The sequence below is a fragment of the Runella sp. R5_40 genome (assembly GCF_057652295.1).
Window position 1 is genome coordinate 1 of the sequence record NZ_JBYFCH010000028.1, and the last position, 82,140, is coordinate 82,140.

The 82,140-nt window shown below is 44.3% G+C and carries 70 protein-coding genes; 32 read left to right on the forward strand and 38 right to left on the reverse strand.

Annotation, left to right across the window (positions count from 1 at the left end):
- The first annotated feature begins 34 nt into the window (after nucleotides 1-34).
- On the forward strand, nucleotides 35-793 hold the full coding sequence (locus tag AC23N5_RS28060) for an RpnC/YadD family protein (protein WP_487758068.1): 759 nt from the start codon (nucleotides 35-37) through the stop codon (nucleotides 791-793).
- Nucleotides 794-1,030: 237 nt separating this feature from the next.
- Here the strand turns inward: AC23N5_RS28060 and AC23N5_RS28065 are convergent, their stop codons facing one another.
- Complete coding sequence (locus AC23N5_RS28065; RefSeq protein WP_487758069.1) at nucleotides 1,031-1,276, reverse strand: hypothetical protein; 246 nt, start codon at nucleotides 1,274-1,276, stop codon at nucleotides 1,031-1,033.
- Between the two features lie 178 nt (nucleotides 1,277-1,454).
- On the opposite strand from AC23N5_RS28065, the gene AC23N5_RS28070 reads away from it, so the two are divergent.
- The 5 genes from AC23N5_RS28070 (at nucleotide 1,455) to AC23N5_RS28090 (ending at nucleotide 7,281) form a co-directional block, all read left to right on the forward strand.
- Nucleotides 1,455-1,676, forward strand: a complete 222-nt coding sequence (locus AC23N5_RS28070; protein ID WP_028526399.1) for an antitoxin VbhA family protein — start codon at nucleotides 1,455-1,457, stop codon at nucleotides 1,674-1,676.
- Complete coding sequence (locus tag AC23N5_RS28075; RefSeq protein WP_487758070.1) at nucleotides 1,669-2,277, forward strand: Fic/DOC family protein; 609 nt, start codon at nucleotides 1,669-1,671, stop codon at nucleotides 2,275-2,277. Before AC23N5_RS28070 ends, AC23N5_RS28075 begins: the two co-directional genes overlap by 8 nt.
- 259 nt (nucleotides 2,278-2,536) lie before the next feature.
- Nucleotides 2,537-3,595, forward strand: a complete 1,059-nt coding sequence (locus AC23N5_RS28080) for a ligand-binding sensor domain-containing protein (protein ID WP_487758071.1) — start codon at nucleotides 2,537-2,539, stop codon at nucleotides 3,593-3,595.
- A gap of 231 nt (nucleotides 3,596-3,826) precedes the next feature.
- Nucleotides 3,827-5,710, forward strand: a complete 1,884-nt coding sequence (locus AC23N5_RS28085) for a heparinase II/III domain-containing protein (RefSeq protein ID WP_487758072.1) — start codon at nucleotides 3,827-3,829, stop codon at nucleotides 5,708-5,710.
- A gap of 98 nt (nucleotides 5,711-5,808) precedes the next feature.
- Nucleotides 5,809-7,281, forward strand: coding sequence for a BNR-4 repeat-containing protein (locus AC23N5_RS28090; RefSeq protein WP_487758073.1), 1,473 nt, complete (start codon nucleotides 5,809-5,811; stop codon nucleotides 7,279-7,281).
- A gap of 307 nt (nucleotides 7,282-7,588) precedes the next feature.
- On the opposite strand, the gene AC23N5_RS28095 is transcribed toward AC23N5_RS28090, so the two are convergent.
- From AC23N5_RS28095 to AC23N5_RS28115, 5 genes are all read right to left on the reverse strand, one after another.
- Nucleotides 7,589-7,813: a ferredoxin gene (locus AC23N5_RS28095; protein WP_487758074.1), complete on the reverse strand. Its 225-nt coding sequence runs from the start codon at nucleotides 7,811-7,813 to the stop codon at nucleotides 7,589-7,591.
- Nucleotides 7,806-9,053, reverse strand: a complete 1,248-nt coding sequence (locus AC23N5_RS28100) for a peptidase U32 family protein (protein WP_487758075.1) — start codon at nucleotides 9,051-9,053, stop codon at nucleotides 7,806-7,808. The genes AC23N5_RS28095 and AC23N5_RS28100 overlap by 8 nt, the downstream gene beginning before the upstream one ends.
- A 58-nt stretch (nucleotides 9,054-9,111) precedes the next feature.
- Nucleotides 9,112-10,374, reverse strand: coding sequence for a pepsin/retropepsin-like aspartic protease family protein (locus AC23N5_RS28105; RefSeq protein WP_487758076.1), 1,263 nt, complete (start codon nucleotides 10,372-10,374; stop codon nucleotides 9,112-9,114).
- A 140-nt stretch (nucleotides 10,375-10,514) separates the two neighbouring features.
- On the reverse strand, nucleotides 10,515-11,141 hold the full coding sequence (locus AC23N5_RS28110; protein WP_122929399.1) for a response regulator transcription factor: 627 nt from the start codon (nucleotides 11,139-11,141) through the stop codon (nucleotides 10,515-10,517).
- Nucleotides 11,142-11,170: 29 nt separating this feature from the next.
- Nucleotides 11,171-14,116 (reverse strand): sensor histidine kinase, encoded by a 2,946-nt coding sequence (locus AC23N5_RS28115; RefSeq protein ID WP_487758077.1) that lies wholly within the window; start codon nucleotides 14,114-14,116, stop codon nucleotides 11,171-11,173.
- Between the two features lie 269 nt (nucleotides 14,117-14,385).
- Between AC23N5_RS28115 and AC23N5_RS28120 the strand changes: the two genes are divergently transcribed.
- A complete protein-coding gene (locus tag AC23N5_RS28120) occupies nucleotides 14,386-15,633 on the forward strand; it encodes an NAD(P)/FAD-dependent oxidoreductase (protein WP_487758078.1) in 1,248 nt (415 codons plus the stop codon).
- A gap of 92 nt (nucleotides 15,634-15,725) precedes the next feature.
- Here the strand turns inward: AC23N5_RS28120 and AC23N5_RS28125 are convergent, their stop codons facing one another.
- Complete coding sequence (locus AC23N5_RS28125) at nucleotides 15,726-16,166, reverse strand: DUF4890 domain-containing protein (protein WP_183971583.1); 441 nt, start codon at nucleotides 16,164-16,166, stop codon at nucleotides 15,726-15,728.
- 370 nt (nucleotides 16,167-16,536) lie between these two features.
- Here AC23N5_RS28125 and hisG point away from each other — a divergent pair, with 370 nt between their 5' ends.
- From hisG to AC23N5_RS28160, 7 genes are all read left to right on the forward strand, one after another.
- Entirely contained in the window at nucleotides 16,537-17,391 is an 855-nt protein-coding gene (hisG, locus tag AC23N5_RS28130) for an ATP phosphoribosyltransferase (RefSeq protein WP_122934248.1), read from the forward strand.
- Nucleotides 17,392-17,419: 28 nt separating this feature from the next.
- Nucleotides 17,420-18,688, forward strand: coding sequence for a histidinol dehydrogenase (gene hisD / locus AC23N5_RS28135; protein WP_487758079.1), 1,269 nt, complete (start codon nucleotides 17,420-17,422; stop codon nucleotides 18,686-18,688).
- 85 nt (nucleotides 18,689-18,773) lie between these two features.
- The gene (locus AC23N5_RS28140) at nucleotides 18,774-19,964 is read left to right on the forward strand and encodes an AAA family ATPase (protein ID WP_487758080.1); all 1,191 of its coding nucleotides are present in this window, start codon (nucleotides 18,774-18,776) and stop codon (nucleotides 19,962-19,964) included.
- Complete coding sequence (locus AC23N5_RS28145) at nucleotides 19,961-20,638, forward strand: HNH endonuclease family protein (RefSeq protein ID WP_487758081.1); 678 nt, start codon at nucleotides 19,961-19,963, stop codon at nucleotides 20,636-20,638. Before AC23N5_RS28140 ends, AC23N5_RS28145 begins: the two co-directional genes overlap by 4 nt.
- Complete coding sequence (gene hisC / locus AC23N5_RS28150) at nucleotides 20,635-21,741, forward strand: histidinol-phosphate transaminase (RefSeq protein WP_487758082.1); 1,107 nt, start codon at nucleotides 20,635-20,637, stop codon at nucleotides 21,739-21,741. The genes AC23N5_RS28145 and hisC overlap by 4 nt, the downstream gene beginning before the upstream one ends.
- Nucleotides 21,741-22,457, forward strand: a complete 717-nt coding sequence (locus AC23N5_RS28155) for a DUF1003 domain-containing protein (protein WP_183971580.1) — start codon at nucleotides 21,741-21,743, stop codon at nucleotides 22,455-22,457. Before hisC ends, AC23N5_RS28155 begins: the two co-directional genes overlap by 1 nt.
- The gene (locus tag AC23N5_RS28160; RefSeq protein WP_487758083.1) at nucleotides 22,454-22,984 is read left to right on the forward strand and encodes a hypothetical protein; all 531 of its coding nucleotides are present in this window, start codon (nucleotides 22,454-22,456) and stop codon (nucleotides 22,982-22,984) included. The genes AC23N5_RS28155 and AC23N5_RS28160 overlap by 4 nt, the downstream gene beginning before the upstream one ends.
- Before the next feature lie 185 nt (nucleotides 22,985-23,169).
- Here the strand turns inward: AC23N5_RS28160 and AC23N5_RS28165 are convergent, their stop codons facing one another.
- Complete coding sequence (locus tag AC23N5_RS28165; protein ID WP_183971578.1) at nucleotides 23,170-24,159, reverse strand: NAD(P)H-dependent glycerol-3-phosphate dehydrogenase; 990 nt, start codon at nucleotides 24,157-24,159, stop codon at nucleotides 23,170-23,172.
- Nucleotides 24,160-24,241: 82 nt separating this feature from the next.
- Nucleotides 24,242-24,367 carry a FeoB-associated Cys-rich membrane protein gene (locus AC23N5_RS28170; protein WP_122929408.1) on the reverse strand — a complete coding sequence of 42 codons (126 nt, stop codon included), beginning with the start codon at nucleotides 24,365-24,367 and terminating at the stop codon, nucleotides 24,242-24,244.
- Nucleotides 24,368-24,471: 104 nt separating this feature from the next.
- On the opposite strand from AC23N5_RS28170, the gene AC23N5_RS28175 reads away from it, so the two are divergent.
- Nucleotides 24,472-25,707: an MFS transporter gene (locus AC23N5_RS28175; RefSeq protein WP_487758084.1), complete on the forward strand. Its 1,236-nt coding sequence runs from the start codon at nucleotides 24,472-24,474 to the stop codon at nucleotides 25,705-25,707.
- 158 nt (nucleotides 25,708-25,865) lie between these two features.
- On the opposite strand, the gene AC23N5_RS28180 is transcribed toward AC23N5_RS28175, so the two are convergent.
- Entirely contained in the window at nucleotides 25,866-26,246 is a 381-nt protein-coding gene (locus AC23N5_RS28180) for a DUF1573 domain-containing protein (protein ID WP_028526377.1), read from the reverse strand.
- 215 nt (nucleotides 26,247-26,461) lie between these two features.
- Between AC23N5_RS28180 and AC23N5_RS28185 the strand changes: the two genes are divergently transcribed.
- From AC23N5_RS28185 to AC23N5_RS28200, 4 genes are all read left to right on the forward strand, one after another.
- The gene (locus tag AC23N5_RS28185; RefSeq protein ID WP_183971576.1) at nucleotides 26,462-27,712 is read left to right on the forward strand and encodes a sensor histidine kinase; all 1,251 of its coding nucleotides are present in this window, start codon (nucleotides 26,462-26,464) and stop codon (nucleotides 27,710-27,712) included.
- A 161-nt stretch (nucleotides 27,713-27,873) separates the two neighbouring features.
- Nucleotides 27,874-28,569: a response regulator transcription factor gene (locus AC23N5_RS28190; protein ID WP_487758085.1), complete on the forward strand. Its 696-nt coding sequence runs from the start codon at nucleotides 27,874-27,876 to the stop codon at nucleotides 28,567-28,569.
- A 2,141-nt stretch (nucleotides 28,570-30,710) separates the two neighbouring features.
- The gene (locus AC23N5_RS28195) at nucleotides 30,711-30,947 is read left to right on the forward strand and encodes a type II toxin-antitoxin system Phd/YefM family antitoxin (RefSeq protein ID WP_472490468.1); all 237 of its coding nucleotides are present in this window, start codon (nucleotides 30,711-30,713) and stop codon (nucleotides 30,945-30,947) included.
- Nucleotides 30,944-31,342 (forward strand): type II toxin-antitoxin system VapC family toxin, encoded by a 399-nt coding sequence (locus AC23N5_RS28200; RefSeq protein ID WP_487758086.1) that lies wholly within the window; start codon nucleotides 30,944-30,946, stop codon nucleotides 31,340-31,342. Before AC23N5_RS28195 ends, AC23N5_RS28200 begins: the two co-directional genes overlap by 4 nt.
- Before the next feature lie 390 nt (nucleotides 31,343-31,732).
- Here the strand turns inward: AC23N5_RS28200 and AC23N5_RS28205 are convergent, their stop codons facing one another.
- The 10 genes from AC23N5_RS28205 to AC23N5_RS28250 form a co-directional block, all read right to left on the reverse strand.
- Nucleotides 31,733-32,218 carry a hypothetical protein gene (locus AC23N5_RS28205; RefSeq protein WP_487758087.1) on the reverse strand — a complete coding sequence of 162 codons (486 nt, stop codon included), beginning with the start codon at nucleotides 32,216-32,218 and terminating at the stop codon, nucleotides 31,733-31,735.
- 287 nt (nucleotides 32,219-32,505) lie between these two features.
- Complete coding sequence (locus AC23N5_RS28210; protein WP_487758088.1) at nucleotides 32,506-34,116, reverse strand: ORC-CDC6 family AAA ATPase; 1,611 nt, start codon at nucleotides 34,114-34,116, stop codon at nucleotides 32,506-32,508.
- Between the two features lie 5 nt (nucleotides 34,117-34,121).
- A complete protein-coding gene (locus AC23N5_RS28215) occupies nucleotides 34,122-34,844 on the reverse strand; it encodes a hypothetical protein (protein WP_487758089.1) in 723 nt (240 codons plus the stop codon).
- Nucleotides 34,845-35,077: 233 nt separating this feature from the next.
- The gene (locus AC23N5_RS28220) at nucleotides 35,078-36,337 is read right to left on the reverse strand and encodes a hypothetical protein (protein ID WP_487758090.1); all 1,260 of its coding nucleotides are present in this window, start codon (nucleotides 36,335-36,337) and stop codon (nucleotides 35,078-35,080) included.
- A 381-nt stretch (nucleotides 36,338-36,718) separates the two neighbouring features.
- Nucleotides 36,719-37,510, reverse strand: coding sequence for a 2-oxo acid dehydrogenase subunit E2 (locus AC23N5_RS28225; RefSeq protein WP_487758091.1), 792 nt, complete (start codon nucleotides 37,508-37,510; stop codon nucleotides 36,719-36,721).
- Nucleotides 37,511-37,530: 20 nt separating this feature from the next.
- Complete coding sequence (locus AC23N5_RS28230) at nucleotides 37,531-38,976, reverse strand: aldo/keto reductase (RefSeq protein ID WP_487758092.1); 1,446 nt, start codon at nucleotides 38,974-38,976, stop codon at nucleotides 37,531-37,533.
- Between the two features lie 12 nt (nucleotides 38,977-38,988).
- Entirely contained in the window at nucleotides 38,989-40,437 is a 1,449-nt protein-coding gene (locus AC23N5_RS28235; protein ID WP_487758093.1) for an APC family permease, read from the reverse strand.
- 24 nt (nucleotides 40,438-40,461) lie between these two features.
- Nucleotides 40,462-41,988, reverse strand: coding sequence for a DUF459 domain-containing protein (locus AC23N5_RS28240; protein ID WP_487758094.1), 1,527 nt, complete (start codon nucleotides 41,986-41,988; stop codon nucleotides 40,462-40,464).
- 174 nt (nucleotides 41,989-42,162) lie between these two features.
- The gene (locus tag AC23N5_RS28245) at nucleotides 42,163-42,942 is read right to left on the reverse strand and encodes a hypothetical protein (RefSeq protein ID WP_487758095.1); all 780 of its coding nucleotides are present in this window, start codon (nucleotides 42,940-42,942) and stop codon (nucleotides 42,163-42,165) included.
- A 12-nt stretch (nucleotides 42,943-42,954) separates the two neighbouring features.
- On the reverse strand, nucleotides 42,955-43,830 hold the full coding sequence (locus AC23N5_RS28250; protein ID WP_487758096.1) for a 3-keto-disaccharide hydrolase: 876 nt from the start codon (nucleotides 43,828-43,830) through the stop codon (nucleotides 42,955-42,957).
- Nucleotides 43,831-43,936: 106 nt separating this feature from the next.
- On the opposite strand from AC23N5_RS28250, the gene AC23N5_RS28255 reads away from it, so the two are divergent.
- Nucleotides 43,937-44,386: a hypothetical protein gene (locus tag AC23N5_RS28255; RefSeq protein ID WP_487758097.1), complete on the forward strand. Its 450-nt coding sequence runs from the start codon at nucleotides 43,937-43,939 to the stop codon at nucleotides 44,384-44,386.
- Between the two features lie 239 nt (nucleotides 44,387-44,625).
- Here the strand turns inward: AC23N5_RS28255 and AC23N5_RS28260 are convergent, their stop codons facing one another.
- From AC23N5_RS28260 to AC23N5_RS28285, 6 genes are all read right to left on the reverse strand, one after another.
- A complete protein-coding gene (locus tag AC23N5_RS28260; RefSeq protein ID WP_487758098.1) occupies nucleotides 44,626-46,257 on the reverse strand; it encodes a RagB/SusD family nutrient uptake outer membrane protein in 1,632 nt (543 codons plus the stop codon).
- A gap of 45 nt (nucleotides 46,258-46,302) precedes the next feature.
- Nucleotides 46,303-49,752 carry a TonB-dependent receptor gene (locus tag AC23N5_RS28265; RefSeq protein WP_487758099.1) on the reverse strand — a complete coding sequence of 1,150 codons (3,450 nt, stop codon included), beginning with the start codon at nucleotides 49,750-49,752 and terminating at the stop codon, nucleotides 46,303-46,305.
- 80 nt (nucleotides 49,753-49,832) lie between these two features.
- Complete coding sequence (locus tag AC23N5_RS28270) at nucleotides 49,833-50,915, reverse strand: FecR family protein (protein ID WP_183971554.1); 1,083 nt, start codon at nucleotides 50,913-50,915, stop codon at nucleotides 49,833-49,835.
- Nucleotides 50,916-51,036: 121 nt separating this feature from the next.
- Nucleotides 51,037-51,498, reverse strand: a complete 462-nt coding sequence (gene tnpA / locus AC23N5_RS28275) for an IS200/IS605 family transposase (protein WP_487758100.1) — start codon at nucleotides 51,496-51,498, stop codon at nucleotides 51,037-51,039.
- A gap of 833 nt (nucleotides 51,499-52,331) precedes the next feature.
- On the reverse strand, nucleotides 52,332-52,940 hold the full coding sequence (locus AC23N5_RS28280) for an RNA polymerase sigma factor (protein WP_487758101.1): 609 nt from the start codon (nucleotides 52,938-52,940) through the stop codon (nucleotides 52,332-52,334).
- Nucleotides 52,941-52,953: 13 nt separating this feature from the next.
- On the reverse strand, nucleotides 52,954-54,120 hold the full coding sequence (locus AC23N5_RS28285; protein WP_487758102.1) for a glycoside hydrolase family 88 protein: 1,167 nt from the start codon (nucleotides 54,118-54,120) through the stop codon (nucleotides 52,954-52,956).
- Nucleotides 54,121-54,495: 375 nt separating this feature from the next.
- Between AC23N5_RS28285 and AC23N5_RS28290 the strand changes: the two genes are divergently transcribed.
- The 5 genes from AC23N5_RS28290 (at nucleotide 54,496) to AC23N5_RS28310 (ending at nucleotide 60,680) form a co-directional block, all read left to right on the forward strand.
- On the forward strand, nucleotides 54,496-55,530 hold the full coding sequence (locus tag AC23N5_RS28290) for a LacI family DNA-binding transcriptional regulator (RefSeq protein WP_487758103.1): 1,035 nt from the start codon (nucleotides 54,496-54,498) through the stop codon (nucleotides 55,528-55,530).
- A gap of 63 nt (nucleotides 55,531-55,593) precedes the next feature.
- Nucleotides 55,594-56,106, forward strand: a complete 513-nt coding sequence (locus AC23N5_RS28295; protein ID WP_183971549.1) for a gluconate 2-dehydrogenase subunit 3 family protein — start codon at nucleotides 55,594-55,596, stop codon at nucleotides 56,104-56,106.
- Nucleotides 56,107-56,208: 102 nt separating this feature from the next.
- Nucleotides 56,209-57,927, forward strand: coding sequence for a GMC oxidoreductase (locus AC23N5_RS28300; RefSeq protein ID WP_183971548.1), 1,719 nt, complete (start codon nucleotides 56,209-56,211; stop codon nucleotides 57,925-57,927).
- 245 nt (nucleotides 57,928-58,172) lie between these two features.
- On the forward strand, nucleotides 58,173-59,894 hold the full coding sequence (locus AC23N5_RS28305; RefSeq protein WP_487758104.1) for a DUF262 domain-containing protein: 1,722 nt from the start codon (nucleotides 58,173-58,175) through the stop codon (nucleotides 59,892-59,894).
- A gap of 210 nt (nucleotides 59,895-60,104) precedes the next feature.
- Nucleotides 60,105-60,680, forward strand: coding sequence for a dTDP-4-dehydrorhamnose 3,5-epimerase family protein (locus AC23N5_RS28310; protein ID WP_183971547.1), 576 nt, complete (start codon nucleotides 60,105-60,107; stop codon nucleotides 60,678-60,680).
- A gap of 81 nt (nucleotides 60,681-60,761) precedes the next feature.
- On the opposite strand, the gene AC23N5_RS28315 is transcribed toward AC23N5_RS28310, so the two are convergent.
- Nucleotides 60,762-61,292: a DsrE family protein gene (locus AC23N5_RS28315; protein ID WP_183971546.1), complete on the reverse strand. Its 531-nt coding sequence runs from the start codon at nucleotides 61,290-61,292 to the stop codon at nucleotides 60,762-60,764.
- A gap of 147 nt (nucleotides 61,293-61,439) precedes the next feature.
- Between AC23N5_RS28315 and AC23N5_RS28320 the strand changes: the two genes are divergently transcribed.
- A complete protein-coding gene (locus AC23N5_RS28320) occupies nucleotides 61,440-62,489 on the forward strand; it encodes an agmatine deiminase family protein (RefSeq protein WP_472490539.1) in 1,050 nt (349 codons plus the stop codon).
- A 323-nt stretch (nucleotides 62,490-62,812) separates the two neighbouring features.
- Here the strand turns inward: AC23N5_RS28320 and AC23N5_RS28325 are convergent, their stop codons facing one another.
- The gene (locus AC23N5_RS28325) at nucleotides 62,813-63,325 is read right to left on the reverse strand and encodes an FKBP-type peptidyl-prolyl cis-trans isomerase (protein WP_183971544.1); all 513 of its coding nucleotides are present in this window, start codon (nucleotides 63,323-63,325) and stop codon (nucleotides 62,813-62,815) included.
- Nucleotides 63,326-63,369: 44 nt separating this feature from the next.
- Nucleotides 63,370-63,897, reverse strand: a complete 528-nt coding sequence (locus AC23N5_RS28330; RefSeq protein WP_487758105.1) for a GNAT family N-acetyltransferase — start codon at nucleotides 63,895-63,897, stop codon at nucleotides 63,370-63,372.
- 69 nt (nucleotides 63,898-63,966) lie between these two features.
- On the opposite strand from AC23N5_RS28330, the gene AC23N5_RS28335 reads away from it, so the two are divergent.
- Complete coding sequence (locus AC23N5_RS28335) at nucleotides 63,967-65,133, forward strand: AGE family epimerase/isomerase (protein WP_487758106.1); 1,167 nt, start codon at nucleotides 63,967-63,969, stop codon at nucleotides 65,131-65,133.
- Here the strand turns inward: AC23N5_RS28335 and AC23N5_RS28340 are convergent.
- Nucleotides 65,130-66,875: a hypothetical protein gene (locus AC23N5_RS28340; protein WP_487758107.1), complete on the reverse strand. Its 1,746-nt coding sequence runs from the start codon at nucleotides 66,873-66,875 to the stop codon at nucleotides 65,130-65,132. The two genes, AC23N5_RS28335 and AC23N5_RS28340, sit on opposite strands and share 4 nt — an antisense overlap.
- A gap of 106 nt (nucleotides 66,876-66,981) precedes the next feature.
- Between AC23N5_RS28340 and AC23N5_RS28345 the strand changes: the two genes are divergently transcribed.
- Both AC23N5_RS28345 and AC23N5_RS28350 read left to right on the forward strand, forming a co-directional pair.
- Nucleotides 66,982-68,073: a DUF2891 domain-containing protein gene (locus tag AC23N5_RS28345; protein ID WP_487758108.1), complete on the forward strand. Its 1,092-nt coding sequence runs from the start codon at nucleotides 66,982-66,984 to the stop codon at nucleotides 68,071-68,073.
- A gap of 224 nt (nucleotides 68,074-68,297) precedes the next feature.
- Nucleotides 68,298-71,990, forward strand: a complete 3,693-nt coding sequence (locus AC23N5_RS28350; RefSeq protein ID WP_487758109.1) for a PKD domain-containing protein — start codon at nucleotides 68,298-68,300, stop codon at nucleotides 71,988-71,990.
- 61 nt (nucleotides 71,991-72,051) lie between these two features.
- Here the strand turns inward: AC23N5_RS28350 and AC23N5_RS28355 are convergent, their stop codons facing one another.
- Both AC23N5_RS28355 and dusB read right to left on the reverse strand, forming a co-directional pair.
- On the reverse strand, nucleotides 72,052-72,504 hold the full coding sequence (locus AC23N5_RS28355) for a hypothetical protein (RefSeq protein ID WP_487758110.1): 453 nt from the start codon (nucleotides 72,502-72,504) through the stop codon (nucleotides 72,052-72,054).
- 24 nt (nucleotides 72,505-72,528) lie between these two features.
- Nucleotides 72,529-73,524 carry a tRNA dihydrouridine synthase DusB gene (dusB, locus tag AC23N5_RS28360; protein ID WP_183971537.1) on the reverse strand — a complete coding sequence of 332 codons (996 nt, stop codon included), beginning with the start codon at nucleotides 73,522-73,524 and terminating at the stop codon, nucleotides 72,529-72,531.
- Nucleotides 73,525-73,693: 169 nt separating this feature from the next.
- On the opposite strand from dusB, the gene metK reads away from it, so the two are divergent.
- Together metK and AC23N5_RS28370 are read left to right on the forward strand one after the other, a co-directional pair.
- Nucleotides 73,694-74,983 (forward strand): methionine adenosyltransferase, encoded by a 1,290-nt coding sequence (gene metK, locus AC23N5_RS28365; protein WP_472491255.1) that lies wholly within the window; start codon nucleotides 73,694-73,696, stop codon nucleotides 74,981-74,983.
- 187 nt (nucleotides 74,984-75,170) lie between these two features.
- The gene (locus AC23N5_RS28370) at nucleotides 75,171-75,983 is read left to right on the forward strand and encodes an Rpn family recombination-promoting nuclease/putative transposase (protein ID WP_487758111.1); all 813 of its coding nucleotides are present in this window, start codon (nucleotides 75,171-75,173) and stop codon (nucleotides 75,981-75,983) included.
- Between the two features lie 42 nt (nucleotides 75,984-76,025).
- Here the strand turns inward: AC23N5_RS28370 and AC23N5_RS28375 are convergent, their stop codons facing one another.
- The 3 genes from AC23N5_RS28375 to AC23N5_RS28385 all read right to left on the reverse strand — a co-directional run bounded on the left by AC23N5_RS28375 (nucleotide 76,026) and on the right by AC23N5_RS28385 (nucleotide 77,817).
- On the reverse strand, nucleotides 76,026-76,322 hold the full coding sequence (locus AC23N5_RS28375; protein WP_487758112.1) for a DUF3817 domain-containing protein: 297 nt from the start codon (nucleotides 76,320-76,322) through the stop codon (nucleotides 76,026-76,028).
- A gap of 89 nt (nucleotides 76,323-76,411) precedes the next feature.
- Entirely contained in the window at nucleotides 76,412-77,239 is an 828-nt protein-coding gene (locus tag AC23N5_RS28380) for a sterol desaturase family protein (protein WP_183971535.1), read from the reverse strand.
- A gap of 41 nt (nucleotides 77,240-77,280) precedes the next feature.
- Nucleotides 77,281-77,817: a DUF4833 domain-containing protein gene (locus AC23N5_RS28385; protein WP_487758113.1), complete on the reverse strand. Its 537-nt coding sequence runs from the start codon at nucleotides 77,815-77,817 to the stop codon at nucleotides 77,281-77,283.
- A 215-nt stretch (nucleotides 77,818-78,032) separates the two neighbouring features.
- Between AC23N5_RS28385 and AC23N5_RS28390 the strand changes: the two genes are divergently transcribed.
- Nucleotides 78,033-78,398, forward strand: a complete 366-nt coding sequence (locus AC23N5_RS28390; protein WP_183971533.1) for a hypothetical protein — start codon at nucleotides 78,033-78,035, stop codon at nucleotides 78,396-78,398.
- 42 nt (nucleotides 78,399-78,440) lie between these two features.
- Here the strand turns inward: AC23N5_RS28390 and AC23N5_RS28395 are convergent, their stop codons facing one another.
- The 3 genes from AC23N5_RS28395 to AC23N5_RS28405 are packed head-to-tail and all read right to left on the reverse strand — an operon-like array spanning nucleotide 78,441 to nucleotide 81,938.
- Nucleotides 78,441-79,559 (reverse strand): MFS transporter, encoded by a 1,119-nt coding sequence (locus AC23N5_RS28395; protein WP_487758114.1) that lies wholly within the window; start codon nucleotides 79,557-79,559, stop codon nucleotides 78,441-78,443.
- Nucleotides 79,559-80,257 (reverse strand): DsbA family oxidoreductase, encoded by a 699-nt coding sequence (locus tag AC23N5_RS28400; protein WP_487758115.1) that lies wholly within the window; start codon nucleotides 80,255-80,257, stop codon nucleotides 79,559-79,561. The genes AC23N5_RS28395 and AC23N5_RS28400 overlap by 1 nt, the downstream gene beginning before the upstream one ends.
- Nucleotides 80,258-80,270: 13 nt before the next feature.
- Entirely contained in the window at nucleotides 80,271-81,938 is a 1,668-nt protein-coding gene (locus tag AC23N5_RS28405; protein WP_183971530.1) for a S8 family serine peptidase, read from the reverse strand.
- Nucleotides 81,939-82,140: the final 202 nt, after the last annotated feature.

Genomic DNA, 82,140 nt, shown 5'->3' on the forward strand with positions numbered 1-82,140 from the left:
CCACTCTGGTACTGTTTGTTAAAAATACTCAATCTTGAAATTTTACCATAGTACAAACCTAAAGGGCGGCCCCGTTGAAATTACAGCTGTTTCTATGGAAGAATTACCTGATGATGTTCAGCACACTAAAGAACGCAAACCTGATGTACTCAAAAAAGTAACCGATACAAAAGGAGAGACTTTTGTGCTTCAAATTGAGTTTCAAGTGAAAGACGAACCCGAAATGGTTTATCGAATGGCAGACTATTACATTATGCTTGAACGAAAATATGACCTACCTATCGAACAGTTTGTCATTTTTCTCGGTACAGACAAGCCTAAAATGCCAACCGAACTTGACAGAAAACGATTAAAGTTTAGCTTTCCACTTGTTTCGTTTTTAGAACTTGACTACCATATTTTCCTTAACTCGGACAAGCCCGAAGAAATCATATTGGGCATTTTGGCAAATTTCAAGGGTGAAAATCCTGAAAATGCTTTAAAACAGATACTTGTACGTATAAAAGAAACTACCAAAGGAGATTTTTCGTTAAATAGATACTTTAATCAGTTGCGTGTTTTGGCTCAACTTCGTAACTTGGAACTAAATTTAAAAAACGCTATGGACAGCATCTCAGAATATATCAAAGAAGAAAGAGACGTTCTATTTTTGAGAGGTCTTGACAAAGGAAAAGAATCTTTTGTTAAATATCTTTTAAATGAAGGTAACAAAACCTTTGAGCAAATCGCAGACATTACAGGCGTAGCAGTAGACTTTGTTAAAGCTGTACACCAACAACTTACTGGCAAATAGATACTTGACTGGCGAAAGAAGCGATAGCCACCAACATTGTATCGGTTCGCCGATGCGATTATAAAAAAGTGGCGAACGGAAGTAATTCAGCCTCGTACTATCTTCAACATTAGCCCTAAATTGGGTCGCATCGGCACTCCGATTTTGTGCTTTTAATCCCACTTCCCCGATGGCGCGAACGTCTCGTTCGTGTCTTTTATTATCAGGCTTCCAGCCTTGCATTTTCCCTTTCCAAGGCTAGAAGCCTCGGAATAGTGAGCACGAGCGATACGCCCGCGCTATCGTAGTTTTTGACACAATGGAGGGTGATTTGGTCAATTGAACATTTTTCCCGATGGCGCGAACGTCTCGTTCGTGTCTTTGATTATCAGGCTTCCAGCCTTGCATTTTCCCTTTCAAGGCCAGAAGCCTCGAAATAGTGAGCACGAGCAAAACGCCCGCGCTATCGTAGTTTTTGACACAATGGCGGGTGATGTGGTTCATTGAGCATATTGCCTTGCATCCATCCCGAAATCTTTTGGGATGGTGTATTGACAGTTTTATAGGCAGAAATCCATCCAAATGCCAAGCCCTATCCATTATGCATCCTTCTAAAACAACAGAAAACAAGCGATTTAGCCCAAATATTTTGTAAATTTGAAAAGAATTTAAGATTAAAAAAATGTTCAACACAATTGAAATAGACAGAAGCAACCTGACAATAATGGGAGTTAAGTTTTCGGACTTGAAAACCTTAGAAAGCACTGCAAACGCTCTGGGAAGTAATATGTTTGAAGGATTTAAACCTACACCAAAAGGAGTTGAAATTATAAGGGACTACGTGACAGGCAAAATATCACTCACAGAACTTGTGGCATTTGCCAAACAAAAAGCCTATGTCTAACTCCTACAAATACATAGACCCTGACTTCACCTACACTGACCCCAAGACAGGACTTTTACGGAATTTACAAGACATTACCGACCCCGATGTTTTACTCTTTGTTGAGAGTGGTGCGGTAACAAAAAGGCTTAAAGAACTCTACGAAAACCCAATTAAAATCAAGGGTATAGATAGTCTATTTGAAATTCATAGACATTTATTTCAGGACATATACGTTTGGGCAGGCAAGAAGCGAACAGTCGAAATTAGCAAAGGCGGTAAACAGTTTTTTCCTACTTCACACTTTGACAACGCCTGTAGATACATTGACCAGTTAGTTACCGAGTTCAAGAAAACTCCAAAAGACAACAAAAAACACTTAGCCAATAAATTGGCAGAAATTTTAGATAACGTTAACTATTTACACCCATTCAGAGAAGGAAATGGAAGAACCCAAAGAGAATTCTTAAGATTATTAGCTTTAGAAAAAGGCTTGACCTTAAATCTCAACCCACCAGACAATAAATGTATTTACGAACGATATATGAAAGGAACTATTGAAAGTGACGTAAATACATTGATTGAGTTAATTTTTGAATTAATTAACACGAGTAAAAAATAGGGAAACGGTGCAAAATAACTAAGCCCCGTTGTGGCCGAAGGTCAACCCATTGGCCTAGCATCAACTACCCGATGGCGCGAACGTCTCGTTCGTGTCTTTTATTATCAGGCTTCCAGCCTTGCATTTTCCTTTCTAAGGCTAGAAGCCTCGGAATAGTGAGCACGAGCGATACGCCCACGCTATCGTAGTTTTGTGCTACTTCACTACGTGCTAAAACGTTGGTGGCTATTCTATAACAGGCAGCAATAAACAAACAGAGATGAAATTAACAATACTCTTAATTTTCAGTATTATACCCATTTTTACTTCGTGCAATGGGCAAACTTCTAATTCAAAAAACCATTCTTTCCTTTTAACAGAAATAAAGGTAAAGGGCGACACTGTAAAAGAGCTTGGAAGCAGTAGTATGGTAATTTACCAAGACAAGAAAAATAATTATTGGTTTGGTAGTTGGAAAACGGGCGTGTACAAATATGATGGTAAAACCTTGATAAACTACACAACAAAACACGGTTTGTACACTGATAGAGTTGATGATATAAAAGAAGATGATTCGGGCAACCTATATTTCTCAGGTATGAATCCAAATGCTACAATAACAAAGTTTGACGGAAAATCATTTACCAATATTAGAGCCACTCCGAGTAATGAATGGAAACTTGAAGCGAAAGATTTGTGGCTAAAAAATGCTTATCAAGACAAACAAAAAGTTTATCGTTTTGATGGAAATACCTTGTATGAATTGACGCTTCCCAAGCCACCCAAACTTAACAATCCATTTGAAGTTTACAGCATTTATAGAGACCGAAAAGGTAACATTTGGTTTGGCACCAATCCAGTTGGCGTGTGTCGTTACGATGGAAAATCATTCGACTGGATTACCGAAGAAGATGTGACAGAATTTCGCAACGAAGGAGCAAATGGAGTGCGTTCCATGACAGAAGACAAAAATGGCGACTTTTGGTTTAATACCGAAAACCGTTATAGTGTTTACGACAGTACAACTTTAAAAAACAATACCTTTTATACAAGACACGAAAGCATTGGTAGTTTAGATGGAAAAAATACAAGAGGTCTAAATGAGTATCTTTCAACGGTAAGAGACAACGAGAATAATTTGTGGTTTGTAACGTATCGTGATGGAGTTTGGAAATATGATGGAACAAAAATTACGCACTTTACCGTTCAAGACAACTCCAAAGACATTACTTTATTCAGTATTTACAAAGACAACAATGGCGATCTTTGGCTTGGCACACACGAAAATGGTGCATATAAATTTAATGGAAAGACATTTGAAAAGTTCAAACCATACTGACGAAACAAAACATTTTGTCTTGCATCCCCTGATGGCGAGAGCGTGCCATTCCTGTCTTTGATTCTCAAGTTTCTAGCTTGCCATTTTGCCGTTCCAAGGCTAGAAGCCTCAAACTAGTGAGCACGAACGAAACGCCCGCGCTATCGTGCATCGACTAAAAAATCGTACTTTTGCCCCATCGTAGGTAAGAATCGATGCCTAGCGACTTCCTAATTTAGTACGCATCCACCAATGAAAAGAACATCATTTCTACTCAGCTTTTTGGGCGTTTTGTGCCTGCATTTCACCCTTCAAGCGCAGCTAAAACACGTATCAACCAGCACCAACGTCCCTGCGCACCCGCGAATCATGCTGCTGAAGGGGGAGGAAAAGGAGATTTTAAAAAACATTTCTTCGGATAAATCGTGGGCAAAACTCCACCAAACCATTGTGGCCGAGTGCGACAATATGATTGCCCTTGAACCTCTGCAACGGATACAGATTGGACGGCGGCTATTGGACAAATCGCGGGAGGCATTGCGTCGAATTTTCTACCTGTCGTATGCCTACCGTACTACCAAAAACCCTGCTTACTTAAAGCGGGCGGAGACCGAACTGCTGACCGTGGCGCAGTTTTCGGACTGGAACCCTTCTCATTTTTTGGACGTGGGCGAAATGACGATGGCCGTGGCGATTGGCTACGATTGGCTGTACCACGACCTCCAAAAAAGTTCGCTGCCCGTGTTGCGAGAGGCCATTTTGAAAAAAGGTTTAGAGCCTTCGTTGGATGCCAAATACAACAGTTGGCTAAAGGCGTCGCACAACTGGAATCAGGTGTGCAATGCGGGCATGACGTACGGCGCATTGGCGATTTTTGAAGACAAACCCGAATTGGCCAAACAAATCATCGACCGTGCCATCGAATCCATCAAACTCCCGATGGAAGACTACAACCCCGACGGCGCTTACCCCGAAGGATACAGCTACTGGGGCTACGGCACAAGCTTTAACGTGCTGTTTTTGAGCGCCATCAACCGCGCTTTGGGCAGCGAATTTGGGTTATCTCGGGGGCGTGGGTTTTTGAATACGGGCAGCTATGTGCAGCAGATGGTGGGCACGTCGGGTAAAACCTTCAACTATTCCGACGCAGGAAGCGGCTCGGGCGGACTGAACCCTACTTTGTGCTGGTTTGCCGAACGTACCAACGACGCCTCTTTGTTGTTTTTACAGAAAAAAGCATTTGAAAATTTATCCCCCTCCGTCACCAAAGACCGTATCCTTCCTGCGGCGTTGATTTGGGGTAAAAGCCTAAAAATCAGTACTGCTCCTGCGCCAAGTGCGTTGGCGTGGGTGGGTCAAGGCAAAAATCCCGTCGCGCTCATGCGGACTTCATGGACCGACCCCAACGCCATTTACGTGGGGCTAAAAGCGGGCTCTCCGTCGGTCAATCACGCGCACATGGACATTGGTTCGTTTGTGATGGATGCCTTGGGCGAACGCTGGAGCATGGACTTTGGCATGCAAGAATACGAGTCGTTGGAATCCAAAGGGGTCAAATTATGGGGACGCGAACAAGAGGCCGAACGCTGGCAAGTGTATCGATACAATAACCTAGCTCACAGCACGTTGGCTTTCGACAATGGTTTTCAACTCGTGGACGGCTACGCCCGAATCACCAGTTTCACCCAACGCCCCGTGTTTTTGAGTGCCACCACGGATATGACATCGGTGTATCGAAATGCGGTTGCGATCGCCAAGCGTGGGCTGGCGATTATCGACCAAAAATACGTGGTGGTAAAAGATGAGATTACGACTTCCGACAAACCAACGGTGGTGCGCTGGGCCATGCTGACACCCGCGGAGGTACGAATAGGTACCAACGGTAGCGCTGAATTGTTCCAAAACGGGAGACGAGTGCAGCTCAAAGTCATGGAACCCGCCAGCGTGACCCTTAAAACGTGGTCAACACAACCTACCCACGATTACGATGCACCCAATCCTGGCACGACGCTGGTGGGTTTTGAATTAACGCTACCCTCCAATACGTCCCAAATCATTAATGTCCAGCTCATTCCCGAGGGTATTTCGGTGAATGAAGATACCAAAATCCCCTCCTTGAAAGACTGGAGGAGGTAATTTTTCCACCTTCCCGAAAGTTCTGAAACTTTCGGGAAGGTAATCAGAACTTTCGGGAAGGTAATCAAAAGCCCTATTCTACCACAACCCCCAAACCAATGAAAAACACCTTTTTCTACGCCATTGCATTGACCGTTTTTTGCCTGCCATCGCTACAAGCGCAAACCCTCAACCAAACCGATGATGGTTTTCGAGGTATTTGGTATCATATTGGTAAATTAGACAACGAATACGTCCACAAATACAGCGGTGGATTGGGAACGTATCCATCCAACCACAACCCTTTTGCGGTGTATAGTCCAGAGGTAAACAAAACGTTTTTTTGTTACGGAGGGGCTTCCAAAGCCGCCAAACCAAGCCTTTTGCACGAAATAGCCTTTTATGACCACCAAACGGGGCTGGTTTCAAAACCCACCATTGTACTCGACAAAGCCACCGACGACGCCCACGATAATCCCGTCTTGAACATCGACGCACAGGGCTACATTTGGGTATTTTCGACTTCGCACGGGGTAGAACGCCCGTCGTACCTTCACCGCAGCCGCAAGCCGTACGACATCAGCGCTTTTGATAAAATCGAGGCTACTTTCGTCAAAAATGGCCAAGAAACGGCCTTTAATAACTTTTCGTACTTGCAAAGTTATTACCAAAAAGGCAACGGTTTTTTTCATTTGATGACGCACTACGAACGAGGAATCTTAAAGTACGGTGCCAAAAAACCCCGTCGCACCATCGGTTTTATAACAAGTTCAGACGGACTCAAATGGTCAGAAATCAAGAACATTGGTACCATCGAAGAAGGTCATTATCAAACCAGTGGGCAGTGGAAAAACAAAATTGGGACTTCGTTCAACATGCACCCCGATACTGAAAAAGGGGCTGGGCTGGATTATCGAACCAATTTGTACTACGTCGAAACTGCTGATTTTGGTAAAACGTGGCAAAATGCGGCGGGAGAAACGGTTCAGTTGCCGCTGGCTACGCCACAAAACGCGGCATTGGTCAAAGACTATCAGTCGTTGGGCTTGAATGTATATATCAACGATGTGGCTCATACTTCCAAAGGCTATCCCATCATTCTTTACGTCACCAGCAAAGGCCCCGACCCAGGGCCAGCCCAAGGCCCGCATACGTGGCAGGTGGCGGCTTGGAACGGCAAAGCGTGGGACATTGCTACCGTCGCCCTTTCTGACCATAACTATGACATGGGGTCGTTGTACATCGAAAGTGCCAATCGTTGGAAAATCATCGGCCCCGTGGAAGCAGGCCCTCAGCCGTACGGCACGGGCGGAGAAGTGGGCGTGTGGGTGAGCAACAACCAAGGCAAAACGTGGAAAAAACAGCCTTCTTTGACCCAAAACAGCGTTTATAATCATTCATACGTGCGTCGGCCTGCCCATGTTCATCCCGATTTTTACGCTTTTTGGGCAGATGGGCACGCGCGACAACCGTCGGAATCATCGCTCTATTTTGCCAATCAAAAAGGGGAAGTATTTCGCTTGCCCCGCCAAATGACCACGGAAATGGCGAAGCCCGAACGGGTTTTGGTAGCCCCTTCCCGAAAGTTTTGATACCTTCCCGAAAGTTATGAAACTTTCGGGAAGGTCGGCATTTGTCACCTCGACGAAGGAGAAGTCTAACGCCTTCGAGAAGGGTCGGGTTGTGAGCAACCCGCCTCACGACGTCCGATGGCGCGAGGCTCCAGCCTCGTGATGATTATCAAAAGGCTTCTAGCCCAGTTATTTCAACAAAAGGCTGGTAGCCTTGGAATAGGTAGCACGAGGCGGAGCTGCGCGCTATCGAAGAAGGGGAGGGTTGTGAGCATCCCTACTCACAGATACCTTTCCGAAAGTTTTGAAACTTTCGGAAAGGTGGAAATTACTGCAAAATCTGAATCACATTAACGGGACAAGCCGCGGCGGCTTGCTGATTTTGAGGGAGTTCGTCTTCCGAAAGTAAAATTTGATAAATCCCTTTTTTCTCTTTGGCTCCCAACAACACGGCCTTACCGTCTTTTTTGGACATGCGCCAGCGCTCAAACGCAATCTCCACGCAGGCGTTGCAGCCAATGCAGCGGTTTCGGTAATGAAAGACTTTAAACATCGCTGCTCACTACTTTATAAAGTTTGTCTGAAGGTCTGATTTTTTCAGGAATACGAATCGCCACGGTGTGTCCTTTGATGGCTTTATCGACAGAAGCACCCGAATCGAGGCGAATTTCTTCGACGGTGGTTTCTACATAACCCGTTGTAGGGCCTGTTACGATGAGCTTATCGCCCACTTTCACGTCGTGGCTTTCGAGGACAAACTCCCCTACCCCCACTCGTTCAAAATACTTTACGCCCTTACCAATGTACAGTTTTTTCTGGGTAGCTACGGAACCGTATTGATTGCTCCATTCTCCCATTTTTCTTCCCAAATAATAGCCATCCCAAAAACCACGATTGTAAACACTGCTGAGGCGTTCTTTCCAATCTTCGATTTTTTCTGGGGTATAAGTACCGTTTTCGATGGCATCCACGGCTTCGCGGTAACATTGGGTGGTGGTATAAACGTAGTCGGCAGCGCGGCCACGTCCTTCAATCTTGAGTACGCTCACGCCTGCGTCAATGATTTTGTCCAAAAAGTCGATGGTACATAAATCTTTGGCCGACATGATGTATTCGTTGTCGATTTTGAGTTCAATGCCTTCTTCGTCAGTCACCACGTACTCACGACGGCAGTTTTGGATGCACGCACCGCGGTTGGCCGAGGCATTGTGGGAGTGCAAACTCAAATAACATTTGCCCGAAACGGCCATGCAAAGCGCGCCGTGGGCAAAAATCTCGACCTGCACCAACTGACCCGACGGCCCTGTGATTTGGTTACGATGAATGGTTTTGACGATGTCGCCCACTTGCTTGAGGGTAAGCTCGCGCGCCATCACCACCACGTCGGCGTAGTCGGCATAGAGTTCTACCGTTTCGATATTGGTAATGTTCGACTGGGTCGAAATGTGCAACTCCATCCCCTTTTTACGGCAATAATTCATCACCGCCAAATCGGAAGCAATCACGGCCGTGATGCCTGCTTCCTTGGCTTGGTCGATGATACGACGCATGAGCGAAATGTCGTGGTCGTAAATAATCGTATTGAGCGTAATGTAACTTTTTACGTTGTGTTCTTTGCAGACGCGCGCCACTTCGGGCAAGTCATCTACGGTAAAATTATTGGTTTGGCGGGCGCGCATATTGAGCTGTTCCACGCCAAAATAAACCGAATTAGCACCCGCTTTTATGCCTGCCATCATTGATTCCCACGAACCAGCAGGGGCCATTATTTCGATAGTTTGCTTTGTTGCCATTGGACAAAAATTGAAATCGTACAAATCGGCCACAAAGGTAACGTTTTTGTCGGTACCGTTAAATAACCCGTTTCAAGGCAAACTCTGCCACCACTAGGCGGCCATTACGCCGAACGACCAATTGTACCTCTTTGCCTTCTTTCTGCTGAAATGTTCGATAAATCTCTGAAAGTGTGAGGGTTTGCACAGGTTCATGGTTAACTAACATCAATTGGTCTCCTATCTGAAGTCCCGCTTGGTGGGCAGGGGAGTTTTCGGTAATACTTTCGATAAAATAGTGACGAAAATCATTTCCTTTGGCCCTAATATCGATACCGCTCATGTCATGCTCAAATTTTTCGTTTAAAAATCGACGAACAGGTTTAAGAACGATGTACCCTTCTTCGTAGTTGAACGTTACTTTAAAACGTCGCAAAAACTCTCCTCCGAGGTTCCCATGTCGTTGGGGAGATTTCGGAGAAAGTTTAATACCCAACGAACTGCTATCAGGGAAAGTCGCGAGTACGTCGTTGAGTTCATACTGGCCAATTCGGACTTTGGATAGACGCCCAATGTGTCCGTTGATTTCTCCTCCTAATCCTACTCCTAGTTGGGCTTTGATAACTTTCTGGGGCAGTTGGAGGTGCGAGGCGGCAGTATTGAGCATCAAGGCGTGCCCTGCACCTGTATCCAATACCACCCGAATCGGCAGTTCTTGGTTATTGGAAAACACCGTGACGGCATCCAAGTAGGGTTTCGAGCGTTCGATGGTAATGGGCAATTTACTGCCTTTTTTGGGAGAATATTTATAATGTTGTGGGGTCGTTAGCGTAAGTTCACTCGTTTGGAAATCAATGGTAACCACAAATTTACTAAAAAGCTCATAGCCAAAAATACCGTGAATCTGCGTACCTACTAACTCCGAAAGCCGTAGCACATCATCATCCATCACCACGATGGTTTGCTTCAATCCCCGCATCTGTCCCATCACAAAGGTATTCCCGATGGTCACGTCAGCGCTGATAGGTTGTCCCCCGCCGATGCCCTCGATGGCCATTTTCCGAACCGATTTCATCCCGAGTTTTTGGGCAACGTCACTATTGGTAAGCATCATCGAACTTACCCCCGTGTCTAAAATAAATCGTAAGGTATCAGAAGCATTGATTTTGACGGGCACGATAATCAAATTGGAATGTAATTCAAACGGAATACGGGTCGTCTTTCGACCGTGCAATAGGTGAAACCCGTGGACGTCTTCTTCTTTCTTGAGAGGTCTGGCCAAAGTACTGATACTCTGCACCAACAGTACACAACAAAGCAGGCAATAAGCGATAGATTTCATGGAAAGGAGGGTTTTTGGTGAACGAAAACTGGCTGTCATCTTTCCCATGAAATTACACAAAAAACAAAATCGGCGCATCCCCCCAAAATGGTGTTTTTTGGAAAAATGCCCCGTTTTTTTATCCCCCAAAAAAGGGGGTTTTATATTAATTTGTCTTTGACCGCTTTTTTCAGCGCTTCTGTTTTGTTGGTGACGTGTAGTTTTTGGTAAATATTCCGAATGTGAGTTTTGACCGTTTCGACACTGATAAACAATTCATCGGCAATCGAATGGTAGGTTTTTCCTTTGGCCAAAAGCGTCAGAACGTCGGTTTCGCGGTCAGAAAGTGGAGAATTCAAGTTTCTTTGAAAAGACTTTACCACCAACGAAGCAATCTTAGAACTCATCGGAGCCCCACCCGTCAGTACCTCGTCGATGGCGTTCAAAAGGCGAATGTGGTCGGTATCTTTGGTCAAATACCCCGACGCGCCCGCACACAAAGCTTCAAACACAAGTTTGCTGTCTTCGTGTACACTAATCACCAAAATAGTGGTAGAAGGACGCTCGCGCAGAATGCGTTTGATGCCTTCAATGCCGTGCATTCCTGGCAGTTCGAGGTCAATCAAAACCAGCTCAGGCGCGTCTTTTCGCAGGTTTTTCAAGGCATCCATGCAGTTGGTGTAGGTATTCACTACCCTAAACCGCTGTTGGCTTCCGATGATGAGTGCCAAGCCATCTTTGACCGCTTCGTTGTCTTCAATGACCGTAATTTTTGTAACGTTATTCATTATACGTATTTTGTTTAGGCCCCTTCTTTCTACCGAATTTTGGGGGAGGCTGTTTTAGTAGGAATCGTACCCGTCAGTGTCAGCGCTGTTCCCGAAGGAGAACGGGGCGCAATCGCGAGCGAGCAATGAATTTTTTCGGCACGTTGGCGCATGTTATTAAGCCCTTTGTGATACCCATCGGTGGGAAAAACAATCCCGCAACCATCATCTTCCAACGAAAAAGAAACGTTTTGCCCTTGAAGGGTTGCACAAAAGTAAATATTTTGGCATTGTGCATGTTTAATACAGTTGGTTAAAGCTTCTTTAAAAATCATAATAACCTGAATACTCCAACCTGGCGGTAAGGTTACATTTTCGAGCTCAAAAGGTATGGTGGTATTGGAATGAAACCGTATGGTGGTGTCCTGAAGAAGGTTTTCACCAAAATCTTTGATGTACAAAACAAGCTCTTTAACGAGGTTGCTTTCGGGGTCGATCGCCCATATAAAATCTTTAGTATCCCGAAATAACCGTACCACATTTTTCTCAATTTCGCCCACAATTCTTTTTTCTTCGTTGCCCGTTTCTCTGCTTTCGTACCTCAATTTAAGAACACTCGACTGCATCCGAATGGCCGCAAGTCGATTACCCAGTTCGTCATGAAAATCCTGCGCCAGCTGCACCCGAATGGCCGCCTCAGCTTCTTGCTTGAGCTTTTCATAGGCCAATACCCGCCGCGTACGGTACTGAATATAAAGCTGTTGGACTAAACCTACGGAGGCAATCAAAAGACTAATCACCAAGGCAATAAACCAAGAACGCTGATAAAAAGGCGGCACAATCTCAAACGCATACACGGCCGTTTCTCCCCAGCGATTATCCCCCAAAGATGCCCGAACGTTGAACCGATACTTGCCTGGGTTCAGATGCGAATAAACAACACTGGTCTGCTCCGTAGGGCCCAGCCACGCTTCATCCTCGCCTTCGAGTTGGTATTGATACCTGACAAGATCAGGGTGGCTGTGATTAATAGATATAAAACTGATTTTAAGCTGATTACGGGTATGTGGGAGCGACAACTCATTGGGTACGTTATACCAAGTGTCTTTACTTTTGGCAAATTGAACCAAGTTTGTCGTGTCAAACGGGGATTTCACTTCGGTAAAGTGGACTTTTGGGGTAGTTGGCAAACGGAGTTTTGGATTTTCACGGTAATGAAAAATTCCTTTGATGGTGCCAATCCAAAAGTCACCGTTCGGACTTACGTAAGCCGTATTGGCGTTGGTTTCACGGGCGGTAAATCCGTCGGTTTCGTTGAAGTGCCGAATAGAAGCAATGCGAAATTGCGCATCCAACGTCAAAAGGTCAATCCCCCGTTCTGTACCTATCCAAAGCCTTCCTTTTGGGTCAAAACTCGTATTGTAAATAAGGTTAGAACATAGCCCTTGCTTGACGGTAAAAAAGCGTTTTTGTTTGGTTTTTGGATCAAAAACAACCACGCCATCTTCAAAACTACCCAAAGCCAACAGCCCGTCGTAGCGCTGCGCCATACTTAACGCAGGAAATGAAGCCAGTTCATTATCGTACTGAAAATCAGAAACTTTACCATTACGAACAACATTCAAACCCCTTGGCCCCGCCGTCAACAGCTCGCCCGATTGCAACAGCAGCGTGCGCCTCACAAAACTGCCTTTGAGTCCTTCTTTGGAATGAAAATGCTGGAACGATTTTCCATCGTACAATAAAACGCCGTTTGAGGTGCTCATCCAAACCTCCTTCCCTTTACCTGCCTGCATAAACAGCGTAACACCTTGGGACGAGATGTATTCGTCGAGGGGAAAATACGTTACCTTATCGGTTTGCACTTTATAAACCCCTGGCCCCGCCAACCCTACCCACACATTCCCTTCATTATCAACGGATAAGCAATTAACCCTTTTGCGTTGAAGTGAAAGTGGAACGGGCAAAGGGCGGTTGGTTTGGGTGTCAACGATGTCTAAACCTCCATCAAAATAGCTTACCCACAGCCTCCCCGTGGGCGACAAAGCCAAAGAAGAAATCGTGTTCCCGTGCAAGCCAGTTTGTGTGTTAAGGCTCGTAAAGGCAGGGTTGGTGAACTTATACACGCCGTCGCCGTCGGTGGTAAACCAAAGATTTCCTTCACGGTCTTCGAGCAGTCCACGAACCATAAAGTTGGAAAAGCCATTGTCGGCATTAAACCACAAGATGTTTCCTTGCTGATACCGCAATGCCCCCATCGAAAGCCCCATCCAAATACTACCGTCGGACGCTTCGGTCATTTCGTGGACAATGTCGTGGCTAATAGCGGTCAGTGCCGAAGGTGTTTTTGCGTTTGTGGTAAACACCCCTTCGTCAGTACCTAGCCAAAGAAGCCCTTGATTATCAAAGAGAATACTTCGCAATACCAACGCTGGTGAAAAATTATAGCGGCGAAATAACCCTTTGGGAGTCACCTCAAAAATCTCTCCGCTGTAGGTCGAAACCATGAGTTTGCCGTCGGGTGTCACCGACATATCACTAAAAAAAGAAGGTCGGTCGGAGCTGTTTTTTTTCAAAAATCGAAGACTATCCCCCAGTAGCAACCCCAATTGGCTAGCGTTACAAATGGCATAGACATTGCCTTTGGTGTCGCCAATGACCGACGAAACGGTGTAGGGTTCGCGGTCGGATGTCCGCACGGGGCGGGTGCGTTGCCCATCGTAAATCGACAATCCAAAGGGTGTCCCCATGTACATGGTGCCCTTGGTGTCGATTTCGAGCGATAAAATATTGTTGGCGGGCAGGTTATCTTCTTTTCGGTAGGTCGTAAAATGCAAGCCATCAAAGCGCGAAAGCCCTCCTCCCCGAGTCGAAAGCCAAATATAGCCCAAGCGGTCTTGTTCGATGTCGGTGACTTGCGACTGCCCCAACCCCGAAAAGATGTCGTAGTGCTGAAAATGATATACCTGCGCTACGGATGTATGTACCACCCACATGACCCAAACGGATATAAGCCATCCGCAGGTCTTTGCTCGTCTGCTTAACATTTCACGACTGTCACATTAAAAATGAAGTGGACAAAAATACGATAAATCGACGGAAGACCAAGAGACGTATAAAATACCTTTTGTCGTTCTGACAAACGAAAAAACATAAAAGTCAATATTTCATTAAAAGTCGTCAAAAATCCTCCACCGAGCTGTCGATACTTATTGTAATTTTGGCCATCCAACTTGGCAAGGAATACTACATAAAAAAGTTTACTATGAGCAACATCACGATTGTAGGCGGAGGCGTAAGCGGCCTTTTTTCGGCCTACTACCTCCAGCAAGCAGGCCACAAAGTCGCTATTATTGAACAGGGCAACTTCAGCGACGGCTGTTCGTTTGGCAACGCGGGGATGATTGTGCCGAGCCACATCGTACCTTTGGCACAACCTGGCATGATTGCTAAAGGGCTTCGCTGGATGCTCAAGTCAACAAGTCCATTTTACGTCAAACCAAGATTGAGCTGGGACTTAATGCGCTGGGGGATGTTGTTTTGGAAACATTCGACCGAAGAACACGTACAGCGCTCAATTCCTATTTTAAGAGACATGAGTTTGTTGAGTAAACAACTATTTCAAGAGCTCGCCACTACCAACGAAGTAGATTTTGGGTGGCACGAGCGCGGGTTGTTGATGTTGTACAAAAACGCCGATACCGAACACGAAATGGCCGAAGAAGCCGCAATTGCCAACAAAGCAGGCATTGTAGCCGAAGTGCTCGACGGGCGCCAAGTGCAAAACCTTGAACCCGACGTGAAGGTGGACGTACGCGGGGGAGTCTATTATCCTGGCGATGCCCACATTACGCCTAATTTGCTCATCAAAAATTTGGTTGGCTACCTCCGAGCCAAAGGCGTCGCTTTCCACGAAAACCAAGAAGTGACCGATTTTGAGAAAAATGGAAAAAAAATAACGGCTGTCCTGACCCGTACGGGAAAATTTGAAGTACAAGAACTGGTGATAGCCGCAGGAGCATGGTCGCCCGTGTTGAGTGAAAAGTTGGGTATTTCGTTGCCCCTACAAGGCGGGAAAGGCTACAGTTTCATGCTAAAAAACAAAACCAACAATATCCACGTCCCAGCCATCATGTTGGAAGCACGCGCCACGGCCACACCGATGGGAAGCGATTTGCGTTTTGCGGGGACGCTCGAAGTGGCAGGAACGGATTTGAGTATAAATATGAACCGAGTGCGGGGAATTGTGCAGGGAATCAACAATTATTACCCCGAAATAGAAGTACAACTTCCTGAAAAAGAAAAGGTTTGGAGTGGACTACGTCCGTGTTCACCCGATGGTATTCCGTACGTGGGTCGAGTCGAGCACTTTGATAACCTTACCCTCGCCACGGGACACGGCATGATGGGGATTAGCCTTGGGCCTGCCACAGGGAAGCTGGTGTCGGAGATTGTGACTCATGAACCTACCAGTATGAACATGCAACCTTTTGCACCGTTACGTTTTTCTTAGAAGTAAAACCTCCCGAAAGTTTTGAAACTAACCTCCCGAAAGTTTCAGCCTAACCTCCCGAAAGTTCAAAACTTTCGGGAGGTTGAAGCCGATTAATTATTTGTGTGCGGCATTGATTTTTTCTTCTCCAAATAAAGCGCCCACTGCTCAGGGGTCAGAATTTTTTGATACTTGGCTTCGCGTTCAGTCCACCACGTGTCTACCAGTTTACGAATATCTTGCAACTCTTGCTGCGTTGGACGTGTATTAGCGTGGGTTTTCATAAACGCCTCTTGGTAGTCCATCATCCGCAAACAATAATCCAAATTCACCGTTTCGACCGAAATCTCTTGGTCTTCGTTTAATTTCAGTTTTTTCTTCATCCATTTGGTTTGGTCTTCGGCCATTTTGTCCGAAGTAAGCGCCTTTGGAGGTGGGTTCGGCGTTTGAGGAAGTCGGCCACCATAGCCTCCTCGCCCGTAGCCGCCATATCCATACTGCGCCATTGAACTAACACTTACAAATAGCAGCGCAACGAGAAAAAAAAGCTTCATGTTCATCGTAATCGTTTTTATAAAAAGTGACTGATAAAGTACTTGTACCAATTGATTTCCAAAAATAAATCGAAAAACCAAACCCACCACATTTCTTGCACAATTTCTCAAAATGGCGTGTTTTTAAACTGCTACTGTCTTTTTTTGTACAAATCCTTGACAATCCTGCCTGACCGTCCTACATTTGTGGCATCAATTTGTACAATTCTTCGTGAAAACACAGAACTACGCCTTTTTTCGACATCGTCACTTCCACGCCTGCGGGCGAGCGTAGAACCTTTTTAGTTAAGTTTTTCACATTTTTCAATGGTCTCGTGGTTGTCTTGAAGACGAAATGGAACCTACACCCACTGTTAAACACAAACAATTCATGTTACGTATTGCCATTCAAAAATCGGGACGTTTGAGCGACGATTCCATTAAGTTATTTAAAGAATGTGGTATCCGTTTTGAGAGCGGTTCGACGGGTAAACTCAAATCTCTTTCGACCAATTTCCCTGCGGAGTTTCTTTTTCTTCGCGACGATGATATCCCAGGTTACGTGGAAGACGGCGTAGCTGACTTGGGTATTGTAGGCGAAAACGTACTCGTTGAGTCGAGCAAAAACGTACGTGTCGTTCACCAATTAGGCTTCTCAAAGTGCCGCCTCTCGTTGGCGATTCCGCGCAGTACGCAGTGGAACGGTGTGCAAGATCTTCAGGGACGCGGTATTGCGACTTCTTATCCACGGATTTTAGGAAATTATCTCCAAGAACACGGCGTAGAAGCCGAAATCCACGAAATCAGTGGCTCAGTCGAAATCGCGCCAAGTATCGGTTTGGCCGATGCCGTTTGTGACATCGTTAGCTCAGGTAGCACGCTGTTGAGCAATGGTTTGAAAGAAGTAGAAGTAATTTTCAAATCAGAAGCCGTGTTGATTGGAAGCAATCAATTATCGAACGAAAAACAAGTAATTTTGGAAAGCCTCTTGTTCCGAATCAATGCCGTTCAAGCAGCACAAAGCAACAAATACATTGTTCTTAATAGTCCCGTTGAAGCCATTGACCAAATTGCGGCCTTGCTTCCAGGCATGAAAGCCCCCACCGTAGTACCTTTGAAAACGGAAGGATGGGTGTCGTTACATTCGGTGATTAATGAAAACGATTTTTGGACCAACATCGTCAAAATCCGCGAAGCAGGCGCTGAGGGAATCTTGGTCATTCCGATTGAAAAGATGGTTTACTAACAAGTTTCAAAACGAGTTATCTGTCACTATGCAAATTATTCCTTTTCCTAAAAAATCAGACTGGCCTGCTTTGTTGGCACGACCAACGCAAAGCATTGCCAATATTGAGAAAGCCGTAGCGCCTATTTTGGAGAAAGTCCGTACCGAGGGCGACGCCGCCATTCGTGCATTGACGTTACAGTTTGATAAAATAAAACTTGGGGAGATTGCCATGCCCCAAGCCACCGTCGATGCTGCCGAAGCGGCGCTTTCGGAGGAACTGAAAGCGGCAATTCGCCAAGCATACCAAAACATCCGTACCTTTCACGAGGCGCAACACCAACCCGTGCAGAAAATCGAAACGATGCCAGGCGTTACGTGTTGGCGTAAAAGCGTGGGGATTGATAAAGTAGGTTTGTACATTCCAGGTGGGTCAGCGCCTTTGTTTAGTACGGTGCTGATGCTGGGCGTTCCTGCCCAATTGGCAGGCTGCCGCGAAGTCGTTCTTTGTACGCCAAGCGACCACCCTGCTATCTTGTACGCAGCTCAATTGGTGGGTGTGACAAAGATATTTCGCGTAGGTGGCGCCCAAGCCATTGCGGCGATGGCCTACGGAACAGAGTCAGTACCAAAGGTGTATAAAATCTTTGGCCCAGGCAACCAATACGTGACCGCGGCAAAGATGTTGTTGGCCAAAGAGGGCGTGGCGATAGACATGCCTGCGGGGCCGTCGGAGGTAGCGGTGTATGCCGATGCTACCGCATTGCCGTCGTTTGTTGCGGCCGATTTGCTCTCGCAAGCCGAGCACGGTGCCGACAGCCAAGTATTGTTGGTATCGACGGACAAAAAGTTTTTGGCCGCCGTCAATCTTACTTTATCGACACAGTTGGAAGCCCTACCGCGCAAAGAACTGGCGCGCCAAGCAATTGAGAACAGCAAGGCGATTTTGGTCGAAACCCAAGAAGAAGCCATTGAATTGCTGAACGAATACGCGGCGGAGCACTTGATTTTGAGCGTCGAAAATGCCGAGGCGGTTAGCGAACAGATTTACAACGCAGGCTCGATTTTTTTAGGAAATTATACTCCCGAATCGTGTGGTGATTATGCGTCGGGTACGAACCATACCTTGCCAACCAACGGTCACGCGCGGGCGTACAGCGGGGTGTCGCTAGATAGTTTTGTGAAAAAGATTACGATTCAGCACATTACCCCCGAAGGGCTTAAAGAACTTGGCCCAACCGTGGAAGCCATGGCTGAAGCGGAGTCGCTCCAAGCGCACAAACGCGCCGTGAGTCTGCGATTGAGTAGTTTGAAGTAATGCCGTGAATTTTACTACTTTAAAGTTCGTTGCCCAATAAAGATGGCGACGAACTTTAAAGTGAAACTTCTAATGTACAATTATTATGGAAGAAATCTTTGTTACCAAACTTCGTATCAATAAGGTTCGTCATTTAGAGAACCTTGAAATACCGTTGTCGGATACGGAGCGAAAGCATTTGATTTTGACGGGTAAAAATGGGAGTGGGAAGACGAGTGTGTTGGAAGCATTACAAAAACGATTGTATTTAATCTATCTTTCAAATGAGAAATATGTAATTAATCAGGTGGATGAGGATACAAGCATAGGCGATTTAATGCAATTTGGTACAAATATAAAAAGCAATGAAGATGCGCTATTTATTTTCAATAGGGCTGAATTGATACCAAAAAACATTTCCAAAGAGAATTTTATATTAGCTTACTTTAAGGCAAAAAGAAAACCCGAGTATCGGCTCTCAGAATCTATAAAAAAAGTCAATATATCTACTTATTACCACCAATATGAAAATGCTAATTCTGTTTTTTTAGATTATCTTGTTTATTTAAGGGCAGAAAGGTCATTTGCAAATGAGGAAAATAACTTTGAAAAAGTAAATAAGATAGATTTATGGTTTGATAAATTTGAAGATTTACTAAAAAAAATATTTAATAATTCTAGTCTAAAGGCTTCTTTCGACAGGAGCGGCTTTAGCTACAACTACAAAATAGAAATTCCTGGAAAAGATCCATTTGATTTATTAAGCCTTTCCGACGGTTATGCAGCTATATTAGATATTATATCTGAATTAATTATGCGAATGGAAAATAAAGCCTCCCAAGTATATGATTTGCAAGGTATTGTTTTAATTGACGAAATAGAAACTCATTTACACATTGATTTACAAAAGAAAATCTTACCATTCCTTACTTCTTTCTTTCCAAAAATTCAATTTATTGTCACCACTCATTCACCTTTTGTGTTAAGCTCAATAGATAATGCCGTGATTTATGATTTAGAAAAACAGGAAAGAGTAGAAGATTTGTCGGCTTATTCTTACACAAATATTGTCAAAGGTTATTTTGAAGCAGACGAATATTCGCAAGAAGTGAAAGATAAAATACAAGAATATGAGTTGCTAGTCGAAAAATCAAAACATGATACTGAAGTACTTACACTAGAGGAGAAAGAAAAGTACTATGATTTTCAAAAGTATTTTGAACAATTACCCAAAACACTTTCTCCCGAACTACAGCTTAAAATTCAACAATTAGAATTAGCTCGATTAGCTCAATGATAAACATAGAAAAATCGCAACCCGCACCACTATGTTTAGCAGAGGAAGCGAAAAAGAAAAAAGGAGATTATAAATGTGGGGAAGTGGTAACCATCATTACGAGAGATTTTAATAACAAATGTTATATATGCGAAACAAAAGCTCCGACGACCATTAATGTAGAGCATTTTCGTCCCCATAAAGGCAACAAAGCATTGTTATTTGACTGGAATAACCTATTTTTTGCCTGTGGACATTGCAATAATACTAAACTTTCAAAGCCACAATATGATGACATTTTGGATTGTACCGATTCAAGGGTATTAATTACGAATGTGATTGAGCATATTTTTGACCCTCTCAAATCTGACTCCCCAGATTTTAAACCCCTCACTGAAAGTAACCCTGTTATAAATACAGTAATGCTTTTGGAAGAAGTATATGGTGGAAAAACAGTGCTAAAAAAAATAGAAGCTAGAAATATTATACAACAACTCACTGAGGAGCTGATTAAGTTTCTTCATTATGCTACAGGTTATTTATCATCGGAAGAAGAGCCTCAAAAAAAGCGAGACTTCCATGAATTAATTGTATCAAAATTAAAACCAGACACGGCCTTTACTGGCTTCAAAATATGGGTAGTAAAATCACACCCAAAGTTGTTACAAGAATTTAGACAATACCTACCACAATGACATTTGATTTAGCTTCGATTCTTCGTCCACACATTTTGAATTTGGTCCCCTATTCCTCAGCGCGCGATGAATATACGGGCAAAGAAGGGGTGTTTTTGGATGCCAATGAAAACCCGTATCAATCGGTGAACGGGCAGCAATGGAATCGCTACCCTGACCCGTACCAATGGGCTATCAAAGAAAAATTGGCTCCTATCAAAGGGGTCCGTCCTAGTCAAATATTCTTAGGAAATGGCTCTGACGAACCGATAGATTTGCTCGTTCGGGCTACTTGTACCCCACGCGAAGACAATATCCTTATCATGCCGCCTACATATGGCATGTATCAGGTGAGCGCTGATATCAATGATGTTCCCATTGTTAAGGTACCTCTGACGCCTGATTTTCAAATTGATACCGAAAAAGTGTTGGCAGCAGTTACGCCAAAGACCAAGATTATTTGGATTTGTTCCCCCAACAACCCTAGCGGGAATTTAGTAAAACGAGAAGCTATTTTGACCATTCTAACCAATTTTTCAGGGTTGGTCGTGGTGGATGAAGCATATATTGATTTTGCTGAAGTTCCCGAAAGTTTAGAACTTTCGGGAACTTCTAAACTTTCGGGAGGTTTGACAGCCTCTTTTACCAACGAATTGGACAATTACCCCAATCTTATCGTACTTCAAACGTTTTCTAAAGCGTGGGGTTTGGCTTCGCTGCGTTTAGGAATGTGCTTTGCGTCGGAAGAAATCATCAAAGTTTTGAACAAAATCAAACCACCCTATAACCTCAGCGGGGCTACTCAGGCGATTTTGTTGGAAGCCCTCGATTTTGTAGAAACCAAAAATCAGCTAGTAAAAGATATTTTGGTTGAAAGACAAAGGTTAGCGCAGGAGTTGGTTGTCATACCTACAGTGAAGCACATTTATCCGTCGGATGCTAACTTTTTATTGGTAAAATTTGAGAAAGCTAAACAGCTCTTTGATGATTTAATTGAACAAAAAATCATCGTCCGCGACCGCTCTAAAGTAACCCTTTGCGAAGATTGCTTACGCATAACGGTTGGGACAAGCGAGGAAAATAATGTACTATTGGAAGCGTTAAAAGAACTAAGCGAACAATAATGGAAGAATTTGTCAGTGATGTATCAAAACAATCGTTCCCAATTTCCGACAAAGTCGTGGGAGGATACATTACAGGTTCACTGTACGAATTTATCCGTTCTGAACATCCCGACTTTAGCAAAAACAGTTCGCTGTCGATTGCCGAGCTAAACGAATTGCGGCAAAAGTACATTTCGAGTTGTTTGATGAAGGATGGGCAGAAGTTGTCGAAGCTACAAAAGGACTTTACCAAGTCGTTACACAAGCTTCAAAGTCTGACAAAAACGGTAGAAGAGACTGACTTTTCGGATTTGACATTGGGGCAGCGCATTGCCGATAAAGTAGCTACGTTTGGCGGAAGTTGGACATTTATTCTTTCATTTGCTTTTTTTATCACTGTATGGATAAGTGTAAATATATGGGTCTTAGCCTCCAAACCATTTGACCCGTATCCATTTATTTTGTTAAACTTGCTGCTGTCGTGTTTGGCCGCCTTACAAGCTCCTGTGATTATGATGAGCCAAAATCGGCAGGAAGAAAAAGACCGAGAGCGGGCTAAAAAAGACTTTTTGATCAACCTCAAGTCTGAATTAGAAATCAGGTTGTTGCACGAAAAAGTTGACCATTTGATTATGCACCAGCAACAAGATTTGCTTGAGATTCAGAAAATTCAAGTCGAAATGATGGATAGTATTATCCAGAAAATAGAGCATATCAACAAAACTTCAAACCCATGAAAAAAGCCATTATTACGCTCATCTTTGTTCAATGCGTTGCGTTTGCCTCGCAAGCACAGTACAACAATTGGGCCATTGGATTTCAGCTAGTTGAACCATCTGGACTTAACGTCCGAAAGTACTATGGCGACAACAAGGCGTTGGATGTTTCGTTTGGAACGTATGGACTTTTCTACGGTCGCGACCGCAAATACCGTAAAGGTTTTTACCAAAATGCGGGCTTTTCGTTGCGCGTAAATCACCTTTGGCATACCGCTTTATTCAAAAAAGAACAACTTAGAGCGTATTACGGATTTGGTGGGCAAATCAACTCTCGCCGCTATTATTTTGATTCTAGAAATTCACCAGGTACAAAAGAATTTACGAATTCCATTTCTTTAGGGGGCTCAGGCTTGGCAGGAGCAGAATATTTTGTTTCCAATAGCCCATTGTCTTGCTTTTTAGAAACAGGGCTTTACGTCGAACTGGTTCCAGGAATCTTTTTTGTACATCCTCAAGCAAGTTTAGGCGTACGGTTCAATTTTTAATCTTCCGTCTGACTGTCGTCTGACGGTGTCACCTTGGTCAGACGATAGTCAGACCAAGACCTTATCTAACAAACCTAAAAGTTAACTTTCCGTCTGACTGTCGTCTGACGGAGTCACCTTGGTCAGACGATAGTCAGACCAAAAACTTGCCTGATAGCCTCCTGCGGGTCTGACTATCGTCTGACCTAACGGAGGCGGAGTTTAAGCTTGGCTATTTCTGAAGCGGGCGCTTCTCGTTCGTATAAAATCTTGTACGTAGCTTCTGTTATCGGCATTTCGACGCCGTATTGTTTATTCATTTCGTAAATGCTATTGACCGCATAATAGCCCTCAGCAATCATTTTCATCTCCATTTGCGCAGATTGCACACTGTAACCACGTCCAATCATGTTGCCAAAAGTACGGTTACGGCTAAATTGTGAATACGCCGTTACGAGCAAATCTCCCAAGTAAGCCGATGCACTCAAATCACGTTCGCGCGGGTCAACGGCATCGACAAACCGTTTGATTTCTTGCATGGCATTAGAAACCATAACGGCTTGAAAATTATCGCCGTAGCCTAAACCATGACTTATTCCACAAGCCAATGCCACGATATTTTTCATCACAGCGGCATATTCTACGCCGTACAGGTCCGCGAGAGGGTTCGCCGTCACGAAGGAACAACTCATGAGTTGGGCAAAATCAGCAGCACAGGCTTCGTGGGTTGACGCAATGGTCAAATAGGATTGCTTCTCTAAAGCCACTTCTTCGGCATGACAAGGCCCCGCAATAACGCACATTTGATCAATCGGAACGTGAAAATGTTCTTCTACCCAATCAGTTACCAAAATATGACGCTGAGGAATCATTCCCTTGATGGCCGAAACGACTCTTTTTCCTTCAAAGTGTTTGGGAGTCAGTGCCGCTAGGGGTTCTTGGACAAAAGCGGCAGGAATCGCCAAAATAACGTAGTCTGCGCCATTGAGGGCGTCGGTTATTTTGGTAAATGTCTTCACTTTACGCGGACTAAGGCGTACATCGCGCAGATAATCAGGGTTGTAGTGGTGCTTTCGGATGTGTTCAACGGCCGCACGGTCGCGAAGCCACCAACGAATTGAGACGTTGTTTTCAGAAAGAATTTTAATAATAGCGGTGGCCCAACTGCCTCCACCTATTACGGCGATTGATGTCATTTTTGGGGTATTGGTTCCTTCGTTTGTGGCACAAACTTGCGAAAAAACTCGCAGCTTTGCACGGTTATCCCCAACTTTCTGCCTACTTCTCGCAGCCGCAGCCCTTGGCACATCCCGACTTTTTGGGACTGAGTTCTTTACGGATTCGATTTCCGACGTATCCTACCGCACCGATAAAAAGCAACCCAATCAAGATGGTTTCAAGCATGGCGTTATCGTTATTAGTTTTGAAGAAAATGGTTTAAATAACTTTCGTAAAAAACGCCTTTTTGCGTAATTGCGTTCCAGACGACCCTTTTGAACCTAACTTTTATGAAAACTCCTACTTCGGAAGCTGTTTCGCTTCGCCCTCTTGTAAGCTTACCCGTAATTGTGGCCGCTTTGGGCTATTTTGTGGATGTATATGACTTATTGGTCTTCAACATTGTGCGCGTACCTAGTCTCAAAGACATGGGGCTTTCACCCGAAGAGGTGTCGCTCTTGGGCGGAAAAATCTACAATTGGCAGCAAGCAGGACTCCTTGTTGGTGGAATTTTGTGGGGAATTTTGGCCGACAAACGGGGGCGTTTATCCGTTTTGTTTGGCTCGATTATCATGTATTCCTTCGCCAATATTCTGTGCGGCTTTGTGCAATCGCCCGATGTCTATGCCCTGTTACGTTTTGTGGCAGGCGTTGGGTTGGCGGGGGAGCTTGGGGCAGGACTTACCTTAGTCGCCGAAATTTTACCCCAACGGCTACGTGGTTATGGTTCGTCGATTGTGGCGAGCGTAGGGCTATTGGGAGCCGTTGTCGCCTTCTTGACCAATAATCTATTCGACTGGCGAACTACCTATTTTGTGGGTGGTGGCTTGGGACTGGTACTGCTGCTTATGCGGGTAGGATTATTGGAATCGGGCATGTTTGAAAAAGCCAAAGTCTTACCCTCAAAGCGAGGGAGCATGTTGTCATTTTTCACCGATGGCCCACGTTTTTGGAAGTATATGCGCTGCATTGGCGTAGGTGTACCTACCTATTTTGTGATTGGTATTATGGCCACTTACGGAAATGAATTTGGGGCGGCGTTGGGAGTTCAGCCCGACATTGTAGCAGGAAAATGCGTCATGTATGTGTTTATTGGAACGGTCATTGGCGATATGTTCAGTGGCATACTAAGTCAATGGCTTCAATCGCGCAAGAAAGCGATTGGCGTAATGACGACCATGACCCTCGTTGGCATCACGGTGTATCTGTATGGCGGTATCCAAACGGCTAGTTCTTTCTATGCACTTTGTGGCGTGCTTGGCTTTTCTATTGGTTACATTGCCATGTTTCTGACCGCAACGGCCGAAAGTTTTGGTACAAACCTTAGAGCGACGGCCACTTCAACCGTTGCTAATTTTGTGCGAGCTACTACTTTACTGACGTTACCCTTGTTTCAAACGCTTAAACCTAGTTTAGGAGTTATAACAGCGGGAGCGTTGGTAGCGGCGCTTTGTTTCTTCATTGGGTATATTTCTTTATACTTTATGGAAGAAACCTTTCACAAGAACCTGGATTACGTTGAATAAAAAATTGGGCGAGCCACTAATGGCTCGCCCGACTGTTTTCTGGCTGTTTTCAGTAATTGAGCAAAAGTTTCAGGATACTTGTTTTATCGCAACTTACTGATTTAAAACAGATAACGATTAACTTGTGCTTTAGCACTTAAAAATGATGTAGGATAGAATTATTGGATAACTTCACCTTGGATATTGAGCGTTACAGCACCGCCTTCTGCGTTAGATTCTACCGTAACTGTTTTGTTGAACGAGCCCGCAGCAGCAGCATTGAAAGTCGCTTTGATGGTTCCAGAAGCGCCTGGCATAACGGGTTCTTTGGGATATTCTACCCCTGTGCAACCACACGAACCATACGCTTTTCCGATAATTAAAGGTGCTTCTCCTTTGTTGGTAAACTTAAATTCGGCAGTTACAGGCTTACCTTGTTTGATTTTTCCAAAGTTGTGATTGGTCTCTACCCAACCAAAAGCCGCCAACCATACATTGGCAAAAACAAGGGTAGTAGCAAAGAACATCGTTAGAACTGAGAGAAAAGTTACTTTTTTCATGGTAGTACGTTTTGTTTTAAGTGAATAAATGTGTTGTCGTTTGACGATTCAAAAGTACTTGGTCAATTTGGTACTCGCTGTTAACAAAAACTGAACGTTTGTTAATGCTTTGTTAATAACTTCAAAAGAATCTGACGAAAGCGTTACTTTCGTATGAGATTTTCTACTAATATTGAAGTTAGTACATTTTTAACCTAAAAACGTGCGAAAGCACCATGTCAAGAAACACGATTCGCCTTCTAATCATTTTGTCCACTCTATCCATCATCGGAGTGATCATCACTCAGATCTATTGGGTGCGTAAGGCATTAGACATGCGCGAACGTCAGTTTAACCAACGCGCCCACGTAGCTTTGCAGGAAGTGGCCAATGACCTCTCGAAACTCAACGGCGTCATGTTGCACAACAATCCTGTGGAGCAATTGTCGTCCAATTATTTTTTGGTCAATACCAACGCCATGGTGGACCCCGCTTTGGTGGAACATTATCTTAAAAACCGCTTTCAACAAAACGCCATCGTAAGCGACTTTGAAGTAGGTATTTATGATTGTGCCAGCAACAAAATGTTTTATGGGGTGGCACTAAGTACCCGTAACGACAACAAAAAGCCAACCCAAACGGCCAATTGGCTGAAATCAAACAAATACCCTTACTATTTTGGCGTACGTTTCCCTTCCCAAAACATTTCGGTAATTAGCGATTTGAGGGGCTGGATTGGCTCTTCGTTGTTGGTATTATTGGCGGTAAGCTTTTTTGGGTATGCACTGTTTGTGATTTTGCGCCAACGTCAACTGACGGAAGTGCAACGCGATTTTATTAATAACATGACGCACGAACTGCAAACGCCCATCGCTACCATTCGTATTGCCGCCGACGTGTTGAATACGCCCGCCATCAAAGACCAACCTGAGCGTTTGAAAAAATACACGTCCATTGTAAAAGAGGAAGCGTTACGCCTGCAAAACCAAGTAGAAACGGTGCTGAATATGGCCAAGGCTGAAAAAAATTCTCTTCCGTTAACAATTGAATGGCTTGATGTTCATCAAATTATTTCATCATTGGCCAACAAATACGAAATTAACCTGACGCTCCACCTCAATGCCACGGAGCCCTATATTCACGCCGACCGCCTGCATTTGTCAAATGCCATCAGTAATTTGATTGACAATGCGTTTAAATATACGCCGCAAAATCCTGATATTCATCTGGAAACCGTTTCTCAAAATGGCAGTTTGATAATTATTGTACGCGACAATGGCATCGGAATTGCTCCCGAACATCATCGAAAGGTATTTGACAAATTTTATCGGGTTTCAACGGGAAATATTCACAACGTGAAAGGTTTTGGCATTGGGCTGAGTTATGTCCAACAGATTGTGAAAGCGCACCATTGGAAACTTGATTTGAAAAGCGAGCTTGGAAAAGGAAGTGAGTTTAAAATAAAAATCCCTTTGAAGAAAGGGTAAAACGGTTGGTTGGCTTACCAACACGAGGTTTTGAGAAACCTCTGGTTTGGTTGTGAGCAACCAAACACACTTGTGATTTTGGTTGCTTACAACCAAAATGTACTTTGATGTGGTTTTGGTTTCTCAAAACCAAAACGCATATAACGACAAATTATAGAAATATGCCCCGCATTTTATACGTAGAAGACGACCCAAATCTTGGTTTTGTCACAAAAGATAACCTCGAATTAAATCATTATGAAATCGTTCATTGCGTGGATGGACAAGAAGCGCTGACGACTTTTTCGGAGCAGCAACCGTTCGATATGTGCGTGTTGGATGTGATGCTTCCTTTGATGGACGGGTTTACGTTGGCAAAAAAAATCAGAGAACAAGACAAACATGTACCCATTCTGTTTTTGACCGCAAGGGCCTTACAGGAGGATAAATTACACGGTTTACGCATTGGTGGCGATGATTACCTCACTAAGCCGTTTAGTATGGAAGAATTGATGCTCAAAATTGAGATTTTTTTGCGCCGAAGCCAACGAACGGAAGTCAAAACCGAAAAAGTGGAGAAAGCCCAAATGTATGTGGGAAAATACGTTTTTGACTTTGAGAAACTTTCCCTCCAACTCGCCGACAAAAGCCATACCCTCACCTACCGTGAGGCCGAAGTACTGAGGTACCTCTCTAGCCGCCCCAATGAGGTCATCAAAAGAGAAGACCTTCTTAAAGCCATTTGGGGCGATGATGATTACTTTATGGGACGAAGCCTTGATGTGTTTATGTCGCGTTTGCGTAAATACCTATGCGATGACCCAAGCATTAAAATTGAAGGCATTCATGGGGTTGGTTTTCGGATGCGTTGGTCTTAGCTGGATGAGATGGCGACTGAAAATACTCAAAAGTGTGCTTACGTGGCTTGTACTAAGTAGTGGGTTTGGAGCGCAAGGGCAAGCCACTCCTGCCCAAGTTCGCAAATCCATCGATTCGCTACTAAGCGTTCCCCCCTCCATCAACGCCTCTTCCCTTAGGAATAGCTTGCATAAATTGGTGGATTGGGTAGAAGCGAATACCCCCGAATCTCCCGAAAAATACGGTGCCAAAGGCGATGGCATAACCGATGACCGCGCCGCCTTTGAAGCTTGGATAGCGGCCAATCCTTCGGGAACGCTTAGGATTCCTGCAAAAACATACAAAATCAACGGTACATTCACCATTTCGAGTGGAAGTTCGGGCAATTCCAAACTCCGCATTGATGCTACGGGCGCAACCATACTTACCGAAAACACTCCTACTACGCCTGTTTTACGCATTGCTCAATCAAAGTATTTGACCATAACAGGACTGACCATTGATGGCCTTGTCGATTTTGACGGCATGTGGTATTCCGATTTCCAAAATTGTAAGTTTTTGAAATCAGTCAAATTTGGCTTTACGAATGCCGCTACTTTCGACGAATTTTACTGGAATACGTGGACGAGTTGCGATTTTAACGAAATTTGGATTCATACAGGAACAGCAGCCGACTTGCGCGAATTTAATGCCAATGCCTTTTACCGATGTTCTATTTGGAAAGGAGACTACGCCATTCGAGTTTTTGGCAATCAGTTGTTGCAAGGTTTTTATTTTTACAATTGTGATATTTCCTACCAAAAAAATAGCCTTTTGTACGTCGATGAGCCGTTGGTCGATGGCTCACTGTTTTTCTTCGGAGGGTATTGGGATTCGGAAAAAGGAATGCCTATCAACACCAAAGGGATTGTCATCAATGCGCAAGGGGTAATTACCCCCAACAGTGCCAATGCGAGTTCTTTCACACTACCAACAGGCTCTAAACAAACATCCGATGTGTATTCGGGCGCACGAAATGGCTCTCGTTTGGCGACTTCGGCGGTCAATTTGTTCAAAAACGGAGATTTACAATTTGGCACCAATGCCATCTCTAACGCTGGTCTTACAATGACCCTCAGGCAAGGAACTGGCATGTTTGGGCGGTACCTGCACTGTGAAGCATCAGAAGTGCGGCACATCGACTTTGAATCCATCGCCGCGCCTTTTTCGGGCACCTATTCCGTCACAGTGATTGGCCGAAACACGACAAAGTCAGTGCTGGTGCCTGTGTTGGTCAAAAACAACAAAGAAGTACTTTATACCCCTGTGCATTTACGAGATGCGAGTATAGCCGACGAAAGTTTTGTGGTGAGTTCGGCCAATGTAGAACTAGCTCAGGGAGAAATCTTAAAGCTTCGTTTCTACACGCAAGACAAGGTTTTAAACAGTTTTGACATCGCATACTGCGGACTCACTTACGGTAAAATGGGGGTGTTGTATGCCCCACTCCATCCTTTGGCCCGCACCGCTGCCGACCAAGACGTGTCGGGTATTGGCTTAAAAACGACCTATGCGCAAGTAGAAATTTTGAACGTACCTACTAGCCTTTTTAAGTTAAAGATGTCGAATTATTCCCGAATTTCGGCGGAGTTGACTTGTTTTGGCGAAGACCAAACCTATCCCGACGGCGCAACGTTTTCCAAACACATCATCACCGCTAATCGACACGAAGGAGCCATTACATTTTCACTTTTGCCCGTGGTAGCTAGCGCCAAAGCTGGTGCCATAGCCACTGCACCTATCATTACTCTTGAAGACAATGGGGGTGTTTTTTTGGAGATAAAAGCAACTGCCACCGACGGCAACGTACGCTTCAAGTGTAAACTGGAAGGAAGCTACTAAAACCAATACATCGATTTTGAATCACTTAAATACCCTCCCCGTGCGAGGTGTCCACGACGCGGTGGTCGAGGGCAGCTAGGTTGCCTTCTTGTTTGCTATTTCTCGTTTCCATACAGTAAAGACACGATAGCGCGGGCGTATCGCTCGTGCTCACTATTCCGAGGTTTCTAGCCCTAGAAAGGAAAATGCAAGGCTGGAAGCCTGATAATCAAAGACACGAACGGGATCCTTCTTGACAACTTGGCAAGAAAATAGTAGATTTGAGTAAAAAAGTACAAAGATGAGAACAATGACCGTCGGAGATTTGAAAGCTAATTTTTCAGAAATTTTGAAAGACGTACAAAGTGGTGAAAAAATCGCTATCGCTTTTGGTAAGAAAAAAGAAATTGTGGCGTATTTAGTCCCAAAAAGCAGCGAAAAACCTAAAAAAAGACCTTTGGGGCTCTTGGAAGGTAAAATGACAGTAACATTTGCGGATGATTTCAAAATGACCGAGGAGGAGTTTTTGGGACTATGAAATACTTACTGGATACGCATACGCTTATTTGGTTGATTACCAAGAAAGAAAAGCTATCAGCCAAAGTTGCAAAAATCATAGAGAATTCCGAAAATGAAATTGCAGTAAGCGCTATTAGTTTTTGGGAAATTTCATTGAAATACTCACTGGGTAAATTACAATTAGAAGGTGGAACTCCCGAAAATATTTATGAATCCGTTGAGATTTTAGCCTTCGACATGATTCCTCTTTCTCCCAAAATTTGTAATACGTTTCATCATTTAACAGGCAATTACCACAAAGACCCTTTTGATAAAATGTTGATTTGGCTGGCTATTTCTGATAATTATACCCTCTTGAGTTGTGACCCATCTATTCAACTTTACGAATCAGAGGGTTTGAAGATACTTTGGTAGTATGTGCGATAGCGCGAGCGTGCTCACTATTCCGAGGCTTCTAGCCTTGGAAAGGAAAAATGCAAGGCTGGAAGCCTGATAATCAAAGACACGAACGAGACGCTCGCGCCATCGGGAAAAATGTTCAATTGACCACATTACCCGCCATTGTGTCAAAAACTACGATAGCGCGGGCGTATCGCTCGTGCTCACTATTCCGAGGCTTCTAGCCTTGGAAAGGAAAAATAAAAGACTGGAAGCCTGATAATAAATGACACAAACGAGACGTTCGCGCCATCGGGTTTGGTGAGCACTCACCGCTAGGCTGGCCGCCCGCCCGAGTTTCGTTCAATCCCGAACGCTTTTGGGAGTTTCATGACTTGGTCTTCGGCCACCACGAATGCTTCGTTATTAGTGGCTGGCGTTTCTATTTTTAATAATTTTTGAATTTTCTTGTTTGTTCGTCATCCACAAATGAACTTCGTAAAAATCTTCTCCCTCAAGTCCATCTTCACTTAATTTATCAAGATTTCCGTAATAAATTCTTGCTCTATAAATTCCATTTTTAAGTTCAATTCTTTTTGCGTCTGGGAAATAGTCTGTACAACCTGCAATCACAATTTTACCTGAATTGACTTCAATATTACATTCATTTATTTGTCCGATTACATTTTCAACATCGGTCAAAAACGCTGGTTCAGTGTCAAAAGTTTTAATGGTAACAGGAACATCCATATTTCTTACTGTACCAACTCCAATTGTCCCATCTGTTATAGCCAAAAGTTGTTCAACAGCTTCATCAGTCCATTTTTCACTTAAATCTCCATTCGCATTTTCGTCTTGAATATAGAATTGAAAATAATCAGCAAAAATTTCTAGTTTTATTTCGTTTGTCATCTTATTTGACTTATTTGTTAAACGGGTTGTTGTACTACACTTGCTACTAACGTTTTCGACCCTTGCGTTCGGGCAGATTTCGGGATTGATGCAAGGCAAAATTCAATGAACCAAGTCACCCGTCTTTGAGTCAAACACTTGTTAGCGACTGGGGCGGCACTTTGCAACTCCATAACAAAAGAAAAGGGTTTGGTGAGCTCTCACCGCCACCGAAGGCTTCGTTCAACAGTGCCTTCATGGCTTGGCCTTCGGCCACCACGAAAGCTTAGTTATTATACGCAGATTTTCTATCCATTTAAGTATTCATATACCGATGTTGTCGCTGCTGTTTTAACTAGTCTAGCTCTTTTGTCGCCTACATAATATACAGTTTTTAAGTTAGCTTCTGTTGTATTTAAAATATCTTTTACTGATAAAACATTTATCTTTTTTAAAGCTTCTTTAATCCAGTCACTTAGGTCCAAAACATTAATTGTTTTATCAAGTTCTTTAATCAATATTTCATTCATGTCGTTTTCTTTGAAATTAGGAATTTTGTCAACCAAGTCCTTAAAATAAGGATTATTCATTCCAAATTCAGTCATTCTTTTTAAAGTTATGTTTCTTGCTATTGGAAGAGAGTTTGTTGATGGTGTTGATTCTTGAGAAAAGATGCATCCTAAGTTTATTAAATATCTTGTACCGACTTCAGAACTTCCAGCTTTAATACCCTTTCCATGCTCTTGGATTATACCTGTATATTCTAAAAGTCGCAAAGATTCTTTAACAGTCTGTGGAACATCTTTGTGAACCCAAATAAAGCAAGATGTTTGTTTGTCGCTATGTATATAGTTATTATTCTTTTTTTGTAATTCTGGTAAAATTACGTTCTCAATAAATTGTCTTCCCCAATCAATTAATCCAGTTTGTCCAGGATATTTTTCGCTAAGATTGGAATGTTCAGCAAGTAATTCTACTTTGTAGAACTCTCTAATAGTTTCATTTAATTGGGTTGAACTTAGCTTTGAAGTTCTTGAAATAGATTTTAATAAAAATCTTGGATTACCCGATGCTGCATAAGCTAGGATTTCAAAGTTGTTTCTGTTTCTTGATATTTCAGTCAACAAATTACTATCTGCGTCTGTTTGCTTCTCGACAATTTCTCGCATCCGCTCAATATAAGAGTCAGAAAAAATATCTCTATTAATGTTTATGAAAGTTGCGTCTTGTGTATACTGAAATACATCACCATAAGAAGTAACACCAGGATAGACCGCAGCATTACAAGAAATGTATGGCGACCTAAGGTCTCGAAATAATGTAAAAAATTGCCTTTGTTGTTCAGGACGAAAAATATGTGCAGCTTCGTCAATGAGCAAGTTTATTCTTTTAATTCCAAGGTCTTCACAAATTTCTTGAATAGCATCTTTGAAATCGTCAACAGTAGGTATTGGAGTTGTAGCAATTTTATTTGTAGGATTTTTCCATGATTCTTCATATAACTTTGCAACATCCTCAATTTTTAGATTGTCTTCTGAATATTCGCCACCACTTAACACATTTATAGAATGTGGTAAATTAGCTAACAAACCTTTTCTTCTCAATTGTCTTATCACCTTTGAACAAATCAATGATAACATCCAATTTGAAAATTGACTTTTATCACTTGAATGTATTAAAGAACTCTTATTGAAGGTTAGATAAACTGGCAGAACTTTTTCTGTAACAAATGCTTTGTTTAGTTCTTCTTCGGCAACTTTCATTAAAAAAGATTTCCCAACACCACGACTCCCAACCAAAATGATAGGGGAAACAGACTTAAGTTTTTCTATGACATCTCTATCTTGATTAGTCTCCACAAACAAATCAAGAATATCTTCATTAGGTATGTCCTCTGTTCTAAATAATAAATCAGACATGATTCTTAAATTTTAATTTTCTCTGAAATTTGTTGCAATGACTTGAATTCTTCAGAAACAGTTACAGAGATTTGTTTAATTTCTTCGGGATTTAATTGATTCAAATATCTTAAACAAAATGCGAATAGAATTACCCTTTTGATAATATCTGCTTTCACATTCCATTCGTAAAATAATTCTTTTGAGTATTTAAGTTTATCTGGTATTTTATCTATCACACTTTTGTTTCCATGTACATATTCAGAACACTCACGATATACTTTAGTAGTTATGTTGAAGAAGTGATTAAGTTCATTCTTTAAATCTGGAAAAAAGGCTTTACAAAATTTCTGTGAAAAGATTCCTTGAATTTGCTTGTTGTCCTTGTCTATACTTGCAACTTCATTCCAATATGTATCTCGTTCACCTATTTTCCATAGATTTAATTCAATCTCATTTGCTGAAAATAGTATAGCAACAAAGGTTCTTTCAAGAAAAAATCTTAAACCCATAAACGCCTGCTGATACATACCTTGATTATTGCTTAATAGGGCAAGTTGATACTCCTTAATTGCATTTTTTAAAATACTACTTTCAGGTCTATCCTGTAATACATCTAGCCAAATTGCAAAGTCATGAAGAAAAGCGTGATTGGATGATAGTAAGTCCAAATCCTCATTAGCCATTGACTTTTCAATTATCTCAATGGCATCCTGTCCTAGTTTTTTATAATGGTCTGTCACTTTCATAAATTTGCGTATTACGTTCGAGGCTTGGCGATGGCGTGGCTTTTGCGTTTCGTCACGCTGGAACTGAAGCCAAATATAGTGATGTTGTTGATTGATTGCATAAAAGACCAAAAGCGTTCTGTCGAGCCCGTGATGAAAGGAAAATAGCATTATAAAAGTTGATGCTTAATTCATCTGCCACGCTATTGCCAAACCTTTTGTTGGTGGTAGTTGTACTCTTCTTAACTTGAAATCTATCTAAATTCTGTCGGAATAGCTATGCTGTTACTTGTTGCAATGTTATGAAACTGAGTTTTTAAGTCTGGCATATTAGAAAAAGATTTTTTTAATTCTCGTATTAACCATTGAGATGGATTTGCTCGTTGCGACATTTCAAAAACACACTTCACGATTTGTGCGTTTAAAGGAAAATGTTCTATAAATGAAATAATTAAATCACACTTGCTGTTTACCCACATAAAATCGTTCAAATCTTTTTCAAAAATAGCGACTTTAAAAATAGTATCAAAAAAGCTGTTAGCTTTCAAAGTGTCAATGTCTTTACTTTCTGGAAGTTTGTGATAGTCTGTTTGACTAAAGTGAGCAAAAATTTCTTTGTTAGCTTCTTCAATTTGTTCTTTAGGAATTAAAGAGTGTCTTAATAAACCTGAAAATATATTAAATGGATTTATAGCTAATGATTTATTATAAATTCTAGTTTTCCAAATAGTTCTAATCTCGCTTACGGTATAATTGAGTTGATTTACTTTGTCTGGATAAACGTTTAAAAATTTTATATCTCGTTCTTCTTCTTTTAGATAGTCTATTAATGCTTCTTGTGTTCTAGCGTCAGCAACATCTAAGATTTTTGAGTAAACTTTTAATGTATCAGAGTCGCCATACCACCATCTTCTCCCATCAATTCTCGTTTTTAGGTCTGTAAAGAAATCATTTAGATTACTTGTCAAAACGCTTGTTTCAATTTCTTTTACAAGATGAGTAAAGTCTGCATTTGTCGGTGTTTTAGTGTCGTCAAAATGTTCATCAAACTTGTTTAAAAGTGTTGCCATTCCACCTTCAACAGTCATTTTAGGAATATTGCTTTTTATAAAACTCCAAAAGGCTTCTGTATGATGACTTTCAATTTCATTGTGTTTAAAATGTGCACAATCATTTCTTCTATCCTTCCAAAATCTTAACTGTAGTTTTAAGTCTTCCGTCAAAAGAAAAATTGGCTTTTTAGTTCTAATTAATATCTCAAAAACTTCTTTTTCCCAAAGTTCGTCATTGTTGATATTTGAAATAATTGAATTCCACTCTGGTTCAGTAAATAAAATTGGACGTTGCGATTTAATTATTGTTTCTTTTATGATTGTCAAAAAACCAATATAAGAAAAAATTAGTGATGCCCTATACGCACCATTTCGATAACAAACTACTGATTCGTTAAAGAGTTTTCGAATATTATTTGAATAACCTTTTTCTAAAACCCAAAATTCAATTTGTAATTTCATAATAAAATTGTCAATATGTTAGAGTTGTCATTACAATTACCACCAACTCCCAAATATCCGAAAGTTTTGTAGTACTTTTTGTATTTATTTGTATTATTAAAACATTTAATTTAACTTTTTACATACCTATTATCGCCCCAAAAATCTCACCTATTTCACGGGCAAACCGATTCCACCCAAAACGTATGAAAAGCCAATGAGGTCGAAAAAGCAAAGGCGTATGTCGCTTTGTAAATATATCCCAAAGATTAGTTGAATTCAAAACTAACTGCCTAATTCCTAAAAGTTTTTTAAAAATTGTTGAGGAGGAGTAGGTGTTGTGCGGTGGGTGTTGGACCTCTCCTTCGTCGAGGTGACAAATAGGCGTAGCTTGGTTACCCATTAGCGTTCGAGCAAACTCGGATTCGCAATCATTTTTTTGAGGTATTTAAACAACTTTCCGCCGTGCGAGGCGTCCACCACGCGGTGGTCGAGGGCAGCACCCAGCGAAAGAATCGTGCGGGGAACGACTTGCCCGTTTACCACCCACGGTTTTTGAGAAACGCCCCCTAAAATCAACACAAACGAAACGTTGGCCGAGGGAAACAAGGCGGGGTAGCCCATGTCCAACCCAATGCTGCCGATGTTAGAAAGAAAAAACGCGCCAAAATTATTGGCCGACAGCCCCAAACTAGGAATCGTCCACCCCAAGCGCACAGTCACGTACCGAATCAGGCGATAGACGTAGTCGCGGAAGGGCCACGGAATACGCGCTAAGGTTTCTTTCTGTTTTTTAGATTTGTCGTCGCCCTTTTGCGCTGTTTGAATCGCTTGCCGCAACGCCTCGGCCAGCGTCGCAAGGGTATGTTTGTCAATGTGTTGCATTTTTACCGACCCCATTTCACCGTTGGCCATCAAGACACTCACCGTGGCGTCGATGCTCGGAAAAGGTACGATGGTGCCGCGTTTGACGTAGGTATTAAACTCAGGAACTTCGTCGCGGAGGGCGCGGGCAGTGGCCAGCAGAAAAAAATGCGTAAGGGTGATTTTTACTCCCGCTTTGCGCTGTTGTTGGATGTACTGTTCCAGCTCCGTAATGTCCACTTCCACCGACCCAAAAATTTTAGAATCGTTGGGTTTTTGGTAAATGGTCGAGGCCGTTTTGCGCCAAGCGGTGTTAAAATCGTTCGTCATACTTCCGTTTTCCTTCCATTTTATGGTTCAATCATCGCCTCGGCTTCCATTTCGACCAAGTATTCGTCGCCAATCAAATCGGCCCGCACCATCGTATTGGCGGGTTGAATCGTCGCAAACCGAACCCCGTGGGCGCGGGCAATGGGTTCCCAATCGTCGATGTTACGAATGAAAATGCGCGTCCGAACCACGTCTTCCAACCTCGCCCCCAACGACTGCAACGCCCCTTCCAGCTTGTCGATGATAAAATGAGCCTGCGAAGCGGGGTCGTTGCCGCCAATCGCGCGGTGGCCGTGAGTGGCCGTCGTACCCGAAATCACAATGTTGTTGCCGCGTTTTACGGCACGGCTAAAGCCCGCAATGTCTTCCCAAATCGTCCCGCTCAGGGCGTGAGTGCGCCCGTCGTGACCCGTTTTGGTGGCATAAGGCGCGGGAAAACTCGCAATGTGGTGGCTCAAATCGCCCGAGGCCGTGAGGAAGGGCGGCTTGCGGTATTCGTCCCCACAATCGCCCTGAATAGGGTTTAGTAATCCCAAAACAGCGTCAATTTGAGCTTTTTCTTCCTGCGAAAGTTGGAATTCAAACAAACGGCGGTTCGACCGAATGTGCTCACTTTGGCTGGGCCGTGCCCCAATAATCACCCCACCCACGCCGCGCTGCTCCATGATGTAGCGACTCGCCACGTTGGCAATGTCCAGCGAGTGCCGCTGCGCGATGGTCGATAAAGTCGAAAGCAGTTGTTGAAACTGTTCCCAACTCCCTGCTTGGTCAATAAACCGTTTGTATTTCATCTGCGACCACGTCGCCAACTTCTCTTGGGTTGGTTCGAGTTTTTCCAGCCATTTTTCGCTCAAAAAACCACCCGCTACCGTCCCAAACGCCAGTAATTTTACGCCGTATTGTTGGCACACGTCCAGCATAAAGCGTTGCGCCCGTTGGTCGAGCAGCGAAAAACACACTTGGTTGGACACCACCTTGATGCCGCTATCCAGTGCCATTTTCAAGTGCGCGGTGTCAAAATTGGTCAAACCGAGGTGTTTGATAAGCCCTTCTTCTTGCAACTCTTGCAGCCAAAACAACTGGTCGAGCCAGGCGGGGTCGGCGTAGTTCCAAGCGTGGTATTGCAGCAAATCGAGGGTGTCGAGCTGCATTCGTTGGAGCGAAGTCTGTACCGCTTCGCGCACCTGCTCTTTGGTTAATTTCCCTGGCGTCGGCACCCATTTGGTGAGCAGTTGCACCGAGTCTTTGGGAAGGTATTTTTTGTGTAAAATCCCCGCAATGATTTCCGCCGAACCGTAATGGTCGGCCATGTCGAAGGTCGTAAAACCTGCTTCTACGTACGGCACCAACGCCCGTGCGGCCTCGTCCAAATCCAACGAACGTCCATCGCGTTCCATGTCAGCAATTTGCCAAAGTCCCGTTATGACGTTGGACGTTTGAAAATCGGGGGTTACTAAAGTCTGCATTCGTTTGTATCGTTAATCGTTGTCAATCAGCGGCCTTCTGCGAACATAAATCAGCGAGGCCACTCCCATCACCAAAAGCCACACGTAGGTAGAGTGAAAATACCAAGCTCCTACCGACGCCTGAAGGTCTTTCCAGACGTGTATTCCCAAAAACGCCACCAAACATCCAATCCCTGCCCACGCCAGCGTACGACGAAGCATAGGCGACGCCAGTACTTTGATGCGTTGTGCAATGGCAGGGTTCCGTTTGGGAAGGGTCAATAACGTAATGCACATCAATAAAAAATTGACCAACATGCTGGTCACCATAATGTCAATTCCTAAGAAAAAATCGCTCGCAAAATGGCTTCCTAGTATCCCAATCGTAGCCATGCCTCCGCTCAGTAGTAAGGCGCGTTTGGGCGTGTGCGTGTGGGGGTCGATGTCGGCGAGGGTTTTGGGGAAAATACCATCTTCGGCCCACGCAAAAAGCAGTCGAGAAACCGATAGCAACATGGCAGGCAGGTCGTTGACCAAAGCAATGGTGGCTCCTATCAAAATGACAACACCCCACTGCGGAGACAATAAAATACTAAACAGTCCAGGGGCAGAAATGTCTTTTTTACTGGCTTCTTCGGCGATGTACTGCCACGGAATAGCGTGGTAAACGGCCGCTGTAAATACGAAGTAGAAGCAGCCTACGATGAGTACGGCCAAGGCAATGGCACGGGGTAGCAACTGCTCGGGGTTTTGGGCTTCACCTCCCGCCTGCGCGATGGAGTCGAACCCGATAAAACTGGCAAACAACACCGCACCTGCCGACAAAAACGTGCGCCAGTCAAACGTAGCCACACTCGAAATAGAAATCTCTCGGTTTTCTTTTGCAGCCAAAGCCGCGACAAAATCAGCATGATTGAAGTAAAAACCCGCCACAATGACGATGGCTCCCAGCACAAACATCAGCACCATGAGCGGAATGAGCGTACGTTCGTAAAACGCCAGCCCGCGCATGTTTATTCCCACAAACGTCCACAGCAACACCAGCGCCAACGTGAGTCGTACCCAGCCCGTTTCGAGCCATTGAGCGGCGTTGATCCAGTCGAGGGCATTGGTAATGTCCCTAAAAAACGGCACAATAACGTAGCAAATGACCCCAATGACAATCGTGAGGCCAAACCACTGCGAAAAACTCGCCACAAAGCCCAAGTACGGATGCAAGCCTCGGCTGGCAAAAACGTAACTGCCGCCCGCTTGGGGCATGGCCGACGATAAACTGGCGTAGGCAAAGGCCGCCAACAACGCTGGCACGGCTGCCAACAAAAACGCAGGCAATACGTACGGGCCAATGCCAGGTACGTTGCGCTGAATCATGATGGGCACAATGTAAATGGAGGCCCCAATCATGGAGCAAATCCCCGTCGCGGTGAGGCTCAGCAGCCCCAACTGACGAGAAAGCGTGGGTGAAGAAGCGGGTTTAGTCATTTTGCGAATTTAATGACAAAACGCTTATTTCTTACCAAAATCACGATTAAGTACGCCCCCGATTACGTTTTTCCACACTACATATCCTTTTTCGTTAAAATGCAGCTTGTCGCCAATGTACAATTCGGGTTGGTATTTACCATCTTTCCCCAACAACTGCGGCATGGTTTCGATGTAGTGCAGCTTGGGCGTCGATTCACAATAATTTTTCAACAACGCATTGGCTTCCAAAATTTTATCTTGCACTCCCCAGCGGCGTTCGTTGGGAGAAATCGCAATCCAATAAATAGCCGCGTTGGGCAACTTAGCCTGTATGTTTTTCACAACCACTTTGTAGGTTTCGAGAATTTGCAAAGGCGTTTTGTCAAGCGGCGAATCGGCAAGGTCGTTGCTACCCGTATAAATCACAACCGCTTTGGGTTGATGTTTCCCCAAAATCTGAGGGATGTAATACGCCATTTCGGCCACCGTGGAGCCACCAAAGCCACGGTGGATGATTTCGTGCGGGGCAAGGTCTTGTTTGATGTTTTTCCACAAACGCACAAACGAGCTTCCCGTCACCAAAATCGCGTTGTTGGTGTAAGTTTCGGTTTTATCGGCTTGCTCAAAAGCGAGAATTTCGTTCTCAAAACGCGTGACGTTCAGCTTGCCTTTGAGCTGAGCTGCCAACCAATACCCCGCTTCTTCGAGGGCTTGGGTTTGTTTGGTCTTGTCGTTGTCGAGGGTATGGCCCGTGTTTTCGTACAGACGTATTCCCGTGGCGATGCCCAAAGCCAAGGAATGTTCAAAAACGACCTGACTTCCGTACTTAAAGCCGTTGTACGACAAAGAGGAATCGCTCGGCACGAGTTTATCGGCCACGCCATGAACGTTGAAATTGGGAATATCGCCTTTCTGAATCCAACGGTAATCGACCATCGCTCCCCAGCAATTGATGATGGCTTTTACTTTCGACGAATACCCTGCATTCCCGCTGTTGCCTTCCAACTTTCCCCAGCGCTCGGTATTGACGTAGGCAGGTACTTCTTTCGCGTCCAAATACGCGGCGTGCAGGGCGGTCATGGCTCCCGCCGAGCCTCCCATGAGGTAAATCTGGGACGTGTCGATTCCGTACTGGGCAGCATTTTTTCTAAAAAAACGAATGGCGGCTTTGGTGTCTTGCACCGCGCGGTACATGGCTTCGAAATAGCTTTTATCGTTTTTGGGTTCTTCCACACCCAGCCGATAGTTGATAGAACCACAGACGTAGCCTCTTTTGGCCAATCCATAGCTGAACAACAGCGGATACCCTACCTTTTTATCTCCTCCCGTAAACCCTCCTCCGTGGACAAACACCACCAACGGGCGCTTGCGGAGCGTATCGCCGTGGGGGCTGTAAACGTCGAGCAAGAGTTTTTCGTTTTCACCTTTAACGTTTCGCGCTTCGCCGTAGGGGACGTTGATGACGGAGTCGATTTGGGGAAAAGTTTCGTGTTGGTAGCGTTGCAAGCGCTGCGCCCATCCTGTAAACACGAGCGGGAAACACAAACAGAAAGAAACAAGCAATTTCATATAAGTATTCAATCAAAAATTTTAGAATAATTCAAAGTAGCCTCGGTAGAGGCGCAACAGCAGATAAGCTCATTAGCCGAATTAATCACCCAAAATCTGCGGTTTTAGAATCAGCGTAAATCTGCGGGTAAATTATAAAGAAACTTAATAAACAACGTATTTATACTCAACTACTTAAAACTTGTATTCAACCCCCGCAGGCAATGGTTCCACGTTGAGTTTCATCCATTTACCATCAATCTTTATGACTACGATTTTGTTGTCTTTGTCATAAAACATTGTACCATCGCCACTTCCTTTCAACTCTTTGAAATTTACGTATTTAGCATCCGATTGATATACATTTTCGTCGTCGCCTTGTGGCTTCTCAGCCAGTAAATCTTCCTTGCCGATATTGCCTAGTGTAAATGCGTTGGTCAGGCGAAGAGAACCGTAAAAAATGGCTTTGTCGCGGCCAAAAAGGAATGAATGTTGTCGAACATCCGAGCCAATTTTAAACCAATTGTATGCTTGTTCGGAATGATTGTAGGCCGTTCCGTAGTAATACAACTCTGCCACAGGGCGTTCTTCCTCGATGTGCTTATTGACCAGCATCGTTATCCGCGACTTATCGTCTTTGGCATAGCCCTCAAATACATGGTATCCCCAGCGTTTTTTGTTTCGCTCTTCGGCATTTCCACGTACTTGAATCATGTAGGGCGTGGAAAGAATGCCGTTCACGGTGGTGTACATGGGAGTTAGGGAAGGGTTGAAACCAAAGCTATACCCGCGCTCTTTCCAACGGGTCCAACTGGTATCTATGTCAGAACGTAATTCTACACGATTTGCATCGGGATTGCTGCCTCCTTGAGTGATTGAAATATACCTATACAACAACCCTGGGCTGGGCGACTGTTGCGCCGATACCGCCCAAGAAAAACTCATTAAACCAAAGAAAATCCAAATGCGCTTCATACGAAAAGGGAGTTAACGGCACAAAGCAGGGTTATTCTTGACAAAATAGCTGCGGTAAGTTTTTGATTTAGGATCTTTGCAACCTTCCAAGTTGAGGAGTTTGATGTTACGAAAGTCTATCTCTTGTCCTTCGCTTTGGAGGGCGATAAAGCCTTCTTTGAGGGGCTTTCCGTCAATTTTTTGGGCAGGGTCAAAACGGTTGGCTACTCCTCCTCCAATTTGGGGTTTTGCGTATTCCAAGACTTTTTCACCGTTGATAAAATGTTGCACCAACGAATCACCCAACACAATCAAATCGGCTTTTACCCATTCTTCTTTTGGGTACGTTTTAGAGGTCGAATTGATGCAGTGACGTGGGTCTTTCACCCCTTTAAAAATAACGTCCGTGCCAGGCGAACACATGTTGCCCGTGGGACGAGGTTTACCGTCGCCTAGCCCAGCCAAAAACTGCATTTCTACCGAAATCGGCCAATCTTGTTCTTTGGGCATGGTGCGGGGGTCTTGCGAATGAAACATCACTCCGCTGTTGAGTTTCGTATAATCGGGAGCGTCTTCGCGCCAAATGCCCGTAAAGCGGTACTCCATCGACAAATGATAGTACGAATAGGGCGTATTGAAGTACAAATGCCCGTAGCGTTCGTTGAATTTATCGTACTTGTCGTAACGCACTTTTATGATGCCATCTTCCACCCGAAAGGTTTCGCCAAAGTTGTCGCCCGTCTCATGGTGGTGGATTTTGACCGTCCAATTTTTAATGTCTTTGCCGTTGAAAAGATTAATCCAGTTTTCTTTTTCTTTGGCCGTTGGCGTTGTAAAGGAGAATTGGGAAACCACTGGAATCAACAATAGGTAAGCAACCAAGCGTGCGGAGGAAAAGATAGATTTCATAGGGATGTACAAAAGGTGAAAAAGATTTTCGTCATTACTTCAAGATGAAGCAGGTAATTTCCTAACTTAGTTATCTGATAATTTTTACGATAAAATTCAGCCATCGATGAAAACCCATTTTATTATTACGCGCCGCACCCACTGGTGGATGAACCTTTTTCCTCTTACAGTCTACTTGGACGACATCGAAATTGGAACGCTTCAAAACCACGAATTTATCGAATATGACCTGGTCCAGCGCGAGCAGTATGTCCACGTGGCGGTTCAATCGTGGGGGTTTTTCAAGAAAAAACACGATTTTCACCTAAAAGCCACCGACCGCATGGAGATTCAATTGGTCAGTGGCTGGGACAATTTTTTAAGAATCCTAGCATTTATCTTTGCGCTTTTACTTTTTCATTTCACTACAAGCTTCAAAAATGACAAAAAAGTAGAACTATTTTTCGCATCGCTCTTCCTACTTTATCAACTTATCGGCTACGGGGCGGTCAGCTTTATTCAATTCCATTTTGACCGTAGTTTGTTGGTGCGGGACATACAAATTGCTCACGGCTAGTAGAAATTTGATAAACGTATCAATCAAAAGCCCCCCCAACATCATTTGCTGAGAGGGCTTTACACACGAATCAAGCGCATTAGTCAGGTTGTGAGCAACCTTCCACACGAATCAAGCGCATTAGTCGGGTTGTGAGCAACCTTCCACACGAATCAAGCGCATTAGTCGGGTTGTGAGCAACCTTCCACACAGTGAGTCGGGTTGTGAGCAACCCTTACCACTTGACCCGACCCACCTAGTTACCAGCCTGGGTTTTGTTTTAGAGATGGGTTTAACGCCAACTCGTTGATCGGCAACGGCCACAAATAATCTTTGGCAGGGTCAAACTTACGGAAACTTGCCGCTTGCACTTGGATATAGTTATCGGGGGTTAAGTTTACTTGAACCGTCGTTCCAAACTCTGTTTTAAAGAAATAATTTCCTAAAATTGGTTTGGGCATTTCGGTTTCTGCCATTTTCCAACGGTTTAAATCCCAGTAACGGTGACTTTCTTGCGCCAATTCCACACGACGCTCGCGACGGATTTCATCACGCATGTTCAAGCCATTTTTTGTCACAAACTCGTTGGTCAATTTTGGCAAACCGCCTCTGGCGCGGGTACGGTTGAGGCTCAATTCCAAATCTGCATCGCTGATTTTTTCGTCCAACTCAAAGCGAGCTTCGGCATAAATCAACAACACTTCGGCGTAGCGCAAAATCATGTAGTCCATCGTTGATGCTTGGTTGTTCCAATCGTTGATGTCCGAATATTTACGGAACGTAAACCCTGTTTTGGCAAACACCAAACTCGGCACGTTGAACACAGGAAACGTAGCAATCCACGAGTCACCGCGCTTCATATACGTATCGCTCATGCGCGTATCACGGTTTTGGTAAACTTCTACCGTTGTCGTAGGAGCCGTATAAAGCGGCGATTTCGACGTTGGCAAGCCGTCTTTCATCAAGTACGAATCAATCAGGCTTTTGGTAGGGTTTAGGTTTCCGTTTTCAACGGTTCCACGGAAGTAAGTATGCGTCACTACGCGGTCGGTTTGTGATACCCCGTATTGTCTTACAATGATATTTTCGCGATTGGCACGGCCTTCACCCGCGTACTGAAACAAGTTGAAGTACCCTCCCGTGTATAAATCGTGTTGTTTGCTGTCAATCACCGCTTTCGCCGCGTTGTAAGCCAACGTCAAGTGTTTGTTGGGGTCGCCGTACTTGTGAAATTTAGCGCGAGTTCCTTCAAACAATGCTACGCGTGCTTTGAACGCCAACGCCCCTGTATTAGAAATGCGGCCATAGTCTGCCGTTCCTAACACGGTAGGGGTCGGAAGTTTAGATGCCGCAAAATCCAAGTCTTGGTAAATCTGCTCGATGATTTGGTCACGGGTAGCCGCGGGTTCTTTCAACTCGGCCGACTCGTCGGTCAATGTCTTCAAAACCAATGGCACACTTCCGTACTTGCGCAACAAATCGTAGTACCCCATCGCACGGAAGAAACGGGCTTCGCCCACGTAGCGGTCTTGAATGGCCGCCGCCAAACTCGCACGGGGTGCTTTTTCGACGATGTTGTTAGCCGCCCGAATCAAACGATACGGGGTGCTGTAGTTTCCGTCGGTGGCAGGAGCCAAACGTGTGCCATCGCTAATGTTACTAACGGTCAATCCTGTGGCATCGTCCGACCAGTTATCTTCGTTGTTGAAGGCAGGCAAAAATGTGTACAAGTAGTTGGCAGCAGCCTTCAAGTCGGCTTCCGAGCGCCAAAAGGTTTCGTCACTAATCGACGTTTCGGGAAGGCGGGTCACGTCACAGGCCGAGAGGAAAGTCAGCCCGCACACCGCCGCTATTGCTACTTTTTTGGTAAGAAATGAATATGTCTTGTTCATGTTGTTTCAATTTAATAGATACCACCTTTGTTTGAAGTACAATGCTTAAAACGAGAGGTTTAAACCCACCGAAGCCGTAGCAAAGAAAGGATAGTCGTTTTCTACGTTGTCGCGGGTTTCAGGATCGTAGTATCCTTGGAAAACTCCTAAACCTGAGATGGTAAACAAGTCTTGTCCAGAGAAGAAGAAACGAGCGCGTGCTACTTTGAGGCGTTCCGTCCAGCGGCTTGGCAAGGTATATCCTACTTGAATGTTTTTCAAGCGGGTATAACGTGCGTTCAACACCCATTTATCCGACGACAAATAGTTGTGGGTAGCTCCGATAAACGGACGAGGATAGGTGGCATTGGGGTTTTCTGGTGTCCAATAGTCGCGGTGGATGCCGAGGGCTTGTTTCCAAGTCACCAACAAAGGTGCGATAGACTCTGTAACTGGGCGGTAGCTACGTTTTCCTACGCCTTGGAAGAAGGCCGAAAAGTCAAATCCTTTCCATTGGAAACCAAAGGTGGCGCCGTACAAATAGCGTGGGTTGGTGGTTCCTAAGAAAACCATATCGCCGTAATCTTCGGTGGTTCCACGTCCAACAGTCAAGCGGCTATCACCGTTTTGGTCGATGTATTTTACGTCGCCAGCACCTGCGCGGCTATCCTGAAACGCCCAAGATTTTACTTCGTCAGCTGTTTGGAAATAACCCGCCGTTTGGTACCCCCAAATAGAGTTAAGTGGGTAATTTTCAATGGTTCCGTTGGTTCCCATTCCGACGATATTACGCCCCGAGAAGCTAATGAGTTTGTTATTGTTGTCCGACAAATTGAACGACACATTGTAGTTAAACTCTTTGCCAACAGTACCACGGTAACGCGCCTCTAACTCCCATCCCCACGATTTTAGCTCACCGTTGTTTTTACGAGGCGTGTTGATACCAATCGTCGATGGCAACAACTGTGCTGTAAGCATGTTGCGGTTGTATTTTACGTAGTAGTCTGCTGTGATTTGAAGTTTGTTTTGGAAGAAGCCCAAATCTGCGCCTCCGTTGGTAGTTTCAATGGTTTCCCAAGAAAGGTTGGCCGAAGGAATGGCGTTTTGGAAAATATACGTAGCCCGAGAATCACCCAAGACCAACGCCGACCCTTGCGAAAGTTGGTTGAGGTAATCGTAGTTGCCAATGGTGTTACCCAACGCACCACCAAGGCGACCCCAAGAAGCGCGGAGTTTCAATTCAGAAATAAAGCTGAGGCTATTTCCAAACCAAGACTCGCGGTGTACATTCCAACCCAAAGATGCCGATGGGAAGACTTTCACGCGGCTTCCTGGCGCCAACTTCGAACTTTCGTCTTGACGAAGCGTGGCCTCTACTAAGTATTTGTCGGCGTAATTGTAATTAAAACGTCCAAAAATAGACTGAAACGCATTCGTAGCAATTGCCTGACTGTTGACTTTCGTTTTTTCGTCGCCTAAGTTGAGGGTAGGAAGGTCGTTACTCACTAAGTTACTAGCACGGTTGAAGACCTGACTGTAGCGGTACGACTCCCACTGATAACCCGCAAAAAGGCCAAAATTGTGCTTCGCCCCGATTTTGAAATCGTAGTTAGCCAGCAACTGAATGTTGGTATTTTTGGTCAACTCGTTGGTGATTTCGTACGAATTGACTTGGTTGAGGTAGCTCAAAATCCGTGAACGTCCCCAAAGTGGAACGGTACGGTTGAAACGGTTTCTATCGCCACGACGGTACTGCGTTCCTACCACCGCACGAAGATTCAAGCCTTTGACCAAACCGCTGTGCTGAAGGGTAAATGTTCCATCGAAGAAGTTCTTGAAAAGGTTGTTGTACCCTCCTGCTTCCATGGTGGCATAGGCAGTAGCGGCCGAACCCGCTCCGTTGTAACGACCTTCAGGTGTAAAAAACGGTGTACGAGTACGCAAACGGTAGATTTGGTACAACAAGCCGCCCCCGTTTACATCGGCTGCGGGAGTTTTGGTACGTTCACCTGTATAAGCAACCCGCGCATCAAGTGAGAGTTTTTCGGTCAATTTTGCTCCTAAATTGAGGCGAAGGTTGTAACGTTCGTTGTTATCAGGCCCCACTTTAAATACCCCATTTTTACCGTAAAAACCACCCGAAAGCATAAAATTGAGCTTGTCGGTTCCACCACGTACTGTCAGGTTATGGGTTTGCATTGAGGTGTATTTTCTCAATACTTGGTTGGTCAACGGCTCTTGGTTGTAAAACAAGTAAGTCGAAGTATCCGCAGGGTTAACAACATACGGAACGTTGTTGCGAATCTGCTCCAAATCAAAATCTGAGTACTCTGGGCCACTGCCTGAGTTTTTGCGGGCGAGGTTAGAAAACTCCGCTTCTTCCAACAGCGACATCCGACTAGGTACGTTGATTGACCAATCGGTTCCAAACTGAGACAGGTAATCAAACGTTACCTTACCCGATTTTCCTTTTTTGGTCGTCACCAAAATCACCCCACCCGCTGCTTGTGCACCGTAGATAGCGGCGGCGGCGGCGTCTTTCAAGACACTGATATTTTCAACGTCGTTGGGGTTCATGGTTTGGAGTGTCGAAATGGGCACGGCCACCCCGTCCAAAATCATCAAAGGATCCACGCTTCCGTTGGCCGTCGTTGCTCCCCGAATCTGAATGCTGACACCTTCACTACCAGGCTGCCCTGTCGTACGTTGAATAATCAACCCAGGTGACGTTCCTTGCATGGCAGTTGCCAAGTTGCTCGAAGGGCGGTTTTCAATCGCTTTTGAATCAATGGTCGAAACGGCACCCGTCATGTTCACTTTTTTCTGAACACCGTATCCTACCACGACAACCTCTTCTAAACTTTTGTCGTCGGCCGACAATTTAACGTTGATAATACTCTGATTACCAACCACAATCTCTTGTTTGATATACCCAATGTAAGAAAAAACCAACACTGATTTCCCGTCAGGCACCGACAAACGATAGCCTCCATTGGCATCCGTCGTAGCGCCACGCGTTGTGCCTTTTACTTGTACGCTCACGCCTACAAGCACTTCGCCTTTATCGTCCGTGATTTTTCCCGTTACCCCTTGGTCGAGCACTTGGGTCGTTAATAAACTGGGCGTTTGCTGCGGAATGGGCAGCAGGCTTACTTCTTTTTTGAAGAGAGCAATTTGCTTGCCTTTCACTTCGTAGCCAATTTTAAGCGGGTTGAGCACTTGTTCAAGCACTTCTTTCAGCTTTTCGTTTTTGGCATCTACATTGATTCTTTGAGATACTTTAATTTCTCGCGGATTGTAGATAAAGCGCACGTTGGTCGCTCGTTGAAGGGTGCCTAGGGCAGTTTTTAAATCCTCGTTGGCAAGCTTTACGGTTACTTTTTGCTCCAGGGCTTCCTGAGCACTTGCGTCGTGGGCGTGAGATACTCCCATGAACAGGATTGCAATCAGCAGCTGTGTCAATGAAATCCTCATGAGCGTCCAGCAGAAATTGGGTTTGTTGTAGATTTTATCCATGATGAAATATGTGGTTTTATCATGGATGGCGAACCGAAGCCTAAAATACTGCTTTTTTAAAATTTTTTTTTAAAAAAATACTATTTACACCCTCGGCTATGGATAATGATTTGAGCATCAACGATTTCGTAGGTCGAATGCGTGATTTTGCAGATAAGGTCAAGTTTATCAAACAGCGACTCGTCGGAAAGTGTAGCCGTCAGGAAGCAATTTTCGAGGACTTTGGCATCATAAATCACGGAGATGCCGTAGGTTTTTTCTATCAAATCAAACACCTGGCTAACAGGCGTTTCCTCAAACGAATAGCTACTAACGGGTGTCTGTACAACTGCGGCGGGCGCTTCTACAATCGATTTCAAAAAGCGTTTTTCGGGTATCGAAAAAGCTACTTGCTGGTTAGGGGTAAGCACCACTCCCGCTTTCACCGCTTGTTGGGTTGTTGTGGCTTTTTCTAGGTCTTTTCGGGTATAAACCGATACGCGCCCTGTTTTCACCACCACTTTGGCCTCATCGGCCTCCGAAAATGCTTGAACCATAAAGCTCGTCCCTAGTACTTGGGTAGAAATATAGTCGGTATAAACCCAAAACGGCTGCTGGGGATTTTTCGTAATGTCAAAAAAAGCTTTCCCTTCTAAATAGACCTCGCGCAGTTGGGCACGAAAAGGCTGTGGGTACCGAATTCGGCTCTTGGGATAGAGCGAAATCGTACTTCCATCTTGCAACGAAATTTTCTGAACGCGGTCGGTTTGATTGGTCTGTTCGAGATAATCATCTTTGAAAGCTACGACCGTTTTGCTGTCATGAAGCGCCAAGGTACTAGGTCGAAAATAAGAATATGTTCCCCACCCCACGCCCAAAAGCAGGATGATAGAAGCCGCCCATTGGAACAGCGGAAACTGCCAAAACGGAGACGAAGTTTGCGGAGGAGCTTGGAGAATCTGCTCTGTAATGGCGTCTAATTCCAACTCTGGCAAGTTGGTTTCATTTTCTTCTAAGGCCAACAAAAACGCCTTCGCCAAATGGACTTTTTCGCGGCAGTCGGGGTTTTCGGCAAGCCATTGTTGCCAAAATTGGGTATTATTAGGCTCGTGTTCCAGCACCCACTGACGAAACGATTCGTCACGGGCAAAGTCTTCTAACTGATACGAGCGGTAATAATTCATTGGGTAATAGGCATGTTTTTCTATCAGATGGCGCTAAACCAACCAATATACTCCTTTCTTCTTCATTTTTTTTACAAGGTTTACAAAGGTGTCGGGATGGATGTAGCCCAAAGGAGCATATCTAATCATACCATTCAAATACATATCTAGGGTCGTAATCCACTTCAAACTTTTCAAGAAACAATAGATATTCCTCTCTAAAGGACAGTTTTTTGTGGTGTTCTGACTGGTTTAGGATGTACTTTACAACATTGTCAATTTGTGATTTGGAATAGGTAAAAGCACCATATCCATCTTGCCAAGCAAATTTTCCAACAATGTTTTTTTTATCGTTCAACCACTTTGATGAACCTGATTTAACCTGTTCCATTAATTTAGCAGGAGAAACAGTTGGGTGCATTCCTACAAAAATGTGAGTGTGATCAGGATTACAATAAATAGCGTATGTTTTGCATTTCTGGTTAGTAACAATGCCGCACATGACCTTCTCCAATTCATCTCTGATTGATTCTTTAATGAGGTTTTGCCGTCCTTGCACGGAAAAAACAAACTGAATATACAATTGCGTATATGTATTTGCCATTACGAAGATTGCAGGGCTAACGCCCCTTTTTTGTTTATTTTTATTGCCTCGCGTTCTACGAAGATTTCAGGGCTAACGCCCCTAATTTCGTTCATATTTTCTCCTCGTTTTCAGGGGCGTAGCCCCCTAAATCTTCGTAGAAAATCGCAACACAATTGACAATCTAGGGGCGTAGCCCTGACATATTTACTACGAAGATTGCAGGGCTAACGCCCCTAGATTGTTTACCTTTATACACCTCGCGTTCTACGAAGATTGCGGGGCTAACGCCCCTAATTTCGTTCATATTTCCTCCTCATTTTCAGGGGCGTAGCCCCCTAAATCTTCGTAAAAAATCGAAACCCTATTGACAATCTAGGGGCGTCAGCCCTGGCATATTTGCTACGAAGATTGCAGGGCTAACGCCCCTTTTTTGTTTATTTTTTTGCCTCGCGTTCTACGAAGATTGCGGGGCTACGCCCCTAATTTTATCCATATTTCATCCTCGTTTTCAGGGGCGTAGCCCCCTAAATCTTCGTAGAAAATCGAAACCCTATTGACACGCTAGGGGCATTAGCCCTGACATATTTGCTACGAAGATTGCAGGGCTAACGCCCCTTTTTTATTTATTTTTTTTGCCTCGCGTTCTACGAAGATTGCGGGGCTACGCCCCTAATTTCGTTCATATTTTCTCCTCGTTTTCAGGGTTGTTAGCCCTGGAAGATTACGGGGCTAACGCCCCTAATTTCGTTCATATTTCATCCTCATTTTCAGGGGCGTAGCCCCCTAAATCTTCGTAGAAAATCGCAACACAATTGACAATCTAGGGGCGTAGCCCTGACATCTTAAAACTGTCAATGGAATAAAATTATTCCCAACAAAACCTGAATCACTTGCCAATGGGTACGAAATACTTTCAACGCTGACTGTACCAAATTGGAAACCGACTGTGGGTTTATCTCCATTATCTGCGCAATTTCGTCTCGATTCAGGTTTTGATAAAACTGCAAATAGATAACCTCCCGCTGCCTTTTGGGCAGTTTATCCAATAGAATCGTGATTTTCTGGGTCAACAATTCAACGTTTTCCTGTTCAATAATCGCCCATTCGTGCGGAAGCTCTTGCGAATGCCAATCCAAGATGGTGTCGATTTCATATTGTTCATCCTTCAAAATTCGTTGCCGAAAGCCTTCCCTCAGCACTTTTTTTCGTACCGAACTCAACAAATACGCCCTGACACTCACGGGAGTGCTGAGGCGTTCGCGTCGTTGCCACACTTCAATGAATACCTCTTGGACACAATCCTTTACAAAATCTTCGGACTGCACAAACTTGCACCCGTAGTTTTGTAAAGGATTGAAATATTTTTTGACGAGCCTTCCCAACGCCCATTCGCTCCCGTTTTGCAACTGGGACCATAGCTGACTATCCACTTGTGACGATGAGGTTTCTATTGGCTTCATGTAGAACGTACGTCTATTTTTTCTTCTTGTTCAAGGCTTGGTAACGGAGCAATCCTTCCAAGTAATAGTAATCAGCATATACCAAAGGCACATCTATCTCCGAATTACCTAGCTTGTGTCCTACGCTGTGTTGCAAAATGAAGTGATTGTTTTTGCCCAACTCTGCTTTGTAAGGTGGCTTCGACAAGCTTTCTAAAATTGTGACGGCCGTGTTGTAGTAATTTTTGGCATTTTTGCCTCCGTAAGTACTCAACTCCAACAAGCCCGACGCTAAAATCGCCCCTGCTGAAGCATCGCGCTCTTCCCCTGGTTTGTTGTAGTCCCAGTACGGTACTTTGTCGGCAGGCATGTTGGGGTGGCTCAACAAATAATCGGCGATATTACGCGCATGGTCGAGGTATTTTTGGTCTTTGGTTTCGCGGTACATGACCGTGTAGCCGTACATTCCCCACGATTGCCCGCGCGACCACGACGACTCGTCAAACGCGCCCTGGTGGTTTTTCTTGGCCAATACTTCGCCGTTTGACCCGTAACAGATAACGTGATACGCGCTGTGGTCGGGGCGGTAATGGTGTTTCATGGTGTTATCGGCGTGCGTGATACACAAGTTATACAAGTCCTTGTTGCCCGACTCTTTCGCCGCCCAAAACAAGAACTCCAAGTTCATCATGTTGTCAATAATCACGGGGTAATTGTACCCACCTTTGAAGCTATTCCACGACTTAATCAGCCCTACTTTGGGGTCAAAACGTGTCGCCAACGACTGCGCACCCGTCAGCATTACGGGTTTGTAGGCTTCATTTTTAGTCAAGCGATAGCCGTTGCCAAACGGGCAATAAATCATAAAGCCCAAATCGTGCGTGCCTTTGTTGTACTGCTCTTGTTCGACGGCCATGGTCCATTTGTGGGCTGCTTCTTTCCACTGAGGCGCTTTGTTAAATTCATAAATATACCACAAAGAACCTCCAAAGAATCCGCTACACCACCAGCTCGACTTCATGTCGCGTGGGGTTCCGTCGGGGTTGGTCGATTGGGGAAACTTCGTAATGTCGGGGTGAGATGCTAACATTCCTTCGTACTGCTTGGCCGCAAACTCAAACTCTTTTTTTACATCAATTTTGGACTGCCCCCATGCCGACAATGCCAGCACAGTCATAACACAGGTAATGATTTTCTTCATTCAAGTAATGGATTTATTAAAACGTAAAAAGGGATAACGAATTTATTGAAAAAATACAAATTACAGCCATTCAACGAGATTATCCTACATTTATCATCTATGCAAATAAATGGGCTATTTTGTCTTTCTTTATGTTAAAAGTATAAGTAAATTCACATTTCTAAAAGAAATAACGCAAAAATTGAACATATTTTTGCACAATATCATCCGCAAACGTTTGCGGTTACGTTTGCGGTTTTTCTGCAACACCTATTTTAAACTTAAAAAAATCAAATATTTAAACTAAAGCTACCAACTGTATCATTTCCTGAAGTCCCTCGGTTTTTGGACCCAAAATGGGTGGCATATTGTAAAAATTATATTTCTCTAAACCCAATGAATAAAAATACGGCCGTCACGATCAAAGACATTGCTAACGCCCTCAATCTATCTGCCTCCACCGTGTCACGCGCTTTGCGCGGAATGCCCGAGATACACCCCGAAACCCGACAAGCGGTGTTGCAGTTGGCCGAAGACATGGACTACCAACCCAATCAGTTGGCAAAAAACCTGGTCAAAAGCCGCACCAAAACCATTGGGTTGATTTTACCGACGTTGAGTTATCATTTTTTTGCATCAATGCTCAACAGCATCGAGGAGGCAGCCATGCAAGCGGGCTACAGTGTGGTGGTATGCCAAACCAACGAATCGTATTTACGGGAAGTAGCTCAGATTCAAAACCTGCTCCACAGCCAAGTTGAAGGGGTGATTATGTCGTTGGCGCGCGACACGAGCGATTTTGAACACATTTACCGTTTGCAGCGAAAAAATGTACCCCTCGTAATTTTTGACCGTTATTCAACCGACATCGACGCCTCGCGGGTTATCGTTGACAACCACGAAGCAGCTTTTAAGGCAACCCAACACCTCATCGAAAACGGCTGCCAACGCCTTGGCTGCATGGCAGGCCCACCGCACTTACTTATCAGCAACGAGCGTTTACGAGGCTTCAAAGACGCCCTCGAACACTACGGCTTGCCCTACAACGAGCGCTACGTTTTTCACAATGATTTTACCCAAGAAAACACCATGATGCAGGCACTCAACATGATGAGCTTGCCCACCCCACCCGACGGGATTCTGACCATGACCGACCGCATTGCGTTTGCAACCATGTATGCTTTTAAACAAAAAGGAATTCGGATTCCTGAGGACGTAGCCATTGTGAGTTTCAACAACGACCCCACCTGCATTTATCTTTCGCCATCGCTCACCAGTGTCAACCAGCCAATTCAAGAAATGGGGGCGCAAGTCGTTCGGCTTTTGCTCAAACAGCTTGAAAACGACCAACCCGTTGTTGCCGAAACGATTGTACTCAGTACCCAACTGATGATTAGGGAGTCCTCAATGGTAGAAGGGCGAAAAAAATAAGTTTTGATAGGTATCAAATGTCGTTTCATTTCTTTGTAGAAATAAAACTAACCAAACGTTATTATGCAAAGACGTTCTGCCCTAAAAAGCCTAACGGCGGCCGTTGGAGGATTGATGAGTCTGCCAAGCTGGGCGCAAGCATGGACTCCCGAAACGGTAAAAGGGCCTACCCTACTCACAATGGCAGAGGAAGATACCCTCGCCGAAATCGTTGAAACCATCATTCCTGAAACTTCAACACCAGGCGCAAAATCGCTGAAAGTGCATCAATTTGCCCTTCGGATGATCAATGATTGCTACGGCGAAAATGCGCAAAAAAATCTCAAAAAAGGATTAGCTGACACCAATTCAGCCGCTCAACAAGCATACAGCAAGTCTTTTGCTGCTTGTGACGGAAAACAACGCCTTGAGCTTCTCAAAAAACTGGCCGACAACGCAGATACCAAGCCGTTTGTAAGTATGATTAAAAACTTGACGATTCAGGGCTACCAAAACTCCGAATATGTCATGGTCAACATTCAGAAATACAACATGGCACCTGGATTTTACCACGGTTGTGTTCCTGTCAAGAAATAGCATAGAACTTAATCTTGATTAAGCTTGGCCCAAACTGTGATTTGGGTCAACAGTGGCACAGCGTCTCTGACGCAATTCAACCTCAAAACTGCAAACTTACAAATGTCTTATTTCTCAATAGATTCCATCAAAGACCGTACATTTGATGCCATTGTCGTTGGCTCTGGTATCAGTGGGGGTTGGGCAGCCAAAGAGCTCACGGGCAAAGGCTTACGCACCCTTGTGTTAGAACGCGGTCGCAATGTGCAGCACGTCACCGACTACCCAACGACCATGATGCGTCCGTGGGAGTTTCCTCATTTGAATCAAATGCCAAAGGAGGTCAAAGACGCCAACCCTATCGTGAGCAAATGCTACGCTTTCAACGAAGATGCCGCACATTTTTTTGTCAAAGACGCCGAACACCCTTACGTGCAAGAAAAGCCCTTCGACTGGATTCGGGGCTACCAAGTAGGGGGAAAATCGTTGCTGTGGGCTCGCCAAACCCAACGTTGGTCACAATTTGATTTTGAAGGCCCCGCGCGAGATGGTTTTGCCGTGGAGTGGCCTATTAACTACAACGAAATTGCGCCTTGGTACAGTTACGTTGAAAAATTTGCGGGAATTTCGGGAAACAAAGACGGTCTTCCGCAGCTTCCCGACGGCGAGTTTTTACCCCCTCATGAGCAATCGTGCGTGGAAAAATACTTTGGGCAACAAATGGCCAAACATTACGGAGGCACTCGCCCCATCATCATTGGTCGTTGCGCTCACTTGACAAAACCGAACCCGATTCACTTCCAACAAGGACGTGCTCAATGCCAAAACCGCGCGCTTTGCCAACGTGGCTGCCCGTACGGAGGGTATTTTAGCAGCAACGCCACGACGATTCCGTGGGCTATGAAATCAGGGAAGATGACCCTCAAGCCTGACTCGGTGGTTCACTCAATTATCTATGACGAAAAACTAGGTAAGGCCGCAGGCGTACGTGTCATTGACGCCAAGACCAACGAAGCAATAGAATATTATGCAAAAATCATTTTTGTGAATGCCGCCGCGCTCAACACCAACTTGATTTTGCTCAACTCTACTTCTCATCGCTTCCCCCAAGGCTTGGGCAACGACAATGGACTAATGGGCAAGTACATTGCTTTCCACAACTACCGCACAAGCATTTCGGGCGAGTATGAAGGCTTCCTTGATACCACCTCCGAGGGAATCCGCCCCAATAGTAGCTACATTCCTCGGTTCCGTAACTTACTTAAACAAGAAACCGACTTTTTACGCGGCTACGCTGCGGGCTTTAATTCCAGCCGTATCACCTTCAACGACCGCTCAGGCATGGGTGAAGAGTTGAAAACGTCATTGGCTGAGAAAAAATATGGCAATTGGCGGGTGGGCTCGCACATGATGGGCGAAACCATTCCGAAAGAAACCAATTTCGTAGCCCTAGACCCCAACCTCAAAGATAAGTGGGGAATACCGCAGTTGAGGATTTCGGTGAGCTACGACGACAACGACGAAAAGATGGTAAAAGACTACCACGAGCAGTTGACAGAAATGTTTACCAAAGCAGGTTTCAAAAACATCCAAACCCACGATGTACCGAACAAAGCACCAGGACTTGACATCCACGAAATGGGTGGCGTTCGGATGGGGAAAGACCCTAAGACATCGCTTTTGAACAATTGGAATCAACTGCACGCTTGCAAAAACGTGTTTGTTACAGACGGCGCGTGTATGACTTCTACCGCTACTCAAAACCCGTCGCTCACTTACATGGCACTCACTGCTCGCGCCGCTGACTACGCCGTAAAACAAATGAAAGCGAAGAATTTGTAATAAAACACACAATGGTGCGAGACACTGCATCTTACAAACGTCTCCAAAAGCTTCCAGCATTGATTTCATCATCAGGCTGGAAGCCTTTGCATTTGATAGGCATTTAGCTGTTTTTAAATAAGTCAAAGAGTATAATACACTAGCCATCTTGAAAATTAAATCAAATAAAAAATCAAAATATTATATAGTTGAACTTTTATAAAACATTTGTATATTTGAGAGTATAATATATTAAAGTGTTTTATATGAAATTTGACAATGTAGAGAAGTTTTTAAACTATGGAATTTTTTCCATCCCAGAGTATCAACGAGGTTATTCTTGGACTAAAGAACAATTACAAGATTTATTAGACGACTTGAATGATGTTGATCATATAAAAGAGCATTATGCAGGTACAATTACACTAATTCGAGTTGGTGTTGAAAGAATTGGTATAACCGATTTATCAAAATATGACATTGTCGATGGCCAACAAAGATTAACTACTTTCCATCTATTACTAATTAGTATTTTTCATAGAATAAGCGAAGTTAAACCATCAATGTCAGACAAAACGATAATTCAATACGTTATAAAAAATGGAAAACCCTTATTGCGATTGAATAGTAAAGTTAACCAAGATTTTTATTCCGACTTAATACATGAATCTAATATTAACACGATAAAAAGCCTTGAATCATCCAATAAAACACAAAAAAATCTACAAAATGCAAGAATTTATTTCCACAATTATTTACAAAAATATACATCATTAAAGAGCTTAATAAATATTTATAATAATTTACTTTCAAAATTTAAAGTAAACATTTTTGAACTTGAAGAGGATTCCGAAGTTGGTTTAATTTTTGAAACAATGAACGATAGAGGGCTACCACTATCAGATATTGACAAAGTTAAAAATTATTTAATTTATTTAACACATCGCCTAAATGAGAGACCACTAGCCAAAGAAATTAACAATAAATTTGGAGAAATTTTTACAGAACTAATGAATATTGAAAATTATCCAATATCAAATATTGAAAATTTATTTTTGAAGCACTGCTATATTATATACAGCGGTGACTACAAAACCTTAAATGATATCCCAAAAAAAATCAAGCAAGAGTTAATTAAACATAAAAATATTTTTACCAACAAAAGCTTATTTGATAATGAAAGTACAAACCGCACAAATAAACTTCGAGAAATCAAAGAATTCAACACATTTTTACAAAAAAACTCAACACATTATTCAAATATTTTTAACAAAAAATTTGAAAATAAGAAAATAAATGATTCATTTTTTCGACTAGAGTGCCTAGTAAAGATAGAATCATTTATGCCTTTATATTTAGCTATTCTGAGTAACAAAAGATACAAACCAGAACATTTGTATCTTTTAAATGAAATCCTAGAGACTCTTGCTATCAGGGTATATATTTTCGAAAACAAAAAAACAAGCACTGGCATTAATACAATCTATGACCTAGCACATAAAATTTTTAAAAATCAAATCAATTTTGCAGAATTAAAAAAAGAATTAAACAGTTTAATTGAAAAAAACAGCAACAATACCAACTTAAGAAAAAATATTGTTAATAGTGTGATTTATGGACATATAAATAACCAAGCCTTAAAACTAATACTAGTTGATTATGAGTTATCTCTAAGCAATAATACTATAAAAGAAAACAATTCTTTCGAAATTTTAATACAAAATACTAAGCTAACAATTGAACATATTACACCTCAAAACTCTATGCCTTCAAGTAAAGAAATTAAAAATATAAATTTAATAGGAAATCTAGTTTTAACATTTAACAATTCTGAATTAACAAACAGAACTTTTATTTCTAAAAAGAATTTATATGAAAATTCAGTACTCGCTTCAGAAAGAGAACTAAGTAAATATGACGATTGGAATGATAAAACAATTATTGAACGAGGGAAGAAAATTCAAAAATTTATACTGGATAGGTGGTAAAGAGAGATTCCTATAACAAGGAGCAATTGATACTCGCCAACTGTGTAGATTGACTCTACATTTATTACAATGAATTATTCCCGAAGAAGCCCCAATTCTCTATTGTCTTATGAGCCTTAAATAAATATTCCAACTTCGCTGCTTCCCCTGACTTCCCTCAGTTTTTTATTCATTGCCTCGTGGTACTTTCGCCCAAAACCGCATTGTACCATGAATACTACTCAGCTTATAAAATCCGCACAAATCGACGGCGTGGAGCTTCACCAAGTTCGTTTGGTGTCGTTAGACGAGCATAAAGACCATCGTGGGTCGTTTACCGAAATTTTTCAAGATCACTGGGGTACGGTGCTCAAACCCGTACAATGGAGCGCCGTAAAATCAGAAGCGAATGTTTTTCGGGGAATGCACTTTCACGTCCGCCACGATGAGTACTTTTGTCTTCTCGAAGGGCACTGCTTATTGGGCTTGCGCGACTTGCGGCCTGGCTCGCCTACGCAGCACAAATCTGCCTTGTTTGAATTGTTTGGCGAAGACCCCGCCGCGCTTGTTTTCCCCGTTGGAATGCTGCATGGATGGTACTTTTTTACGCCGTCTATCCACGTACAGGCAGTTTCGGAAGCCTATCCCGACTACGGCGCGGATGACAACTGGCGCTGCCGCTGGAACGACCCCGAACTTGAACTCAACTGGGGCATTGAAAACCCGATTTTGAGTGATTTAGCCGCCAACGCGCCATCGTTACAGGGGCTTATCAATGGCTTGACATTTAAGGGGTATTTCTCTTAGTTTTTGTTGAACCATATAAGACATATAAGCGCATATAAGTTTTTCTTATAATCCCTTCTATGTCTTATATGGTTCAAAATGCTACGGAATAATAGGCACATATCCCTTCGATTGGAGCGTAGTCATTAACACCATGGCCGACAACGTGACACGAATCGCAGGGTTGCGTGGTTCTTTTTCCAGTTTACGCATATATAGCGACTGGCCGCAGATGTAAAGCTTGACGCCGTTTGCCGCAAGCTCATTGATTAATGCCGTGTTAGGATTCGGCACTCCAAATTTCTTTTTGTAAGCTTCATCGCTCAAAATCAGCGGCGTACCCAAAAAGTGTATCACCGCCACCACATCTAAATTTTGCTTCGGAATTCCTGCCGACAAATGCAGGTTTACCAAGCGAGCCAACTTATCCAAGGTACTGTTTACAGAGTCGGGTTTATCAGCCCCTTTTGAAATTTCGTACAACACTTTGTACTTCATCTTAGGATCAACAATCGGCTCTGCTTCAGGCACTTCAAACATCCCTCCCCCACTTTTGATGTAGGGAAATTTCTTTTGAGCAAAGCTAGCCAAGCTTACAAATACCAGTAAAATAATCAATCGATAAGTACGCATACGTTTATTTTGTTGAGGTGAAGAAGGAAAAATTTCAACGAAAGATACACAGACTTTACGAAACGAACCTACACGCGGGTCGTAAAACAATCTACATTTCTCCCTATTTTTGTAGCTGCAAAACTGCTTAATAGACTACAAAGCATCATGTCAATTTCATCTACGCCCAAAGAACAGGGCTTTTTCTTTCCTGCCGAATGGCATCCACACCGCGCTACTTGGTTGAGTTTTCCTCATACCGAAGCCTCTTGGACGTACGAGCGTCAGCCTAAAATGCTTCCTGCCTATTTGGAATTTATTAAGGCCATCAGCGAGGGCGAAAAGGTGTGTATCAATGCGCACAACGAAACGGTTCAACAAACGATAAAACTTCATTTGCTGGGGGCAGGAATCGACCTCAATCAAATTGAACTTCCGCTCCACGCCACCAACGACTCTTGGTGCCGCGACCACGGGCCTGGTATTTTGATTAATCCTGAAACCAAAAAACGTCTGGTGGTCAATTGGGGTTACAATGCCTGGGGAGGAAAATATCCACCGTTCAACAACGACGACCTTATTCCCGTAGCGATTGCTCATTATTTGGGCCTAGACTACGTCACGCCTGGCATCATCATGGAAGGTGGCTCGGTAGAATTTAACGGAAAAGGGACGTTATTGACCAGCAGGGCTTGTTTGCTCAACGAAAACCGCAATCCGCACCTAAATCAAGCGCAAATTGAAAAGTACTTGTGCGATTATTACGGCGTGGAACAAATCCTTTGGGTGGGCGACGGCATCGTAGGAGATGATACCGACGGGCACATCGACGACACCGTGCGCTTTGTCAATGAAGATACGGTGGTAGCGATTGTTGAAGAGAACAAATCGGACGATAACTACGAGATTTTACAAGAAAATATCCACGAGTTGAAGCAGATGCGTTTGCTCAATGGAAAGCAACTTAACATCGTTGAGTTGCCCATGCCAACGCCTTTGTACAGTGAAGATTTGCGTTTGCCTGCGTCGTACGCCAATTTTTACATTAGCAATGCGGCAGTTATTGTACCCACATTCCGCTGCGCCAACGACCAAAAAGCATTGGATATTTTGAGTCAATGTTTTACCGACCGCAAGGTTATCGGCATCGACTCCACAGAAATCGTTTGGGGCCTCGGCAGCTTCCACTGTCTAAGCCAGCAAGAACCGCTAATCTAGTGTCGAGTTTAGAGTGCAGAATGTCGAATGCCTGTGTAGAGGGTTGCTCACAACCCGACGAGAAGTAGTGTCGAGGGCAGAATGTCGAATGCTCGTGAAGAGGGTTGCTCACAACCCGACGAGAAGTAGAGCCGAGGGCAGAATGTCGAGTGCTCGTGAAGAGGGTTGCTCACAACCCGACGAGAAGTAGTGTCGAGGGCAGAATGTCGAGTGCTCGTGAAGAGGGTTGCTCACAACCCGACGAGAAGTAGAGCCGAGTGCAGAATGCAGAGTGTCGAATAATTATTCAATTCGACATTCTGCACTCAACATTCGACACTCATTTAGTGTTCTACCCCACCCTCACCATGAACGTGACCGTGGTCTAGTTCTTCGGCCGTAGCAGGACGAACATTAATCACTGAGCCTTTGAAGTGCATCTTACGGCCTGCCAATGGATGGTTAAAATCCATCAACACAAACTCACGATTTACTTCTACCACTTGGCCCATCAAACGATGTCCATCTTCGTTGGTCATTGGAATCATATTGCCTACTTGAAGCATATCTTCTTGAACCTCGCCGTCCACCTTGAAAATATCAATCGGAAGTTCGGCAACGGCTTCCATGTCATAATCGCCGTATCCTTCCTCGGGAGAAAGCGTAAAATCAAACGACTCACCCACGGCAAGCCCGTTGATTTTATCTTCAAAACTTTCTGGCAAGCCACTCATTCCTTGAATGAAGTACATAGGTTGGTCTTCACCGACGGTTTCTACCATCTGCCACTCGTCGGTATCGTTCATAATACTAAGCTCGTAGGCCAACGCTACGACTTGATTAGCTGCTATTTTCATTGGTTTAAATTTTTTGCAAACGTACTGCTTTTTAAGGGCGTAAACTAACCTACCTTGGCTTTTCGCCACAAAATGATGCCATTTTCTTCCTGTACTTGGGAGAAACCCGCCTTGACCAATACCCTTTGAGAAAGCGGCAGTCGAACGGGCGTTTGGGCAGTAAGGGCATGGGCTGCTGGATGTTTGAACACCCACTTCATTAAGCACTCAACCGCCTCGGTTGCAATGCCTTTGCCCCGAAAATCTTCGTCTAGGCCGTAGCCCATTTCGGTTTCGCCGTTGTCATTGGGCATCCCTGCCACCCCAATTCCTCCCGCCACCGAATTGCTTTCCTTTTCAACAATGAGCCAATTGGTAAACCACTGATAATTGGCCACGTTTGCTGCCGTTTCGGGCAACCAGTAATTGGCTAAGGCATCGTCGAATTCTGACTGAAACTCTTCTTCCATTTTCATGGGGCGGGGAGAAAGACCTAGCGATTTTTGTAATCCTAAGTAGTCACTAGCGTGTTGTTGTAACTGCTGGGTAGTGAGCGGAATTAGCCGCAAACGAATAGATTCTATAAAATACATGATGAAATTCTAGCCTTTTGGGAAGGTTTGGGTACATAACAAAGGTAAAAAAAAATCTATTTTTGCGGCATGAATTTGCTTTTGTACGCCCAACAATACCGCGAAGACCTTTTGCAACGAGTCGTTCCGTTTTGGCTCGACTTCGCCATCGACCGTGTCAATGGTGGGTATTTTTGCGTACTTTCCAACAAAGGAGAGGTTCTATCGACCGACAAATGGATGGCTTGGCACGGGCAGCAAGCGTGGGCTTTTGCAAAGTTATACCAAACCGAACCCCGACCTGCTTTTCTGGAGTACGCCCGCCAAGGCGCCGATTTTTTGCTCCAATACGCCACCGATACCAAAGAAAATTGGTGGGAGTCGGTGGATATTACGGGGCGGGGTGTCGCTGAGGTGAAAGACACCCAAGTGGAAGCCGCTGCCTGCGCCGCGTGGGGCATTTTGTACGACATTACCGAAGATGAAGTCTATGCCGAAGCTGCCAAAAAATCGTTGACAAAAGCAGTTCGTAAGCGTGAAAAACGGCTTCAAAAATACATCGACGAGCCCATCAGCGGACGTCATTTAAAACAAATTGGGGAACTAAGCGCCCTTGCCCGTGCATTAATGGCGGCCAAAAACTGCCTTTCTGAAAAAGCGTTTCGCGAACGAGGAGAAGCCCTTTTAAATGAATTGATGAAACATTTTTGGGAACCTCGCGCCGATATTTTACTAGAAAATGTGTTTTCAGAAGGCGGATACTCCGATTGCTTGTTGGGGCGAAGAATCCACGCTGGACGGGTTTTTGAAGCCTTTAATTCTTTTTACGAACTGACTTATTCCCTCAACAAACGGCAAATTCGCAGGCAGTTGGCCCAGCACATTGCTTACTTAGCCGAAACTACTTGGGACGAAGCCTACGGTGGTTATTATCATTGGTTGGACGTTAAAAGCCTACCCGCCAGCGAACCCGACGCTTACTATAAATACGCTTGGGTGCAATTAGAAGCCTGCACGGCATTGTTACGAGCGTATCAAGTTTTGCAAGACCGTAGCCTTCTGAAACAATGGCAACGGGTAAATGATTATCTCTGGCAACATTTCCCTGACCCTTCTCCTGAAGGCGAATGGGTAGGCGTGGTGAGTCGGCACGGAGAACCGCTGATTCCCCTCAAAGCGGCTTCTAACAAAAATGCCTTTGCCCCCATCAAAAACCTGCTGGCCTCCTCCGAGTTACTGGCAACTATTGGTACCTAAAACGTGACTTGTTCCTTTGTATCGAGCAATTCTGAAACACCGTTTTGGCGCAGTAGCACATACATCCGATAGTTGCCTTTTACGACCGCCCCAGGAACAAAAGTTGCCATAAACCCCCTGTCCCAATACCAGCCCCTTCGGAGAAATGTTTTCAACGGAAGTGCCTGCTGCATCCCCGCCGCCATGTAAACGTGCGACGCGGATTTCAGAACAACAAAAGCCCCATCATCCATGTTTTTGACAGGTCGAATAAAATCGCGGTGATAGTAAACATTCAGGTTTTTGTTGCTCCAAAAAACCGAATCAACCTTAAAATTTCCGTTCGTTGAAAGTGAATCTGTCGAAGCTGTCCACTGTTTTTCGTATTGTCTAAAAAACAAGGACGGCTGGTACAGTTTCTGCAATCGGAGAAAGTCAGCCCCCGTTAAATCGAACATTTTTAGTCCTAACAAATCGGCATTGTACATCGAATTAAACTCCTGCGCTACTGCCATTCGACGGTTGTTGACCGCAGGTGCAATGGCGTAATACAACACCAAAGCATTGAAAATCACGACAATTCCCATCCCAATACCCAACCACTTCTGGGTTATTTTTTCCCGATTCCAATCCAACACCAACAAATACGTCAAAATCAGCATCCAAGTGGGGTACATCCGATAACGCCCTTTGAACATACCATATAAACCATCCCATTCGGCCCGTTTGTAAACGACCCCCAAAGAGGTCAAACACACAAATAACAGCATGTATAGCGCAAACCACTGCACTTTGTTGAGTCTTAAGGTAATCGTGTATTTTTTGAATAAAGACAGGGTTGGGTTGGCGATGTCAGGTCTGACTATCGTCTGACCTTTGGCGATGGTCGTATGTCGTAACAAAGCCCAGGCATTTACTGTCAACAGTACTCCCCCAAAAACGACTGAAAGCCATTGGGCCAACGTGGAGGGACTGTAAGCATCAAAATTTACCGAAGACCCAATAAACGCTAAAAAACAAATGATTGCTTGTAAATAGTTTTCCGCTTTTGTCAAATCAAGTGAACTTGGAGACGCGTGCGAATGGGTGAGTGCATATAGTCCCATCGTTAGCACAAATGCCCCTAAAGTGAGCTTCATCTCCTTCCAACGGTTCGACAAGGCCAGGATTGTTCCTCCAATTAGAAAAGTCAACAGGCCATTCCCGTACGAAAATGTGGCAAAAATTGAGAACAAAATCCCTACCCAACTGTACTTGGGCGACAACTGTGTGTATCCATACGCAGCCATCATGGTAAAAAAGAGTAAGCCAAAATTTCCGAGCGAACTTGTTCCCCAAAAGATATTTTCAAACGAATGCACGTTGAGGACAATCCAACACAAAGGGATGAAGTACGCAAAAGAGAGATTGAGTTTTCGAAAAACTTTAAACAATATCCCCAATTGGCCAACCCAAAGTAAATTACTGATGACCATCAACGTTTTAAAATTGACACTTCCTGTCAGCCAGTACGACAAGAGCACCACCAAACGCGTAAACACGATGCGGTGTTCGGGAAAACCAATGGTCAACCAGTTCAATTTTTCGCGCCAGGATGCTGCATTCTGCCATTGTTCAACAATTTGAAGCACGTGAATATCGTCGTATGCCACGTAGTTGGCATTCAATGCAATGGCTTCAAAAAAAACCACGTATATCACCAGCGGTAACAAACACAGCGAAACTAAGAAGCGTTTTTGGATAGAAAGATTGAAAAAAGTCATGCGTAAGGTCGAAAAACGCTTAAAATTAGTAAGTTCGTAGGCGATTTTAGTGTTTTGCCCCTCAAAATGTACCCCAACCACCCTTAACTACTTCATTATCAACAAAATGAGAAATAGCTTTTATTTTTTACTCTTTTTTCCATTCACCGTGCTCTTTGCCCAAAACACCTACCTTGTCAAAGAAAATGACCAATGGCGCCTTACATCCGCTGGCGCTTCTTTTTTGGCAAAATTACCGCTGCATTGTATCCATACTGAATATCCCAACAAAACGGGGCACACCATCGAAGCCGAGAATGACGCCAAACTAACGCCCAAGCAACTGCACCCTGCTTTTTATGGTTGTTTGGATTGGCACTCTTCCGTACACGGGCATTGGATGCTAGTTCGGCTCCTTAAAACCTTCAAAGGACTTCCCGAAGAGGCGGAAATACGAAAAATACTGGACGATAGTTTTCAGCCCGATAAAATGAAAATCGAAGCGGAGTATTTTACCAAATACAAGTTTTCACGCACGTTTGAACGTACCTACGGCTGGGCTTGGTTGCTCAAACTCGACGAAGAGTTGGCCACGTGGGACGACCCGCAGGGCCGCCAATGGCACCAGCATTTACGTCCGCTCACTCAGCAAGTGGTGGAGCTTTGGACAGCATTTTTACCCAAACAAACCTACCCAAATCGCACGGGCGTTCATCCCAACACGGCTTTCGGTTTGGTGTTTGCCCTTGACTACGCACGTACGGTTAAAAATGCCGCTTTTGAGGCCCAAATCGTCGAAAAAGCCAAGTATTTTTATCTAAACAATACCCAAGCGCCCGCCATCCAAGAACCCGATGGTTCCGATTTTTTATCCCCAAGTTTGGAAGTAGCAGACCTAATGCGACGTATCTTAACGCCCGCTGCATTCACCAAGTGGTTCAATGGATTTATGCCTGCCGCTGGTTTGCAAAACATCCTCAAACTCCCCGTCGTAAGTGACCGAAACGACATGCAGATTGTTCACTTAGATGGGCTTTCGTTGAGTCGGGCTTGGTGTTTGAAAGGCATTGTTGAAACTCTTCCCAAAACCGACCCTCGTCGGGCAACTATGCTCAAAGCATCTCAGCATTTTATCAATACTACCCTACCCCAAATCACTAACGGTGGCTACGGCGGCGAGCACTGGCTGGCTTCCTTTGCCTTGTATGCGTTGCAATAAAAATGTGGCACAATTTTTGATAACACTTCTATTAACATGCTCATTAACATTCAATTAATGGGCATGTTTCCAAAACAATAGTATTCCTTTTTAGATGTGCACTTTTCCTACACTCTTATAGGAAACGGCATTATTTTTGCTTCTATTTCTCGGTTGATATGCTTCAACACTTGCGTTAAAAACGCATTAATTTTTTCTATTTCTTACTCTTCTTACTTACTTCTATGAGACAACCATTTACTACACATTGGTGGAGGATTTTGTTGTTTTGGTGCCTATCCATTGGTGCCATTGCCCAAAACACAACCACCTCTCAAGAAGCCAACCTTGGTGGTTACTTCTTGAAAAAAGTGGTTAGCAATTCGACGACTCCTACGGGAGTAGGTTTTACCTACACGATTTTTTACACCATTCCTGCGGGTTCACCTGCTACAACCATCACGGATGTAGTACCTAGCCCGTTGGTGGTTAACAACGTCATTGCGACGGCCGTATGTGGTACGCCAAGCGTATCTCAAACAACCGTTGTGGGAGGTACCCAAGTTTCGTATCAGATACCCGCTACGGCTTCAACTTGTTCGGGGTCTTTTCAAATCAACGTAAAGTTTCCCGCTGGAACGACCTGTAACGGTGAAACCGCCCGCAACCGCGCTTGCTTACGAACCTCCACAGGCGCTGACCTTTGTACAGGCTACGTAAGTACCATCGCCCAAGCCACCGACCCGTGGAAAGTCTATAAAGTACCCAGCGGACTGGCCTACACGGGCGGCACATGCCAATGGGCAACGTTGAGCGACACCGTTGAATACATTGTCTCGGTTTACAAAAACACGGGATTGTACGGTTTCCTCAATTTGGAAAATGCCTCCATCGTGGATCGAATGCCAGCAGGTGCCGTATTTATCAGCGGTGCGCCCATTGCTCCCGCTACGGGCACTATCACTGCTTCGGGCACCAATATTACTTGGACGGGCTTAGGGACGCTCGACGCTACACAAAATTATTTCCAGCGACAAGCCAAAATCAAAATCTATTATCCTGGTTTTGCCGTCAGCACCAGTCGCACCAATAAAGCGGTGTTAACGGGGGATTTGGGCAAACCCACCTCTCCCAATTGCGGTAAACACGCCGATTCGCTCCAAATTTGCGTTACCAAATCAGCGCCCGTTACCTCTGGACAAATCAGCAAATATTCCTATGTATCGGGCAATGCCATTGGCTGCGCAGGCTATTACAACATCGTTGTCTGTAACAATGGCACCTCTCCGCTCACCAGCTTCAATGTGTATGACAACATCCCGACGGGCATTACGGTCACGAGCATTCAGGTAACAGGAACTGCGGCTAACCCTGTCACTGTCAATGTTAATTCCTCGAACGTTTTGGTCAATGCCACTTCGACACAAACTTACACTGCCACGCTAGGGACTAACCCCGCCATTTATTTTCAAAACAATGGCACCCTCGCCGTTGGGGCTTGCGTTTCATACCGCATCAACTTTACCATTAACTCCTTAGCTTCGACCAGTATGATGAACTGTGCGAGCTTGAGGTATCCCATGCCTAATCCTACGACGGTTCGTACTTCTTGTAATACCATCGCGATTTATCCACCAACAACCAACGTTTGTGCTTTCAAAGAGATTTGTAACAAACAGACGACCTATAATCAAGGGCAAGTGTTGCGGTATCGTTTACGAGTTCAAAACATCGGTACAGCTGTGCTATCGGGCACATACATCAATGATTTGTTAAACGCAAATTTGCAGTACGTCGGAAACGAAACCTACTATACTTCCAGCAATTACAGTCCAGTATGTACGGCAGGCTCGGGCATTCCCGTTGGAACTACTGCCTGGACGGGCGTTTCTACCGCTCACGCAGGAAACAACCTGCGTTGGAACATCCCAACCATCGGTACTAGCTGCGCCAATGTCTATTACCCCAACTGCGGCCAATACGGCACGGCGGGGGTACCTTTTTACTTCATCGAATTTGACGTAAAAGTCCTCAACAATGCTGCCGTTGGGGTTATTCCTAACTTCTTTAGAGTTCATTCCAATTTGTCGGCAGTATTAGCTACTTCTAATACTGAGTATTTGACAACAAACGCGGTTTTTGGCTTTACGTTGGATAAAAAAGTAAGCAAAGACAATGGCGCAACCTTCGCTACTTCCGCAGTCACCAATCCCAATACAAACGTGATATATCGCTTGGGATTGACCAAAACAGGAGCTGCGCTCAAAAACCTGTTATTCTTTGACATGCTCCCCCGCGACAACGTAACGACGGATTATTTGATGCTCAACCGAGCGGTAAGCCGTGGTAGTCAGTTTGATGTTTTGCACCAAAATTTTGTGGGTGCAACGCCACTGAGTGCTTCGTCCACCTACGCCAATTCGGTCAACATTTGCCTTCCTGACCTTTCGTATTCTCCTGGGGGGTGTAATACCACCACTTGGACAGCCGCAGCGCTCAGTGCTCGTAATGTAAAAGCGAATTTTGGCAGTAGTTTTATGCCAACCGCTACGCAGCAATACGACTTCAGAGCATTGGTAAGTGCCACGGCACAAAACACCCAAAAAGCTTGCAACACCTTTGCCGCAACAGCAGCTGCCTTGATGTACATCAACAACGCCAATACCGACGTAAACCTCACCCCAAGCGAGTCTAATTTGGCCTGCGTTTCCATCGATGCGGCGGCGGTAAATTGTTGCGAAAAAACCCAAATTGTCCAGACCGACAAACTGTGTTGTAGCAAATTGAAAGTCGCGTGTCCCGTAAAACAAATCAAGGTAACTTTGACCAACGGCACGTTTACGAACTTGGCATGGGCCTGCAACCCCGCACCGACAAGCTACGTAGGAACGTCAACTTATACCTTTACCCCGACGGGTACTTGCGACTCTACGACTGTTGATGCGTGTTTCAAAGCGACTTCGAGCGGCAATGTGGTTATTACTTACAACATTACGTTTGCCAATGGTACGACTTGCACCAAAACCGAGTCGAAAAAATGTTGCTGTACCCCTGCCATTACCGTTCCCAAAACGGCCTGTTTAGGATTGCCTGTAACGTTGCGATTGGTAACAAGCGATTGTCCCGTTCAGAATGTACTTTGGAACTTTGGCGATGGATTCACCTCTACAGCGCTTAACCCAAGCCACGCTTATGCTAATCCAGGCACTTACACGGTTACACTCACTTACGACAATGGCTGCGGAAAACAAACACTTACGTACCAAATTGTGGTAGCAAAATGTGTATGCACCGTCACGCCATGTATCAGTTATGCAGCTACAGGCTTACAAGTATTGTTTAATTCAACAGGAAGTGCCAGTACGTACCCTATCTCCGCCTACCATTGGGATTTTGGTGATGGTAACTGGTCAAACAGTGCTACCTTCTCACACACTTACCTCAGTGCAGGTACGTACAATGTCTGTTTGACTGTTTATGCCGACAACGGCAATGGCCCTTGTGAGTGCGTAGCCAAAGCCTGTCGTACCATCACAGTAACGCCGGGTATGGGAACTGCGGGGAATTGTGCCCAAATGCTACCTGCCAACCTCTTGTCAGACCCTTCTAATGCTGCTGCACGAGAAGCCGCCGTTGAGGTAACTCCTGCCCTTGAAGAAGAAAAAGAATTGGAACCATCATTGCTAAAAGTAATGCCCAATCCGTTTGAAAATGTGATGAAAGTGAAGTTGGATAACTTGCTCAAATCAAGGAGCTTGACCGACAAATCGCAGCTCGAGCTTCATACCATTCAAGGCAAGTTGGTCAAAACGGTTACCCTCAATGGCAACGCAAACGAAGTAGAAGTATCGACCCAAGAGCTTCCCACTGGTACGTATATCTTATCGTATAAGCGAAACGGTAAGGTAGAATCTTCAGTGAAGGTAGTGAAGGAGTAGAAATAAAGAACCTCCCGAAAGTTCAAAACTTTCGGGAGGTTTGAACTTTCGGGAGGTTCTTTTAATAAACCGCCTGATAATCAACCACCACATTCATTTTTGTCCAGCGACGTTTTTGAACTTGGACGGGGTTAATATTCATAGCATCGTCAAATAGATTGGCATAAAGCCCTTTTTCTTCTTTGGTAAACACCGAATAATAGCCCACTGGCAGCGTCACTGAAAAACGCCCTTTTTTATCGGTTTTTACTTTTCGGACAAGTTTTGAATTCACTTTTTGATAAAAACCCGCATCTTCACCCGCCTCTACCTGTTTATCATTCGTCAACGCATAAATATACACCTCTCTCACTACGGGCACTGCCTTCGGAACTGACGCTTTGGTACCAATGGTAGGCATAAAATTTCCTGCCTTCCAAAGTACTTGTCCCGAAATACCTTGGGTGTTTTTTTGAGCCACTGCCAAGGTTGTTATCAACAACACAAGGCAACTACTTAACCAGTGAGTGCGCATAATTCAAAAGGTTTGATGAATCCCTTACGCTTCTACTTTTTCTAGAGCGTAGATGTCGGTTACTTCATCCAAAATCTCTAGAATATGAGCGTAGTCGAGGGTTTCCACTAAACGCATTCGGTAGGGTTTAAAATTGTTCAAGCCCTTAAAATAAGTAGCATAGTGGCGGCGCATTTCCAAAATCCCCGTACGTTCACCCTTCCATTGAATCGAAAAATCGAGGTGTTTTCTGCACACGCGTACCCGTTCGGCGGTAGTAGGTGGCGCTAAGTGCTCGCCCGTTTTGATGAAATGTTTGATTTCGTTAAAAATCCAAGGATAACCGATGCTTGCGCGTCCAATCATGATGCCATCCACGCCAAAGCGGTTACGGTATTCGATGGCTTTTTCGGGGCTATCAATGTCACCGTTCCCAAAAATTGGAATTTTGATGCGTGGATTATCCTTGATTTTGCCAATGAGCGTCCAATCGGCATCGCCTTTGTACATTTGAACACGCGTGCGCCCGTGTACCGTCAATGCCTTGATACCAATGTCTTGCAAGCGTTCGGCAACATCTTCAATGTTTTTGGTGGATTCGTCCCAGCCCAAACGGGTTTTAACCGTCACGGGCAAGTGGGTCGCCTTGACCACCGCTTCGGTCATTTTAACCATTTTGGGAATGTCTTGCAGCAACGCCGCACCTGCCCCGCGACAAGCGACTTGTTTTACAGGACAGCCGTAGTTAATGTCAATCAAATCGGGACCTGCTTTGGTCGCGATTTTGGTACATTCGCCCATGGTTTCGATGTCGCTTCCAAAAAGCTGAATCCCGATGGGGCGCTCGTATTCAAAAATATCTAGCTTTTGCACACTTTTAGCCGCATCGCGAATCAAACCTTCCGACGAAACAAACTCCGTGTACATCAAATCAGCACCACCTTCTTTACACACCGCCCGAAACGGCGGATCAGACACATCTTCCATCGGCGCCAACAACAATGGAAACTCTCCTAATTCTATATTGTCAATTTTTACCATTGCTAACCAAAAATTGGTACGTAAAATAATTAATCCCCAAAAACACTCCCTTGCGGGGACACAAAGTTCGTTCTTTTTTCTTTATCTCTGAAAATAACCTATTTTTGCTCTCTAAAATTCAACGACACACAAATCGTAATTCATACTTCGTAAATCATACAATAGAAGAATGCCTTATTTATTCACTTCAGAATCGGTATCGGAAGGCCACCCCGACAAAGTCGCCGACCAAATTTCGGACGCCCTTATTGACCACTTTATGGCGTTTGACCCTACGTCAAAAGTAGCCTGTGAAACGCTCGTTACCACTGGCCAAGTAGTTCTGGCAGGTGAGGTAAACAGCAAAACATACCTCGATGTGCAGCAAATTGCACGTGAAGTAATTGCCAAAATCGGCTATACCAAAGCTGAGTACATGTTTGAAGCGCACTCTTGCGGTGTTCTTTCGGCCATTCACGAACAATCAGCCGACATCAACCAAGGCGTTGACCGTCAAGCAGCAGATGATTTTGAAAGTAAGGCAAATGCGCAAGGTGCGGGTGACCAAGGGATGATGTTTGGCTACGCAACGCGCGAAACCGACAACTTTATGCCTTTGGCGTTGGACTTGTCGCACAAGATATTGGAAGAACTTGCCGCTATCCGCCGCGAAAACAAGCGCATCAAGTACCTTCGTCCTGATGCAAAATCGCAGGTAACAATCGAATACTCTGACACCAACAAGCCTATCCGTATTGACACCATCGTAGTGTCAACGCAGCACGATGATTTTGGCGATGACGAAACGATGTTGGCACAAATTCGCAAAGACATCATTACCTACGTAATTCCACGCGTAAAAGCTAAGTTGAAGCCTTCATTGCGCAAGTTGTTTAACGACCAAATTACGTACCACATCAACCCAACGGGTAAGTTCGTAATCGGTGGTCCTCACGGTGACACTGGTTTGACAGGTCGTAAAATCATCGTTGATACCTACGGTGGTAAAGGCGCCCACGGTGGTGGTGCTTTCTCAGGTAAAGATCCTTCAAAAGTGGACCGCTCAGCAGCGTATGCAACGCGCCACATTGCCAAAAACTTGGTAGCAGCAGGCGTTTGCGACGAAGTATTGGTTCAAATTTCATACGCTATCGGAGTAGCTAAACCTTGCGGTTTGTACGTAAACACGTACGGAACATCGAAAGTAAAAGGCGAAAATGGCAAAAAATTGAACGACGGAGAAATTGCTAAAATCGTAGAAAGCGTATTCGATATGCGTCCATACGCGATTGAGCAACGCCTGAAACTCCGCAACCCAATTTACTCAGAAACAGCCGCTTATGGCCACATGGGTCGCGAGTCGCAAGTAGTAACGAAAGTATTCAAAAACGCAGGTCAAGTGGCGGAAGTAGAAGTAGAACTTTTCACTTGGGAAAAACTCGATTACGTTGACGCCGTAAAAGCTGCTTTTGGTTTGTAAGCTAGGTGCTTTCGGTTAGTCATTAGGTGGTTTCGGTTGCTCACAACCGAAATACATATTAAAGCCCCCGTTCTTAGGTGAACGGGGGCTTTTGTTTAATTTGTTGGATGCTTACATCCAACAACACAAGTCAACTAACAGGCTATTACTTATATATTGTGTAAATTGCATTAAAATCAAGGTCAAAATGTCTAAATACATCAATCCATATACCGATTTTGGATTCAAAAAATTATTTGGAGAGGAGGCAAACAAAGAATTGCTCGTTGATTTTTTGAATCAACTTCTACCCCAACGGCACCAAATCACCGAACTCAATTTCCGAAATGTAGAGGGTTTTGCAGAAATCTCGCATGAACGAAAGGCAATTTTTGACATCCACTGCCAAACACAAAGTGGAGAGAGAATTATTGTCGAAATGCAAAAAGCCAAAGTAAATTTTTTTAAAGATCGTTCGCTATTTTACTCAACATTTCCCATCAGAGAACAGGCTAAACGTGGCGAATGGGATTTTCGGCTCACTCCCATTTATATGATTGCCATCCTTGATTTTCAGTATGATGAACAGGAGGAAAAGCAAAAGTTCTTGAGAAGCGTAAAACTCAAAGACCAAGACGGCGATATTTTCTTTGATAAATTGACTTTTAAATTTCTACAAATGCCTTTGTTCACTAAAAATGAACATGAACTTCAAAATCGTTTCGATCAATGGGTCTATTTCTTGAAAAAGTTAGAGAGCTTTGATGAAATACCTATCATCCTCAAAGAGCCCATTTTTGAAAAAGCTTTTGAAGTAGCCGAAATTGCAAACATGACCCCACAACAGTTCGAGTTATACCAAGAAAGTCTAATGACTTACATCGAAGTCAAAGAAGTAGTAAAAACTGCGGAATTGGACGGAGTCAAAAAAGTCGCAAGAGAATTAAAAGAAGATGGGGTCTCGATTGAAAAAATCATGAAATACACCAACCTTTCGGCCGACGAAATAAAGGAACTTTAATAAGCGGAGGACATTTTTTCCTCCGCTCCATTCATCACAGAATTATACGTGGCGAAACAACTTCGCGTCGGCCCAAAAAGTACCAAAAGGAACAATAGAAGCTAGCAAGGCCAACGCCGTTTTTTTTAGGGGCCAGTTGTACTCAATTTTACACTGCACAACCGCTAATACGTACAACACAAACAGCAAACCGTGTACCATGCCAATCACTTTGTTGGGGCCTGGCATCTCGGCATAATACTTTAATGGCATGGTTATGAACAAGATAAGCAAAAACGAAACGCCTTCTATGAAACCAATAACCCGCAAACGCCCTATTTGAGTTTTTAATAAATCCATCTTTTTTGAAATTTTGGTTGAAAAACGCACCAATGAATCTACAAAGAAAGACGATTTGAGGCTTTAATTTGCTTTTATATACCAAAATATTAAGGCGGCCCAAACAAAATACCCGTTACTTCTCGCCAGCTTTTGGCCTTCCGAACATCCCTAACAATGTCTCGCCACTCGTGAAAATTAAGATAGACCACATTGTTGGAAGTTACGGGCTTCGTTAGTCCGTAAATAGGTCGTTCGGTTTCTTCTTGAAACGTACCAAACAATCGATCCCAAAGAATAAAGGTAGTTCCAAAGTTTTTGTCAAGGTAAGCATCATTTTTGCCGTGGTGCACTCGATGGTGCGACGGCGTGACAAAAATATACTCAAACCAGCGAGGCAACTTGGTGATGACTTCTGTGTGTAGCCAAAACTGATACAATAAGTCGATTTGGTAACACATAAACGTAATAACGGGATGAATGCCTGATAGCCAAACGGGCAGAAAAAAGATAATTTTTATGTGCTGCGTCCATGAATTTCGAAACGAAGTGGACAAATTTAGGTGTTCTGACGAGTGGTGTGTCACGTGGGTAGCCCACCAAATCCGTTGTTTGTGCGCAATGTAATGAGCTAAGTAATTACAAAAATCAATGCCCAAGTATCCCAATACCCACGCCCACCAGGTATTCGGGATGCGCCACGGCACAAGTTCATAACAAAACAAAATCAAACCGACCGTAAGCGCTTTCAATAATCCATTGATAACCAAAGCACCCACCCCAATTCCGACCGACGCTTTCAAATCATCCGCGTCGTAATGATGGTGCGGATCGTGGCGTAAAAACCAGTATTCAAGGGCGACAAAAATAAAAATAATGGGGGCAGCATACAGCAATAGCGGCTGCACGTCTTGTTCAAACTGCAATAAAAAAAGCATTAGAATGTCAAATTAAAAAATGAAGAATATCAATCAAGAAATCACTGAATATCAATGCGTTCGTACGCTTTGGTACGGTTATCACTTTCAACCCCAAAAAGCTCTACGTACTTTACTTTTGGAATAAACGCATTGTTAGCTAACTGCACAAACACTTTCTGTAACAGCACTTTACGGCCATTGATGTGGGTCATAGCCACGGGTTTATTTTCTTGATACGTCACCCAAATTTGACGTTTCTTAAACGCATTCAAGGAAATTTCATAGGTGTTGGCACTAGGAGTTGAATGGTGTTTGTAGCCATAAGCTAGCTGCCACTGAAGCGTTGAGAGACCTTCGCGTTGCCCACGGTCGGCGTACCGTATCCAATATACGTTCATCGGGCTTTCATCGTCCAATTTTTTGTTCGAACCCACATTCGCCTCGTACATGACGGTATTGATGTTGTTGCTCCGTTGAATGTAGAACAAATGGTTTGATGTGCGCGGAGGCTCGGGAAAATGGAGTTTTGAGGGCGTTTCGTCGGCACAAAAAGTACCCAACGCCCCTGTTAGCAGGAGCATGCTTAAAAGTTTCATAGCTGTAAGTAAGGTTGTTTTTAAGACCTTCAAATCCATGACAACTCAGCGCAGCCTCCCCCCTATGGCTGCCGCTACTTTTTTGTTTTCTCCCCTTTTTATGCGCCTCTGTCTCTTCCTGTGAATGGCTTCTTTGCAACGCTCTGCGAGAAAATCACGTATTCTTAATTGAGTTTACCTCCTCTTTATTTATCCAACAAATTTGAATACAAACCATGAATCGTCTCAGCCGTCAAATGTTAGTTTGTTTGTCGCTCGTAGGAGTGAGTCTATTACCAGCCTGTTCAACTTCATCGGTTGACCCAGCCACAGACACTTCTACGACCAAAGTAGCTTTTGAGCATGCCACAGCGAAGCCTATTTTTGATACGTATTGCGCAAGCTGTCATGCCTCTGGAAAAAGTAATTATCGCGACTGGTTGTACGATCCAACCGATTATACAACTACCATCAAAGGGAAAATTTCGACGATTTATAATGAAGTTTATGTAAAGAAATCCATGCCCGAAGGCACTAAATTAAGTACGACCGAATTAGCAGTTTTCAAAGCGTGGTACGATGCGGGTTATCCTGCCAAATAACCTTGATTCTGCCAGTTGATGCGGTGTCAACTGGCGGAACTGCTACCGAAAAATACGAAGTAAATAGGCTGTGAGTATCAAAATCGCCACTTCAAACACCAACAAGGCATTGACAATGCCGACGTGGTCAGACAAGTAGCCAAGAAAAATAGCAGGAATTCCGAAGCCGATGTACCCCATAAACATATAGCCTGACACGGCCCTTGCCCGTTGAACTCCGCCGTAGTTGGCAATCAATGCCAGCCCTCCCACGTACGAAAAGCCGTAAGCCGCCAAGCCAATGAGTGTTGTCCCACTCAAAATTACCCACAATTGCCCCAAATGACTACCCAACACCACCAGTCCAAAGCCCAATGGCACCAGCACATAACCAATGCGAACGGATTGTTTAGGGTCGTTTTTGCGAATAAAAGGTTGCAAGAAAGCGCCCGTCCAATTGATTAATACCAAGCAAAAGCCCGCATAAGGCGTCAGGTTAAGTTTAGCCAGTTGGGTTGGAATAATGGCAATGACCGTGCCCGTTGCCGCCCAACAAATCGCAATAGCCATGTTGACGGGGAAAGAGCCTTTGGGAAAATACGGGAGTCGAAGGATATTTCCACCAATCGGTTTGGGGTTGGGCAACGTAAAGAGAAGTATAAGCCCAATAAAAGTAGTACCCAAAAGCAAATAATAGGTAGGCGGAACAAGCTGAAAATCAACAAGTAAATACAGAGTTGTGGCAAGTGCGCCTCCACTAAAACCAATGGCCGTAGAAAGCGAAGCCAAATTAGCGGCTTTGGTTGGCGCATTTTTATCGGGGTACAGAACTTCGGTTAAATAAGCCGTTCCAGTGCCCATGCTCAATGCCAAAGCAACCCCTTGCAGCATCCGAGCAAATACCAAAGCCGTTACATTGGGCGAAATAGTAATGACGAGGGTGGCTAAAAAAGAACAAAAAACGCTGACAATTAGCACAGGTTTTCGCCCGATTCGATCGGAAATCCCTCCTAAAAAAACGTAACAAGGCAGCATACCTGTGATGTACGCTGCCAAGACTAAAGCGGTTTGGCCGTTGTTGAGACCCGCTTCAGCCGCATATACCCGAAAAAGTGGCATCGAGATATTGACGGCCAACGTGACCAGCAACAACGCAAACGAAATAATGCGAAAAGGCGGCATTAACATACACCCGTTTCGAGATCACATGCTTCTCCTTGCGTTGGCGCTTGAATGGGGGCTTTGATGGCAATATCTGGCAATGCCTGCAAAAACAAATCCGTTGGCTGCGCTCCCGACACCGCGTATTTGTCGTTGATGATGTAATACGGCACGCCGCTTACGCCCATCAAACGGTTTTGGTAAAGAAGTTGGTCCACTTCTTCTGCTCCTTTATCAGAAGCAATAAATTGACGCACTTCTTCGGCATCTAACCCCACCGACTGCGCCACAGCTACTACGTTTTCGACATTGGCCAGGTTAACACGGTTTTCAAAATAAGCCTTAAAGAATGCCTCTACCAGCGCTAATTGTTTGCCTTTTTGCTGGGCAAACCAAACCAAACGGTGCAAACCGTGCGTGTTGGGTGAAATTTGTTGGTTCAACAAATCAAACTCTAGTCCTTCGCCCGCCGCCACGTTCGACACTTGGTTGGTCAATTCATAAAAACGCTCTTCTCCGCCAAATTTCGCCGAAAGTCGTTCCTTCATATTTTCTCCTTCCAGCGGCGTATCGGGTGAAAGCTGAAACGGCAAATAGCTGATTTCAAACGTATAATCGTCTTTGAGTTGGTCAACTGCTTTTTCCAAACGGCGCTTTCCGATGTAGCACCACGGACAAACAACGTCCGAAACGATGTCGATTTTAATGTGTGGTTTCATGTAAACTTTTTTCTTATTTGATTACTTTCAAAACCCGTACGCGTTCGTTATCGTTCATTTTTAATACATAACTCCCTTGAGGCATTGCCATCGGTAGTGTCAGTTTACTTGATGGTTCATTGGCCATAACCGACTGCTGTAACCATACCCGCCCCGCCACGTCTGTCAGTGCAACTTCCACTTTTTTCCCCGTAAATTCTGCTCCCCATTGAATCTGCAACGCATTGGCATTCCCCAATGGATTTGGAAACACAATGGCTTCCGTTGGCTTATTTCCACCCACTCCCATGGGTAAATATTTGGCCCGTGCCACCTCAGTCGCCGCCGCAAAAGTGGGAATACCGTAGCCAAATTGAGGGGTTGGGCTGGAAAAACGATCTCCTGCCCGACGAATACAATCAATGACTTGCATGGCGGTAAGTTGCGGTTGCGACTGCCAAAATGCCGTTACCAAGCCCGCAATCAACGGGGCAGAATACGAGGTTCCGTTGCCCGCTGTTACCGTACCTGCCTGGTTGGAAAGTACCGTTAAAGCTCCTTGCGCGCACACATCGGGTTTCACGCGTCCGTCGGCTGAAGGACCAATGGAACTAAACGAAGCCAACGCTTTGGTGCTTCCAACCGCACCCACGGCCAACACGGAGTCAGCATCGGCAGGGGCAGAAATGTATTTCCACGCACTTGCCCCTTCGTTACCAGCCGAGGCCACCACTATCATGCCTGTTGCTGCGGCCCAATCGGCGGCCCGCGTAATGAGCGTCGTTTTACCGTTCATGTCGGCATAGGTATAATCATCGGCTTCGTTATCGAATTGATTGTACCCCAATGAAGTATTGATGACATCGACACCCAAACTGTCGGCGTACTCAGCCGCAATGAGCCAATTGGCCTCCTCCAAGCGCGACTCGCTGTTGTCATCTTCGGTACGAAGAAGTGCGTAAGAAGCGCCGTAAGCAGGGCCAATCAGGCTATTTTCTTTAAAGCTTGCCATGATACTAAACACGTTGTTTCCGTGCGAATGGTCTTCGTAAACACTGGTTTCATTCGCTACAAAATCGTAAGTAACCACCACTCGTTTGTCGGAAAACAATGGACTCAACGCAGGATTTGTATTGGAATTTAAGAAACCAGCATCCAAAATCGCCACCAGCATTCCTTTCCCATTGTAGCCTTGGTCGTGCATCGCATCGGCACCCAACATTTGAATTTGACTAAGCGAAGCTCCGTAATTGAAAGCGTCCATTCCAAATTTTTGTTGCGTGGCATTGGTTTGTTTTTCAGCAGACAAACGAGCCGTACGAAGGGCGCGATTAAACTCAACCCCTTTCACCGACGACAACGCCCGAATGGCTGCCAATTGTGTCGAATTAGCCTCAACCAATACAGCATTCAACCAACGGGAAGTGTACCAAACCTTGGCACCCGTTTGGCGAATTTGAGATACATAACTAGGATTGACTGGCAAATCTCTCGACGTCAACGCAATACCTTGCCGCGAACGGCGATCCACCGAGCGCTGACTCAGATAAGCCGTGGGTTTGTCGGTCGTAAAGGGGGTACCTGTTTTGTCTTTTAATAAAACCAAGTACTTGGCGGTCTGCGCCTGTACCATCCCACTCCACATAAAAAGCCAAGTGAACATCGCCACAAAAAGCCATTTACCTCTCTGATTACCAGTCATTTGTATATGTTTTATCTATTTATTCTCTTTCTAGTAAATACCGCATATAAATCCAAATTCGACACTCTCTCGTCGGGTTGTGAGCAACCCTCCCCACGTTTGTAACTCTCCCCACAATTCGACATCGCACGGATTTCTATGGTTTATGCAAGCGTGCGAGTATAATTTTTGTCATATTTTTGCTGGTGATGCACCACCGAGC

Bases quoted from the DNA above. Each gene is read 5' to 3' on its own strand.
- AC23N5_RS28065 (WP_487758069.1), bottom strand. From the start codon at position 1,276: ATGAACCACATCACCCGCCATTGTGTCAAAAACTACGATAGCGCGGGC.
- AC23N5_RS28070 (WP_028526399.1), top strand. From the start codon at position 1,455: ATGTTCAACACAATTGAAATAGACAGAAGCAACCTGACAATAATGGGA.
- AC23N5_RS28075 (WP_487758070.1), top strand. From the start codon at position 1,669: ATGTCTAACTCCTACAAATACATAGACCCTGACTTCACCTACACTGAC.
- AC23N5_RS28080 (WP_487758071.1), top strand. From the start codon at position 2,537: ATGAAATTAACAATACTCTTAATTTTCAGTATTATACCCATTTTTACT.
- AC23N5_RS28085 (WP_487758072.1), top strand. From the start codon at position 3,827: ATGAAAAGAACATCATTTCTACTCAGCTTTTTGGGCGTTTTGTGCCTG.
- AC23N5_RS28090 (WP_487758073.1), top strand. From the start codon at position 5,809: ATGAAAAACACCTTTTTCTACGCCATTGCATTGACCGTTTTTTGCCTG.
- AC23N5_RS28095 (WP_487758074.1), bottom strand. From the start codon at position 7,813: ATGTTTAAAGTCTTTCATTACCGAAACCGCTGCATTGGCTGCAACGCC.
- AC23N5_RS28100 (WP_487758075.1), bottom strand. From the start codon at position 9,053: ATGGCAACAAAGCAAACTATCGAAATAATGGCCCCTGCTGGTTCGTGG.
- AC23N5_RS28105 (WP_487758076.1), bottom strand. From the start codon at position 10,374: ATGAAATCTATCGCTTATTGCCTGCTTTGTTGTGTACTGTTGGTGCAG.
- AC23N5_RS28110 (WP_122929399.1), bottom strand. From the start codon at position 11,141: ATGAATAACGTTACAAAAATTACGGTCATTGAAGACAACGAAGCGGTC.
- AC23N5_RS28115 (WP_487758077.1), bottom strand. From the start codon at position 14,116: ATGTGGGTGGTACATACATCCGTAGCGCAGGTATATCATTTTCAGCAC.
- AC23N5_RS28120 (WP_487758078.1), top strand. From the start codon at position 14,386: ATGAGCAACATCACGATTGTAGGCGGAGGCGTAAGCGGCCTTTTTTCG.
- AC23N5_RS28125 (WP_183971583.1), bottom strand. From the start codon at position 16,166: ATGAAGCTTTTTTTTCTCGTTGCGCTGCTATTTGTAAGTGTTAGTTCA.
- hisG (WP_122934248.1), top strand. From the start codon at position 16,537: ATGTTACGTATTGCCATTCAAAAATCGGGACGTTTGAGCGACGATTCC.
- hisD (WP_487758079.1), top strand. From the start codon at position 17,420: ATGCAAATTATTCCTTTTCCTAAAAAATCAGACTGGCCTGCTTTGTTG.
- AC23N5_RS28140 (WP_487758080.1), top strand. From the start codon at position 18,774: ATGGAAGAAATCTTTGTTACCAAACTTCGTATCAATAAGGTTCGTCAT.
- AC23N5_RS28145 (WP_487758081.1), top strand. From the start codon at position 19,961: ATGATAAACATAGAAAAATCGCAACCCGCACCACTATGTTTAGCAGAG.
- hisC (WP_487758082.1), top strand. From the start codon at position 20,635: ATGACATTTGATTTAGCTTCGATTCTTCGTCCACACATTTTGAATTTG.
- AC23N5_RS28155 (WP_183971580.1), top strand. From the start codon at position 21,741: ATGGAAGAATTTGTCAGTGATGTATCAAAACAATCGTTCCCAATTTCC.
- AC23N5_RS28160 (WP_487758083.1), top strand. From the start codon at position 22,454: ATGAAAAAAGCCATTATTACGCTCATCTTTGTTCAATGCGTTGCGTTT.
- AC23N5_RS28165 (WP_183971578.1), bottom strand. From the start codon at position 24,159: ATGACATCAATCGCCGTAATAGGTGGAGGCAGTTGGGCCACCGCTATT.
- AC23N5_RS28170 (WP_122929408.1), bottom strand. From the start codon at position 24,367: ATGCTTGAAACCATCTTGATTGGGTTGCTTTTTATCGGTGCGGTAGGA.
- AC23N5_RS28175 (WP_487758084.1), top strand. From the start codon at position 24,472: ATGAAAACTCCTACTTCGGAAGCTGTTTCGCTTCGCCCTCTTGTAAGC.
- AC23N5_RS28180 (WP_028526377.1), bottom strand. From the start codon at position 26,246: ATGAAAAAAGTAACTTTTCTCTCAGTTCTAACGATGTTCTTTGCTACT.
- AC23N5_RS28185 (WP_183971576.1), top strand. From the start codon at position 26,462: ATGTCAAGAAACACGATTCGCCTTCTAATCATTTTGTCCACTCTATCC.
- AC23N5_RS28190 (WP_487758085.1), top strand. From the start codon at position 27,874: ATGCCCCGCATTTTATACGTAGAAGACGACCCAAATCTTGGTTTTGTC.
- AC23N5_RS28195 (WP_472490468.1), top strand. From the start codon at position 30,711: ATGAGAACAATGACCGTCGGAGATTTGAAAGCTAATTTTTCAGAAATT.
- AC23N5_RS28200 (WP_487758086.1), top strand. From the start codon at position 30,944: ATGAAATACTTACTGGATACGCATACGCTTATTTGGTTGATTACCAAG.
- AC23N5_RS28205 (WP_487758087.1), bottom strand. From the start codon at position 32,218: ATGACAAACGAAATAAAACTAGAAATTTTTGCTGATTATTTTCAATTC.
- AC23N5_RS28210 (WP_487758088.1), bottom strand. From the start codon at position 34,116: ATGTCTGATTTATTATTTAGAACAGAGGACATACCTAATGAAGATATT.
- AC23N5_RS28215 (WP_487758089.1), bottom strand. From the start codon at position 34,844: ATGAAAGTGACAGACCATTATAAAAAACTAGGACAGGATGCCATTGAG.
- AC23N5_RS28220 (WP_487758090.1), bottom strand. From the start codon at position 36,337: ATGAAATTACAAATTGAATTTTGGGTTTTAGAAAAAGGTTATTCAAAT.
- AC23N5_RS28225 (WP_487758091.1), bottom strand. From the start codon at position 37,510: ATGACGAACGATTTTAACACCGCTTGGCGCAAAACGGCCTCGACCATT.
- AC23N5_RS28230 (WP_487758092.1), bottom strand. From the start codon at position 38,976: ATGCAGACTTTAGTAACCCCCGATTTTCAAACGTCCAACGTCATAACG.
- AC23N5_RS28235 (WP_487758093.1), bottom strand. From the start codon at position 40,437: ATGACTAAACCCGCTTCTTCACCCACGCTTTCTCGTCAGTTGGGGCTG.
- AC23N5_RS28240 (WP_487758094.1), bottom strand. From the start codon at position 41,988: ATGAAATTGCTTGTTTCTTTCTGTTTGTGTTTCCCGCTCGTGTTTACA.
- AC23N5_RS28245 (WP_487758095.1), bottom strand. From the start codon at position 42,942: ATGAAGCGCATTTGGATTTTCTTTGGTTTAATGAGTTTTTCTTGGGCG.
- AC23N5_RS28250 (WP_487758096.1), bottom strand. From the start codon at position 43,830: ATGAAATCTATCTTTTCCTCCGCACGCTTGGTTGCTTACCTATTGTTG.
- AC23N5_RS28255 (WP_487758097.1), top strand. From the start codon at position 43,937: ATGAAAACCCATTTTATTATTACGCGCCGCACCCACTGGTGGATGAAC.
- AC23N5_RS28260 (WP_487758098.1), bottom strand. From the start codon at position 46,257: ATGAACAAGACATATTCATTTCTTACCAAAAAAGTAGCAATAGCGGCG.
- AC23N5_RS28265 (WP_487758099.1), bottom strand. From the start codon at position 49,752: ATGGATAAAATCTACAACAAACCCAATTTCTGCTGGACGCTCATGAGG.
- AC23N5_RS28270 (WP_183971554.1), bottom strand. From the start codon at position 50,915: ATGAATTATTACCGCTCGTATCAGTTAGAAGACTTTGCCCGTGACGAA.
- tnpA (WP_487758100.1), bottom strand. From the start codon at position 51,498: ATGGCAAATACATATACGCAATTGTATATTCAGTTTGTTTTTTCCGTG.
- AC23N5_RS28280 (WP_487758101.1), bottom strand. From the start codon at position 52,940: ATGAAGCCAATAGAAACCTCATCGTCACAAGTGGATAGTCAGCTATGG.
- AC23N5_RS28285 (WP_487758102.1), bottom strand. From the start codon at position 54,120: ATGAAGAAAATCATTACCTGTGTTATGACTGTGCTGGCATTGTCGGCA.
- AC23N5_RS28290 (WP_487758103.1), top strand. From the start codon at position 54,496: ATGAATAAAAATACGGCCGTCACGATCAAAGACATTGCTAACGCCCTC.
- AC23N5_RS28295 (WP_183971549.1), top strand. From the start codon at position 55,594: ATGCAAAGACGTTCTGCCCTAAAAAGCCTAACGGCGGCCGTTGGAGGA.
- AC23N5_RS28300 (WP_183971548.1), top strand. From the start codon at position 56,209: ATGTCTTATTTCTCAATAGATTCCATCAAAGACCGTACATTTGATGCC.
- AC23N5_RS28305 (WP_487758104.1), top strand. From the start codon at position 58,173: ATGAAATTTGACAATGTAGAGAAGTTTTTAAACTATGGAATTTTTTCC.
- AC23N5_RS28310 (WP_183971547.1), top strand. From the start codon at position 60,105: ATGAATACTACTCAGCTTATAAAATCCGCACAAATCGACGGCGTGGAG.
- AC23N5_RS28315 (WP_183971546.1), bottom strand. From the start codon at position 61,292: ATGCGTACTTATCGATTGATTATTTTACTGGTATTTGTAAGCTTGGCT.
- AC23N5_RS28320 (WP_472490539.1), top strand. From the start codon at position 61,440: ATGTCAATTTCATCTACGCCCAAAGAACAGGGCTTTTTCTTTCCTGCC.
- AC23N5_RS28325 (WP_183971544.1), bottom strand. From the start codon at position 63,325: ATGAAAATAGCAGCTAATCAAGTCGTAGCGTTGGCCTACGAGCTTAGT.
- AC23N5_RS28330 (WP_487758105.1), bottom strand. From the start codon at position 63,897: ATGTATTTTATAGAATCTATTCGTTTGCGGCTAATTCCGCTCACTACC.
- AC23N5_RS28335 (WP_487758106.1), top strand. From the start codon at position 63,967: ATGAATTTGCTTTTGTACGCCCAACAATACCGCGAAGACCTTTTGCAA.
- AC23N5_RS28340 (WP_487758107.1), bottom strand. From the start codon at position 66,875: ATGACTTTTTTCAATCTTTCTATCCAAAAACGCTTCTTAGTTTCGCTG.
- AC23N5_RS28345 (WP_487758108.1), top strand. From the start codon at position 66,982: ATGAGAAATAGCTTTTATTTTTTACTCTTTTTTCCATTCACCGTGCTC.
- AC23N5_RS28350 (WP_487758109.1), top strand. From the start codon at position 68,298: ATGAGACAACCATTTACTACACATTGGTGGAGGATTTTGTTGTTTTGG.
- AC23N5_RS28355 (WP_487758110.1), bottom strand. From the start codon at position 72,504: ATGCGCACTCACTGGTTAAGTAGTTGCCTTGTGTTGTTGATAACAACC.
- dusB (WP_183971537.1), bottom strand. From the start codon at position 73,524: ATGGTAAAAATTGACAATATAGAATTAGGAGAGTTTCCATTGTTGTTG.
- metK (WP_472491255.1), top strand. From the start codon at position 73,694: ATGCCTTATTTATTCACTTCAGAATCGGTATCGGAAGGCCACCCCGAC.
- AC23N5_RS28370 (WP_487758111.1), top strand. From the start codon at position 75,171: ATGTCTAAATACATCAATCCATATACCGATTTTGGATTCAAAAAATTA.
- AC23N5_RS28375 (WP_487758112.1), bottom strand. From the start codon at position 76,322: ATGGATTTATTAAAAACTCAAATAGGGCGTTTGCGGGTTATTGGTTTC.
- AC23N5_RS28380 (WP_183971535.1), bottom strand. From the start codon at position 77,239: ATGCTTTTTTTATTGCAGTTTGAACAAGACGTGCAGCCGCTATTGCTG.
- AC23N5_RS28385 (WP_487758113.1), bottom strand. From the start codon at position 77,817: ATGAAACTTTTAAGCATGCTCCTGCTAACAGGGGCGTTGGGTACTTTT.
- AC23N5_RS28390 (WP_183971533.1), top strand. From the start codon at position 78,033: ATGAATCGTCTCAGCCGTCAAATGTTAGTTTGTTTGTCGCTCGTAGGA.
- AC23N5_RS28395 (WP_487758114.1), bottom strand. From the start codon at position 79,559: ATGCCGCCTTTTCGCATTATTTCGTTTGCGTTGTTGCTGGTCACGTTG.
- AC23N5_RS28400 (WP_487758115.1), bottom strand. From the start codon at position 80,257: ATGAAACCACACATTAAAATCGACATCGTTTCGGACGTTGTTTGTCCG.
- AC23N5_RS28405 (WP_183971530.1), bottom strand. From the start codon at position 81,938: ATGACTGGTAATCAGAGAGGTAAATGGCTTTTTGTGGCGATGTTCACT.